The following is a 115,343-nucleotide window of genomic DNA, read 5'->3' as shown; positions in this document are numbered from 1 at the left end:
CCCGCGACTGGAGAAGTCGTCGGGTCCACGACGTTTGAGTTTTCTCTTCGACTCGCTGCGCGACCTCGACGAGCAGTTGTCCGGGCGGCTCCTGGTGGTCCGCGGTCGGCCCGACGAGGAGATCCCCCGATTGGCCCGCGCCGTCGATGCGATGTCGGTCCATGTGAGCGAGGACTATTCGCCGTTCGGTCGTCGGCGTGACGGGGCAGTGGCCGAAGCGTTGGGCGACACCCCATTCGAGGCGGTGGGCTCGCCGTACCTGGTGTCGCCGGGACGGGTCACCAAATCCGATGGCGAGCCCTACAAAGTGTTCACGCCGTACTTCAAGCAGTGGCGCAGCCACGGGTGGCGCGCTCCGGCGTCGTCGTCGGTTTCCGCTACCGACCTCGTGGATCCCAGCACCATCAAGCGTTCCGGCCGCATCAAGATTCCCGCTGCCCCCACCGAATTGTCGCTGCCTGCCGGGGAGCGGGCCGCGTTGCAGCGGTGGCGGACCTTCGTCGACGACGATCTCCCCGGCTACGACGAGGACCGTGACCGACCCGATCTCGACGTCACCAGCCGGATGTCGGCTTACCTGAAGTTCGGCAACATCCACCCGCGCACGCTGGCCGCCGATCTTGGCAGATCGAAAGGCGCGCAAGCGTATCTGCGGGAGCTGGCGTTTCGCGATTTCTACGCCGACGTGCTCTACCACTGGCCGAAGAGCGCCTGGCACAACTGGAACAGCCAATTCGACGACATCGCCCTGGACACCGACAAGTCGGCCTATGAACGCTTCGACACCTGGAAGGCGGGGCGTACCGGCTTCCCGCTGGTCGACGCCGGTATGCGCCAGCTGGCCGAGTCGGGATTCATGCACAACCGGGTACGCATGCTCACCGCATCGTTTCTGGTGAAGGACCTGCACTTGCCGTGGTGGTGGGGTGCCCAGTGGTTTCTCGACCAGCTGATCGACGGGGACATGGCCTCCAATCAGCATGGGTGGCAATGGGCTGCCGGTACGGGAACCGATGCGGCGCCGTACTTCCGGGTGTTCAATCCCGATACTCAGGCCGGGCGGTTCGACCCGGACGGCGAGTATGTGAAGCGCTGGGTGCCGGAGTACGGGTCGGACGACTATCCCGACCCCATGGTCGACCACAAGGCGGAGCGAGAAGAAGCACTCCGGCGTTTCGGCGAGATCTGACCCTGATCAGCGAGCCAGCGACAGTGCCTCACTCCACTTGATGCGGGTGCCGGTACGCAAGATCGACCGCTGATAGATCCGCGAGGCAAACCAGGTTGCTGCGGCGCAGGCCAGGATCATCAGCACGAAGGTGACGATGACCTGCATGGTTGAGGTGTCGCCGGTCGCGATCCGAATCGGCATGAGCGCGGCGCTGAACGGCGGAATCCACGTGAGTACCTGAATCAACGTGGAATCCAGTGCCTGGATGCCGAAGATCCCCGAGTACATCACCGCCATCGCGAGGATGGTCAACGGCGCGGAGCTGGCGTTGAGTTCCTCCTGCCGGGAGACGAGTGCGCCTGTCGCGGCGTAGAGCGTTGCAAAGAACAGGAATCCGAGCACGAACCACGCGATGACGGCGGCGAACATGCCGATAGCCGTGCCCTGGATGGTCAGCAACCCGGTGGCCATGCCGGCGATCAACGCGGTCGCTCCCAGCAACAGAACCTGCGCCATCGCGATCGCGCCGATCCCGATGATCTTTCCCCACAACAGGTGCAGCGGTTTGATGGTGGCCAACAACAGTTCGACGACGCGTGAGGTCTTCTCCTCGACCACGCCCACGGCCACCATGGAACCCCCCATCATGATCGCCGTGATGAGCAGGATCGTCCCGACCAGCGCGATGACGATACGTTGTCCCTCATCCGGTCGGTCGGGGGTCGTCTGCTCCACGGTGAGCGATGCCCGGGGCAGCATGGCCGCGTCGACACCACGATCGGAGAGGGCTTGATTCAATGACGCCTGGTCAACCGAGGACCGGAGGATGCCATCGAGCGTCGGACTGAGACCGCTGTCGGAGATCGCAACGAACTGTGCGTTCGGCCCGACGACCAGCGCGGCGTCGAGTCCTCCGTCGGCCACTTGATTGCGCGCGTCCTCGGCCGTCGCCACCGGTTGCACGTCGACCGGGCTGCCGGTCGCGTTCCCGAATTCCTCGATCGTGCTCGACAATGCGGGGCCACCCCCGACGACGCCGACCTTGTCGGGTTCGGAATCGCCTGCCAATGCCGACCACACGACTGCGCCGACGATGATCACGACCATCAGTAGCCCGGTACTGATGAGGAATGATCGGGTTTTGGCGCGTGTGACGATTTCTCGTTGGGCGACCAGCCAGATCGATTGGGCGGCTGAGGATTGCGGGACAGAGGAGTTCATGCGGAAACGGCCTCTCGGAACAGTTCGGTCAGATCGGGAGTCGAGGGCGCGAACCGGTGTACCGGTCCGGTGCGCAGGGCTGCGGCGAGGATGGACTGGTCGTCGGCGATCGTCGGGTCCACGCGCAGCGACGTGATGTTGTCTGTGCGCCGATAATCGGCGCCCAGAACGCCGGGCAGATCGTCGGCCCATCGGGTCGTGGTCGTCGGCCCGGTGATCTCCAGGGTGACGCCGTCGCGGGCCCGCAGTTCGTCGACGCGTCCGAGCGCACGCATCTGGCCGCGCGCCACGATGCCGACGCGATCGCACAACCGTTGGACCAGGTCGAGCTGATGCGACGAGAAGATCACCGGGATACCCTCGGCAGCTTTCTCTTTGAGGACATCACTCATCACATCGACGGCCACTGGGTCGAGACCGGAGAAAGGCTCGTCGAGGACCAGTACGCGAGGATCGTGGACGAGTGCGGCAGCGAGTTGCACGCGTTGCTGGTTGCCCAGGCTCAGATCGCCCACATCGTCATTGACACGCTGGTCGACCCCGAGTCGGGTGGTCCAACGGTCCACACTTTCCTGCGCGGCTCTGATGGACATACCGTGCAGGCGAGCGAGAAATACGAGTTGTTCACCCACTTTCATCTTCGGATACAGGCCGCGCTCCTCGGGCATGTACCCGATCTGACGGCGGGTGTGCAGATCGATGGGATTCGCACCGAGCGTGACGCGGCCTGCGTCGGCTGCGAGAACACCCAGGATGATGCGCATGGTGGTGGATTTGCCGGCGCCGTTGCTGCCCACGAATCCGAACAACTCCCCGGGTGACACCTGGAAAGTCATGTCCTGCAGGGCGACCAGATCGCCATATCGTTTGTGTAGGCCGTCGATGATCAACGGTTCGTTCATCGCGTGCTCCGTTCGGGGTCGGCGGTGTCCGGGTTGTCCGGGTCGGGGAGGGGCGCGGAGCCGGGGTGGTGCGCGGAGTCCTCGGGGTAGGCGGGGGCGACTTCGAGATCTTCGGGATCGGGGTCGGACATCCACCATGTGGTCAGCAGTGTCGGCAGCATCACCGCGCACAACACGAGCGTGATCAGCACGATCGCGGTGCCGTACACCGCGTCGCCGCTGACCTGGTCTTGGGTACTGAGGGCGACCAAGATGAAGTAGGGCACGAACATCAGCGAGTACAGCACGATGAATGCCATCGATCGTGCCGAGTTACGTTGTGCCGCTTGAATCTCGTCGAGGGCCGAGACGGGCGTGTCGGCGATCGACCCGGTGACGATACGGAGCAGGTACTGGCATACGAGCGAGCCGACCACGGCCACCCCGAACGGCACGATGAACCACTCGGTGAAGTAGGAGAGGACGGCGGCGATGCCGGCGACGGCGAGAATCACCAATTGGCACACCACCAATGTGCGATAGCCACGACGGTTGCGCCACCGTCGGAGTGAGCCGGCATGCCTGGTGTTGAAACGCAGATGCCGCTGGGCTCGCCAGAGATCGTAGCGACGCCAGAATTCCGGAGTCGCCTCCTCGGGAACGGCGGAGTTGGGGTCCCTCATCGTGCACCTCCAAGGTCTGAAGTCGGTGAATCGTGGCTGTCCGGACGCCGATACAGTTCCGCTGACATCGCACCGAATTCAGTGCGACTGAACACGGCTTCGACGGGTAGATCGAATACGGCGCAGATGCGGAAGGCCAGATCCAGGCTGGGATAGTTGTCCCCCCGTTCGAGTGCGCCCACCGACTGCACATTCACCCCGACCATCTCGGCGAGTTGGGCGCGGGTGAGCTTGCGCTCGGCGCGTAACACGCCGATCCGGTTGTAAATGGGGAGCTTGTCACCCCGCCGCACTGGACTCACCTGATCAAGTGTTGTGAAAACACAACAACATGTCAAGGGGATACATCGAAATGCTGTTAATCGAGGAATTCTGCGACATTGCGTGCAGCTTCGCGGCCGGCTCTGTTCGCCCCGATGGTCGACGCGGACGGCCCGTACCCCAGTAACTGCACCCGCGGATCATCGGCGACGGTGGTCGCGAGCCGACCCGTCATGGTGATTCCACCGCCGGACGAGCGCAGGCGCAGTGGTGCCAGATGATCCAGTGAGCTGCGAAAACCGGTGTTCCAGAAGATGACGTCGACGTCGAGATGATCACTCCCGGCCGGGCCGGTACCGCAGTCCCAGCACACGCCGGTCTCGGTGATCCGGGTGAACATCCGGTGCCACGTCAGGATGCCGTCATCGCGGGCGGCGGCGATCGACGGGGTCAGTGCCAACCCGGTGACCGACACCACCGACGTGGGCGGCAGGCCGGCGCGTACTCGCTCCTCGACCCGGGCCACCGCCTGTCTGCCCTTGTCGGGGTCGAACGGTGTGGCGTCGAAGACGGGCTCGGTGCGCGAACACCAGTACGTCTCGACGCCGACAGCATGCCGTGCGATCTCGATCAGCAACTGCACCGCAGAGATTCCGGCGCCCACCACCAGGACCCGTTGGCCGGCGAACTCGTCGGGGCCCACATAGTCATGGGTGTGCAGTTGTCGGCCGCGGAAGTCTGCGATACCGGGGACATACGGGACGAAAGGCCGCTCCCAGGTGCCGGTGGCGTTGATGATGGCGCGTGCGCCGATGACGGCTCCGTCGCCGAGTGTGACGGCGAATTCGCCGTCGGTGTAGTTGTCGTCAGCGTGGTCGACCATCTCGACGCTGACCGGACGCCGAATGGCGAGTCCGAACTTCTCTTCGTACCTGCCGAAGTATTCGGGCACGGCGGTGGCGGCGGGGAAGGCCTCGCAGTCTCGGCCCAGGGCCTCGACCAACCCGAGTCCGGGGAGATCGTGCACGCCGTTGGCGGTCGCGAGGGTCAGGGTGGGCCAACGGAACTGCCAGGCGCCACCGGGGCCGGGCGCGTGGTCTAGCAACAGGTAGCGGTTGCCGAGACCGAATCGCTGCAGGAAGTAGGCCGCCGACAACCCCGCCTGTCCGCCGCCGATCACCACCACATCGGTTCGGTCAGCCATGTCCACGGTTCTCAGTCTGGCATCGTGCTCGGGTGTGGTGCCCGCCGCCGTGGGCACAGACGCCGAACCCGGGGGATGGGTAGGCTTCGGCTCATGATCCACTCGTCTGCCACTGGGACCGTTGTGACCATCGAGCTGGACCGGGTCGACAAGCGCAACGCTCTCGACGAGCAGATGCTTGCCGGATTGTCGGACGCCTTCACCTCCGCGGTCGATGCGGGCGCGCGGGCCATCGTGGTGACCGGGCGCGGATCGGTGTTCTGCGCGGGCGCTGATCTGTCCGGGCCCGTCTACGACCCGGGGTTTCTGGACCGACTGGTGGGCACGCTGCAGCAGATCGAGGCCACCCCGATTCCCGTGATCGCCGCGTTGAACGGTTCGGCGCTGGGGGCGGGTCTGCAGCTGGCCATGGCGGCCGATCTGCGCGTGATGGCGCCCGATGCGATAGCGGGTATCCCGGCCGCGAAGATCGGAGTCGCAGTAGACGAGTGGACCATCCGGCGCCTGGTGTCGCTGGTCGGCGCCGGTCAGGCGCGTGGCATGCTCATCGGGTGTGATCCCTTGTCGGCCGATCGGGCGCATGCGCTGGGGTTTGCGAATCGCATCGGGGATCTGACCGACGCGCAGCATTGGGCGTCCATGATCGCCGATCTCGCGCCGCTGACCCTGCGGCACTACAAGATGGTCCTCAATGAGGACGGTGCGCGCACCGAGCCCGCCGCCGATCGGCTCGCGGCGATGATGCAGGCTTGGGAGAGCGATGATCTCGCGGAGGGGCGGGCGGCACGCGCCGAGAAGCGCGCGCCGAGATTCTCCGGACGCTAGTGTCCGACTAGTCCTGATCACGGTCGTCGGCGGCTTCGGCTTCCTCTCGTCGTTGTCGGTTGCGTTTGCGTTCTTGCTGTCGGCGGGTGTGTTTGGCTGCCACCCGAGGTGTGGAGCGGGTGGGTGGTGTCGGCGGCGGTGGCGGTGTGTCGGTGCTTTTGTCGGCCGCCGGTGGTGGCGGTTTGAATCGGATACGTCCTAGTCCGGGGAACAGTTTCTCCATGCTTTCGGTATCGCCGGCGATGACGAGGCCTTCGGGGGTGATGAACTCGGTGCGTAACCGGCCGTGGCGGTCGCGGTACTGGTCGTCGAGCCACGACCCGAACGTCTTACGGATGTGGGAGAAGCGGTCTTTGACGTTCAGGTTGTCCGGTTCGGTCTGACCACCCCTGGCCGGATCGGCATGGTTGTATTCGGCGACGTGATCGATATCGGAGCGCCACGCGGGGGTGTCGTTGCCGGGGATAACGCTGTAGGCATCCCGAATCCGGATGAACGTCTCCAACGCCGAGGACAGCCGATACGGATCCGACGGCAGGTGCGCATCCAGCGTGAACCCGCCATCCGGGTCGGGTTCGGTGCCCTCGGGCACCAATGGCTTGATGACCGCGTCCTTACGCGCCGCCAACTCACGCACATGTGCGTCATCGATGACGCCGTAGCCGTCGATGAACCCGGCATGCTCAGCACCATCCAGGGTGGCCTCGTCACACACCACGTGGATGACGATCTTCGCATCCGCCGGTGGCACCGTGGTCGCCTCCGGGATCACGGCGGTGCAGGTGTCGACACCACATAGGCATTCGAACGGTGTGCCCGACAATAGGGCGAACATCGCATCTGAGGCCCGTTGCTGGCGGGTTCGTTCGTCGTTGTCGCACACCGCGTCGGCCAGCTTACGGACCGCCTCGGCGGCGATGCGTACGTTTTCGGCGGCCATCGTCGCCGAGATCTCGGCCATCCCGTCACCGGTGTTCGTGGAGTGCACACCACGCTTGTCGAGGGCCTGGCGGCGGCGTTCACGTACCGCATCGGGGTGATGCCGGAAGATGATCCGATCAATCATGTCGCGCAGCCGATGCGCCGACCAGGCGGTGGTGTGGGCGTCGATGTCGGCGGCGATCTCGGCATCGACCGCCGCGGCATAGGGTTGCCCATCGATCAGTTCGGTGCGGGAGATGATCTTGACGATCAACTCGGCAGTGATCCGCCCCTCGCGCAACCGCTGCGCCACTTGTGGCAGACGGTCGCGTAACGCGACCGCTTGATGCAGGAACTTTTCGGCCGCACCCTGACTGATGGCTTGGCTCACCGCGATCCGGGCGGCGCAGTCGGCGAACCCGTCATGCAGCAACAGGGCGTGCTCTTCGGATTCTGATCCGACCAGGCGGGTGTGGAGTTCGGCGGCGATCTGATAGCGATGCCACGCCAGGAATGCCTCACCGTGTGCATCGGAGATCAAGGCGCCGAGCAGATCATTCGTCTCCCGCGACCCGACCTGCTCGGCCGGTAACCCGCTGGTGAACAGCGACGGTAGGTCCGGCCACGGCGACGGGTCACTCCACCACGACACGATCGACCAACCCGGACCCGACACGAGATACGCACCTTTCAGAGACAGCAACAGGGGCAGCACGAGACCACAACCCACATATCTCTGGAAGGAACAGACCGCTCAATCACCGGCCCGACCTGGCTCACATCACTTCGTCGATCTCGCTGAAACCAACCTACGACACGGCACCGACAAGAACGTTCGCACAGGTCAGCGGTAGATCTCGTCGGTTCGACATGCGCGCGACTGGACACGTGCGCATCGCCACGAATGCGTGTCCCATGAATCCCAAAATACGCCCAAATCGGACATTAAGAGCCTCGAACTCCATGCCGCGCCGCAGTTTTCACAGACGAAACATATCGATCAAGTGACCGAAACCCTTGGTCCCTACTTTCAGCCAAGGCGTTGACCACCCCTGGTTGATGCCGGGTCCGGTGAGGGAGAGGTATGTCGAGAGAATCGGAATTCACCGAGGACATCGGTGAGATCGAGAGCGCTGAACACAGTATCGTCGCGACCGGTGCGCAGGCCGCCGCCGCACGCGAGACGCTCGAGGACTACACACTGCGATTCGCTCCACGGAGCTATCGCAAGTGGGGCCCGGGTGTTGTCGCCATCTCTGCCCTGGGTGGCATCGCCTATCTGGCCGACTTCGCGATCGGTGCCAACGTCGGCATCGCCAACGGTACCGGCAATGCACTGCTCGGGATCGCGTTCTTCGCGATCGTCATTGTGCTGACCGGCTATCCGCTGGCCTACTACGCGGCGCGCTACAACATCGATCTCGACCTCATCACGCGCGGAAGCGGTTTCGGCTATTACGGATCGGTCCTGACCAACGTCATCTTCGCGTCCTTCACGTTCATCTTCTTCGCGCTCGAGGGCTCGATCATGGCTCAAGGTCTCAAACTGGGTCTCAATATCCCACTGTGGCTTGGCTATCTGCTGTCGTCGGTGTTGATCATCCCGCTGGTGATCTACGGGATGAACACCCTCGCCAAGCTGCAGGTCTGGACGACTCCGCTGTGGCTGATCATGATGGTCTTCCCGTTCCTCTATCTGGTGATCAAGCATCCCGACGCGATCGGTGACTTCTTCGCGTTCAGCGGCGGAACCGATGGCCAAGCAGGCCATGGCGTGTCGTTTGCCGGAACGATGCTCGCCGCCGGTGTCTGTCTCTCATTGATCGCCCAGATCGCCGAGCAGATCGACTACCTGCGCTTCATGCCGCCCAAGACGCCGGAGAACAATCGCAAATGGTGGACCGCTGTGCTGACGGCCGGCCCCGGATGGGTCATCTTCGGCGCCATCAAGCAGATCGTCGGGTTGTTCCTGGCCGTTTATCTGATCATGAACTTCGCCGAACAGGCGGGTGTGGCCAATGAGCCCGTCCAGCAGTTCCTCGCCGTCTACGAAGAGTTCATGCCGCACTGGCTGGCAATGACCCTCGCGGTGATCCTGGTGGTGATCAGCCAGGTCAAGATCAATGTCACGAACGCTTACTCGGGCTCGCTGGCGTGGACCAACAGCTTCACCCGGGTCACCAAGACCTACCCGGGCCGGCTCGTCTTCCTGGTGTTCAACGTCGCCATCGCAATCGCGCTGATGGAAGCCAACATGTTCAGCTTCCTGAACGAACTGTTGAACTTCTACGCCAACTGCGCGATCGCGTGGATCGTGACGGTCGCCTCCGACATCGCGATCAACAAGTATCTGCTGAAGATCTCGCCCAAGGAGCCAGAGTTCCGGCGCGGCATGCTCTACAACGTGAACCCGGTCGGCTTCGTGTCGGTGATCGTGGCCGGGGGCGTGTCGATCATGGTGTACTTCCACGTGTTCGGCGATGCCATCCAGCCGTACTCACCGTTGGTCGCGTTGATCCTCGCGCTGGTGCTGCCGCCTATCATCGCCACGGCGACACAGGGCAAGTACTACCTGCGCCGCACCGACGACGGGATCAACATCCCGATGTACGACGAGCACGGTAACCCCACCGACGTTCGCCTCACATGCTGCGTGACCGGGATCGACTTCGAGCGTCCGGACATGATCGCCTCCAACGTGCCAGGGCCCAACGGCGAGAAGCAGTACATCAGTTCGCTGGCTCTGTCCTGCGACAAGACCGGCGAACATGTGCTGCCCGCTCAACCGCCGGCCTGATGACATCGCACTGAGCGTCATCACACGTTGATTGTGGTCGCTGCCGGATCGTTCACCGAACGATCCGGCAGCGCCTCGACATCTCCGTTCGGGCAGTCCTCGATGAGGTAAGCGCTGAGTGCGGTCACCATCAATTCGATGATCTTCGCGATGGCCACGTCGTCAGACGTGCTCAGATAGGTCAAGGTGATCGTGTTTGTGGTCGCGATGATCACCGGACTGAGGTTCGCTGTCGGCTCGATCCAGCGCACTCCGGACCGCTCGGCAGCAACCTCGAGGCCGATCGTGGCGACCTCGTAGAGCCGCTGGTACATCTGCTTGCCGACAGCCTGCAGCTCGGCGTGATTGTGGGCGTAGATGCCGAGTGAGATCGTCGCCTGCATGCGCCCGGGGTCGGCCTTGAGCAGCCGGTAGAAGGCCTCGAGGTGAGCCTGCATGTTCTTGCGCATCGCCTCGACGCCGCGCGCCTCGGAGTCGGCCGTCATCGGGAGGATCGCCTCGAGCATCCGGCCGATGTCCGAGGGGACCGCGGTTTCCATGACCGCGCTCAACAACGATGTGCGGCTGTCGAACGCATAATGAAAGCTCGCCAGCGGCATATTGGCGTGCGAACAGATGCGGCGGGTCGTCGCCCCCTCCACACCGTGGTCGGCGATGACCCGGTAGGCGGCTTCGATCAACGCCGTCCGTCGTTGCTCGACTGACATCCGTGCCAAACCGCATTACCCCCCTGAGCGCCTGCGACCTGCGCATGCGCGGTGAACATATCCGAAGCAGACTATCAGTGCAGATCGGACCGGATGTGCTGGATGGCCCCATGAATGGGGACAGTTTCGCCTGGCGCGGCGCCATGAACGCCGTGGCGGGCGATCCATCCGCGGCATCGGGCGCGACGGCATTACCCTGGGTCCGTGACCTCGACGATCGGCTCAGTGTCCCCGGGCCTGGCACGACGCGCCGCAACGACCCTGGCGGCGGCCGGACGGACTGCGCTGGAGTCGGCGACCGGTTCCCTGGCCCGCGGGGGCGTGCCGGCGGCACGCGCCCTTGGTGCAAGTGCCACTGAGATCGGCGCTTTCACGCATGGCTCACCGAATCTGCGCGACGGGTTCTTCCGCAACCTCGACCATTCGCCGTCGCAGGTGGACGCCGATCTGCGCGTGGTGCTCGACATGGCCCGTCGCCCGGGCAAGCCGCGTCGGCCCGTTCCGGTGTTGGCGCCCGCCTTCTCCGACGACGTCGAAGACCTACAGATCACCTGGCTCGGGCACGCGTCGGTGCTCGTCGAGATCGACGGGGTGCGGGTGCTCACCGACCCGGTCCTGAGTCGTCGCTGCTCGCCGTCGCAGACCGTTGGACCGGCCCGGATGCATGCGGCGCCGGTCACCGTCGCCGACCTGCCCTCCATAGATGTGGTGCTGATCAGCCACGACCACTACGACCACCTCGACATGGCGACCGTTGTCGACCTGGCGCTGCTGCATCCGCAGGCACGGTTCGTCGCACCGATTGGGGTAGGCGCACATCTCATCGCCTGGGGCGTGGCCGCCGACCGGATCGATCAGGCCGACTGGTGGGGCGAGGTCACGGTGTCGGCCGGTGGACGCGACATCACCTTCATCTGCTGCCCGGCGCGGCACTTCTCCGGACGTTCGCTGTCCCGCAATCTGGCGCTCTGGGGGAGCTGGGTGATGGCCGGCCCGGTACACCGTGTCTTCTTCTCGGGCGACACAGGGTTCTCGGAACACTTCGAGGATGTCGCTGCCCGGCTCGGCCCGGTCGATGCGTCGCTGACGGCAGTGGGTGCCTACGACCCGGTGTGGCCCGATGTGCACGTCACGCCGGAAGAGGCCGTCGTGGTGCACCGGATGCTTGCACGTGATGGCGAATCGGTGATGATCCCCATCCACTGGGGCACCTTCAACCTGGCCCGACATTCCTGGGGCGATCCGATCGCACGGCTGCTGCCGGCGGCAGTGGCCAATCCCACCGACGTACTGATTCCGCCGCCGGGCGGCACCGTGCATCTGCTCCACCGGACCGGGACGGGGCTCGAGATGCCGCGCTGGTGGGAGAAGAGCGCGTGACACAGGTTACGACCGAGACTGCCGACAACCCCGGGTTGACCGCTGCCGAGGTCGCGCGCCGGGTAGCCGACGGCCAGGTCAACGACCGGCCGGACCGCTCCGGGCGGACGGTCTTCGACATTGTCCGCGCCAATGTGCTGACCCGCATCAACGCCATCCTCGGCGTGCTGTTCGTCATCGTCGCGTCCACCGGTTCGCTCATCAACGGCCTGTTCGGGTTGTTGATCGTGGCCAACAGCAGTGTGGGAATCATCCAGGAGGTCCGGGCCAAACGGACGCTGGACAAACTGGCGATCGTCGGTCAGGCCCGGCCTGTCGTTCGCCGCGACGGTGAGTCGACCGACGTCGCTCCCGACGAGGTGGTGCTCGACGACATCATCGAGATCGGCCCCGGCGATCAGATCGTGGTCGACGGTGAGATGGTCGAGGCGCTCGCCGTCGACGTCGACGAGTCGCTGCTGACCGGTGAAGCCGATGCCGTGGACAAAACGCCCGGCGACCCGATCCTGTCCGGCAGCTTCGTGGTCGCGGGGGCGGGCGCCTACCGCGCCACCAGGGTCGGTGCGGACGCTTATGCCGCGCAGTTGGCCGCCGAGGCGTCGAAGTTCACCTTGGTCTCCTCGGAACTGCGATCGGGTATCGATCAGATCCTCAAGGTGATCACCTGGCTGTTGATCCCGGCCGGCATCCTCACGATCATCAATCAGTTGTTCATCAGTGATAACGGCATTCGCGCGGCGCTGCTCGGCATGGTTGCCGCACTCGTGCCGATGGTGCCCGAGGGGCTGGTGCTGATGACCTCGATCGCGTTCGCGGTGGGCGTGGTCCGGCTCGGTCAGCGGCAGTGTCTCGTCAACGAGCTGCCCGCCATCGAGGGCCTGGCGCGTGTCAACGTGGTCTGCGCCGACAAGACGGGGACGCTCACCGAGAACGGGATGCGCCTCGCCGAGGTTCGGTTGACCCGGGGAGTCGACGCCGTCGACGCGACCGAAGTCGGCGAGGTCGACCGTGTCCTGGCAGCGATCGCGGCGCATGACCCGCGCCCCAACGCGAGCATCCAAGCACTTGCCGAGGCCTATCCCGATCCGCCTCGCTGGACGATGAGCGCGCTCGAGCCATTCACCTCGGCAAAGAAGTGGAGCGGGATGTCGTTCCGCGACGACACCACCGACGCCGACATGGGTAACTGGCTGATCGGTGCTCCCGACGTGCTGCTCGATGCGGACAGCGACGTCGCCGCCGACGCCGCCGAGCTCGGTGTGCAAGGCCTGCGCGTGCTGCTGTTGGCGCGCACCGACGTCGCCGTGGACACACCTCCATCGGATGACCAGGTGGCGCCGGGAACCGTGACACCGATCGCGCTGGTGGTGCTCGAACAGCGGGTCCGACCCGACGCACGCGACACACTCGACTATTTCGCCGGACAACGGGTACAGGTGAAGGTCATCTCCGGGGACAACGCTGCGTCGGTCGGAGCCGTCGCGGCCTCGCTCGGGCTCGGTAGCCCGGCGACTTCGGTGGACGCACGGTCGTTGCCAACCGACACCGACGAACTCGCCGACGTCGTCGGCCGCGGCGTCACCTTCGGCCGTGTGCGGCCCGATCAGAAACGGGCCATGGTTGCCGCGTTGCAGTCCCGCGGGGACACGGTGGCGATGACCGGTGACGGCGTGAACGACGTGCTGGCACTCAAGGACGCCGACATCGGGGTGGCGATGGGCTCCGGGAGTTCCGCGGCGCGGTCGGTGGCCCAGATCGTGTTGCTCGACAACAAGTTCGCGACCCTTCCATACGTGGTGGCCGAGGGGCGTCGGGTCATCGGCAACATCGAGCGCGTCTCGAACCTGTTTCTCACCAAGACGGTGTACGCCGTCCTGCTTGCCCTGTTGGTGGGGTTGGCCGGCGTGTGCGGTGAGGTGTTCGGATTCGGGTCGATCAGCTATCCGTTCCAGCCGATCCACGTCACCATCTCGGCATGGTTCACCATCGGGATACCGGCGTTCGTCCTCTCCCTGGCGCCCAACTCCGAGCGCGCACGAACCGGATTCGTCCGCCGGGTCCTGGCGCAGGCGGTACCCAACGGGATCATCGTCGGGCTCGCCACCTTCGCGACTTACATCATCGTCAACCCGGGCGGCAACGAGATGGCTGTCGGGGCCAAGGACTCGATCGACTTCACCCCGGAACAGACGCAGGCCGCCACTGCCGCGCTGATCACCCTGCTGATGGTTGCGCTCTATGTGCTCGCGGTGGTGGCCCGCCCGTACACCTGGTGGAAAGTCGTGTTGCTGGCGCTGTCGGTGGGGGCCTACGTGCTCATCTTCACCTGGTCGTGGACTCAGGAACTCTTCCGACTCGACTCGTCGAACGTACAGATGGTCTCGGTGGCGGTCATGGTGGGCGCCGTCGGTGTGGCCGCCGTCGAAGCGGTGTCACGAGTGGTACCCGGATTGATCGCGGTTCGGGATGCGCGGGCGTCGCATTCGCCGAGAAATAACTAGGGTGGTCCGTATGGATCTCAAGGGACTCGTGGACAAGGCCAAGAACACGCTCCGGGGCAACCCGCACCTGATCGAAAAGGGTGGCTCCTACATCGACAAAGCGACCGGCGGCAAGTATGCCGGTCACGTCGACAAGGCGCAGGACGCGGTCAAGAAGGCCGTCGGCGCCGAGTCGTCGAATGATCCGAATTCGCAACCGCCCCAGCGGAACCCGCAGAACCCGACCCAGCAGAACCCAACCCAGCAGAACCCGAATCCGCCTCAGCAGTGAGGCCTGCCTCGGGATCGCCGGCGGCAGCAGCGCGCGGGTGGCGTCGGTAGGCCGACACCGAGGGGTCGCCGACGATCCAGTAGCGCCATGCGACGTCGGCGGCCAACCGCACCCCGACCCGCGGGCCGACCGCGATGTGCACACCTGCCGGTCGCCCCGTCGCGTCGAGGCGAACCGGGTGGGGTTCGCCGAGGTCGGTGCCGAGGTCGGCCATCGTGATCCCGAGGGCGCGGGTCAGGTTGCCGGGGCCGCGCGCCAGCGCAGCGTCGTTGCCGGCGGTGGGCCGTCGGTCGCGCGCGGTCGCCAGGCCGTCGACGATCTCCCCGGCGCGGATCAGGACCGCCGCCCCCTGCTCGGTGGGGCCGGTCACCACGTTCGCGCAGTGGTGGCCATGGATGCGGTAGACGTACAGGCGTCCGGGCGGCCCGTACATGATCTCCGAGCGGGGGGTACGCCGGTACGCGTGTGACGCCGGGTCGTCGCGGCCGCCGTAGGCCTCGACCTCGGTGATGCGGGCGGCGACTCCGTGACCGACGAGAACGGCGCCCAGTAGGGCTCGGGCCTCGAGGCTGACGCTAGGCTCACTGACCATGGCCAAGACGAGTGACTCCATCGACGTGGACTTGTCCGTCGAGGATACCTGGGCGGCAGCGTCGGATCTGTCGAGGTTCTCCGAGTGGCTGCTGCTGCACGACGGGTGGCGTTCGCCAGTGCCCAGTGCTGATGAACTCGCGGCCGGCGTGACGCTGGCGTCGGTGGTGAAGGTCAAGGGCACCAGGGTCCGGTTCGACTGGCTGATCGAGACGTACCAACCGTTCGAGCAGGTGCGCCTCAAAGGCAATGGCAAAGGTGGAGTGAAGGCCAAGCTCGATCTCGGCATCCTTCCCACCGATGCCGGTTCGACAGTAACGTTCACTGTCGATCTGGGTGGTCTGCCGCTCATCGGCCCCGCAGGCAAGGCGGCGGCGATGGCGGTGTCCGGGGATCTGCGCAAGTCGTTGACGACATTCCGCACGGTTTTCGGCTGATCCACCGCGTATTGTTTGCGTGACAAGGGGGAGACGGCGTGGGGCGTCATAGTTCGGACGGGGATCAACCGCGCTCGCCGCGATCGGGCGGGCCGAATGAACCGTCGGCATCACGCAGCGGTCCGATCGACATGTCGGCCAGTGGACCGTTTGCCGCGCCTGCGCGCCGCGCATCTGGCGATGACGGATTCGGTTTCGAACATCGCCGGTCATCGTCGGGTCGCCGCGGGGGCCTGATCTGGGGCATCGCGGCGCTGATCCTGGTGGTCGCGCTGGTCACCGGGTTCGTCCTGTGGCGAACCGGCGCGGTCGGCTGCGGCGACCGGACAACGGTGGCGGTCGCCTCCGATCCGGCGATGACCAGCGCACTGCAGTCGGTCGCGCAGCAGGCGTCCGCGGATTCATGTTTCGACTATCAGGTCAGCGGGGTTGCCGGCGCGGAGGTTCCCGGGCAGCTCACCAGTGGCGAGCAGGCGCCGGACCTGTGGGTGGCCGATTCGCAGATCCAGGCTCGCCGGGTCCTGACCCAGGTGCGTCGGGACCTGAATCTGGTCTCCCCGTCGATCGCCACCTCGCCGACAGTCGTCGTCGGCAAGGACGTTCCAGAACTCAACAGCTGGGTCGACGTGATGAAGCTGCCAGATCTGCGTACCGGCAGCCCAATCGACACGAGCACCGGGGATGCCCCCATCGTCGGTGCACTCACCGAGGTCAACGGGGGCGCACTGACCGAGGACGAGTTGACGTCGGCGATGACGGTGCTCGCGGTCCAGCAGAACAACGCACGTCTGGAGAACGACAGCGACGGCGCCCGGCTGAACCTCGCGAACGCCACGGGTGTTCCGGTGGTCACCACCGAGCAGCAGTATCTGCTGTACATGCGGACACACAGTGATGCCGGCCTGACCGCGTCTGTGCCGGCAGACGGAACCGTGATGCTGGACTATCCGATGGTCAACACGGCGAGCACGTCCCGTCAGGACACGGCTGCCGAGGCCGGACAGGCGCTGATGGACCGACTCGCCTCCGACGACGGACTCGCGGCGCTCAACGAATCCGGCTACCGGAATCCGGACGGTGACCCGCTGCCCGACAACGCCGGCGTGGGGCAGGTGCAGCGACTGCAGCTCGACGATCCCTCCCAGGTCGACAAGGCCATTCGGCAATGGCAGGTGCTCGGCGTGCCGATCCGCACGTTGGTGGTGCAGGACACCTCCGGTTCGATGGCCGCGCCTGCCGGGGATACCACCCGCGCCGAGTTGCTCATCGACGCGTCGATGACCGGGCTGAATCTGTTCCCCAACAACGCCTCGATCGGGGGGTGGGCGTTCGGTATCGACAAGGGTGGTCCCGGTCAGGACTGGAAGTGGATGTCGCCCATCAAGCGTCTCGACGCGAACTCGGCCGGCGGCGGAACGCATCGTGACCAGCTCGGCCGCGCGGTGCAGCGTGGTCTGGCGCCATCGCAGCTCGGCGGTGGTACGGGCCTGTACGACACAACCCTCGCGGCCTTCAAAGAGGTTCAGAACAGCTACGACCCGAACTACTCGAACTCGGTGATCATCATGACCGATGGTCAGAACGAGGATCCGGACAGCATCAGCCTCGACGAGTTGTTGTCGGAGCTGAAGTCGCTGGAGGATCCCGCCCGCCCGGTGTTGATCTTGACCATCGGTATCTCCGATGACGCCGATACCGACGCGCTCGAGCAGATCGCCGAGGCCACGCCCGGCGGGTCGACCTACGTCGCGGAGACCCCCGAGGACATCCAGAACGTGTTCGTCGACGCCATCCAGGCGCGCGTTGCCGCAGCCGGCCGCTGAAGTCAGGAGCCAACCGCGACACGGCGTAGGACGGTGAGCGCGTGCTCGATCGCCGGCGACGGCTCACCGGCGAGTCGGGCCACCGCGAGCTCGACGGTCGGGGCGCCCGGCCGAAGGGGGAGATAGCGCACACCGGCGATCCCCAGCGCGGCGGTGGGTTCGGGAACCAGGGCGACACCGAGCCCGGCAGCCACCAGCGTGACCAGCGTCGAGGTCTCGGCCACCTCGTGGCGGATACGCGGCACGAATCCGGCTCCGGCGCAGATCGTCGCCAGCACCCCGTTCATCACCGATCGGCCATGACCGACGTGGGCGATGAACTCGGCATCACGCAGGTCCTCGGCGTGCACGCCATCGGCGGCGCCGATGGGCAGGTCCTCGGGGACCGCGACGAACAGTTTGTCGTGGCGAATGATGTCCACCACCAGATCGGAGCTACCCACCGGTGGACGCAGTAGCGCGATGTCGATTTCCCCGGTCTCCAGCGCCGACAGCTGAGCCGGGGCCAGCATCTCGCCGTGCACGCTGACCTCGAGGTCGGGTAGCTCCTCGCGTAGCGCCCGCACCAGCCGCGGCAGCAGTGAGTACGTCGCCGAGCCCACACAGCCGACCGCGAGCGTGCCCGCCCGACCTTCGGCGACTCGCTGTGCCTGGATTCCCGCGACGTCGACCGCGTCCAGAATCGACTCCACGCGCTCGAGGTAGGCGTGCCCAGCCGGCGTGAGTTCCACCCGGCGGGTCGATCGAACCAGCAGGGTCACCCCGAGTTCGGCCTCGAGCTGTCGGATCTGTTGCGACAACGGCGGCTGTGCGATGTGCAGGCGCTCTGCGGCTCGGCCGAAGTGGAGTTCCTCGGCGACCGCGCGGAAATATCGGAGATGGCGCAATTCCATCATTAAGACTTTACGCATATCACTGTGCTCGAAATAGATACTTCTCAATATCGAAGCCGGTTCTTATCGTAGTTGTATGACCTCCGGAACCGACATCGTCATCTGCTCGCCACTGCGCACACCCGTCGGGCGCATGGGGGGTGCGCTCGCTCGCTTGACGGTCACTGACCTGGCCACCGGATTGCTGCGTGAGCTCGCGACGCGGACCGGCCTGGGCGATGGCGACATCGATGACGTGGTGCTGGGGCAGGGATATGCAAACGGTGAATCCCCCGCGATCGGCCGGATCGCGGCGCTCGACGCGGGCCTCGGCACCGGAGTGCCCGGAATGCAAGTGGACAGGCGTTGCGGGTCCGGACTGCAGGCAGTGCTCAACGGCGCAGCTCAGGTTGCCACCGGGGGTGCCCGCCTGGTGATCGCCGGTGGCGCCGAGTCGATGTCCAATGTCGAGCACTACGCACTCGGGCTGCGGACCGGCGTGCGTCAAGGCGGCGTCGAGCTGATGGACCGGCTCGACCGAGGGCGGCTCACCGCCGGCGGTGAGCGCCATCCGGTGCCCGGTGGCATGATCGAGACCGCCGAAAATCTCCGTGCGCGATACGGCATCGGGCGTGCCGAACAAGACCACCTGGCGGTGCGATCACATGAGCGTGCGATCGCCGCGCACAAGGCAGGCCGCTTCGCCGAGGAGCTCGTACCCGTGACCGTACCCGGGCGACGAGGTAAACCGGACGTGGTGGTCGATCGCGACGAGCATCCCCGCCCCGATGCCACCGTGGAATCCATGGCCGAGCTGCGGGCGATCCGGGGCAAGATCGATCCGGAGTCGACCGTCACCGCCGGAAACGCGTCCGGCCAGAACGACGGCGCAGCCATGTGCGTGGTGACGACTCGCGACGAGGCGCAGCGGCGTGGTCTCGACCCCGTTCTCGCGCTGCGGTCGTGGGCGGTCACCGGCTGTGCGCCAGAGACGATGGGTATCGGGCCGGTGAGCGCCACCGCGTCAGCGCTCGAGCGGGCCGGCCTCACCCTCGACGAGATCGACCTGATCGAGCTCAACGAAGCGTTCGCCGCGCAAGTGCTCGCCGTGCTGGCCGAGTGGAAGGTCGACCCCGAGGACGATCGGCTGAACCCCAACGGTTCTGGGATCTCACTGGGACATCCGATCGGCGCCACCGGGGCACGCATTCTGGCCACCGCCGCGCACGAGGCCCGCCGCCGCGATGCCCGCCACGTGCTGGAGACGATGTGTATCGGTGGCGGACAGGGACTCGCTGCCATCTTCGAGGTGGTCGAGTGAGCGCCGTCGAGGTCGACCACGTCGTCACCGGGCGTCCGGACGGACCCGTTGTGGTGCTGTCCAATTCGCTTGGATCCACCTACCACATGTGGGACGCCCAATTGTCGGCGCTCGAACAACGGTTCCGGGTCGTGCGCTACAACACCCGCGGTCACGGTGAAACGCCGGTACCGGCAGGGCCGTACACCATCGACGATCTCGCCGACGACGTTGTGGCGCTGCTGGATCGGCTCGGGGTTACGCACGCACACATCGTGGGACTCTCGCTCGGCGGGATGACCGCGATGCGGCTCGCCGCCCGCAATCCGGAGCGGGTCGACCGGCTCGTGCTGTTGTGCACCGGAGCTCAGCTCACGCCGTCATCGGCGTGGTCCGACCGGGCGGCCACCGTGCGCGAGCACGGGACCGGTGCTGTCGCCGAGGCTGTGGTGCAGCGGTGGTTCACTCCGGCATATCTCGCTGCCAACCCGGCTTCGGCCGGCTATTACGAGGACATGGTCGCTGCCACGCCCGCCGAAGGCTACGCCGGCTGCTGCGAGGCCATCGCGATGATGGACCAACGCGGTGGTCTGGCCACGATCAGCGCGCCAACCCTGGCCATCGCGGGCGCCGACGACCCGGCCACTCCGCCGCCGAAACTGGCCGAGATCGCCGACAGTGTGAAGGACGGCCGGTTGCTGGTCGTCGAGCAGTCGGCACACCTGGCCAATGCAGAACAACCCGAGATCATCACTCCCGCACTCATCGAACACCTGGAGCAGGCATGAGCATCGACAAACTGGCCGCATCGGCGGCGGAATCCGTCGCCGACATCCCCGACGGAGCAAGTCTGGCGGTGGGAGGCTTCGGACTCGCCGGCATCCCCTGGTTCTTGATCGAGGCACTCCTCGAGCAGGGCGCCGGCAACCTCACCATCGTGTCGAACAATTGCGGAGTGGACGGGGCCGGTCTCGGACTTCTGTTGGAAGCCCGCAAGATCGACAAGGTCATCGCCTCCTACATCGGTGAGAACAAGGAGTTCGGGCGGCAGTTCCTGGCCGGCGAGGTGACTGTGGAACTCACCCCGCAGGGCACTCTGGCCGAGCGCATGCGTGCCGGCGGCAGTGGCATCGGCGCCTTCTACACCCCGACGGGTGTGGGCACCCTGGTCGCCGAGGGTGGGTTGCCGTGGCGCTACCACCCCGACGGAAGCGTCGCGTTGGCGTCGCCGTCGAAGGAGGTGCGGACCTTCAACGGTCAGGACATGGTGCTCGAGGAAGCCATCGTCACCGACTATGCGTTGATCCGGGCCGCGGTGGTGGACAAGGCAGGAAACTGCAAATTCCATGCGGCCGCACGAAACTTCAACCCTCCCGCCGCCATGTCGGGACGCACCACCATAGTCGAGGCCGAGAAGGTCGTCGAGGTGGGCGAACTCGCACCCGAAGACATCCATCTGCCAGGCATCTTCGTCAAGCGGGTCGTCGAACTGACCCCGGAACAGGCCGCCCGCAAAGAGATCGAGCAGCGCACCACTCGTGTACGGCCGAGCGCCGCAGACGCCGAGCCGGCACTCACCTAGGAGACAACCATGACCTGGACACGCAACGACATGGCCGCGCGGGCCGCCCGAGAGCTGCGCCGCGGGGACTATGTGAACCTCGGAATCGGGCTTCCCACGATGATTCCCGATCATCTGCCGGATGACTCCGGCATCACCTTGCACGCGGAGAACGGCATCCTCGGCGTCGGACCGTACCCTTACGAGGACCAGGTCGATCCGGATCTCATCAACGCCGGGAAGCAGACCGTGACCGTCCTACCGGGCGCCTCCTTCTTCGACTCCGCAACGAGTTTCGCGATGATCCGCGGTGGACACGTTGACGTCGCGGTACTCGGCGGGATGCAGGTGGCCGCCAACGGCGACCTCGCGAACTGGATGGTGCCCGGCGCCATGGTCAAGGGCATCGGCGGCGCCATGGACCTGGTCAACGGGGCCGGTCAGGTCATCGTCCTGATGGAACACACCACCAAGAAGGGCGACCCCAAACTGGTGGCCGAATGCTCGCTGCCCCTCACCGGACGGTCGGTCGTCAGCCGGGTGATCACCGATCTCGGCGTATTCGACGTGACCGGTTCGGGTTTCGATGTCACCGAGCTGGCGCCGGACGTGACGCTCGCCGATGCGCAGGCCAAAACCGGTGCCCCACTCACTGATCGGACCTCTGCTCTGGTCAACTGAGCCGTGCGGCCCATTGGTCGAGTGGTTCTGTCGCTCGTCGATCTCGATACGTCGACCATCGGTTGGGCGGATGGTGGACTAATCGTCCATTGGTTGGGCGGATCTCGAGCCGACCTGTCGCAGGCTCAGTGCCGACTCGATCCAAGGATAGCTACTGAGCGGTTTCGTCGCTGGTCGAGTAGCTACCGAGCCGCTAGGCGAGGCAGCGTATCGAGGCCAGGTGGGGTGACTCGGTCTCGATACATCGACTCGCCTAGCGGCTCGTCGACTACTCGACCAGCGATTGTGTGGGTCGTGGACTACTCGACCACCGGCTCGGGCTCTCGAGCCGCTGGCTCACTCTGCGGTCGACTGCCGGCGCAACGCGGCGAGCTCGGATCGGGAGCGTACGCCGAGCTTCGCATAGATCCGGGTCAGGTGGTATTGCACGGTCTTTGGTGAGATGAACAGTTCCGCGGCCACCTCCCGGTTGGACAGTCCGCGCGCAACGAGTGCGGTGACCGCCTCCTCCTGTGGCGTCAGTTCCACATCACCGCGTTCGCCGCGGCTGACATTCAGCCCGCCCGCCTTGAGTTCTCGCTCGCAACGCTCGACGTAGGTGGTCGCGCCAAGCGAGACGAACAGTTCCCGGGCGGTACCGATCACAGCGTCGGCCGCGCGTCGCTTCCCGGCTCGGCGCAAGGTCTGGCCGTACGCGAAGTTGACCCGGGCGCGGTCGTATCGCAACGGCAGGCCGTCGAGCAGTTCGAGTGCTTCGGAGAAGGCGCGTTTGGCCTGGTGGATGTCGCCGATGGCGCCGAGATACCGTCCGCGCGCGTACTTCAGTCGCGCACTCGCCGACCGATGCCCGCGCTGCTCGGCGAGCGTCTCGTAGGGCGTCAGCAGAGCATCGGCGGATTCGAGTTCGCCGCCGATGACCAGGGCGTTGGCCAGCACGTCGACCCACGGCCACCAGCCGGGCTCAGCCAGGCCGGGCACGTCGGCGGCCATCGTCACCAACGGTTCCAGGATGCGTCGCACCTTCTCGTAGTCGGCAGCGGCTTCGGCGATCTGTGCCCGGGCCAACAGCTCTGGAATACGCATGATCTCGTAGTCGCCGACGCTGGTGGCGGCGTCGGCAACGCTGAGCTCGGCGTTGGGCCAATCGCCGCGCAGCGAATGGATGGCGGTTGCGGTCCAGTTCAACAGCGGACTCGCGAGCTCGATACCGCTGCTGCGGGCCAGTGCTCGACCCTGCTCGACGTTGTGCAGGGCGCTTTCCCAGTCGCCGGTGAGGAATTGTGTGCGCGCCAGCCACGCCAGTGCCCACAACGAGATGCGGGTGGAACCACCGAGTGTTGCCATCGAGACCGCAGTCTCCAGATTGCTACGCGCGGCCCCGACATCGTCGAGACCCAACTGAAGCCAGCCGCGACCCATGGTGGCCCGCTGCGCTTGCGCCCCGAACCGGATCCGATCGGTGAGATCGGCGTACTCGGCCGTCGCCTCGGCCGGTCGCCCCGACCGTGCCAGGCCCAGACCGCGAATCACCGCAGCCTCGACCCCGGCCGGGGATTGGCTGCCCGCCATGGTGATTGCCCGGTCGGCCCATTCGACGAGTTCGTCGCCCTGACAGCGGACCAGGTTGTGAAGAACGTAACGCTGGGCGATCAGGGCGGCGATGTCTGGTTCACGGTCGAAGTTGACGATGTCCCATGCGCGATCCAGACGAACCCGGGCTTCTGCGGCTCGACCGCGGAGGATTGCCAGATAGGCGAGAGTCGCGTTGCGCAAGGGGGTTTCACGCAGGCTCTCCACCAGGGGTACCAATGCTGCCGCGCCAACACAGTCGCCTGCGGCGAGCAGGGCGTCAACCGCGAGGGTGACGCGGGTGTCACGCGGGACCGGGTCGGACGTGAGTCGGGCCGCTTGGCGGAACAATCCGGCCGCTTCGGCCCAGGCGCCGTCGGCAGAGCGACGACGCGCAAGGTCATCGAGGTCATTCGCCAGTTCGGGATCGGTTGTCGGGGTGGCGGACACCTGATGATGCATCCGACGTGCCGGGTCGCTCACCAACTCGGCTGCGCGTCGGTGTGCGGCACCGACGGCCTCCATCCCCATGATCTCGAGCACTGCCGCACGGATGAGCGGATCGGTTGGTCGCGGTTGTGCGTCGGCGGGTGTCAGCGCCGCCCCGAGGGTGATGAGCCCACTGTCGCCGGCTTCGTCGAGCGCCGCCAGCGGGGCGTCGAGTCCGGCGAGCGTGACCGCCGTCGAGAGCGGTTCGCCTTCATCGACGATCATCAGCGACTCCACCAGCGCACGTGCGGGCGCCGAGCATTTGTGCAGCCGCGTTCGGACGTCGTCGACCAAATAACTCGGTGCCGGCAGCGCGATCCCGGTGCGTGACCACGTCCCGGCAGGCAGCTCATCGAGCAGGGACACGATGTGCCGAGGATTCCCGCCGGTGTGGCGGGTGAGGCTCTCGAGCATCGCCGGGTGCAGCACGATTCCTCGCTGCGCTGCGAGTTCGGCCACTGCGGAAGCAGCGATACCACCAAGTCGCAGCTCGTCGGCGAGGAGACCGGGCGGTCGGCCGATAGTGGACGGCGTCATCGACATCACCACCAGCGTCGGATGATCACGCTGTTCGCGGATGACCGCGAGCAACGTCTGCATCGACTCCTCGTCTACGAACTCGGCGTCGTCGATCGTGATGAGGGTGGGCGCGTCGAGGTCACCGAGCACGTCGGCCAGTGCCGCCCTGCTGGCGTCGGACGACTGGGTGAGCTGACGCAGCACACCACCCGCGGACTGGTGATCGGAAGCCGACGCCTGCGCGTACAGCGTGCGTGCGGTGTCCGCAGACTCGTTGTGCCGGTTCGCAAGATGGGTGAGCAAGGTCGACTTGCCGATGCCCCGCTCGCCGATGATCGTCATGAACTCGGTCCGGCGGGCGGCGTGGCTGCGGGCGAGGATGGTCGCGATCTCCTGCTCCCGCCCGACGCAGGCGGCGACGACCATCATCGCCCCATCGTATGTCCGAACCGGGGTCCCGCGGTGCCGAACACCGTCAGCCCAGATCTCCACCCGCGACCGGCAGCACCGTGCCGGTGATGTAGGAGGCCTCGTCGGAGGCCAGGAAGCAGATCGCCGCAGCCTGCTCATCGAGTGTGCCATAGCGGTTGAGCAACGACGACGACAACGTCTGGTCGATGTGCGCTTGGAACCAGTCCTGTTCGGTCGCATTGGCCGGCGTCGGAGTGCCGCGCGATACCCGGCGCGGTGGTGCCTCGGTGCCACCCGGCGCGCTGGCGACCACCCGGATGCCCGACTCCGCATACTCCATCGCCAGCGAGGCGGTGATCGCGTTGATGCCGCCCTTTGCCGCGGAGTATGGAATGCGGTTGATACCGCGGGTGGCCGCCGACGACACGTTCACGATGACGCCGCCGCCGTGGGCCACCATCGACGGCAATACCGCCCGGCACGCGAACAGCGTCGTCATCAGTGAACGGTCGATCTCTGCGCGGATCTCGCCGTCGGTGAACTCGGTGAACGGCTTGAAATTGATGGCGCCCCCGACGTTGTTGATCAGCACGTCGACCCGGTCGAAGGCCGTGAGCGCCGAGGACATCACCGCTTCCGCGCCACCGAAATCCTCGAGGTCGGCGATCGCGGGTACGGCGGCGGCGCCGGACGCGGTCAGTTCGTCGGCCAACTCGGCCACCAGGTCCGACCGGTCTGCCAGCACCAGTTTGCCGCCCTCGGCGCTGATGCGGCGCGCGGTGGCCGCGCCGATGCCCTGCGCGGCGCCGGTCACCACGACGACCTTGCCGGCGAAACGACCGGGGGTGACGAAACGCGGCCGACGAGCGGCCATCTCGTCGGCCATCGCACGCCGCATGGTCTGCTTGGAGCGGTCGGCGTGCGCGGCGATCAGAGCCCGCGCGGCGTCGCGGTCGCCCGACTCGAAGGCGGCGACGATGTCGACGTGGTCGCGGGCACACAGCGGATGACACCAGGTGGCGTTGCGCAGCACCTCACTCATACGTCCTTTCACGCCCAGAGCCTGATATGCGTCGAGGAGATGAGTGTTGCCGGTCAGGCTGAACAGGTAGTCGTGGAAGTTGGCATTGGTCTCGGTGTACTCGGCGGCATCGACGAATCGATCGCCGTCTACGAACGGCAACGTGGTCTCTGCCAGAAGTCGGTACCCGGCGAGCTGTTGACTGGTCAGTCGTCCGAAAGTCAGTTCCAAAGCGCCGAGTTCGAGTGCGGCCCTAGCCTCGAAGAGCGCGTCGGACTCGTGGATCTCCGGATGCTCCTCGCCGATCTGGTAGCCCTCGGGCGTGATCGTCGTGGTGCCGGGAGTGCCGACCGCCGGCGTGTCGTCGGCCACCGCTGACGCCGAACTCGTTTCGGGTACCGAGAGCGGCTCGATGACGCTGGGGACGAACACCTCGTGGCCCGCGATGCCCCGCGCGTCGACGAAGATGAGTCGACCATCGTCGGGGTCGATATCCGCGTTGTTCCCGGTGGAACGCCACACCTGCTGGCCCGCGATGCGGAATCGGCTGTCGTCGTCGGTGGATTCGGCAACCGGCCCCCACCACGGCGAGAGCTCGACCGCCGGCAAGGTGATCTGTCCGGCGATCGCGCGTGCATCGCCCGTGGGGATCACGCTGTCCTCGACGGTGATCGCAGTCTGTGCCACGTCGGTTGCCGGAGTTTGGGCGACCGAAGTGGTGGATGCCGACGGAACCGCGAGCGCGAACTTTTCGTAATAGAAACCGGTCGGATCGATGCCGGCGTCGGCCACGTGGGTGCGGACCGACTCGACCATCGGTGGGGGTCCGCACAGGTAGATCGCAACGTCACCGTCGTAGAGGTGGTCCGGAGAGATAAGACTCATCACATAGCCCTTGTTGGGAGCGGTGCTGTCCGGGTCGGAAACGCAGTGGTCCCAGGTGAATCCGGGCAATTCGCGGGCGAAGTACTCGATCTCGTCGAATGCCACCAGATCGGTGTCGGTGGACACACCGTAGATGAGGTGTACCTTGCGACGACTGTCGTCGTCCTGCAACTTGCGCAACATCGACAGAATGGGTGCCAACCCGGTACCGCCGGCCAACAGCAGCACCGGTCGGGCGGCCTCGCGCAGAAAGAAGGAACCATGCGGTCCGGTGAAGGTGATCGACTCCCCGCGGGTGGCGCGTTCGGTCAGGTACGTCGACATTGCTCCGCCCGGCGTCAGCTTCACCAGGAAGACCAGGCGTTCTTCATGGGGTCCGTTGGCGAACGAGTAGGAGCGCGTGAGCAGTTCGCCCTGGCCGTCGTCGGTGCCGGGTACGGCGATGTTCACGTATTGGCCCGGGAGGAAGGCCAGATCGCCGCGGTTGGCGATTTCGATTACCAGCCGCACCGTCGACTCGGACAGGCGTTCGATCTCGACGACCGTACCGGTGAACGTCGAGGCCTGGGTCTTGGCGATGTCGGAGGTCGCCGGGATCTGCAGCACCAGATCGGATGTGGGCTTCATGCAGCAGGGGAGTGCATAGCCCTCGGCGGACTCCTCGGCTGACAATGCGTCCTCGATGTAGGTGCCGCCATCGTAATCGCCGGATTCGCAGAACGACTTGCACGTTCCGCAGGCGCCGTCCCGGCAGTCGAGTGGAATGTTGATGCGCTGACGATAGGAGGCGTCGGCGACGGTCTGGTCCTCACGACAGGTGATGAACCGGGTGACACCGTCCTCGAAGGCCAGCGCGACCTGGTGGGTGCGGTCGTCGGCGCCGGTGGGCGCGGACAGGTCTCGGTCGGTGGTGACAGTCATCTGCTCGAATTCCTAGAAGTGATAGACGTCCACCACATGGTGGATGTAGTCGTTCTTCAGCACGATCGTCTTGCGACGGATGAGTGGCTGCTCACCGGAGAAGTCGATGGTATAGAACGAGGTCCCGTAGTACGGGTCGACGGTGTTGTACCGGAAATACATGGTGTGCCAGTTGAACCGAACGTCGACAAGGTCGCCACGCCGTTCGATCACCTCGACATTGGTGATGTTGTGACTCGTCCGCGGCTCCGGCAGTGAGGTGGCCGACGACCGTTCGGTGCGAATGCGGAACACCCGGTCCTCGAGGCCGCCCTTGTTGCCGTAGTAGATCAGCGAGATCTCGCGCTGTGGATTCTCGGTCAGACGGTCGGCGTCGTCCCACGACGGCATCCAGTAGACGACGTCGTCGGCGTAGCAGTCGAGCCATTTCTCGAACTCGCGGTCGTCGAGGTACCGGGCCTCGCGGTAGAGGAACTGCTCGATCATGTTCTGGGTGATGAGCTTTTCTCCAGTGGTGGTGGAGGTTTCGGGCTGGGTGGACGTCATGGGGTGGGTCCTGTTCGGAGTTTGGCGGGTCAGGTCGCCGGGGTCTCGATACGCCCTCGGCTAGCGCCTCGGGCTACTCGACCGGCGGGATGGGGCGGGGTCTCGATACGCCCTCGGCTAGCGCCTCGGGCTACTCGACCGCCGAAGGACTGTTCTCTTCCTGGGCGGCCGCCTTGCGCATTGTCTCCAGCCAGTAGCCGTGCTGGACGGGATACAGGCCTTCGTCCTCGTTCCTGACTCCTGCGGAGATGACACCGGTCATGCCGAGGGTTTCCGCGACGGGATCGGGGCCACTGAGCCAGTGCTCGGCACCGCGGCTCATGTCGTTCCACGGCGCGGCCTGCGCGCGGAAGGTGAGCTGGCAGGAACGGAACTCCTCGAGATCGTCGGGCGTCGCCATACCCGAGGCGTTGAAGAAGTCCTCGTACTGCCGAATCCGGTGGGAGCGGGCGGCATCGCTCTCTCCCTTCGGGGCGATGCAGTAGATGGTGACCTCGGTCTTGTCCGGCGCAATCGGCCGGAAGTGACGGATCTGAGTGGAGAACTGATCCATCAGATATACGTTCGGGTACAGGCAGAGGTTGCGTGAGCCCTTCACCATGAATTCGCCCTTGGCGTCTCCGAACTCCTTCTTGAGCTCATCCATCTTGTCCCAGAGAGGCCGGTCTTGGGGTTGGCCGCCCACGTCCACAGGCACAGATGCCCGTTCGGGTACGACCAGTACCCGCCACCGGATTTGCCCCAGCCACCCGCGTCGAGTGCCTTGGTGTCGTTCTTCGACTCGCCGGTGGAGCGTCGCGAGGTGGTAGCCGCGTAGTTCCAGTGTGTCGCGGTGACGTGGTAGCCGTCGGCGCCGTTCTCCGCCTGCACCTTCCAGTTGCCGTCGTAGGTATAGGTGGAGGCACCGCGCAGCACCTCGAGGCCCTCGGGAGACTGGTCGACCAGCATGTCGATGATCAGCCGGGTGTCGCCGAGGTGATCGTCGAGCGACTGCACATCGTCGTTGAGGCTGCCGAACAGGAACCCGCGATAGTTGTCGAAGCGTGCGACCTTGGTGAGGTTGTGCGAGCCGTTGACATTGAACGTGTCCGGGTAGCCCGCATCGTCGGGGTCCTTCACCTTGAGCAACGTGCCGTCGTTGCGGAAGGTCCAGCCGTGGAAGGGGCAGGTGAGAGTCATCCGATTGTCTGTCTTGCGCCGACAGATCATCGCGCCCCGGTGCGCGCACGCATTGATCAGGCAGTGCAGCTCGCCGTTCTTGTCGCGCGTGATCATCACCGGTTGCCGGCCGATGTAGGTGGTGAAGTAGTCGCCCGGGTTGGGCACCTGACTCTCGTGCGCCAGGTAGATCCAGTTGCCTTCGAAGATGTGTTTCATCTCCAGTTCGAAGATGTCCTCGTCGGTGAAGATACGGCGGTTGGCCCGGTAGATGCCGGCTTCGCGGTCGTCGATGACGGCATCGGTGAGAACCGAGTGCACATGCTGCAGGTTGTCGGTGATCGACGCGGTCATGTCCTACCTCCAAGAGTGTGGGCTGTCCTCTGCACTCTCGCATCGCGTGGCCTCTGTCACACCGGGAACATTGCCAGTCCTGACCCAGCATCCTATTGATCGATGCCATTCATGAATAACGGGAAATCATGTTCTTGTCTGGTATGGATCGACGGCCTACCGTTGGGATCAGACGTGGTGCCGATCACAGCGGACCACTTTCAATGGTGAGAGAGACAGAGAGTCGCACGACATGGAGCTACGGCATCTTCGCTACTTTGCAGCGGTCGCCGACACCTGCCACTTCGGGCAGGCGGCAACCCAGCTGCACGTGGCTCAGCCGGCTCTGTCGTATGCCATTCGCCAACTCGAGTCCGAACTCGACGTCACCCTGTTCACACGCACCACCCGGCAGGTGTCGCTGACACCCGCTGGCGAGTATCTGCAGGGGGAGGCGGCACGAATCCTCGCGGGTGTCGACGATGCCGTCGAAGGTGTCCGGCGCATCGCCGCGGGACGCAGTGGCGTCATCCGGTTGGGTCTGACGGGCATCGCCGCGTTCTCCCACCTTCCTCGCATCGCGCGGGTGGTCAAGCGGGAGTTGCCGGATGTCGACCTGCACATCCAATCCGACATGCTGACGCCGGTGCAGTGCGACAGCCTGCGTGCTCTGTCCATCGACCTCGGCGTGCTACGGCCGCCGGTGGTGGGCGACGGTATCGCCATGCGTTTGATCGACGTGGAACCGATGGTGCTCGCGGTGTCGGTGGACCATCGCCTCGCGGTGGAACCGGTGGTCGCCGTGGAGGATCTGCGCAACGAGATGTTCGTGATGTACGACAGCCAGGACTCCGCGGTCAACGATGCGGCGGTCCGCACTTGCCACCGCGCGGGTTTCGTGCCACACCGCGCGCACCGGGCGCCGGGCACGGCGGTGCTGCTCGCGCTGGTGGCCGCCGGGATGGGCGTCGCGGTGGTGCCGGCGTCGGTGCGATCACTTCCGCTGGAAGGGTTGGTCATTCGCGACCTGGTGGACGCCGGCAGCGTCGAACTCGCCCTCGCCTGGCGTGGCGACCAGGACAACCCGGTGGTGCACAGCGTAGCCGAGGTCATCGCGGCGGCATTCGCCGCGGACTCGGTCGTGCCCCGTCGCTCCCCGAACGACACCTACGTTGGAGAACAGCTATGAAGATCACTGCAGTGGAGGCGATACCATTCGCCATCCCGTATTCGAAACCATTGCGGTTCGCTTCCGGCGAAGTGCATATCGCCGAACATGTGCTGGTGCGGGTGCACACCGACGACGGCATCGTGGGGGTCGCCGAAGCTCCACCGCGCCCATTCACCTACGGCGAGACTCAGGACGGGATCGTCGCGGTGATCGACAAGGTGTTCGCACCGCAGGTGATCGGTCTGACCCTGCTCGAGCGTGAGGTGGTGACCGGCCGGCTCGCCCGAACCGTGGGTAACCCCACAGCGAAATCTGCAGTGGACATGGCGATCTGGGATGCACTGGGAAAGTCGCTGGGACTACCGGTGGCCGAGTTGCTCGGCGGCTACACCGACCGCATGCGCGTCAGTCACATGCTGGGTTTCGACGACCCGGCCACCATGGTCGCCGAGGCCGAGAAGATGCGCGATACCTACGGCATCACCACCTTCAAAGTGAAGGTGGGGCGTCGGCCGGTACACCTCGACACCGCGGTGGTGCGCGCTCTACGCGACCGATTTGGTGCCGATGTCGATCTCTACGTGGATGGCAATCGCGGCTGGACGGCGTCGGAGTCGGCGCGGGCGATGAAGGAGATGGCCGACCTCGGTTTGCTGTTCGCCGAGGAACTGTGTCCGGCCGACGACGTGATCGGCCGGCGATGGCTGGTCGGGCAGCTCGATGTGCCGTTCATCGCCGACGAGTCGGTGCCGACTGCCGCCGATGTCACGCGGGAAATCCTCGCGGGAGCCGCCACCGCCATCAGCATCAAGACCGCTCGCACCGGCTTCACCGCGTCTCGCCGCGTCCATCATCTCGCTGAAGGACTCGGACTCGAGGTCGTGATCGGCAATCAGATCGACGGTCAGGTCGGCACGGCCTGCGCGCTGGCATTCGGGACGGCGTTCGAATCGACCTCGCGCAATGCCGGTGAGCTGTCGAACTTTCTGGACATGACCGATGACCTGCTGGCGCATCCGCTGCAGATCAGTGACGGCCACCTGCACCGGTGCGCCTCCGCCGGAATCGGGATCGAGATCGATCCGGACAAACTCGCCCACTATCGAACCGATCGGAGTTGACGATGTTGTTCCACGTACGGATGGATGTCCACATCCCCGGGAACCTCGATCCCGACGTGCGCGCAGAGATCGTGGCACGCGAGAAGAGGTACTCGCAGGATCTACAGCGCAGCGGTAAATGGCCGCACATCTGGCGGATCGTCGGCGAGTACTCCAATTACTCGATCTTCGACGTGACCGACAACGACGAACTGCACGAGATCCTCTCCGGGCTCCCGCTGTTCGCCTACATGGACATCGCGGTGACCCCGCTGGCCACCCACCCCTCGGATATCGCAGCGGGCTGAGACGGCCCTCATTCCGCATGCGTCAGCCCACCGGCCGATCAAGAAGGAGCACGACCCATGACCGACATCAGCTTTGACGCCGAGGTCACCGCCAAGGCCGCCGAATCCGGCGCCAACGCTTCGGCGCGATTCCGCGAACGGATGGCATCGGCGGGTACCCGCGAGGGTGTCGTCGACACCGCCCGCGTCGACTACCTGGCCTCCAAGGTCATCAAGGGCCTCAACGACATCATCCTCGAGGACAAGGTCAGCTACGCCGAGTACAACGCACTCAAGGCGTGGCTGATCAAGGTCGGCGAGGACGGCGAATGGCCGCTGTTCCTCGACGTCTGGCTCGAGCACTCCGTCGAGGAGGTCGCCAGCGAGCACCGAGAGGGCAGCAAGGGCACCATCGAGGGGCCCTACTATCTGGACGGCTCACCGGAATTGGAGTGGAACGGCACCATCCCGATGCGCGACGACGAACCGGGCACGCCACTCGTGTTCGCGGGCCAGGTGCGGGCCGTCGACGGCACTCCGCTCACCGGCGCCAAAGTCGAACTGTGGCATGCCGACGACCTCGGCTTCTACTCCCAGTTCGCCCCGGGCTTGCCGGAGTGGAATCTGCGCGGTACCTGGACTGTCAACGAGGACGGCCGATTCGAGATCCACTCGCTGCGTCCGGCGCCCTACCAGATCCCGACCGATGGTGCGTGCGGCCAGCTCATCGCGGCCGCCGGGTGGCACGCCTGGCGCCCGGCCCACCTACACTTCAAGGTGAGCGCACCCGGCCATGAGCTGATCACCACCCAGCTGTACTTCCCCGGTGATCCGCACAATGACGACGACATCGCGTCGGCGGTCAAGCCCGAACTCATGCTGGATCCGAGGGAGAACCCCAACGGCGAAGGCGTCGTGGTGGACTACGACTTCGTCCTCGACCCCGAGCGCTGAACGGATGCTCGTCGCACCCACCGCGGTGGTCGGTGCCACGTCCTGCGCTGACCTCGCCGGCGTGCGACACCAGGCTCAGTCGTGGCGGTCCGCGGAATTGGCGATCGCCGATCGGGATCTGACCGACGCGGCGCTGGCCGACCTGGCCGAGACCGCGCAGGCACACGGGGCGGAGTCCTTCGCCCGCGCGGTCAATGCGATCCAGTCGGCCCGCGCCGGTAGGTTCCCGGTGATCCCGCACATCGACGCCGCCACCGAGATCTTCCGCAGTTTCCTGCGTGCGGACATGATCGACGGCTGGCTTTATGTGCGGGAATCCGACGGACATCTGCATCCGTATCTGGTCACCGACATCACCCTGGAGCACGCCGACCGCACCCACGGGCCGCGCATCAAGGTGACGATGGAGGCCGACAACGCGACGGTCAAGCGCCCGTCGCGTGCACCCCGGCTGCTGGTGTTCGAGGAGACCGAGGTGGTCGGCAAGGTACCTGCCGATGTCCTGGCCGCCGGCGGGGCCTACAAGGAGACGCCGGAGCTCAAGGCGGCGTATGAGATTCGGCGCGACCGATACCACGAGGTGATCGACACCGGGTTCGGCACCCAGTTCCGGTTCACCGGCCGGGTGATCCGCACCGACGACTACCGTGCACCGAACAAACGCGACAACCGCAAGGTGATCCAGGACGTCGCGCCGGGCGAGATCGCCGCCCTGCGGATGGTCGCGCCGTCGATCCTGTTCGGTGACGACGAGTCCGGCACCGACTACGGTCCGGTACCGGTCATCACAGCAGTGCGCGTCTTCGATCTCGGGGCGCAGGATTTCCTGGACGTCAACACCGCCGACCTGGATACCTATGTCTACGATGTGCATCTGCAGGACAAGCTGGTGTTGCCCGACGAGCAGCGGGAACTGTTGAACATCTTGACCACAGACATCTCGGTGTTCACCGGAGACATCATCGATGGCAAGTCGGCCGGTAACGTGATCCTGGCCAAGGGGCGACCGGGCGTGGGGAAGACGCTCACCGCCGAGGTGTACGCAGAGGTGACGGAGCGCCCGCTGTACTCGATCCATTCCGGCTCACTCGGCACCACCGCCGAACTCGTGCGCAAGAATCTCGAGGTGATCTTCGACCGGACCAAGCGCTGGGATGCGGTGCTGCTGCTCGACGAGGCGGACGTGTTCGTGATGGAGCGCGGCCTGGATCTGGCGCAGAACGCCATAGTCGCCGAATTCCTGCGCACTCTGGAGTATTTCGACGGTTTGCTGTTCCTGACGACCAATCGCGTCGACGGTGTCGACGAGGCGATCCTGGCGCGCTGTGCCGCTGTCATCGAGTATCAGCCGCCGGGGCCCAAACACGCCCGGGAGATCTGGCAGATCCTCGCGGCCGGCAACGATGTGGTGCTCGGCGAGGATCTACTCGACGACCTCGTCGGCGGCTTCCCCGACATCACGCCGCGCGACATCAAGATGCTGTTGCGGCTGGCACTGCGGATGGCGCGGCACCGCGAGGTCGAACTCGATGCGTCGGTGTTCGCGAGCAGTGCGGTGTTCCGCGGGCTGCACTACGTCTCGGCGCGCGAGCGCGGTTGACTCTACTCTCGAGGGCGTGGAGTACTCTTTCGAGATCGTCTCGCTGTTGGTCTCACCGGCCCACGCGTACTTCGGCAGACCGAAGGACGGTCCGGCCGTGCTGGTGCAGACGTCAACGCCAGAACAAGTGGAGATCGTCGCAGACAAGGGAATTCGCGGCGATCGCTTCTTCGGCGTCCGTGCGCACACCGAGGCCGCGGTCACCTTTCTCGCACTCGAGGCGTGGCAGGCCGCCGCCGGAGACGTCGACCCCTCAGTGGCGCGACGCAATGTGGTGGTACGCGGCCTCGAACTCGACCCGTTGCGAGCACACGAGTTCACCATCAACTCCGGGAGCGGCCCGATTCGCTTCCGTGGCGGCCGCCCGGCACACCCGTGTTCCTGGATGGACACCGTTGCCGGAGAAGGGGTGCGCAAGGCGCTGATCGGTCGCGGCGGCCTGCGGACGCAACCGCTGACCTCAGGTGTTCTGCACGTGGGTCCGGCCGTCCTCACCGCCGATGTCGATCTCGACGCTGCTCGGGCCGCCGATCAGGTGAAACGGGCTCAGCCGCTGCGGTGATGGCCGTGGTTCTCTGTGTGCAATCAGCCGGCCAGCGCGCGTAAGAAGAATCCGAGATTGGCCGGCTTCTCGGCGAGTCGGCGAACGAAGTATCCGTACCACTCGCTGCCGTACGGGATGTAGACGCGTATACGACGACCCGTGGCCGCCAGCCGCTTCTGTTCATCGGAGCGAATTCCGTAGAGCATCTGGTGTTCCCACGAGTCCGGGGTACGTTCGAGTTCATCGGCCATCGTCTGCGCCGCGTCGATGATGACCGGATCATGGCTGGCGACCATCGGATACCCGTCGCCCTTCATGAGGATTCGCAGGCAGCGTAGGTAGGACTCGTCGGTGAGTTCGCGAGTCGGATAGGCGACCGACGCAGGTTCGGCGTAGGCGCCCTTGCACAGCCGGATCCGCGCACCCGATCTGGCGAACTCGACACAGTCGTCCTCGGTGCGGCGCAGGTATGCCTGTAGGACGGTGCCGACTTCTGGGAAATCACTGCGCAGGCTGCGGACGATGCCGAGACGTGTCTCCACGCCCGTGTGATCCTCGGCGTCGATGGTGACCAGCACACCCGCGTCGTGTGCCGCGGCGGCGATCCTACGGGCGTTCTCCTCGGCGATCTTGGCGCCGTGGTCGGACAGGGATTGGCCCAGCGCGGTGAGTTTCACCGACACCTCCAGGGCAGTGGTTGCGGTCCCGGCCAGGGAAAGCCGCCCCATCGCTGTGATGAGGTCGAGGTAGGCCTCGACAGTGGCCGTGGCCTGCGCGTCGTCGGTGGTGTCCTCACCCAGGAAGTCGACGCTGACCGCGAGTCCCGCATCGAGCGACCCGTGAATTGCGGCGAGGACGTCGGCCTGCGTCTCCCCGGGAACAAACCGCTCGACCACCTGCCGGGTCATCGCCGTCCGCTGTGCGGTCTCCCGGATCCGGTTGCTGCCGGCGGCCGCGAGGATCATCGGTCGCAGGGTGGCGTCGAACAGACTCATGACAGATCGCTGCGCATGTGCGGATACGACGATGCGGTCGGTGGCACGAAGGTCTCCTTGATGGTGCGGGTGGAGGTCCACCGCATCAGGTTCGCCTTGGAGCCGGCCTTGTCGTTGGTTCCCGATCCGCGGGCGCCTCCAAAGGGTTGCTGGCCGACGACGGCCCCGGTCGGTTTGTCATTGATGTAGAAATTGCCCGCCGCCTGCCGCAAGACGCCGGACGCGTTCGCGATGGCGTCGAGGTCGGTGGCGATCACTGCGCCGGTCAGCGCATACTTGGCGGTCGTATCCACCAGGCGCAAGGTGTCGTCGAACGTGTCGTCGTCGAAGACATGGACCGCCAGGATGGGACCGAAGTATTCCGTGGCGAATGCGTCATCGGTCGGATCATCTGCCAGCAGAACGGTGGGTCGGACGAAATAGCCTTCGCTGTCGTCGCATTCGCCACCGGTGGCCACGGTGAGATGGGGTACCGTCTTGGCGCGATCTATGGCGGCAACGCTCTTGGCGAACGCACGACGGTCGATGACCGCGCCACCGAAGTTCGACAGGTCACGCACATCTCCATAGGTCAGTTCTGTTGCTTCGGTGAGGAAGTCATCACCCATGCGGTCCCACACCGAGCGGGCCACGTAGGCGCGTGAGGCGGCCGAACACTTCTGCCCCTGATATTCGAAGGCGCCACGGATCAGGGCGGTGCGTGCGACGTCCGGGTCGGCCGAGCTGTGGGCGACGATGAAGTCCTTGCCGCCGGTTTCCCCGACGATGCGAGGATAGTTGCGGTAGCGGTCGATGTGGCCGCCCACCTCGCGCCACAGGTGCTGGAATGTCGCCGTGGAACCGGTGAAGTGGATGCCCGCCAGATTCTGGTTGGGTAGAACCACCTCGGAGAGTTCCTTCCCGTCGCCGTGCACGAGGTTGATGACCCCGTCGGGCAGTCCGGCGGCACGTAACAGTGCCATCGTCTCGGCAGCGGCATATGCCTGGGTGGGTGAGGGTTTCCAGATCACGGTGTTGCCCATCAACATCGGAGCCGTCGGCAGGTTGCCGGCGATGGCGGTGAAGTTGAACGGGGTGATGGCATACACGAAACCGTCGAGCGGCCGGTGGTCGAGGCGGTTCCACACCCCCGGTGATGAGATCGGTTGCTCGGCAAGGATCTCACGGGCAAAGGCGACGTTGAATCGCCAGAAGTCGATCAGCTCACAGGGTGCGTCGATCTCGGCCTGCTGCACCGATTTCGACTGTCCGAGCATCGTTGCCGCGGCGATGCGCTCACGCCACGGACCGCTCAACAGATCGGCCGCGCGCAGCAGTACGGTGGCGCGCTCGTCGAATGTGGTGGACGCCCACTGCGGCGCCGCCACGAGCGCGGCATCGACCGCCGCGCGGGCGTCGTCGTGGGTCGCGTTGGTGATGGTGCCGAGGACCTCGTGGTGGGCATGCGGCTGGACTACATCGACGAGTGGGCCGGTGCCGGAGCACTCACGCCCGCCGATGATGTGCGGCAGGTGCTGCGGGTCGGCGGCGGAGCAGCGGTCGAGTTCGGCGACGATCAGGCTGCGTTCGGCGCTACCCGGCGCATAGGTGTGTACCGGTTCGTTGGTCGGTCGAGGGGGACTGGTGACGGCATCCATGTGCTTACTTCACCGCGTGTGCGGCGACGAGGACATGGCTCATCGGCCAACGCGATATCGGACTCTTTGTCGGATCGAACAACGAACCGCAGGCATACTGGAATCATGTCCGTGTCCGCAGGTGTATCCATCGGACGGCTGCTACTGGCCTTGGACCGTACGGTCGCGCAGTTGATCACCGCACCCGCGGGTCTCGACGCGATCGTCTCCTCCGCAGCGCTGCTGGATGTCGACGACGTCCGTCTCGGTCTGGGACGCGCGGCGCGTGGAGCGGACATGTTCCTGTTCGTCGGGGTCCCCGACGACACGCTGCACAGTTGGCTGTGCGGCCTCGACTCCCGCGCGCCGGTCGCGGTGTTCTGTAAATCGCCATCGGCGCAGGTCGTGGTACGTGCAGAGGCCACCGGAACCGCGGTAGTCGCCGTCGACCCGCATGCCCGATGGGAGCGGATCTATCACCTCATCATGCGCGTGCTGGAGGCCGAGGCGGGCGGTGAGTCGCAGGGCGAATCGATGCGGACGGGCGCCACCGGCGACCTCTTCGACCTTGCGGCCGAACTAGCTCGACGCACCCGTGCTCTGGTGAGTATCGAGGACGAACGGTCGCATGTACTGGCCTACAGCCGCGCCGGCGACGAAGCGGACGAATTGCGCAGGCTTTCGATCCTGGGCCGCGAGGGTCCGCCGGAGATGATGGCCTGGCTGCGGACCTGGGGGGTGATGGACACGCTGCGCACGTCGTCGGAGGTGATTCGGGTGGACGAACACGCCGACCTCGGCATCCGCGCGCGGCGTGCGGTGGCGATCCGGGCGGCGGGCTCGGCGGTGGGGGAGTTCCTCGGGGCCATCTGGCTGCAACGAGGCGCCGTCGACTTCGCCGAGGATACCGACGACGTGTTGACCGGCGCGGCCGCCGTCGCGGCGCGGGTGATCTCGCGTGGCCGGGCCCGCGGGAACGACCACGCCGTGACCGTCCGCCGGCTACTCGGGGTACGCGGTGAGATCGTGGACCCCGAGTACCTTGCGGCGCAACTCGGAATGGTGCCTGACGCGACCGTAGTGGTGGCCGGTCTCGCGTCGTCGCCGGCCGGATCGATCGGCCCAGGCGAGCTTTCGGCGGTCACCCTGCACGCCAGCGCATTCAGCCCGTTGTCGGTGACCGGGACGCTGGGCTCCCGGATATATGTGGTCGCGCCCCGGGTGGCCGCCCAGGCGACGGTGGCGTGGGCGCGAGCGGCGATCGACGCAGCCGAGCGACAGTTCGGCGCCCGCCTGCGGGTGGTCGTCGCCGGCCCGGACGTCGGACTCGAATCGGTGCCGAGGCTGCGCGGCCAGGTCGATCGGGTCCTCGATGCGGCCGAACGTGAGGGCGAATTGATCGGCGACGTCGCCACCGTCGAGGAATCGCAGACGGGTGTGTTGCTCGGTGAGATCGTGGCGCATCTGGCAGCCAACCCCGAACTCGTGGACAGTCGGGTTGTCGAGCTGGCCGACACCGACGAACGCACGCGAAGCCAGTTCACCATCACTCTGCGCACCTACCTCGACCACTTCGGCGACGTCCGTACGGCGGCTGCGGCGCTTCATGTACACCCGAACACGTTGCGTTACCGCATTCGTCGGTTACAGGCGCTCACCGGAATGGATCTGGACGATCCCGCGACGCGGCTCGTGGTGGCGCTGTCGTTGAGGGCTATACGTGGATGAGGGGATCGAGATGACCGGCGACGCCCGCGACGCCATCAGGCGCGTGCTGGACAGTGAACGAACCGAGACGACGCGACTCATCGAACAGCTCTCGGCGCGTCTGGCGGCGGTGATCGAGGCGACCGCGGACTCCAGCTCCGACGACGAGCACGACCCGGAGGGGTCGACACTCGCGGTGGAGCGTGGCCAACTGGTCGCGCAGCTGGAGCGGTCGCGGGTGCGACTCGACGAACTCGACGCCGCGCTGAGCCGCGCGGACGCTGGTACCTATGGGCGGTGCGAGCGCTGCGGTGAGCCGATCTCCGATGCCCGGCTCGAGGCCCTTCCGGCCGCGCGGTTGTGCATCGGTTGCGCGTCGCGAGGTTCGACGCGTCGGTGGTGATCTGCCGCTCCGGCAACGCAGAACCACGCTGCGCTCATCGAAGCGCACCCCACTCGGATACGAACCCCGTACGGAAAGCGAAGTGCCCCAGAGAACACCCGCTGTTCGGGTTGTTCTCTGAGGCACTTGTCGCCGAAGCGTGGCCGGGCGGCCGAGCGCCGCCCGGCGCTGATCAGCGGGCGGTGATCAGAGGATGGTGAGCATCTCGTGATAGGTCGGCAACGGCCACAGGTCGTCGGCCACCATGGTCTCGAGCTTGTCGGCGACCTCTCGGACCTCGGTCATCGCCGGGATCAACGACTTCAGCGCGTACTCCGCTTCGGCCTCGACCGAGTCGCCGTGGAACTGGTCGATGGCCTCCTCGAGCGTGACCATCGCGGTGTAGAGATCCTTGAGGTTCTTGGTCACCGTCAGCATCACCGGATGGTCGGTCTCCACGCCCGCGGCCTTCAGGCTCGCCGCGGTTGCGGCCAGTTCTCCCTGGTAGCGGTTGGTGGCGGGCAGGATCATCGTCTTCGCGATCTCGAGGGACTCCTTCGCCTCGACGAGCAGCGCGAGCGCGTACTGCTCGAGGACGACCTCCTTGCGCGCCTCGAGCTCACGGTTGCTCAGGATGCCGTAATCGCTCATCACCGACTTGATGGCCGGCTCGTCGAGCTGCGCCATCGCGTCGACGGTGGTGCGCAGGTTGAGTAGGCCGCGTGAGGCCGCTTCCTCCTGCCACTCGTCGGAGTAACCGTTGCCGTTGAACACCACTTTGCCGTGTTCGACGATGATGTCGGAGAGCAGCTTCTGCACAGCAGAGTTGAACTCGGTGCCGTCGGAGAGTTCCTTCTCCAGGAAGGTGGCGACGTAATCGAGGGAGTCGGCGAGCATCGCGTTGATCGCGATCATCGGGTCGGCGATCGACTGGTTGGAGCCGGGGGCACGGAACTCGAAGCGGTTGCCGGTGAAGGCGAACGGGCTGGTGCGGTTGCGGTCGCCGGCATCGGCCTTCAGCGGCGGCAGGGTGTCGACGCCGAGTTCGAGCACACCGGTCTGCTTGGATTCCTTGGCGCCGCCCTTGGCGATCTGGTCGAAGACGTCGGCGAGCTGGTCGCCGAGGAAGATCGAGATGATGGCCGGCGGCGCCTCGTTGGCGCCGAGGCGATGGTCGTTGGACGCCGAGGCGATCGAGGAGCGCAGGAGCCCGCCGAACTTGTGCACGCCGCGGATGATGGCGGCGCAGAAGACCAGGAACTGCTCGTTCTCGTGCGGGGTGTCGCCCGGGTTGAGCAGGTTGCCCTGGTTGCTGTTGCCCAGCGAGAAGTTCACGTGCTTGCCTGACCCGTTGACACCGGCGAACGGCTTCTCGTGCAGCAGGCACACCATGCCGTAACGCTCGGCGACCTTCTTCATGGTGGTCATCATGAGCTGCTGGTGATCGTGGGCGAGGTTGGACTTCTCGAACACCGGCGCGATCTCGAACTGGCCTGGCGCGACCTCGTTGTGCCGGGTCTTGGCCGGGATGCCCTGCTTGAAGAGCTCACGGTCGAGTTCGATCATGAACGCCAGCACCCGGTCGGGGATGGCGCCGAAGTAGTGGTCGTCGAACTCCTGACCCTTCGACGGCTTGGCGCCGAACAGGGTGCGGTTGGTCGACATCAGGTCGGGACGCGAGAAGTAGAAGTGGCGGTCGATCAGGAAGTACTCCTGCTCGGCGCCGGCGTAGGAGACGACGGTGTCGATGTCGGTGTGACCGAACAGCTCCAGCACCCGCATGGCCTGCTTGCTCATCGCCTGCTGGCTGCGCAGCAGCGGAGTCTTCTTGTCGAGCGCCTCACCGGTCCACGAGATGAAGATCGTGGGGATGCACAGGGTGTTGCCGTTGGGGTTCTCCAGAATGTAGGCCGGGCTGGTCACATCCCAACCGGTGTAGCCGCGCGCCTCGAACGTGCCGCGCAGTCCACCGTTGGGGAAGCTCGACGCATCCGGTTCGCCCTGCAGCAGGGTCTTGCCCTGGAACTCCGCCAGCGACGCGCCGCTGGAGTCGGGCTCGAGGAAGGAGTCATGCTTCTCGGCGGTGAAACCGGTCAGCGGGTAGAAGACGTGCGCGTAGTGGGTGGCGCCCTTCTCGATGGCCCAGTCCTTCATCGCCACCGCGACGTAATCGGCCAATGCCGGGTCGAGCGGCGCGCCCTTGTCGATGGTCGCCGACACCGCCTTGAAGACATGTTTGGGAAGCCGATTCTTCATCACCCCGAGCGTGAAGACGTTGCGTCCGAAGGTATCTGCCAAGGGTTCGGGGAAGCCGTCGGTTTCCACCTCGTAGGTGGTCACTGCTTCGATGGCTTGACGGCGAGACATGCTGCCACTCATGGTCACTCCTGGGTTCGTCGCCTGCCGGACCACGGACACCCGACAAGCTCGTTGTGCAAGCGATACGACGCTATGAGCAGGAGGTACCTGAGCTATTTCGCAGATGTGACGACCAGGAAAACTGGCGTCACTTGTGTGAATTCTGAACGATCGTTGAAGATCGCTCGGCGCGGCGGAGTGGAATGCGGGGCCGGGCCACCAGCCAGCGGCTCAGCGGCGTCCGCAAGAGCAGGTCGACGACGACCAATGACAATGCCAACGTGACCACCACCAACGCGATGGACCGCAGCGCGGCCGAGTTGGGAAACCAGTCGAACAGTGCGGACATGAACCCGATCCGTGCCAGCACGTCCAGGATCAGTGGGTGGACGGCGAACACACCGAATGCGCGAATCGTCGCGATGCTGACCGCCCGCGCGCCCACCGAGCGGCCGGCGGCTCGCAGGTCGTCCCAGCCCATCGCCGCCAGCCACAACAGTGCGAGCCCGCCGATCAGCCACGGCAGGGTGGCGGGATTCCACGGTGTGTTGGCCTGCAGCGGGACGTCGCCCGGGGCGGTGGCCAGCAGATAGGCGGAGACGCTGAACGCGGTGCCGATCAATCCCGCTGCGATCACCCACACGACATGGTCGCGCAGCCACCGCTCGACGGCCTCATGGTGGTAAGCCGCGAGCGCGCCGATCGCGACGAACAAGGCGTACATCGGCAGCGTCTTCCACAGGTTCTCGTAGACGACCGTCCACGCGTCGCCGCTGGGCCGGGGGAGATACTGATACACCACGAACATCGACATCTGGATGGCCCCGGCCGCCCCGAGCACTGCCCAGTGGCGGTTCTCGGTGCGACGCAACAGCCACGCGATGGCCGGGAAGGCCAGATAGATCTGCATCGAGATCAGCAGGAAGTAAAGCTGATATTTGCCCTGCCCGTCGACCATGTTCACGGCGAGGTCGCCGAAGAACTGACCGGGTGAACCGAACGGGTTGCCGGCGATCACCAGGTGATCGGTGATCGCGTAGATGATCGTCCACAGCAGATAGGGCCAGACGACGAGCCCGAAGCGGCGACGCCAGAAGGTGCGCGGCGCCATCGGCCGGTCGCGAGTGCTGAGCACCAGCACGAACAGGGTCACCGCGACGAAGCCGTAGCGCGTCAGGTGCAGCAGGGTGCCGACGAGGTTGCTGGACCGGATGACGTCCGGGGTGGTGTTGATCCCGTTGATGCTGTGCGCGATCACGACGCCGGTGAACAGCAGGACACGGACCAGGTCGGCGGTGTGGGCGCGCGCAGCCTTCGCCGACGGCGGCGCAGTGGCGGCTGTGGCTGGGCTGGGTGCCATCGTGGTGGTGCCGGGAGCGGAGACGCTGCCACGTGTCTCCGTCGGCGTCGTATCGGCGCCGTTGTGCAACTCCACCCCTCCTGGTCTTTCGACGGTCATGCGTCGCGCAGTTTACGGGCATTTCCTGGCAGGAGAATCAACAGATCTCACAGCCTGGCAGATTTTCGCTGGTCACAGCGGTGAACCGCACCGTAGTTGTGGTCTGGGACACAGGCGAGGTGGCGGTGACAGCCGCGCCTCGAGGTGCGGCCGGGGACTGGCGATCGACGCGCTCCCCGGGTGTCCGCAGCCCACGGACGCGTCCATCAGGGTCGGGTGTGGGGTGCCGTACACTCCACTGTGTTCGATCGGTCCGGTCGATCCGCTCTCGTAGCTCAGGGGATAGAGCACGGCTCTCCTAAAGCCGGTGTCGCAGGTTCGAATCCTGCCGGGAGCACTGTGACATTCTTGCCGACCTCCGGTCGGTGTGCGCCCACTGTGTAGTTTGACAGAGATTCACGCGGGCGCACTATGACATCCCTGCCGACCTCCGGCCCGGGTGGTCGCCGACCGAGATCGTCATCGCAGCCACCACGATCCCCAACACCACCCCGATGAGAGTGTCGGCGACCCGGTCGATCGCTGCTTGCGGGCTGAGGCCGGCACTCATGGCGATGAGCAGCAGCGCCATCGGAGTCACCGCCAGCGAGGTGACCGCGTAGTTCACCGGCGCCCAGATCTCCGCGATGACCTGACACGCCACGATCGCGATCACCGCACCCCAGTAGCCGAGACCCATACCCAGCAATGCCGCGGCGACGACGGCGCCGACGATGTTGCCGAGGAGGCGTTGTACGCCGCGCTGGACGGTCAGGTGATAGGAGACACCCTGCATCGCGGCGAGGGCGCCCATCGCGGCCCACATCGGATGTGAGAAACCGATACCGACGGCGATGGCGGCACTCGCCGCAGTGGCAACCACGATTCGACCGCTGTTGATCAGCAAGTCGGGCTGCGGCCGACGGCGCAACGTGCGCCAGAGGGAGTGGTAGTGCACCGGTGTCGAGTCGATGGCCGTCGCGCGGTACCGGCGCCAGATCCACGGTGCCAGCGATGCCCCCGCGCCGACAACGGTGCCCAGTGCTGTCGCGGAAAGTGCGCGCGTGAGATCCGTTGCGTCGTCAGTGAATCCCGTGGCGGCATTGGCCGCGAACACGAAGACGATCGCGCCAGGGCCGGTGATGTGCAGGGCGGCGACCCCGAGCGCGGCCGCGCCTGCCAGTACCGAGATGGCGGCGATCTCGGCTGCCATCGGTGCGTCGGTGAGGCCCAGGACTGCGCCGACGCCCACCGACGTGACGATCCCGATCGCGAGCACTGCGAGACGACCGGCGCGGACCCGAAATGGATCCGCGCGGCAGAATGCGGCGATCAGAGCGCCCAACGCAGCGAGGCCGGCGACGTCGCGGTGCCCGGTCATCCCGCCGATGACGAGTGTGCAGGCCACCGCGAATCCCACCCGTAGCGGCGCGGCGACGCTCAGACGTGCGAGGTCTGCCGACAGCGTGGCCCGCCACACCGACGGCCGGAGCGCATGCGTCAGCGCGTCGTGACGGGCGCGCGCGTGCTCGACGAGGGATGTGGTCATGTCGTTACTTTATCACTATTTTAGTAGTGAAATAAATCGACGCGAGCTGGCAGGGCCTACGATGACGGCTGTGACCGGCCCAGAAGTGCCCGACCTCGTCGATCGAATTCAAGCCGAGTGGGCGAAGGCATACCCCGAGTTCGATATGCGCCCGATCGGCATCCTGGGCCGCATCCAGCATATTGCCACCGCGAGCAGCCACCACCTCGACCGCCAGCTCGAGCCGCATGGGGTGTCGAGATCGGAGTACGACGTGCTTGGAGCGTTGACTCGCTCTCCGCGGCCGCTCCGGGCCAGCGAGGTGGTCTCCACGACGATGCTCAGCGGCGCCTCGATCACCAAGATCACCGAAAATCTCGCCCGCCGCGGGTTGCTGGTGCGCCGGAAGTCCGAGCGCGACGGGCGGGTGGTGCTGCTCGAACCCACCGACGCCGGGCGGGCACTGGTCGACGCCGAACTACCGCGTCGTCTCGCCGACGACGAGGTCGCGTTGTCGGGGTTGACTGCGCACGAGCGGGAGTCACTGGCCGCGCTGTTGCGAAAAGTGTCGGCGGCGGTGCACGGCTGATCGGGTCGCTGACGGCGCCTGGCCTGCGGGGCATAGTGGACGCATGGAGCTCTACGACATCATGCGGACCACCTTCGCAGCGCGACAGTTCACCGACGACCCGCTACCCGATGACATACTGTGGCGCATCCTCGACAACGCGCGGTTCGCCCCCAGCGGCGGCAACCGTCAGGGAGCCCACATCATCGTCATCCGTGATGCCGAGATCAAGCAGCGTCTCAGCGAACTGGGTGAGCCGACGGTCCGACGCTATGTGGCGCAACGCAACGCGGGCGAGAACCCGTGGAATCCCGTTGTACCGACCGCAGTTGCGCCTGACATCATCGATGAAACCGCTGTCCCAGCGAGTTTCGTCGAGCCGATTCGCCGAGCTCCGGTGGTACTGGTTGTGTCGGTGGATCTGGGACGCGTTGCCGCGGTGGATCAGTTCCTCGACCGGGTGGGTGTGGTCAGTGGGGCGAGCGTCTACCCACTGGTCTGGAACATCCTGCTGGGTGCCAGAGCGGAGGGGTACGGCGGCAATCTCACGTCCATGGCGATCGCCCAGGAGCCGGCCGTCCGGGACCTGCTCGGATTACCGGCCGACCACGCGGTGGCAGCCGTCGTTCCGATCGGAAAACCGGTGAAACAGTTGACGAAACTGCGTCGACAGGCGGTCGACGAGTTCGTCACGATCGATCAGTACGACGGACCTGCTTTCCGGGGCTGACCGTGGCAGGCCGCACCGATGCGATCGCAGCGACAACGCCTGCGGCAGCAATCGCGGCAAACCCGAATCCGAGAAATCGTGCCGACGTGACCGCCGGGTTCGCGCCTGTGGAGACCGTCGCACCGACGCTCACGAGCAGTCCGGCCATCGCGGATCCGAAGGTGTTGGCGACCATCTGCACCGTGTTGACTCCGGCCGACGCCCGAGCCGCCTCGGTGTCGTCGCGGGTGATGGTCATGGCGGCGGTCGCGATGTGCGGGAACGCCATGCCGATGCCTGCTCCGGCGACGAACAGCGCGAGGAACCAGGCGGCGATGACCCCAGGGGTCGAAGCGAATTGGAGCGCTCCGTACCCCGCGAGACCGGCGCCGAGAACGCCCGGGCCCAGAATCCGCACCGCGGTGGCCCGCTCGCCGTTGACCCACGTGGTGCTGGTCAGTTGCGCACTCGACCATCCCCAGGACAGGGCCGCCCCGAGCATGCCGGCGACCAGCGGTGGCATCCCGGCGATCTGCTGGCCGAACAGCGGAACAAAACCCTCGGCGGTCGAGCCGATGGCCAGCACCGCGATCGAGACGTATATCCACTTGAGGGGGTTGCCGATACGGTAGGTCAACCGCGGCAGTAATCCGGCGTCACCGCGACGGTCGACCACGATGAAGCCGATCGACAGCGCGGCCGCCACACCCAGGAGGATCAGTGGCACCCGTAACCCGTCTACGATGCCGGCCACCGACACGCAGACGGTGGCGGCTACGAGCCAGCCCAGCGAGGCCACCGGCAGTGATGCGGCGTCGGACTCAGCGCGCCGCCCCGCCGGCAACGCCCGCACCAGTCCGCCCATCGCGGCAGACGCGATCACCAGCAGCCAAAAGGAACCCCGCCAAAACCCGACCTGGGCGAACAGGCCGCCCAGCAGCGGCCCGATGAGGTTGCCGACACCCCACATCGCTGATGCGAAACCCACGGCTCGCACCCAGAGGCGTTCGGGCAGTGCCAGCCGGATGACAGCGAAGGACAGGCCCGTCAGCAGTCCGCCGCCCAGTCCCTGCAATCCGCGGCCAAGCAGCATGACCGGCATCACCGGACTCAGGGCACACACCGGCGAGCCGACACCGAACAGTCCGAAGGCCACGCGATATGCACCCCGCGCGCCCCAATGGGACAGCGTTCGCGTCACCAACATCGACGAGAACACCGAGGTGATCAGGAAGACCGTCATCACCCAGGCGTAGAGGAGCTGGCCGCCGATCTCGGCAACGGCGGTCGGCAATGATGCCGCAGTCAGGTAGGTGTTGATGGCGAACACGGCGATGCCGCCTGCGAACACCGTGACCGCAGCGCGGTGACCACGGTCAAACAGTTCCCGCCAGGTTCCGGGTGTGGCAGAGTCGGGTGCGCCGGAACCGGGGGGCGTCGAGCGATCCTGATCCGGCATGTTCCGACGGATATCGGACCGTCGGGGTGTGGTCAAGAAGCAACCGGGAGGAAACAATGGGGACGATCCGCCACAGGTCGTCGGTGGAGGTGCCACGTGATCGGGTGTTCGCTTACATCAACGATCATCAGAATGTGCCGAATTTCTTCTTCGGGGTCACCAGATTCGTCCCGGTGACCGAGGCCACCGACGGCGTCGGATCGCAGTTCGCGGTAACCATGAAAGTGGGTCCCAAGACTCTGACCTCGACTGTGGAAACCGTGGAATGGGTCGAGAACGAACTCATTCGGCTTGAATCGGTCGAGGGATTCTCGGCCAACACCACCTGGAACTTTGTCGACGCCGGGGCCGGGACTCAGGTCGATGTCGAGTTCGTCTACACATTGCCGGGTGGCCTGGCCGGACGTGCCCTCGGCAGCCTGGTGGAACCGTTCGCCGGCCAAGCTGTCCGGCAGACCGACAAGAATCTCGTCGAGCAGGTTTCCCGGCTCGCCTGACGCAGGTGCTGCGGTCCGGAAATGGCGTCGCAGAATGTATTTCCGTCACAGATCGGCCAAAAATCCGCCTACGCGCAGCAGTGCAATGACAAGTCCTTACGTCTTGGTGCGAATTTGCCTGCGCGCGTTTACCGGTTGTCGGAGTGATATCGGTGTATGTTCGACTGGCAAATGAAACAGATTGGTATCTTGGGCGGTTCGTGCCGCCGTGGATGACAGGACCGATAGAACTTCGATGATGACGGAGTCGGGGTGCCATGATGACGAGAACGCGCAGACGAACACAGCGGACGGCCGGAATCGTGCTCGGCGCGACGATCGTGGCGAGTCACGTGCTCTTCGTGGCGTCGCAGGCCGGCGCGAATCCCATCGGTGTTGGTGCCTCCGGCGCTGACACGAATGCCGCCGACGAGACCGAGGGCAGCGACTGGTGGTGGCTGCTGGTCCCGTTCCTGCTCATTCTCGTGGGTCTGCTCCTGATCTGGTTGTTCACCACGTTCCGGCAGTCTGCAGCGCCACGGGCGGCCGCCACCGCGGAGCAGCCCGACGGTGAACCGGTCGCGGCCGCCGCCCAACGTCTCGACGAGATCGGTCCGGAGGCCGCCGCGCCAGTCGAGAGCTTCCGGACGAAGCCGGCTGAGCAGGCAGAATCCGCGGCCGATGATGAGGTGACGATGGGCGAACCGCCCGCAGGGCTGCCATCGGAGGTGGAGTCGTCCGCGGCAGACAGCGGGACGGCGGACACGGTGGCAGCGGCCACCGGACCGGCGCCCGCGCAATCAGCCTCCGGTGCGGTAGCGGCGTCGGGCTCGGGTGACGGACCCGCCACGGAGGTCAGCGATCTGACGATGCCGCTGTCCCTGGAAGAGCTCATGGCCGAGGACCTCAGCGAGGTCATGGCCCCGCCCGACGACGCGGAGTTGGGATTCGGTTCGGCACAGTCGGCCTCCGGAGACGGTGTCGGGTCGTATTACCGCGACGGTGAGAAGACCCCGGTGCCGCTCGGTGCGCACCTGCCCCTCGTCGACTCCGACCGCGCACCCGACGGCTACCCGGTGAAGGCATCGGCGTCCTCGGGCACGTATCACTTACCGGGGTCGTCGACCTACGATGCGGTGGCGCCCGACATCTGGTTCGCCAGCGAGTCGGCGGCGGCCGCGGCGCGCTTTCGTAGGTCCGACGCCGACTGACCGGCGTCGGCGACCGACGCGCTACGGTGTTCGTCGTGGGTGCATCACATTCCAAGGTCGTGCTGGTCACCGGGGCATCGAGCGGCATCGGGGCCGAAGTCGCGCGAGCGTTCGTCGAACGGGGTCACACCGTCTACGGCACCAGTCGACATCCCGAGACCGTGGCCGACCCGATCCGCGGTGTCAACTATGTCGCACTCGACAACGCCGACTACGACAGTGCCGAGGCATGTGTGGCGAAGGTCGGGGTGATCGACATCCTGGTCAACAACGCCGGCGAGAGCCAAGCCGGTGCACTGGAAGACACCTCGATGGAGTCGATCGAGAAACTGTTCGCGGTCAACGTCTTCGGGCCGATCGCATTGACGAAAGCGGTGCTGCCCGGTATGCGGGAGCGTGGCGCCGGCACCGTGGTGATGGTCGGATCGATGCTGTCCAGCTTCCCGGTGGCCTTCCGGTCCAATTACGCCGCAACGAAATCCGCGTTGAAAGCGTTTGCCTTCGCGACTCGTCGCGAGGTCGCCCCATATGGCATCCGAATGATCTCAGTGGAGCCCGGCACGATCGCCACCGGTATCGGCGACCGGCGCAGCATCCACATCGGCGAGCACTCGCCGTATGCCGCCGAATACCAGACGTTGGCTGCCGCCACCCGCAAGAACGAAGACGCGGGGATAGATGCGGCCACGATGGCCCGGGTCATTGTCGACGCAGCTCTGGCCGAACACCCGAAACCGTTCTACGCCAAAGGCAATCAAGCCGGCTTGGTCTTCGCCCTGCGTCGTTTGCTGCCGCGCCAGTTCATCCTGGACATGACCGCACGCAAACACGGTCTTCCCAGGGTGCGGAGCTGAGCAATGATGCGGATCACGCTGCGGGTCATCGGCATCGGGCCCGGCAACCCGCGCCAACTCACGCTCGAGGCCGTCGACGCCCTGGCCGACGTCGATGTGTTCCTGCTTCTCGACAAGGGACAGACGAAGCAGTCGCTGGCCGATGCGCGACGGGAGATCCTGGCCCGGCACGCCGCGCCGACCCACCGCGTCGTCGAGGTCGTCGACCCGCCTCGTGATCGCAGCCCTGACGACTACGACGCCGAGGTCAGGCGCTGGCATCGGGCTCGCGCTGCCGTCCTCTCCGACGTGCTGACCGACGAACTCGTCGACGGTGGGGTCGCCGCCTTCCTGGTCTGGGGTGACCCAGCCCTCTATGACAGCACATTGCGGATCGTCGACGATCTGTGCGAACACTCCGAACTCGACATCGATGTCCGGGTGGTGCCCGGTGTGACCAGCGCCAGTGCGCTCACCGCCGCACATCGCATCACGGCCAACCGCATCGGGGAACCCATCCACATCACCACCGGGCGACGGCTGGCCGATACTCCGGTGGGCGCGGACGCCAACCAGATCGTCATGCTCGACGGCGATCTGACCTTCCGGCACACGGCAGACCCCGACGACCACATCTGGTGGGGAGCCTACGTGGGCACCGACGACGAGATCTTGATCTCCGGTCGCGTCGCCGACGTCGCCGAGCGGATCGTCACCGCCCGTGCGCAGGCCCGCGAGCGGATCGGATGGATCATGGACATCTATCTGCTGCGTAAGTCGTGACTTCCGCGGCCGCCGCCCTCACCAGATCTCGTCGATCACACCGAGAAGGTCATCGCGGATCTCCTTGCGGCAGATGACAAAATCCGGCATGTAAGGCTGGGGTCGGTTGTAGACGATGGGCGTCCCGTCGAGACGGCTGCAATGCAGACCCGCAGCCTGGGCGACACCCACCGGCGCGCAGTTGTCCCACTCGTACTGTCCGCCGGCGTGCACATACGCGTCGACGTCACCGCGCACCACCGCCATCGCCTTGGCACCGGCCGAACCGATGCCGATCATGCTCAGCGACAGTCGCCGCGACACCCATGCGCTCTCGTACGAGCCACCGTACCGAGACGCCGCCATGCGTCCGGTGAGCGGACCATCGGGCGCTGTGACGGTGTCGGATCGAAAAACCTCGCCCACCGCCGGCAGTGCGACGGCGGCATCGGTCACCCGTCCGTCGTGGGTCAACGCGACGTGGACAGCCCAGTCAGCGGAGCCGGCGGCGAACTCGCGCGTGCCGTCGAGCGGATCGATGATCCACACCCGCTCGGTGGTGGCTCGGTCACCGATGTCGGCGCCTTCCTCCGACAGCACCGCATCATGCGGACGATGGCGCACGACGACATTGGCGATCCACGCCTGGGCCATCGCGTCGCCGACGTCCCCGAGATGGCGTCCGGTCAGTAGGTCACCATGTCGGACGCCGAGAAGGATCTGACCCGCGCCCTCGGCGATGTGAGCCGCCAGGTCGGCGTCGGAAAGGCGCGAGATCATCCGTCTACTAGAGCACACTGGAGACATGCCTGAGCTTCCTGAGGTGGCGGCGATCGCCGACTACGTCGACGGACGAGCCGCCGGACTCCCGATCCGACGGGTCGACGTGGCCTCGCTGGCCGTGCTGAAAACCGCAGACCCGCCGTACAGCGCACTGGCCGGACGCATTGTCGAATCGGTCAGCCGGATCGGTAAGTACCTGATCATCCGGACCATGCCGGGACCCGACACCGCGAACTCTCCCGACCCGGTGATCGTGATGGTGATCCACCTGTCGCGGGCCGGTTGGCTGCGCTGGAGTGATGGCCTCTCGCAGACGCCACCGCGACCCGGGGGCAAGGGGCCGATCGCGTTGCGCGTGCATTGCGGGCTGCCCGGGGAGGGTTTCGACGTCACCGAGGCCGGCACGCAGAAACGTCTGGCCGTCTGGATCGTGCGTGACGTCGGCGAGGTGGATCGCATCGCCACACTGGGACCGGACGTGCTCGCTGTCGGTCGCGACGAATTCGGCGCCATTCTGTCCGGCACGACCGGACGGATCAAGAACGTGCTGACCGATCAGCGTGTGTTGGCCGGCGTCGGCAACGCCTACTCCGACGAGATCCTGCACACGGCCAAGCTGTCACCGTTCGCGTCGGCCAAGTCGCTGAGCCCCGAGCAGATCGATGCCCTGTACAACGGGGTGCACTCAGTGCTGACCGACGCCATCGGGCGTCTGGAAGGTCAGACGGTGGCGAGGCTGAAGTCGGAGAAACGCACCGGCTTACGGGTGCACGCCCGTACCGGACTGCCGTGTCCGGTGTGCGGTGAGACGATTCGAGAAGTCGCCTTCGCCGACCGGTCGTTCCAGTACTGCCCGACGTGTCAGACCGGCGGAAAGGTATTGGCCGACCGTCGAATGTCGCGGTTGCTGAAATGAGGCACCGTGCACGCACTCGTCGTTGACGACGACACCGGGGCCGCCGAGACCGTCCGGCGGATGCTCGTCAGCGACGGCTGGGCGGTGACCATCGCGCACGACGGCATCGACGGTCTCTGGCGTGCGTCCGAAGGGCATTTCGATGTGATCGTGCTCGACATCCTGATGCCGGGCATGAATGGGTTCACCGTTCTGCGGGAGTTGCGGAGCCGCGACGTGTGGACACCGGTACTGGTGTTAAGCGCCAAAGACGGTGAGTACGATCAGGCCGAGGCGCTCGATTTCGGTGCCGACGACTACCTGGTCAAGCCATTTTCGGTGGTGGTCCTCAAGGCGCGGCTGCGCGCGCTGTTGCGACGAGGCGCGCCCGAACGTCCCGCCCAACTCGTCGTCGACGACCTGGTTCTGGACCCCGCCGACCACACGGTGCGGCGCGGGGACAGTCCGATCGCGCTCACGCCACGCGAATTCGCCGTCCTGGAGTACCTCATCCGCAACACCGGCACGGTGGTCTCCAAGGTCGACATCCTGCATTCGGTGTGGGATCAGTACTTCGAGGGTGACCCGAACATCGTCGAGGTGTACATCGGCTATCTCCGCAAGCGTGTGGACGCCCCGTTCGGCGTGCACAGCATCATGACGGTGCGTGGCGCGGGATACCGGATCGGGTGAGACGTCAGCCTGGCGGGGGCGCGAATTCGGTACCCGGCGGCATCACGCTCACCGCCGATGTCATATCGGCGGCGGGCAGGATGATCTCCACCGACGTCCCGTGTCCCGCGGGTGGGTCGACAATCCGGACGGTGCCGCCGTGCGCCCGCACGATCTCGGCGACGATCGACAACCCGAGGCCCGAGCCGGCGCGGTTGCGCCGATCGATGTCGAGTCGGGTGAAACGCTCGAAAACGTCTGCCCGCTGCGCCCGGGGGATGCCAGGCCCGTCGTCGATCACCCGGATGGTTGCCGTGCCGGATTCGATGTCGGAGTGCATGTCGAACGTCACCAGCGACTCCGCGTAGCGCGCCGCGTTGTCGGCGACGTTGCGCAAGGCTCGGGTGAGTTTGTCCCGGTCGCCGGTCACCCGGATGGGGACGATGGTGGTCGCCACCCGCGCCAGACCGAGTAAGCGCAGGCGCCGTGCCTCCTCGACGACCACATCGTCGAGGTCGACGTCGTCGCTGCGTACCGCGAGCCCGCGTTCGTCGGCGCGTGCGAGCAACAACAGGTCATCGACCATGTTCTGCATCCGGCGGGCCTCGGGCAGCAGGATGGTGCGCACGGTTGCCAGGTCGACGTCGGAGTCGGTGTCGTCGGCCAGGTCCAGGATGCCGACGACGGTGGTCAGCGGGCTGCGCATCTCATGGGAGGCGTCGCCGATGAAGCGCAACTGGGTCTGGCGGCCTTGTTCGAGGCGATCGAGCATGGAATTCACCGTGGTGGCCAGTCCGGTGATTTCATCGTCGGTGCCCGGAACCGGAACCCGCAGCGACAGATCGGAGCTCGTGATCATGGTGGCTTGCCGGGTGATCTCACCTACCGGAAGCAGAGCGCGGCCGACGAAAAAGTAGATCACCACACCCGCGAGTGCGACCAGGATCGGCAGTCCCACCGCCAGCATCACCGCGGTGTTGAGCAGTCCGTCCCGATAGGGGCCGCTGGATACCGCGGTCACCACGGTGTACCGCTCATTCCCGTGTGCCGTGCCGACGATGGTCGCGCAGTACTGCGCGTCGTCACCCGGAACCATGCGCTGCTCGGTGGTCTCCGCGGTCCACGGGGCCGGTTGCCGATCGGTGATCGGCAGCGCCAGGGCGCCGGGCGAAGCGGTCACGACCCGTCCGGAGGTGTCGATGACCTGGATGATGTCGATCCCGGTGCCGGTGGTCAACTCCTCGTCGGGGATCGCGGTGACCCCGGCATCCCGAATGCGATCGGAGATCTCGTAGGCGCGGTAGCTCGTCGAGTCGTACATCGCTCGGCTGTCGGCGCGGTGCAACATCAGCAACATCGCGAATGCGCCGATCAGGAGTGCGAGTGCCACCAGGAGGCACGCGACCACGGTCGAGCGCACCCGCACACCTTGATGGCGCCGCAGAAACGCCGGCCGGCGCTGCTGCGGTTCGGACATACGCATCATCGACGCTCCTCGCGGCGTCGACGATGACCGGTGCCGTCGACGATCACCGCACGTGTGAGCACATCGTAGGAGCTCTGGTGTGCTCACGACAGGGTCCCGCCTGGCGTCGTCTTCAGCGGTTCTTCAGGTACTCCGACGCACAGTGTGCTCATGACCGCCACCGTTCGTGAGAACCCGGCGGCCGATCGGTCGGGGACCGGACTCCAGAGTACGGTGTCGGTCGCGGATTACATTGTGCAACAGCTGTTGTCAATTTCGGTATCGGTGCTCTACGGAGTACACGGCGCCAACATCGAGGATCTCTACGACGCCGCGATCCGCCAACCCGGTATGACACCGGTCGTGGCCAAACACGAGTTCGCCGCCGGAGTCATGGCCGACGGGACCGCGAGGGTCACCGGCCGGCCGGCCGCGGTGATGACGACCTCGGGTGGAGGTGCACTCAATGTTGTTGCGGCGCTAGCCGAATCCTACGACAGCCGGGTACCGGTGCTCGCCTTGGTCGGTACCGCTCCATCAGCTCTGGTCGGACGCGGTGCCTTTCAGGACATGTTGTCGCCGCCCGACACCATCGACATCGCGGGTGTGATGTCCGCGGTGACCGGTTCGTGTTGTGTGGTCGCCTCCGCCGATGAGGTCCCGGCGGCGCTGGGGACCGCGCTGGCAACGCTCGATCGTGGTCTGCCGGCCGCGATCCTGTTGCCGAAGGACGTACAGGCGGCGTCGATGTCCGGTCCTGGCAGCCGCGTGCATCGTGCGCCAGGTTCGGACGTGCCGGGATTCGATGTTGCCCAGCTGGACCGGCTCGCCGCCGAATTGGTCGCTCAGGTCGCCGCCACGCCCGGTCGGGTGGTGATCTGGGCTGGTGAGCAGGCATCGGTCGCGGGACTCGGCGGCCCGATCGACGAACTCGCGAACGCGCTGGCGGCCACGGTCGTGGCCTCGCCGGGCGGCCGCGACATCCTGCGTGGCGGCGATGGATGCGCGGGGGTGACCGGGGTGATGGGCCACCCGTCGGCCCACCGGGCACTCGAACGGTCCTCGGTGTGTCTCGCGGTGGGGTGCCGGATGTCGATGACCGATCGTGCAGGTCTCGACGAGGTGCTCGCGAGGCAGCGAACGATTCACCTCGGGGCACACGCACCGCGGCTGCCCGGCGTCGACCACCACGCGTGTGATGATCTCACCGGTGCGCTCGAACACCTCACCCGCCGAGTACGCGAGATGCTCGCCGCACGGCCGGCGCGTGTGCCGTGCGAGATCACCCGGCTGCCCGTACCGCCGAGCACGACCCGCGTCCTGGACATGCGAACCGTCGTCGAGACCGTGGGTGCGGAGCTGCCCTCGCGCGTCACGGTGTTCGCCGATGCCGGTAACGCGGGAGCCGCTGCTATCCATCATCTGCCTTTTGGGCGCGGCAGATTCGTGGTGGCTCTCGGGATGGGTGGGATGGGGTACGCGCTGGCCGCAGGCGTCGGACACGCGATCCGGACCACGATCGCCGGAGGCGGTGCTCGCTCGGTCGTCATCGCCGGTGACGGAGCATTCTTCATGCACGGCACGGAGATGCACACCGCGATCGAGTTCGACGCACCGGTCACGTTCGTCATCCTCAACAACAATGCACACGGGATGTGCATCACGCGCGAGCAGCGGTTCTTCCCGAACACCCCCAGCGTCAACAGATTCCGACCCACCGACATCGCGGCAGGTCTCACCGCGATGTTCCCCGCTCTGGCGGTGTCGCACCCCTCGGGCCGCCGCGAGCTCCGTGACGCCGCGGCTGCCCACTTCTCGGCCCGCGGGCCGAATTGCCTCGTGGTCGACGTGGATCCCGACGAGATCCCGCCGTTCGCACCGCTCCTGCCGAAAGGACCCTCATGACCACCGCGCTACCGGCACTACGCGACCTCGGCGATGCCGCCGCCACATTGGACGGACTGACCCGCATCGAGTCACATCCGCGGCAGGTCGCCACCCCGATCCTGCTCGACCGGCTGCGGTCGGTCTATCCGCACCATCAGATCTACGGCGACTTCTGTCCGGTGCAGGGATTTGTCGACGCGCCGCCACGGGAACTCTATGACTGGCTCGCCGACACCCGATCGCTGGAGGAATGGACCTACAGCTTGCGTGGCTTCACACCCACCGACGAGGACGGGCTGTGGGTCGCAGACGACCGGCTGGGGTCGGAAACGCACATCTACGTGCGCACCGTCGCCAACCCCGAAGCAATGACGGTCGACTATCACTGCGCGTGGGATCAGGGTCGGCACCTGTGGATGATCTACCTGATGCGTGTAGTCGACGCCCAGGTGGTCCTCGACAAACCCGGTTCGGTGGTGCTGTGGTGCAACTGCCGGCATCCGTTCTACGACGAGAATCCCTACCCGGACACTGCGCCGCCGGAACGTCCGGTGTGGGTGGGCGACTTCTGGGAGACCTTCTCTGCCGGCCACCAACTCGAACTGGAGAACCTCACCGCGATCGCGGAGTACCGCCACCATCACGACCTGCCCATCACCCCGGATTGGATGCGGTCATGACCTGTGCCGACAACGATCTCACGTTGGTCGATCTCGCCGGCTACCTACCGGAGAAGCGGGTCCCGGCCGAGTACTTCGCCCAGTATGCCGAGGACGACGACCTGACCGGGAACGCGATGTTCCGCGCGCCGTCGTTCCGGCATCACGCGGCAGACGGAGAATCGTCTGCGGACATGATGATCGCCGCAGCGAAGGTCCTCACCGAACGCAATGGGACCGACTTCCTCGACGACATCGACATCGTCCTCACGCACAGTCAGTTGCCCGAGGTCCCGGTGCGCGGATGCGGTGGTGAGGTGGCACATCGGCTCGGGCTGCGGCCGTCGACCGTGCTCGACGTCCACAACGGGGGATGTGCGGCTTTCGTCCACATGATCGATCTCGCCGGAGCCTTGTTGCGCGCCAACGGTGGTCGTCGCGCTCTGCTCGGTCTGGCCCAGAACAGCGCAGCACAGGTCTTCACCCAAGCGCAGGTGCGTGGCAAGCCACAGGCCGCGATTCCCGGCGACGGTGCGGCGGCGGCGGTCATCGGACTCGATGTGGCCGGTGGCAGTCGGATTCTGGGCGTGACATGCCACTCCTTCGGCCAGTACTCGGGCGACATGACCGGGGTCGCCGACCCGCCACGCAAGTACTGGGAGGCTGGACCCGGACAGATTCACATCGGATTCACTGAGGCCAAGATCGCCAAGGTTCTCGCGCGCGGCAACCGGATGGTGCCCGAGGTGGCGATCGAGGTCGCCGATGCCATCGGCGTCGCCCCGGCAGACCTCGACTGGTTCATCACCAATCAGCCCAATCGAATCTTCCTGCGCAACTGGCGAGAAGCGATGGAGCTACCCGAAGAGCGACACCCGGACACCTTCGACGAGTGCGGCAATCTCTTTGCGGTCGCCATTCCGGTGACCCTCGACGCCGCAGTCGCCGACGGACGGGTCCGGTTAGGCGATGTCGTGATGACGGCGGCGTTCGCGCACGCCGGCGATTTCTCCGGTGCCGCAGCGTTGGTGTGGGGTGGCCGTCCGTGACAGCGCGGCCACGTCCGGCAGGCACACCACGCCCAGTGCTTCGACTCGACCTCAACGAATCCGCCTACGGTCCGCTGCCCTCGGTGACCGCGGCGCTGCGGCGCAGTCTCGACGATGTCCACCACTATCCCGACTTCCGTCCCGACCACACGCGCGTTCAGATCGCCGATCAGCTCGGACTCCCGCCGGATCGGGTCACCGTAGGCGCCGGAGCCACCGGTGTCGCATTGGTCGCCTTCGGCGAATGTCGGCGCCGTGCTGTGCAATCGGGTGTCATGGCCCCGTCGATCGTCACCCCGGTGCCCACCTTCGACGGATATCCGATTCTCGCGCGCGCGGCCGGTCTGCGGATCGACGGTGTACCGCTCTCGGATGCCGGTTCTGTCGATCTGGATGCGGTGAGTGCGGCGATCAGTGCCGATACGGTGGCAGTGGTCATCTGCACGCCACACAATCCGACGGGTGCGCAACTGGCCACCGAGCAGCTCCGCGCATTCGCCGAGTCGATTCCGCCTGGTGTGCTGATCGTCATCGACGAGGCCTACGTCGAGTTCTCCACGGACCCACCGGATGTATTCGCCCTTGCGGCCGACCACGATGACATCCTGGTGGTCCGTACCTTTTCCAAGGCGTACGGCCTGGCCGCCCTACGAGTCGGATATGCGTTCGGCTCGCCGCAGCTCATCGCGACGCTGCGCTGCGACGAGATCCCGTTCGCGGTCGGGACGGCTGCCATCGCGGCCGTTCCGGCGGCACTGAACGCGCACACCGAACTGGCACAACGTGTCCGAGCGATGCGTCACGAACGGGCCCGACTGCGGGATTCCCTGGCCGCGATCGGCTGTCCGACGCTGCCCAGTCAGGCCAACTTCGTGTTCGTGCCCGGCGACGAAGGTGTGGAGATCGGCCGGCTGCTGCGCAGTTGCGGTGTGATGACCAAGCAGTGCGGCTCCGACGGCATCCGTATCACCGTCGGTGACGCGGCGGGCACCGATCGGCTGATGCAGGTGCTGCGCCTGACCGCCATGACCGCCTGATCGGTCTTGGATGCGTCGCGCCGGCGTCGCCGGGTCGCGCGGGTAGGTTGGGGAACCGTGACCGCAACGACACGGCAGAGGATCCTGATCACCGGCGCGAGTTCCGGACTCGGCGAGGGAATGGCCCGCCGGTTCGCCGCAGAGGGCCGCGCGCTGGCATTGTGTGCCCGGCGGCTCGATCGTCTCGACGAGCTGGCCTCCGAGCTGCAACCCGCCGCTGCCCAGGTGGTCACCGCGCAGCTCGACGTGACCGATACCGAATCGGTTGCACCGGTTTTCGCGCGGCTCGCCGACGAACTCGGTGGTCTGGACCGGGTCGTCGTCAATGCCGGGTTGGGCAAGGGAGCGCCCATCGGTACGGGCAATGCGGCCGCGAACATCGAGACCGTGCAGACGAACCTGGTGGGTGCGCTGGCACAGGTCGAGGCCGCTCTCGAGATCTTTCGGGCACAGGGCCGCGGGCATCTGGTGCTGGTCAGTTCGATGAGCGCGATCCGCGGTCTGCCGAAAGCCCAAGCCGCCTATTCGGCATCAAAGGCGGGACTCTCCGCTCTGGGGCAGGGCCTCCAAGCCGAATTCGCCGATTCGCCCATCAGCGTCTCCGTGCTGCTGCCCGGCTACATCGAGACCGACATCAACCGCGGTGTGCGGACCGCGCTGATGACCGACACCGACACCGGCGTCGCCGCGATGGTCGCGGCCATCGAGAAGGAATCGGCATGGGCTCCGGTTCCGGCGTGGCCATGGCGACCGATTGCGCTGGCATTGCGCCATCTCCCGTCAGCCATCACTCGCCGAATGGTGTGACAAGGCAGATCAACCCGCGCCCGACGTCGACGGTGCCGCGGACGCCCCGGGCAGTGCCCATGACACCGGCGCCCGCTGGTAGTCCAGCGACACGTCCGATGTCGTGTCGGCCCAATAGATCACCTGCTCGACTCGCTCGCCGGCGTCGGCCACCGAGATCAGGCAGGTGCTGTACGACTCGCCGCGGCGCATCCGTTCGGGCGGTGCGGTGTCGGGACAGTCGGTGAGCCCCGGGACCGGCGCGCGGGTCAGGGTGGGCGCCCGACCGTCGGGACTGCCGCTGAGTCCGATGACCGACGGGGCCGCCGTCGGCCGCCGGGTCAGCGACGTCACCGTCACGTAGAGGAAGTACGGCGTGCCCCCGTCGCTGATGTCGTCTGGGACGCCTTCGGCCGGGGTGATTCCGGTAACGGTGAACATCGCACGCGGCCCGGTTGCGTCGAACGCATCCGCGGGTAGTACGGCGGTGTCCCCGAAGTCCAGGGCAGTGCCGGGGGCGGTGCCCTCGACCGGACCGGCCGGAACGGTCACCGCTGCGGTGGTGGGCACCGACGTCGGTGTGGGTGTTTCGGTCGATGTGGAGGTGGCGCAGCCGGGGACGACCAGCGTGCCGGCTGCGATCATGGCGACGACCACACGCCGCGTCGGCGACAGGGTCCTCGTAAGTGGCCTCACGATGCGTAAGGTAGCCGATGTGTCGGCCAAGCAGGGACAGGTTGTGGCTCATGGCGCGTTCCAGGTGTTCGGGGAGCGGCGCCAGGGTGAGGTCAGCGAGGTGTTGACGGACGTCTTCGGGCGCGATGACGTCTCGGCGTTGGGTGCGGACTGGCGGGGCATCGTCTATTTCACCCTCGACGAGGATGACGAGATCCCGGCGGACACGGTGGTCGGCTTCGATCCGTCCAGTGGCAGCAGTGGCCCGCTCGCGTCGGTGGGCGAGGTCCTCGCTGCGGTCCGCAACGGTGACATCGCGGATGCGGTGGATGCGGCGAGTTTCGACGCGTGGCGCACCGCCACCGGTCAACGCTCGATCGACATGGGCGACTGTGTGCCGCCGTCGGTGCACGAATTCATGGGTGGAGACCCCGCCGAGCGATCAACCGAACCCCAGGATCTGGTCACGTTCATCGCGGTGGCCGCCGCACTGATGGGGCGCCTCGAACAGCTCGGGGTACAGCCGGGCGACGAGATACCCGACGAAGTCTTCGACGAATCCCGTTGGCAGTAGCGTCCCCTGACTCCTGACGAGCCATGCGCTGGCCGACCCTTGCCCTGATCGCTGAGGAACGAGGCGCAAGCCGAGTGTCACGAAGGGCACTCAGGCCGAGCGGCCGCGGTGGGTGCGGTACCACCGCACCAGCTCGTCGGTCGACGAATCGCCTTGTGCCGCCGGAGATGCCTCATCGACGATGACGCCAAGCAGTTCCTTTGCCTGGGTCTTTCCGAGTTCGACACCCCATTGATCGAACGGGTTGATGCCCCAGATCGCTCCTTCGACGAACACCTGATGCTCATAGAGAGCCACCAGCTGCCCGATCACCGACGGCGTCAGCTTCGGGGCGAGGATCGAGGTGGACGGCCGATTGCCGGGCATCACCTTGTGGGCCACCACATTCGGAGCTACACCTTCGGCGGCGATCTCGTCTGCGGTCTTGCCGAAGGCGAGCACCTTGGTCTGCGCGAAGTAGTTGCTCATCAGTAGGTCGTGCATGGAGCCGGTGCCGTCGGCGGTGGGTAGGTCGTCGGTGGGTTCGGCGAAGCCGATGAAGTCTGCCGGCACCATCCGGGTGCCCTGATGGAGTAGTTGGTAGAACGCGTGCTGTCCGTTGGTTCCGGGCTCGCCCCAGAAGATCTCACCGGTCTCGGTGGTCACATGATGCCCGTGGGCGGTGACCGACTTGCCGTTGGACTCCATGGTCAGCTGCTGCAGGTATGCCGCGAAGCGCGCCATGTCGTTGGAGTAGGGGAGTACCGCCCGAGTCTGCGCATCCCAGAAGTTGTTGTACCAGAGTCCGATCAGACCGAGCAGGACTGGCGCGTTGCGTTCCAGCGGGGCAGTCCGGAAGTGTTCGTCGACGATGTGGAAGCCGTCGAGGAACTCGGCGAACCGCTCCTTGCCGATCGCCGCCATCACCGACAACCCGATCGCGGAGTCCACCGAATAGCGCCCGCCCACCCAGTCCCAGAAGCCGAACATGTTTGCCGTGTCGATGCCGAACTTCGCGACCTCGTCGGCGTTGGTGCTGACCGCGACGAAATGTCTGGCCACCGCATCGGGGCCGGCGCCCAGGGCGTCGAGCAGCCAGGTACGTGCGGCGGCGGCATTGGTCAACGTCTCCAGGGTCGTGAACGTCTTGGAGGCGATGATGAACAGCGTTGTCTCCGCATCGAGGTCGGCGAGGGTCCCGACCATGTCCGCGGGATCGACATTGGAGACGAAGTGACACCGGATGTCGGTGTCGACGTAGTGCCGTAGTGACTGATACACCATCACTGGTCCGAGGTCCGAGCCGCCGATACCGATGTTCACGACGTCGGTGATCTTCTTGCCGGTGTGGCCCCGCCACTCGCCACTGCGGAGGCGGTCGGTGAATTCGCCCATCGCGGTGAGGACTTCATGTACGTCGGCGACCACATCCTGACCGTCCACGGTGAGGGTGGCGTTGGCGGGCAGTCGAAGTGCGGTGTGCAGGACCGCACGGTCCTCGGAGGTGTTGATGTGTGCGCCCGCGAACATCTCGTCGCGGCGCTCCTCGAGACCGGCTTCGCGCCCCAGACTGCACAGCAGCTCGATGGTCTCCCGAAGCACCCGATGCTTGGAGTAGTCGATGTGCAGGTCGCCCACGTCGAGGGTCAATTCGCGTCCGCGGTCCGGGTCGACCGCGAAGACCTCACGCAGGTGCATGGCGAACACGTGGGGCTGATGTGCGGCGAGAGCCTGCCAGGATGCGGTGGCGGTGATGTCGTCGTGGTCACTGATCTCGAGGTCGCTGCCGGAGACGTCGCTCATGGTTTCACCCTATGCTGTCGGGACCCGCCTCGCGACGTGCCGGCCACGCCACCCGGTGGGGCGATGCGGCGTTCGGTCAGCGTCCGAGCGGTCCGCGTCCCAGGCGCAACAACAGCATTGCCAACGTGTGGCCCTCTTGCCCGAGCTCGGCGAAGCGGTCGAGAACCTTCACCTCACGACTGTGCACCAACCGTGGGCCGCCGGAGGCCATCCGCGCTGCGCCGATCTTCTTCGACACCGCTGACCGTCGCTTGATGGCGGCGAGGATCATCGCATCGAGTCGGTCGATCTCCAGGCGCAGTTCTTCGATGTCATCGGCCAACGTCGACACGTCGTCGGAGAGGTCATAGGCGTCCACATCGAACGGGGTGGCTGCGGTGGCTCGCTCGTCGGGGGTGTTGGCGTCGGTCACCCGGTCGATTTTGCCACGTGCCCGCCGCGACGTGAGACTGGACCGCATGCTGAGCAGGCGGACGATCTCGTCGGTGGCGATCGCGCTGATCGTGGCACAACTGGTGGTTCGTGGCTGGCTCGCCGCGACGGGCAACTTCTACTGGGACGACCTCGTGCTGATCGGCCGTGCGTCGTCGAATCCGATCCTGAGTTGGGACTACCTCGGGCACAGTCATGACGGGCATTTCATGCCGGCCGCCTTTCTGGTGGCCGGGGTGTCCACGGTGGTCGCGCCGGTCGATTGGCTGATACCGGCGGTGACCCTTGTGGCGTTGCAGGCGCTCGCCTCGCTGGCTGTGTGGCGGATGATCCGGGTGTTGGCGCCGCGGGCCGGGATCGGTGCGCTGGCGGCCTTGGCGTTCTACTTGTTCACGCCCATGACGGTGCCGGCCTTCGCGTGGTGGGCGGCAGCACTGAACTCGTTGCCGCTGCAGGCCGCGATGGCGTGGATCGTCGCCGACGCGGTGCTGCTGGTGCGGTCGCGTGGTCGCCGGCCCGATGCCCGATTGATCGTGATCCGGTCCGCGGTGGTTTTCGTCGTGGCACTGGCGTTCTTCGAGAAATCGCTGTTCATCCTGCCGGTCGCGTTCGCGGCCGCCACATTGAGCGCCCGGACCGCCGTCCGAACACCCCCGACCGGCACCGCGCCGGGTGCCGAATCGGACCGCCGGGACGTCCCGGCAGCGGATTCGGCATTGATCCGTGCCTTCACCGGGGCCCGCACACTGTGGGTGGTGCTCAGTGGGGTGTTCGTGGTCTGGCTGATCGTCTTCTTCTCGGTGTCCGACGCCACCGCCGGTGAGCACTCGATCAGTCAGACCCTGCGCCTGGTGTGGCGATCGATCAACAATGCCGTGGTCCCGTCGTTCGCGGGCGGACCGTGGGAGTGGGAGCGGTGGGTGCCGAGCCCGCCGATGGGTTTCGCGCCCGTGTGGATGATCGTGCTCGGGTGGCTGGTGATCGCGGCGCTGGTCGTGTGGGCGGTCAGGACCCGGCACGGTGCGGCAGCGGTGGTGGCTTGCGCAGCCGGTTATGTCGTGGTGGCGCAGCTCCCGGTTATGTGGAACCGTTCGAGCGCGAACACGGCGTTGGAACTGGCCCAGACGATGCGCTACCTACCCGACACCGCAGTGGTGATCACCATCGCGATCGCGCTGATCGTCGGGTCGGGCGCACGGCAGCATCCGGCGGGGCGACATGTCGGTGAACGATCCGAGCGTGGGCAGACCGGTGTCGCAGTCGTCGCGCTCGTCGGTGCGTTTGCAGTGGCCTCGGCGATGGTTTCGCTGGCGTCCTTCTCGTCGTCGTGGCGCGACGACCCCACCGGCGACTACCTGGCCAACGCCAAACAGGCTCTGGCACGCAACCAGGACCACACCATGTTCGATCAGGCCCTGCCGTTGGAGGTACTGCTGCCGGTGGCCTACCCGAACAACCAGATCAGCCACACGTTCGGACGTCTGCGCGAGCGTCCGGACTTCGGCGTGACCACCGACCGGCTCATGGTGCTCGACAACAGTGGCCACATGGTCGAGGGAGCGGTGACGCCGGCCCGCACGATCGAGCCCGGCAGCGGCGCTTGTGACCGACCGGAGATCGACGGTCCCACGGAGCTGTCCCTGTCCGGGCCGCTGCTGCAGTGGCGGTGGACGATCGCGGTCGGCTACTGCGCGAACATGCCGGGGCAGATCGAGATGGCCCTCGACGACGGACCTGCTCAGCGGGTGGATGTGCAAGCGGGTCTGCACGTCGTCTACGTCCAGCTCGAAGGCCGTGGGCGCGGAATCTCCGTGCGGCCGCTGACCCCCGACTTGGCATTGCACACCGGGGAGGGGCGGGTCGGCGAGGTGGCCGACGCCCGTCTCGTCGGCTGAGGCGACGCAGCGCGCAGGGACGGGTACGGTCCAACGGTCCTGGTCAGGGCGCGCCGGCGACGTCGTTCGACAGGCTCAGCGGGTCTGTCGGCAGTCGGGGGTAGCCTTGTTTCCTGATGACAAGCTCTATCCGCGAGACGGCCGGGGGCTCCGCAGGAGCCCGTGACGAGGCCGCGCCCGATGACCCCACCGCCCGCCTGCTCGACGGTCTCAACCCGCCACAGCGCGCGGCGGTGCTGCACGCCGGATCGCCCCTGCTCATCGTGGCCGGCGCGGGATCGGGCAAGACCGCGGTGCTCACCCGGCGGATCGCCTACCTGCTCGCCGAGCGAGACACCACTCCCGGGCAGATCCTCGCGATCACGTTCACCAACAAGGCGGCTGCCGAGATGCGTGAGCGGGTCATCGACCTGGTGGGTCCGCGTGCGGCCTACATGTGGGTCTCGACCTTCCACTCCACCTGCGTGCGGATACTGCGGGCGCAGTCGGCGCTGTTGGGCAAGCGGAACTCTAATTTCTCGATCTACGACTCGGATGACTCGAAACGCTTGCTGGGCATGATCATCCGCGACATGGATCTCGACCCGAAGAAGTTCAGTGCACGCGGCGTGGCGGTCAGCATCTCCAACCTCAAGAACGAGTTGATCGCCCCGGATGAGGCCCTGGCGGCGGCGACCGACGACGAGCCGGCGGCCCTGGTGATCGCCCAGATTTATGCGGAGTACCAGCGGCGGCTGCTGTCGGCGAATGCGTTCGACTTCGACGACCTCATCGGCGAGACGGTGTCGTTGCTGCAGCGTCACCCGGAGGTGGCCGAATACTATCGCCGGCGCTTCCGGCACGTGATGGTCGACGAGTACCAGGACACCAACCACGCCCAGTACGTGTTCGTCCGGGAGCTCGTGGGGGACGAGAACACGGACTCGACGGTGTCCCCGTCGGAGCTGTGCGTCGTCGGTGACGCGGATCAGTCGATCTATGCCTTCCGCGGCGCCACCATCCGCAACATCGAGGAATTCGAGCGGGACTTCCCGAATGCCGAGACGATCCTGCTGGAGCAGAACTATCGCTCCACACAGACGATTCTGTCCGCGGCCAATGCAGTGATCGCCCGCAACCAGAATCGGCGCGACAAGAGACTCTGGACCGATTCCGGTGACGGCGAGCTGATCGTCGGGTATGTGGCCGACTCCGACCGCGACGAGTCGCTGTTCATCGCCAAGGAGATCGAGGATCTCACCGACTACTCGATCGGCGGCTCGTCGAGCCATTCGTACTCCGACATCGCCGTGTTCTATCGCACCAACACCGGATCCCGGCCACTGGAGGAGGTGTTCGTCCGGCACGGAATCCCGTACAAGGTGGTGGGTGGCACCAAGTTCTATGAGCGCAAGGAAGTACGTGACGTCGTCGCCTACCTTCGTGTGGTGGCCAATCCCGACGACTCGGTGAGTCTGCGGCGCATCCTGAACACTCCGCGCCGCGGCATCGGCGATCGTGCCGAAGCATGTGTGGCCGTGCATTCGGAGAACATGGGGATCAGCTTCTATGAAGCGCTGCTGGAGGGGGCCGAGGGCAAGGTTCCGCTGCTGAACACGCGTGCGGTGAAACAGATCGGCGGATTCGTCGATCTCATCGAGGGGCTCCGCAACGATTTCGTGGCGAGGTTCGGTGGAGCGGGCGAGGCCGGTGAGGATGTTGCCGTCGTGGACGCCACGGAGGAGGGTGCCGACATCGGTGAGTTGGTCGACGCCATCGTCGAGCGCACCGGGTATCGCGCCGAACTCGAGGCATCCCGGGACCCGCAGGATGGTGCCCGCCTCGACAACATCAACGAACTCGTTGCCGTCGCAAGGGAATTCAGTGCAGATGCGGCAGGGCTGGCCGCAGCCGACGGCATCGACCTCGATGGCCTCGACGCGGACGCCGCCGAGGCCGCCGAAGGGCAGCCGGAACCCGGATCGCTGGCCGCCTTCCTGGAGAAGGTGTCACTCGTCGCCGACGCCGATCAGGTGCCTGACGAGGGTGATGGCGTGGTGACGTTGATGACGCTGCACACCGCCAAAGGTCTCGAGTTCCCGGTCGTCTTCGTGACCGGTTGGGAGGATGGACATTTCCCGCACATGCGCGCCCTTGGCGATCCGGCCGAACTCAGCGAGGAGCGCCGTCTCGCCTATGTGGGTATCACGCGTGCAAAGGAACGTCTGTATCTCACCCGGTCGATGACCCGGGCGTCTTGGGGGCAGCCGGTGTCCAACCCGGAATCTCGTTTCCTGCAAGAGATACCGCAGCATCTGCTCGATTGGCGACGCACCGAGCCACGCCGATCGACAAGCCGCCATCTCGGTTCTTCTGGTGGGGTCTTCGGGCGCGGGGACTCGGGTTTCGGCAGCGATCGACTCGGCCGGTCCTCGTACTCCTCGGATCCCACCCGCGGTCGCAACAAACAGGTGCACTATGACGTCGGCGACCGCATCAATCATCCCAAGTACGGGATGGGCAGAGCAGTGGAGAAGCAGGGCAATGGTGCGACCGAGCGAATCACCTTCGACTTCGGTGGCAACGTCGGGCGGGTCACGCTACTGACCGCTGGTGGTCTCCCCGGCGACAAACTTTAGCCCGGCCTCCCGCAAACGCACCACAGGCTCCCAACGCGCTCAGCACGGAGGCCGACAGAACCAACCCGGTTTCGCGCCGACAGAACCCAAGAATTCGCCGACAGAACCCTCAGGTTCTGGCGAAACTTTCGCTGGAAACTCGGGGAGGGTTCTGTCGGCGAATTCTTGGGTTCTGTCGGCTGCCGTGCTGGGCGCGTTGGGGAGCCGGGGGAGGGCGGCGACTATCCGCCGGTGTAGCCGGACAGCGTGACGCCGTGCTGGGCGAGCCAGGGGGCGGGGTCGATCTTGGTGGTGCCGTTCTTCCACACCTCGAAGTGAACGTGCGGGCCCGTGGAGAAGCCTTCGTTGCCGACCAGCGCGATGACGTCGCCTGCGGTGACGTGCTGGCCCGGCTGGACCAGAACCCCGGACGAGGACATGTGGCCGTACATGGTGATGGTGCCGTCGTCGGCGCGGATCTGGACCCAGTTGCCGTAACCGGAGGCCGGCCCGGCCTCGACGACGACGCCGTCGGTAACGGCATGGATCGGAGTACCCAGCGGGGCGGCCAGGTCGATGCCGCCGTGGAAGGTTCCCCAGCGCATCGCGAAGGTGGACGTGAAGTCGTAGGCACCGAGCGGGATGGGTGATTCGAACATCGGCCGACGAGCGAGCGCCTCCGCTTTCGCCTCGGCGGCGGCGCGGGCCTCGCCGACAGCCAGCTGGTCGGTGAAGGTGCTCAGGTCCTTGGTCGGCGTCGTGGCGGCCAGGCCCGGCCCGAGGTCGGGTGTCTGGCCGGTGGTGCCGACGTTGGCCGTGTTGGAGGGTGCGGGAGCCGAGGCGTTGTCGGCGGAGCCCACCTGCGCCACGGCGGCGACCGCAGCGCCTGCCGCCATCGCGATGAGTGCGGCCCGCCCACCCTTGAGGGCCGTCGGCGGGGCGCTGATGCGGTGTTTGCCGCCCTTACGCGTCGCGCCGGAGGACGGGCGGGTACGGAACGGCTTCTCACCGTCGGAAAGCGGTAGCGGCAGCTCGCCGCTCTCGGTGCTGGTGAGGGAGAAGGTGTCGGGGCGAGCGCCCTCCATGTCGAACGGCTCGTCGTACTCGTAGCCGTCGAACTCGCTCTCCGGGATCAGGATGTCCTGGGTGATCTCGGAGCGAGTGGGGCGGTAGTAGCGGTCCCAGGTGCTCGAATCCCAGGTCTCGTCGGTGGACTCCCACGCAGGTGCGGCGTCGGCGAACTCATCGATCGGGATGATCGTGGTGACCTCGGTGCCGTTGTCCTCGTCGCGGGCGGTTGGGTGCCCGGTGGTCGCGACCGGCCGGCTGGAGTAGCCACGTCCCGTCAAATCGTCCACCTCATCTCTCTGTTAGCGAGGACTACCCGTTACCGCCTGTAATCCTTTTGTGATCTGCCAGCCGACGGTAACGAAATGATTGCGGCAAGTCCAACGGTGTGGGCCCAAAACCCCGTGTTCTGTGAGGCGGGTCACAACAAAACCCTGCGCGCTCAGGTGTCGCGAAGGCAGACTTCGCCATCGTGTACCCACTGTCGGTCCATCGGCGGACGACCTATCAGAGCACAGGCCTCGCGGCGAGGTCGGTGCAGGGGTCATGAGGGTGCCGGATCGCCGACCGACCGAGTGATCTGTCGCACAAGCGGTGGGTGCGCCGACAAAGCCCATACGCGGCAGGTTTAGAGTCCGATATGGCCCGCACAACACCCCTGCGGTGTTACATCCTTCTGCGGACAAATCTACGAGATGGTGAGCTGAATGGATCTCTTCGAATACCAGGCGAAGGAACTTTTCGCCAAGCACGAGGTGCCCACCTCGGCCGGCCGCGTTACCGACACGGTCGCCGGGGCACGTGAGATTGCCGAGGAAATCGGCAAGCCGGTGATGGTCAAGGCCCAGGTCAAGGTCGGTGGCCGTGGCAAGGCCGGCGGCGTGAAGTACTCCAAGGACGTCGACGAAGCCGTCGCGAACGCCGAGTCGATCCTCGGCCTCGACATCAAGGGCCACGTCGTCAAGAAGCTGCTGGTCGCAGAGGCGAGTGACATCGCCGAGGAGTACTACATCTCCTTCCTGCTCGACCGCACCAACCGCACCTACCTGGCCATGTGCTCGGTGGAGGGTGGCGTCGAGATCGAGGTCACCGCCGAGGAGAACCCCGACGCCCTCGCCCGCATCCCCGTCGACGCCGTCAAGGGCGTCGACCTCGCGTTCGCGCGCAGCATCGCCGAGGCCGGCAAACTGCCCGCCGAGGTGCTAGACGCCGCAGCGGTCACCATCCAGAAGCTGTGGGAGGTCTTCATCAACGAGGACGCTCTCCTGGTCGAGGTCAACCCACTGGTCCGCACCCCCGACGACCAGATCCTCGCTCTGGACGGCAAGGTCACCCTCGACGCCAACGCCGACTTCCGTCAGCCCGGCCACGAGGCGTTCGAGGACAAAGAGGCCACCGACCCGCTCGAGCTCAAGGCCAAGGAGAACGATCTCAACTACGTCAAGCTCGACGGCCAGGTCGGCATCATCGGCAACGGCGCGGGTCTGGTCATGTCGACCCTCGACGTCGTCGCCTATGCCGGTGAGGCTCACCAGGGTGTCAAGCCCGCCAACTTCCTCGACATCGGCGGCGGCGCCTCGGCCGAGGTGATGGCTGCGGGCCTCGACGTCATCCTGGGAGACGAGCAGGTCAAGAGCGTCTTCGTGAACGTCTTCGGCGGCATCACCGCGTGCGACGCGGTCGCCAACGGCATCGTCGGCGCACTGAACAAGCTCGGCGACGAGGCGAACAAGCCTCTGGTCGTCCGCCTGGACGGCAACAAGGTCGAAGAGGGCCGCAAGATCCTGGCCGACGCGAACCACCCGCTGGTGACGCTGGCCGAGACCATGGACTCCGGCGCCGACAAGGCCGCCGAACTGGCGAGCAAGTAGGAGCAGCAGAATGTCCATCTTTCTGAACAAAGACAACAAGGTCATCGTCCAGGGCATCACCGGCGGTGAGGGCACCAAACACACCGCGCTGATGCTCAAGGCCGGCACCAACATTGTCGGCGGCGTCAACGCCCGCAAGGCCGGCACCACCGTCAGCCACGACGGCGGCGTGGAGCTGCCGGTGTTCGGTTCGGTGTCGGAGGCCATGAAGGAGACCGGCGCCGACACGTCGATCGCCTTCGTGCCGCCGAAGTTCGCCAAGGACGCCATCATCGAGGCCATCGACGCCGAGATCCCGCTGCTCGTGGTCATCACCGAGGGAATCCCGGTGCAGGACAGCGCCTACGCCTGGGCCTACAACCAGTCCAAGGGCAACAAGACCCGCATCATCGGACCCAACTGTCCGGGCATCATCACGCCGGGTGAATCGCTGGTCGGCATCACGCCGAACAACATCACCGGCACCGGCCCGATCGGTCTGGTGTCCAAGTCGGGCACGTTGACCTACCAGATGATGTACGAACTGCGTGACATCGGCTTCTCCACCGCCATCGGCATCGGCGGCGACCCGGTCATCGGCACCACCCACATCGACGCCATCGAGGCGTTCGAGAAGGACCCCGACACCAAAGTGATCGTCATGATCGGCGAGATCGGTGGCGATGCCGAAGAACGCGCCGCCGACTACATCAAGGCCAACGTCTCCAAGCCGGTCGTCGGCTACGTTGCCGGTTTCACCGCGCCCGAGGGCAAGACCATGGGTCACGCCGGCGCCATCGTATCGGGCAGTTCGGGCACCGCGCAGGCCAAGAAGGAGGCCCTCGAGGCCGCCGGCGTCAAGGTCGGCAAGACGCCGAGCGAGACCGCCAAGCTGGCTCGGGAGCTCTACCAGGGCCTGTGACGTAACGCTTTCGACAACGAGGTGGCCGTTGTCCCCGTCCGGGGGATGACGGCCACCTCGTTTTGTGCAGTGCACTGTCCCTGCGGGCGACTACGATTCATCCGTGGGTGAAGACAACGAGGTGCCGCGGGAGGTCGTGCTCGCCCTCGGCGCGGCGGCAGTCGGTGCTCGCGCGGTCGCGATGTCCGCCCGGCTGTCGAGGTCTGCGGTGCGTACGGCGCTTCGTCTTCCGGTCATCGGGCCTGCCGGCCGCCGCGGCCTCGATCGCCTCGAGGCCGAAGGCGAGCGCGTCGCGGAGCTGATGCCGACGGTGGTCGACCTCGGCAAGAAGCTGGTGGTCGCCGTGGTGTCCGCGATCATCGCCGAGATGGATCTGACCGGGTTGGTTCGGGACAACGTCGACCTGAACGAGGTCGCCGCAGCCCTCGATATCGAGGCGATCCTGGATCGAGTCGACCTGGATGCCGTGATCCGTGACCGCGTTGATCTGAACGGCGCCGTCGCCCTGGTGGACCTTGACGCCATCGCGGCCACGCTCGACATCGACGCCATTGCAGCGCGGATCGACATCGAAGCCATCCTCGGTCGGGTGGACATGATCGGGCTGGCCGACGAGATCATCGACGGTGTCGATCTGCCCGACATCATCCGTGAGGCGTCCACGTCGGTGACCGCGGATGTGATGACCGACGTGCGCAGCACCAGCGAGCGCGCCGACGACGCGGTCGCCAACGTGGTGGGCCGCATCCTGCGGCGGCGCGTCGTCGACGCAGCTCAGAGCAGTCACGCCGATGAGTGACACCGATCGGGTCGGACCGCTTCGGCACACGCACATGCCTGCGATCCACGACACCACCAAGAGCGCCGGCATCGTCAGTCGAGGTGTCGCTGCGACGTTGGATCTGCTGGTGGTGCTGGCGATTCTGAGTAGCGCCTATCTCGGGTACGCCATGGTGCGGTTGCTGTTCAGCATCCGCGATTTCGCGTTCCCGCAACCGAATGCGGTCTTCACCGCAACCGGCTTCATCGTCGTGTCGGTCGGCTATCTGGCGCTGTGTTGGGCGGTGTCGGGACGCACTCTCGGGTGTGTGGCGATGGGTCTGCGTGTGGTCGGGCGTAAGGGGGGACGCATGCGCCCGGTCACCGCGCTGCTGCGGGCCTTTCTATGCGTGTTCTTCGCCGTCGGATTGGCCTGGGTGGCAGTGCATCCGGAGCGGCGATCGGTGGCCGACATGGTTCTGCGCACCCGCGTGGTCTATTCGCGCTGACCGCCCGACACCTCGGCCACGGACTTCAAGGCGGCCAGCCCCTTCTCGAAATCCTTGCCGATCATCCGGTCGAACAGTCCCAGCGGTGCGGCGATGCGCGAGAACATCGAGTGCGGGCCGGTCATTGTCCACGTCACCTCGGTTTGGGCGCCCCGGGGTGCCATGGTGAACACGCTGGTGCTGGTCGATGACATGGGCTTCTCGAACGCCACCGCCACGGCCACTCGCGTGGGTTCGGTGACCTCGATGACCTCCATGGTGCCTTTGCCCGCCTTGCGGTTTCCCGACCATGCATACTTCGCACCGACTCCGCTGTCGGCGCCTGAATAGTCGCGGTGCAAATCGGGATCGAGGTCCTCCCACGGTGACCACCGTTGCCACTCATGCAGATCGACGAGAAGCGGGTAGATCCGATCTGGCAGCGCCGCGATCGTCGTGTTCCGGGTCACGGTGTACTCGCCCATGGTGTTTCTCCTGCTCGGGGGTAGGTGCATGCAGTATGACCGAGGGGGATGCGGGAGTTCATCGGTCGACGCGCCCGTAGGGTGGAATCGTGACCGACCAACGCCGCGTCGATACCCGCACAGTGGTCGACCTCGTTGTCGACCGGGGCACCTGGCAGTCCTGGGACGGACCAGCCGATCCGGGGTCGGACGAATCCGACTACGGAGCCGCACGTGACCGCGCCCGGGACCGAACCGGTGTCGACGAATCGGTTGTCACCGGCTGCGGTCTGATCGGTGGACATCGCGTGGCGATGGTGATCAGCGAGTTCGGATTCCTCGGCGGGTCGATCGGGCGGGCCGCGGGACAGCGCGTGGTGGCTGCCGTCGAACGGGCGACCCGGGAACGGATTGCGGTGCTCGCGCTGCCGTCGTCGGGCGGCACCCGGATGCAGGAGGGTACCCCGGCTTTTCTGCAGATGGTGGCGATCACCGGTGCGGTCAACGCGCACAGGGCCGCCGGGCTCGCCTATCTGGTGTATCTACGTCATCCGACGACCGGAGGTGTGTTCGCCTCCTGGGGTTCGCTCGGCCACATCACGTGGGCCCAGCCGTCGGCGCTGGTGGGCTTTCTGGGCCCGCGCGTGTACGAGGGGCTCTACGGTGAGCCGTTTCCGGCCGAGGTGCAAACGTCGGAGAATCTTCTCGCACACGGACTCGTGGACGCCGTGTTCGGATTGGGCAGGCTCGGCAGCCAGGTGGGACGGCTACTGGCGCTGCTCGCACCCGTCGCCGTCGAGCCCGTGTCCGCGCTGCCCGACGACCCGCCGATGTCCGACGCCTGGTCTGCGGTGGTAGCCACCCGGTCGCCGGGACGGCCCGGGCTCGCCGAGGTCCTCGATCCCGACCATTCGGTGGTGCTCCGCGGTGATGCTCCGATCTGGCTGGCGCTGAGTCGATTCGGCGGTCGGACAGCGGTTGTCGTCGGGCAGGATCGGGTGCGTCAGGCGGCCGGGCAACTCATCGGGCCGGCCGATCTGCGCGTCGCTCGCCGCGGCATGGCGATGGCCGCTGATCTGCGGTTGCCGGTGGTGACGATCATCGACACCCCGGGCGCAGAGTTGTCGGTTGACGCGGAACAAGGCGGACTGTCCGGTGAGATCGCCCGTTGCACATCTGAATTGGTGCAGATCACGGTGCCGACCGTGTCGGTGCTGCTCGGGCAGGGAGCGGGTGGGGCCGCCCTCGCGTTGTTCCCCGCGGATACGCGGATAGCCGCCGCGGACGCGTGGCTGTCGCCACTTCCGCCCGAGGGTGCGAGCGTCATCGTCCACCACGACACCGTGCACGCCGCCGAGCTCGCGGATCGCCAAGGCATCGCCGCTGCCGCATTGTCTGCGAACGGCACCGTCGATCGGATCGTCGACGTCACTGCCGACGGCGGTGTCCGAGCACTACGAAGCGTCGTCGCCGAAGCACTGGCCACCCGCACGCGTCCGTCGATGCGACGGCGCACCCGCACACCCGGAGCAGACCGGTGACCCGCCGGATCGTCGGTGTCGGCGCCATCGTCTGGGACGCCGACGATCGGTTGCTGCTGGTGCAACGGCGACACCCGCCGCAGGCTGGGCGGTGGACAGTTCCGGGCGGCAAGCTGGAACCCGGAGAGACCCTATCCGCGGCCGTCACCCGCGAGGTGGCCGAGGAGACCGGCCTGCGCGTCGACGTCGGCGAGAAGGCCTGGGTGGTCGACATTCCCGCCGACGACGATGTGGTGTTCGAGGTGCACGACTTCGTCGCCGAGGTGCGTGCGGGCACGTTGCGGGCCGGCGACGACGCGGCCGATGCACGATGGGTGTCGGTGGCCGAACTCGGCGAGCTACCGCTGACCGCCGGACTGATCGAGCACCTCGAACGACATGGTTTGATGCGCACAGCCGCAACGGAGAGGACGACATGACCGACCTGCTACCCCTGAATCCCGACGAGCTGCTCACCACCACCCGGTCGGTGCGCAAACGTCTCGACCTTGCGCGGCCGGTACCGTTGGAGGTCGTCAAGGAAGCACTCGAGGTGGCGCTGCAGGCGCCGACCGGTAGCAACAGTCAGACGTGGCACTGGATCGTGCTCACCGATCCCGAGATCAAGCAGAAGGTCGCCGATCTGTACGCGAAGTCGTTCGCCGCGTACTCGGCCAATCAGCCGCGCCGTGACGACACCGCCCGTCGGGTGGCGTCGAGCGCCCAGTATCTCGCCGACACCATGGCGCAGGTGCCGGTGCTGGTGATCGGCGCCATCTACAGCGGGGGAGAGCTGCCCGAAGGGAACCAGGCCGGTCTGTGGGGTTCGCTCCTCCCGGGTGCCTGGAGCCTGCAGTTGGCGCTGCGGGCGCGCGGATTGGGTTCGGCATGGACCACGCTGCACCTCGTGTACGAGAAGGAGGTGGCCGAGATCCTGGGCATCCCGGACAACGTGCATCAGGGGGTGCTGCTCCCGGTGGCCTACTACACCGGCACCGACTTCAAACCGGCCGGCCGCAAGCCCCTCGAGGACATCCTGCACGTCAACGGGTGGTGATGGGAGCCGTCATGATGGTTGCGGCCCGGTAGAGTCCGAATTCACCATGACCACGTCACCGTCGCCCGAGCAGCCTCCGCGCACGCGCCGAGGCCAGGCGAAGGCGGCGCGCCGCGCCGAGCTCCTCGAGGCCGCGGCCCGCCTGATGGCCGAGCGGGGTTTCGCGGGCGTCACGCTGGAGGACATCGGCCGTGCCGTCGGGGTGAGTGGTCCCGCCATGTACCGGCACTTCTCGTCCAAGACCGATCTGCTCGATCAGATGCTGGTGGACATCAGCCAGCGGCTGCACGAGGGTGGTGCCGAGGTGGTTGCCGGCGACGCCGAACCCGGCGAGACGTTGCGTGACCTGATCGGGTTCCACATCGATGTGCTGGTCACCAAACCGGATCTGATCACCGTGCAGGACCGAGATCTCACATCGATGACCGACTCCGCGAACCACCAGGTGCGGTCACTGCAACGTCGCTACGTCGAACAGTGGGTGGACGTGCTGCTCGCGCTCGCCGGCGAACGTGGCGTGGATCTGACCCGGGCGGAGGCGCGGGTACGAGTCCACGCGACGTTCGGGCTGCTGAACTCATCGCCGCGGTTGCCGGCATTCGGGGCCGACGATCTGCGATCGGTGCTGACGACGATGGCATGGTCGGCGTTGTTGGCGTAGCGGTCGTCTCGTGGTGTGCGTGGGCCAGGTCGGGCTTACTGTTCGGCGAACGGCCGGGACCCTGCAACCGTCGCAATATGAGACGACAGCGCGAATCCCGCGCGGCTTCCGGATCCGAGCGCAATCGTGGGACTGCGTGCACTATTGCGCGCCTCGACCACGACGGAGGACCCCGACATGAAGGCGCTCGTGTATCACGGCCCTGGGCAGAAAGCCTGGGAAGACGTTCCGGACCCGACGGTGATCGACCCGACCGACGCCGTTGTACGCATGGAGACCACCACGATCTGTGGTACCGATCTGCACATTCTCAAAGGCGATGTCCCCGCGGTCACCGCTGGACGTGTCCTGGGCCATGAGGGCGTCGGCGTGGTCACCGAGGTCGGTCCTGACTGCAGCAAGGTCAAGGTCGGAGATCGGGTGATCATCTCGTGCGTCACCAAATGTGGGACCTGTGAGTACTGCCGTTCCGGGATGACCTCGCACTGTCAGACGGTCGGCGGGATCGGCTGGATCTTCGGCCATCTGATCGACGGAACGCAAGCCGAGTACGTCCGAGTCCCCTTTGCCGACAACGGACTCATCCCGCTTCCGGATGGCGTCTCCGCAGAACAGGGGACGATGCTCAGCGACATCCTGCCGACCGGATTCGAGATCGGTGTTCTCTACGGCGCGGTCAAGAAGGGTGATGTGGTCGCCGTGGTCGGTGTCGGACCGGTGGGTCTGGCTGCGGTAATGACGGCATCGGCCCAAGGTGCGGCCAAAGTCATCGCGGTGGACGGCAACAAGTTTCGGCTGGAACAGTCCAGGGACTTCGGAGCCACCGACACCATCGACGTCAATGCGGGAGACGACGTCGTCGCCAAGCTCAAGGAACTCAGTCGCGATGGACTCGGCGTCGACGTGTCGATCGAGGCTGTCGGGATACCGGCCACCTTCACTCTGGCGCTCGACAGCGTCCGGCCGGGCGGTCACGTGGCCAACGTCGGCGTGCACGGTGAGAGCGTCGAGTTCCCCATCGAACGTGATTGGATCAACAACCTCACCATCACTACAGGTCTGGTGAACGCCACCACCGCCCCCGAATTGCTCGAGCGGATCCAACAGGGCGAGATCCAACCAGAGAAGTTCATCACCCATCGATTCACATTCGATGAGATAGATGCTGCCTACGAGACCTTTTCGAACGCGGCCGACGAACACGCGTTGAAGGTGATCATCTCGCGGGCGTGAATCGCAATCTCGATGCGCCAATTCGCCCGAGTGGTTGCGCGATCCTTCGACAAGGGTTACTCTCGAACATACGTTCGGAGCGGTCAGTTTGGGGGGTGAGTATGGCCGAGCCTCGTGCGTCTGATGGGGTCGATGCTGCGCGCCCTGATGCTGCGCCGGCTGGTTCGGGGTCGGCTGATTCGGCTGTGTCGTTGTCGGAGGTGCCGGGTCTGCTGGCCGAGCTGGATGCGGTGGTGGATCGGTTGGCTGCTGCTGATCTGTCGAAGTGCACCGATGCCGAGTTGGTGGCGGTGGCCACCGCGCAGGAACGCACGATCAATCAGATGGTGTTCCAAGGCAATCGGCAGATCGTGGAGATCTCGGATCGGGATGTGCCCCGGTCGATGGGGTATCGCAGTCTGCCCAACTTCATGAACGCGGTGTTGCGGGTGTCGCACCCTGCTCGTCGCCGAGGACAGATGACCGCGACCGGCCAGTTCCGTCACCTCGACGGGCAGCCGGCCGAGCCGAAGTATCCCACCCTGGCCCAGGCATTCGCCGACGGCCGGGTCGGGCCGGCCCACCTCGAGACGACCGTGGAGTTCCTCGACGCGCTGCCCCACCAGGTGCCCCACGACAAGAAGGTGGCTGCCGAGGCCACCCTGGCCGGGTTGGCGTGTGAGCACACGCCCGCCGAGATCGGTGAACTCGGGCAGCGGCTACTCGACAACCTCGACCCCGACGGCGAGTTGTCCGACGGCAGTGACCGTAAACGACGTCGTAACGTGTGGGTCAACCGGCAAGACGCCCAGCAGATGTCGAAACTAACCGGTCACCTCGACCCGGAAACCCGCGCCCTGATCGAAACGCTGTGGGCGGTATGGGCCACACCCGGCCTCAACAATCCCGACGACCCCGACTCGCCGACCGGCGGGGTCGACGATGCCGACCCCAAAGCGTTGGAAGCTGCGGCCGGGCGTGATTTGCGGTCCCCGGCGCAACGCAAACACGATGCGTTGGCGGCCCTGTTGCGGGCGGTGTTCGACGACGGACTGCTCGGAAAATCGCATCGTGGTCTGCCGGTGCAGTTGATCATCAAAGCCGACCTCAACGACCTGATCCGTGAATCCGGAGTCGGGATCACCGCCACCGGGTCGAGTCTGCCGATGGCCGATGTCATCCGGCTAGCCGCCGACGCGCAACAGTATTTGGCGGTGTTCGCCGACAACAGTGCGATACCGCTGTATTTCGGGCAGGCCAAACGACTCGCCACCCGCGCGCAACGGTTGGTGTCTTTCGCCCGCCCCGACGGGCACGTGTGCTCAGCACCCGACTGTGATCAGCCCGCCGCCCACGTGGAGATGCATCACGCCGTGCGTGACTTCGCCGACGGCGGCAACACCGACATCGTCGACCTCGCCCCCGCCTGTGGCCCGCACAACCGGATGGTCGGCAAAAACCCGGGCCAGTTCACCACCGGGGTCTACACCGACGGCCCCGACGCCGGCCGCGTGTGGTGGCGCCGTAACAGCGAACCCGACGCACCACCCAACCCGCAACAACACAACCGACGCCCCGACATCGCCGCCCTCTTCTTACGCAACCTCGAACAAGCCCGCGCCCGCATCCACCCACCACCAGCACAGGCGCCGCCACCACAACGCAAGCACTACACCCTCACCGAGATGATCCCCCAACCCACCTCGGCAGTCGAAGCACGCCTGGCACTGCTGGTATTCGACAACAAACGCTGACCGCGCGGACCTGAACGAGCGACTTGATTGTCAGCGGCAGGGGGAGTGCGCCGGTTGCGCAGGCCTGCCCGCGTACGCCCGCGCCGACTCTGTCGCACACCCGTTGATCGCAGGCGTCTCGCGCACCAACGTGTCGTTGGTCAATGCCGCGACCATGAACAGTGCGAAGTCGATGCGCCGGGTGAGGTTGCCGGCGAGTATCGGATCGCCGACGTGGCGGCTCCACACCGGCAGGCCCTGGCTCTCTCCTTCCTCGAGATCGCTGCCGCGCACCACGGTCCAGCGGGTGTCGGAGTCGAAGATCAGTCGCGCCGCCCGTACCTGATCGTCAACGTCGACCACGCGCGCCCACCTCGCCAGCGTGCTCACGATCGGCACAATGTAGCGAAGCTGCCACGAGTATCGGTCGAGGCCATCACGAGTGATGTGCCACCCGCACGAAAAGATCAGTCGCGCATCGGGTTCTGCGTACTCGAGAACCGCTCGGGCGGTGCCCGAGGAGTAGTCGTGCACACCCCACGGGGCCAGCACGGTCAAAACGCCATCGCAACCGGCGACAGCGCGGGCGATCACCGCACGATCGTCGGTGCGGCCGGGAATGATCTCGATGCGGTCAGCGACGTCGTCGAGTTTCGGCACGCTCTGCGGCCGGCAGACGCCGACCACCTGGTAGCCACGATCCAGGCAGTGCTGGATCATGTAGCGCCCCAGCTTCCCGGATGCGCCGACAATGCATACCCGCAGCGGGCGAGTGTCGGGGGTGTCGTCGATGGTCATTGGGCGGTCCTCTCGATAACGATCATCCTTACGATGTAAGGTACCTTACGCGGTAAGGTGGACCGATGTCCAGAGGAGGAGGAAAGTTGGTGACCACACGAAAGCCGGTGACCCGTGAAGCGGTTGTTTCTACCGCGGTGCAGATGGCCGACGAGGGGGGTATCGGCGCGGTGACGATGCGCAAGATCGCCCAACAACTCGGAGTCGAGGCGATGTCGCTCTACCACCACGTCCGCAACAAGGACGGCATTCTTGACGTGATGGTCGATCACGTGTTCGCGGAGATCGAGATCCCGACCCAGGCCGACTGGCGCGAGGCATTGCGGGTGCGAACCGCTTCTGCGCGAGACGCATTGGTGCGCCACCCGTGGGCGTTGGGGTTGATGGACTCTCGGCGCAGTCCCGGGCAGCAAACACTGCGGCATCACGACGCCGTGATCGGGGTGTTGCGTCGAGCCGGCTTCACGATCGGCGGCGCGGCACACGCGTTCTCCCTGCTGGACAGCTACCTCTACGGCTTTGTCTTGCAGGAGACAACCATGCCGTTCGACTCCACTGATGCGGCCGACACGCGGGAGGTCGCCGAATCGATCCAATCCGGAATCGACCCGGCCGACCTCCCGCATCTCACCGAGATGACCACCGCGCATGTCATGGCGCCGGGGTATTCCTACGCCGACGAGTTCGACCTCGGCCTCGAGGTGGTGCTCGATGGCCTGGAACGCAACCGCACCCGCTGGGAGTGAGGGCCGCCGCGACGATCCGCCTGCGCGCGCCCGATCGGCTCGCGCGCATGTCTCGACATGCGCGCGAGCGGGACCGGTGCGCGCTCGCGCAAACAGATCGCCGGGGTGACGCCTCAGATGCCGAGGGTCTGTCGGCGGGCCGTGACCTCCGCGCGGTAGCGCGCGACGTTGGCCATCTTGATGCCCTCGTAGCCACGGATCATGTCGGGCAGCTCAGCCAGCTCCACGGCTGAACCCACCCGATCCGCGCCGACGCGGCCATCGGCCAAGCCGGCCAGCAGATCCTCGACGGTCTCGCGGTACTCGCCGATCAGAGCACGTTCGGTCCGCCGGACCTCATTGTGGCCGAACGGATCGAGCTTGGTGCCCCGCAAACGCTTCATCTTTGCCAGCGCCGAGAGCGGCCGGTCTGCCCAGCCGCCGAGCGACAACTTCTCCCTCATCCCCATGCTGCGCAGCGTCGGCGGATGCAGGCGGACGGCCACCTGCGCGTCGTCGCCGAACTGCTCCGCGATCTGCGCCGCGAACGTCGGGTCCTGGGTCAGCCGCGCGACCTCGTACTCATCCTTGTAGGCCATCAACTTGTACAGGTTCCGAGCAACCGCGCCGGTGAACGCGGGACCGTGACCGGCGCGCTGGACCCGGGAGACGAACTTGAAATACTCACGTGCATAACGCTCGTCGGCATAAGCGATTAGCTCGTCGTAGCGGATGGCGATAGTGCGTGCCAGGTCGTCCTCGAGCGAGCCCAACTCACCGACGACGGACATCGCATACTCACTCGGCTCGATCTCGGCAGAGGTGGCACCGTGCAGCCCGGTGAGTGTGTGCGCCACCGCATCCGGGTTGTCCACCACCTGACGTCCGCGGCGGAATGCCTGGATGTTGGCGTCTACGGCCACGCCGTTGAGTTCGATGGCGTGCTCGATCGACTCGGCCGAGATCGACAGCGCACCTGCCTGATATGCCGCACCCACCATCAGCATGTTCGCGTACTGTTCGTCGCCGAACAGGTCCGTCGACAGTTCCCCGGGATCGAGGTACACCGCGCGACGCACCTTGTCGTCGATGGCCGAATGGACCTGGGCGTCGGCGGGGAAACCGACTGTGGTGTCGATGACCATCGCACCAGTCGGGATCTTGGTGGTCGACACCACGGCGACCGTCTTGTCGACATCGGCGACCTTGAGGTTGACCGGATCGGTGCCCACCAAGGGGTCGCACGCCAGGTACAGGTTGCAGTCGTCGGAAGCCACCTTGCCTGCCTGCTCCACGATCTGCGGGGTGATCTTGACATCACTGACCACCGCACCGCCCTTCTGCGCCAGGCCGGTCATGTCCACGGTGCGCGCAGCATTGCCGTCGAGCACCGCGGCCGTGGCCAGCACCTGGGACACGGTCACCACACCTGTCCCGCCTATCCCGGTCACGCGGATCGCGAACGACTCGCGCACCGCGGGCACCCGCGGCGTGGGCATCAGTGAAGCGGCGATGTTGTCGGCACGGCGACGTTCCCGCTCGGTTCCCGGCGTCACCGTCACGAACGACGGGCAATCGCCCTTCAGGCAAGAGAAGTCGAGATTGCATGAGCTCTGGTCGATGTGCGTCTTGCGGCCGAATTCGGTGTCCACCGGATGGACCGACAGGCAGTTGGATTTCTCGCCGCAGTCACCGCATCCCTCGCAGATGCGCTCATTGATCATCACCCGCTGGTTCGGTGTGCTCATGGTGCCGCGCTTGCGCTTGCGACGCTTCTCTGCCGCACAGTGCTGATCGTGGACCAGAACCGTCACGCCGGGAACGGATGCCAGCTCGGTCTGCACATCGAGCATGTCCTCGCGATGCCGGATGGTGACGTCCTTCGGCAGGCCGAGCGCTTTCGTGCGTGCCACGTCGTCGGAGGTGACCACGATGCGGTTAACGCCTTCGTCGAGAAGTAGCGAGGTCAGCCGCGGCAGACTCATCGCGCCCACTGGGTCTTGACCGCCGGTCATGGCGACGGTGCCGTTGTAGAGCAGCTTGTAGGTGATGTTCTCGCCGGAGGCGACCGCGGCGCGTAGGGCCAGCGAGCCGGAGTGCATGAACGTGCCGTCACCGACGTTCTGCACGAAATGATCCGCGGTCACGAACGGCGCCATCCCGATCCACTGTGCGCCCTCGCCGCCCATCTGGGTGACGCCGGCGATGTCGCCGACTTGACGCTCGTCCATCAACAGCACCATGGCGTGGCAGCCGATCCCGGCGCCCACCAGCGTGTCGTCGGAGACCTTGGTGGAGCTGTTGTGGGGGCAGCCGGAGCAGAAGTAAGGCGTGCGGACGGCCAGCGGCAGTTCGATCCGGCCGCGCCGCTTGGATTTCCGTTCCAACCAGTCCTGCGCGGCATCGACATGGTGGTGACGCGCCAGCCGGGTGGCCAGACCGCGTGACACCGCGTCCACATCGAGTTCGCCGAACCTCGAGAACAAGGTCGAACCGTCCTCATTGGTCTTGCCGACGACGCGGGGAGCGCGGGGATGACGGAACAAGATGTCGCGCATCATCGTCTCGATGAAGTCGCGTTTCTCCTCCACCACGATGACCTCGTCGAGGTCGCCGGTGGCAGTGTCGAACATGAACCGGTCGAGAATGTCGCGGTCGAGCGGATAGACCATGCCCAGTTTGAGGATGCGGATGCCCAGTCGATTGAGCTGATCATCGTCGATGCCGATGAGCCGCAACGACTCCCGAAGGTCCAGATAGGTCTTGCCGGCCGCGACGATGCCGATCCGGTCGTCCGGGCTGGAGGTGACGATGCGGTTGAGGCCATTGAGCCGAGCGTATTCCAGCGCTCGCGGAATGCGGGTGGTGAGCTGATTCTGCTCGAGCTCCATCAGGCTGGCGCCCAGCAATCGTCCGCTCGGGACGTGCGGGCTGCGACCGAGGTCGCCGTACACGGGCATGATCCGGTTGGTGTCGACCAGTGCTGTCGACGCTCCGTCGGCGACATGCGCGGAGATCTTCATCGACGTCCACAGTCCGCTGACCCGGCTCATCACCGCGGCGTGCACGCCGAAATCGAGGATGTCCTGCGAGTCGGCGGGATAGAGGATCGGCATGTACAGATCGGCCAGCGCCATCTCCGACGCGCACGGAATGGTGGAGCTCTTGGCGCCGGGGTCGTCGCCGACGAGTGCCACCGCTCCACCGGACGGGTGGGTGCCGATCATGTTGGCGTGCCGCAGCGCGTCGGTAGCGCGGTCGAGGCCGGGCGCTTTGCCGTACCAGTAGCCCACGACGCCGTCGCGTGCCGTCCCGTCGGCGTCGGGCGAGAGGTCTGCCACCTGGCCGGCCACCTGCGATCCCATCACCGACGTCGCGGCGATCTCCTCGTTGAGCCCGGGCCGGTGGACGATGTCGAACGGTTCGAGGTACGCAGCTCGGCGGGCGATCTCGAGGTCGTAGCCGGCCAGTGGGGAGCCCTCGTAGCCGGAGATGAAGGAGGCCGTGCGCAGATTCTGGCGGCGGTCGATGCGGGCGCGGTCACGGACCATACGGACCAGGGCCTGGATGCCGGTCAGATAGATGGTCCCGGTTTCGCGCGTGTAGCGGTCGTCGAGGGAGAACGAGGCAGCCGAGGACGAGGTCCGGGAGTACGTCGCGGTCTCGTCGGTGGGCGCACCGAGGCGGTGCGCGCGATCATCTGCGAGGGTCATGGGATTACCTGGCCTTCTCTTCATATATCGGTCCGCAGACGCCGTGGGTGTGGGCGCTGCGGGCATCGGTTGTCGCGGCCCGAGGGGTGGTGGGCCTGCCTTCACAGTACGCAATAGTCGTGAGCCACGTCACGTTGGCTGCGACAATGTGATGGCGGCTCGATCAGTGCGTGACAAGGCGACTTGTTGTGTCGTACGATGCATTCAGTTAATGACGGCTAACTGAAAGGTCGATGGTGACCAGCACGTTCAACGCCGAGGCTCCCGGAGTCGAGGGCAACGCGCCCGGCCCACGGGCTGCGCACCTGGCGAATGTCGAGACGCTGCGCGACCACCTCGCGATGGCGCGCCGCGGCGGCGGCGACAAGGCCCGGGAGCGTCACATCTCCCGCGGAAAACTGCTACCCCGCGACCGTGTGGATCGACTCCTCGACGTCGGTTCTCCCTTCCTCGAGGTGGCGCCGCTGGCCGCCCACGACATGTATGACGGCCGGGTGCCGTCGGCCGGTGTCGTTGCGGGTGTCGGGCGGGTGGCCGGCCGCGAATGCATGATCGTGGCCAACGACGCGACCGTCTCCGGCGGCACCTACTACCCGATGACGGTCAAGAAGCATCTGCGCGCCCAGGAGATCGCGGCCGCGAACCGGCTGCCCTGCATCTACCTCGTCGACTCCGGCGGAGCAATGTTGCTACAGCAGGACGAGGTGTTCCCCGACCGCGAACACTTCGGCCGCATCTTCTACAACCAGGCCACGATGAGTGCCGCGGGCATCCCGCAGATCGCCGCCGTGCTTGGCTCGTCGACCGCCGGTGGCGCCTACGTGCCCGCGATGAGCGACGAGACCGTGATCGTGCGGAATCAGGGCACCATCTTCCTGGCCGGTCCGCCGCTGGTGAAGGCCGCGACCGGTGAGGACGTCACCGCCGAGGAGCTCGGCGGCGGTGCCATGCACTCGTCGGTCTCCGGCGTCACCGACCACCTCGTCGACAACGACGAACAGGCACTGGCCAAGGTGCGTGAGATCGTCGCCACGCTGGGGCCGCGCGAGCAACATCAGTGGGAGACGGTTCCCGTCCGGGAACCGTTGCGGCCGCAGACTGACCTATACGACGTGGTACCCACCGATTCGCGCACCCCGTACGATGTCCGCGAGGTCATCGAGATCATCAGCGACGGTGGAGAATACACCGAGTTCAAGGCCAACTACGGCACCACGTTGGTCACCGCCTTCGCACACGTACACGGCCATCCGGTGGGCTTCATCGGCAACAACGGCGTGTTGTTCAGCGAATCCGCGCTCAAGGGTGCGCATTTCATCGAACTGTGCGACCAGCGACGCATCCCGCTGATATTCCTGCAGAACATCACCGGCTTCATGGTCGGCCGCGCCTACGAAGAAGGCGGCATCGCCAAGAACGGCGCCAAGATGGTCAACGCCGTTGCATGCGCACGCGTACCCAAACTGACGGTCATGGTGGGTGGATCGTTCGGCGCCGGCAACTACTCGATGTGTGGGCGCGCCTATTCGCCGCGCTACCTCTGGATGTGGCCCAACGCCCGGATCTCGGTGATGGGCGGACCGCAGGCCGCCGAGACCCTGGCCACGGTGCGTCGCAACCAGATCGAACGTTCCGGTGACGACTGGCCGGCCGACGACGAGGAAGCCTTCAAGGCGCCGATCCGAGAGCAGTTCGAGCACCAGTCCGATGCCTACTACTCCACCGCGCGGCTGTGGGATGACGGCATCATCGATCCCGCGCAGACCCGCACACTCCTCGGACTCGCCTTGGAGACATGCAGATACGCACCGCTGACCGAACCCCGCTACGGCGTCTTCCGGATGTGATGACCATGCACCAGACCAGCCCCACCATCGCCCGCCCCATCCGCAGTGTGCTGATCGCCAACCGTGGCGAGATCGCCTGCCGTGTCATCGACACCCTGCGGCGCATGGGTATCCGCAGCATCGCCATCTACTCCGACGCCGATGCCGACGCCCGCCATGTCCGAGAGGCCGACGTCGCCGTGCGGGTGGGCCCCGCCGCCGCCACACAGAGCTACCTCGACATCGACGCGGTGGTGCGTGCCGCGCTCGACACCGGTGCCGACGCGGTGCATCCCGGGTACGGATTCCTTTCGGAGAACCAGAAATTCGCGGCCGTCCTCGACGATGCCGGGATCATTTTCATCGGACCTCCGGCCGAGGCGATCGCGACGATGGGCGACAAGATCACCGCGCGCGCCGCGGTCACCGAGCGCGATGTCCCGGTGGTGCCGGGACTGTCGCGACCCGGCCTGTCCGATGACGACCTGATCGCCGCCGCACCCGACATCGGATTCCCGGTGCTGATCAAGCCGAGTGCCGGCGGCGGCGGTAAAGGCATGCATCGGGTCGAGAACGCCGCAGACCTGCCCGCGGCGCTGCAACGCGCGCGTCGCGAAGCGGGCTCCGCGTTCGGCGACGACAGCCTGTTCCTCGAACACTTCGTGGATACGCCCCGTCACATCGAGGTACAGATCCTTGCCGACGACCACGGCAACGTCATCCACCTCGGCGAACGCGAATGCTCTTTGCAGCGCCGCCATCAGAAGGTGATCGAGGAGGCGCCCTCGGCGCTGCTCGATGCGCAGACCCGCGCGCGGATCGGTGAGGCGGCCTGCGACGCCGCCCGCAGCGTCGGCTACTCCGGTGCCGGCACCGTCGAGTTCATCGTCTCCGCCCACCACCCCGACCAGTTCTTCTTCATGGAGATGAACACCCGCCTGCAGGTCGAGCACCCCGTCACCGAACTCGTCACCGGCGTCGACCTCGTCGAACAGCAGATTCGCGTCGCGCGCGGTGAGGTGCTGGGCCTGGCCCAGGACGACATCACCCTGACCGGTCACGCAGTCGAGGCACGCGTGTACGCCGAGGACGCTGCCAACGGCTTCCTACCCACCGGCGGCACGATCGCCCGCCTGGTCCAGCCCGATACCGCACCCGGCAGCGGTATCCGCGTCGATTCGGCGATGGCTGAAGGGCTGATTGTCGGCAGTGATTATGACCCGATGTTGGCCAAGGTCATCGCCCATGGCGGCGACCGGGAAGAGGCCCTGGAAAGGCTGGATCAGGCGCTTGCACACACCCGGGTGCTGGGTGTGGTGACCAATGTCGACTTCTGTCGGTTCGTCCTCGCCCGACCCGAGGTCCGCAACGCCGACCTCGACACCGAACTGCTCGATCGGCTCGTCGTCGACTACGCGGTGGCCGAGCCCGAACCAGAGGCGCTCGTGCTGGCGGCCGTCGCCCGCATCGGACCCCGCGACCGCGCAGACGTATGGCAGTCGGCGGTGGGCTGGCGACTCGGCGACGTGGCACCGGTGACCACCCGACTGACCTGGGGTGCGCAGCATTTCACCGTTGCCATCGCGGTGAGCACGGCGACCGAGGACGGTGTGTCCGGTCGGGCCGAGGTCACCTACGAGGATGCCGACCGCGGCCCGTGGCGCGCCGATATCGAGTACCGCCGCATTCGCCGCGGCGGCACCGACGGTGATGGCACTCGGCGGCTCATCGTCGACGGGGTCAGCCAGTCCTGGTCGAAGGTGCAGATCGCCGGCACGTGGTGGGTGTCGGGCCCGCACGGCACCTGGCAGCTCGAACCCGCACGTGCGTTGCTCGACGAGGCGGCCGACGACAATGCCGGGGAGATCCTGAGTCCGATGCCCGGCACCGTGGTCGCGGTACCGGCGACGGCGGGCGACGTCGTCGCAACCGGAAATCCGGTCGTCGTCGTGGAGGCGATGAAGATGGAACACACCTTGACCGCCCCGATCGACGGTGTGGTGGCCGTCTCGGTCCGCGTCGGCGACAAGGTCGCTGCCGGCCAGACGCTCGCAGACGTGCAGAAGGAGAACTGATGGAACTCAACCAGGACCACATCGACCTGATCCACACGGTGCGCGACTTCGCGCAGTCGGTGGTGGCGCCGGTGGCGGCGAAACACGATGAAGAACACAGCTTCCCGTATGAGGTCGTGTCCCAGATGGGCAAGATGGGACTGTTCGGTCTGCCGTTTCCCGAGGAGTATGGCGGCATGGGCGGCGATTACTTCGCGCTTGCGCTTGCGCTCGAGGAGCTCGGCAAGGTCGACCAGTCGGTGGCGATCACCCTCGAAGCCGGGGTCGGCCTCGGCGCCATGCCGATCTACAAGTTCGGCACCGAAGAGCAGAAGCAGAAGTGGCTGCCGGACCTGACCTCCGGCGCCGCGCTGGCCGGGTTCGGCCTCACCGAACCCGGTGCCGGGTCAGATGCCGGTGCCACCGCGACCACCGCACGGCGCGACGGGGACAGCTGGATCATCAACGGTGCCAAACAGTTCATCACCAACTCCGGTACCGACATCACCTCTCTGGTGACCGTCACCGCGGTGACCGGGACAAGAGACAACGGGCACAAGGAGATCTCGACGATCGTCGTGCCGTCGGACACCCCGGGCTTCACCGCCGAACCCGCTTACAACAAAGTGGGGTGGAATGCCTCCGACACCCATCCGCTGACCTTCGCCGATGCGCGGGTTCCGGCCGAGAACCTGCTCGGCGAACGTGGCCGTGGATACGCCAACTTCTTGTCCATCCTCGACGAGGGGCGAATCGCGATCGCCGCGCTGGCCACCGGTGCAGCGCAGGGCTGCGTCGACGAAAGCGTCAAGTACGCCAAGGAAAGACAGTCCTTCGGTAAACCGATCGGCAACTACCAGTCGGTGTCGTTCGCCATCGCCCGGATGGAGGCGCGCGCCCACGTGGCCCGCACCGCCTACTACGATGCCGCCGCGAAGATGCTGGCGGGCAAGCCGTTCAAGAAGGAGGCGGCCATCGCCAAGATGATCTCCAGTGAGGCCGCGATGGACAACGCTCGGATGGCGACGCAGATCCACGGCGGCTACGGCTTCATGAACGAGTACCCCGTCGCCCGGCACTACCGCGACTCCAAGATACTCGAGATCGGGGAGGGCACCACCGAGGTGCAGCTCATGCTCATCGCGCGGCAGTTGGGATTCGCATGACCGAGCAGGATGCGGCCGAACGCGTCCGCGTGATCCAGCGCGGCCTGTGGTTCGAGGAGTTCGCTGAGGGTACCGTCTACGAACACCGTCCCGGACGCACGGTGACCGAAGCCGACAACGTGCTGTTCACCACGCTGACGATGAACACCCAGGCCCTGCATCTCGATGCTGCATGGTCGGCGGAGCAACCGGGCTTCGGTGGGCAGCGGTTGATCAACTCGATGTTCACGCTCTCGACCATCGTCGGGCTGTCGGTGTCGCAACTGACGCAGGGGACCCTGGTGGCCAATCTCGGGTTCAGTGAGGTCGCCTTCCCGGCCCCGTTGTTCGCCGGCGACACACTGTACGCCGAGACCGAATGCACCGGTAAACGGGAATCCAGGTCAAGGCCGGGTGAGGGCGTGGTGAACTTGACCCACATCGGACGCAATCAGCACGGCGAGGTCGTTGCGCGCGCCGCAAGGGCCACGCTGGTGCGACGACAGCCAACGGAGTGATGATGCAATTCGCGAACGCCTGGACACCACCCGGACCGGCAATGCTCTTCTGCCCGGCCGACCGTCCGGAGCGATATCAGAAAGCCCTCGACCGCGCTGACGTGGTGATCCTCGACCTGGAGGACGCGGTCGCGCCGGAACGTCGTGTCGCCGCCCGCGAAGCCCTGGTGGCCAACCCGATCGACCCCGACCGCACGATCGTTCGGATCAACCCGGCCGGGACCGGCGACTATCGCCGCGATCTGACTGCGGTGTTGGACACCAACTACCGCGTGGTGATGCAGGCAAAAGCCGAGGACGTCGACTCCATCATCGACACCGCCCTGCAGACGGTGGCGCTCATCGAGACGCCGCTGGGCGCGACAAGGGTCAATGAGATCGCTGCGGCGGTCAATTGCATCGGACTGATGTGGGGTGCCGAGGATCTGGTGGCCGGGCTCGGTGGCAAATCGAGTCGGTTCGGGCCGGGGGAGGAGCGAGCCGGCCAGTACCGCGACGTCGCGCGCTGGGTCCGGTCCACCGTGCGCATCGCGGCGGCTGCGCACCAGAAGTTCGCGGTCGACTCCGTCCACCTCGACATCGACGACGTGTCCGGTCTCGTCGCGGAGGTCCGCGATGCCGTCGCCCTCGGCTACACGGCAACGGCATGCATACATCCGTCGCAGGTCGAGCACATCCGCGCGGGCTACCGGCCCTCCGACGACGAGGTCCTCTGGGCACGACGTGTGGTGGACGGCTCGACCGAGCACGCCGGTGGCGTGTTCACCCTCGACGGTCAGATGATCGACGGCCCGGTGCTGCGCCAGGCCGAGGCCGTGCTGACCCGGGCCGGAGCTTCTGGCGACCTCCCGGAACATTCCGCCTGACGGGCGGCGACAACCCTGAATCGGAGCACATCATGGCGCAACCGGCCTACTCTCACGGGGAGAGCGTCCCCGACCTGCTCACGGAGACAATCGGCGCAACCCTGGCCCGCACGGTCGAGTCGTACGGCGACAACCTGGCACTCGTCGACGCCGCGACGTCACGGCAGTGGACATACACGCAGTTCCACCGCGATGTGCATGCCCTCGCCGCAGGGATGCTGCGGCTCGGGGTGAATCCCGGCGACCGGGTGGGACTGTGGTCACCCAATCGGGCCGAATGGGTGCTGACCCAGTACGCGGCGGCAGAGATCGGCGCCGTCCTGGTCAACCTGAACCCGGCCTATCGGCAGAACGAAATCGAGTACGCGTTGACCCAATCGGGTACCTCAGTGGTCTTCGCCGCAGAGCGGTTCAAGGATTCCGCGTACGCGTCGATGCTCGCCGAGGCCCGCCCCCGGTGTCCGGACGTGCGCGAGGTGGTGCTCTTCGAGTCGCCCCAGTGGGCCGAACTCCTCGCCGAACCCACTGCCGCCGAGATGGGTCGGCTCTCCGAGATCGCCGGGTCTCTCGGCCCCGACGATCCCATCAACATTCAATACACCTCGGGTACAACGGGTTTCCCCAAAGGGGCGACGCTCACGCACCGCAACATCGGCAACAACGGCTATCTGGTCGGTGAACTGCTCGACTACACCGACGCCGACCGCATCTGCCTGCCGGTGCCCTTCTACCACTGCTTCGGCATGGTGATGGGCAACCTGGCGGCCACCAGTCATGGTGCGGCCATGGTGATCCCGGCGCCTGCCTTCGACCCGCAGGCCACCCTGGCGGCGGTGTCGCAGTATCGGTGCACCAGTCTGTACGGGGTGCCCACGATGTTCATCGCCGAGCTCGCGCTGCTCGACGAACTCGGCGATGACCACCGATTCGATCTGTCCAGCCTGCGGACGGGCATCATGGCCGGATCGCCGTGTCCCGAGCACACGATGCGTCAGGTCGTCGAGCGGATGCACATGCGTGAGGTGTCGATCTGCTACGGCATGACCGAGACGTCGCCGGTATCCACCCAGACCCGTGTGGACGACCCGCTGGAACTGCGGGTCGGTACCGTCGGTCGGGTGGGACCGCACCTGGAGATCAAGGTGATCGACCCGGTGACCGGCGACACGGTGGAGCGGGGTGAGACCGGCGAGTTCTGCACCAAAGGTTACTCGGTGATGACGGGATACTGGAACGAGCCCGAGAAGACAGCAGAAGCCCTCGATGAGGAGGGATGGATGCACACCGGCGACCTGGCGGTGATGGACGACAACGGCTACGTGCGCATCACCGGACGGATCAAGGACATGGTGATCCGCGGCGGCGAGAACATCTACCCGCGCGAGATCGAGGAATTCCTCTACACCCACCCGGACATCCTCGATGCCCAGGTGATCGGTGTGCCCGACGACAAGTACGGCGAAGAACTGATGGCGTGGGTGCGGCTCCGTGACGAGGCAACAGATTTCACCGCCGACGATCTGCGTGCGTTCGCCGACGGCAAGATCGCGCGGCACAAGATCCCGCGCTATGTCCATGTGGTCAAGGAGTTCCCGATGACGGTCACGGGCAAGGTGCGCAAGGTCGAGATGCGTGCGGAAGCCGTCGAGATCTTGGGCATCGGATCGGTAGCGGAGCGACGTCGGTGACCGCGGTGGACTCGCGGCCCGGCCAGACCCAGATCGACGCATTCACCCGATTCATCACTTCACGTACCGATCGGGCGATCGAAGGCTATGCATCGTTGTGGCAGTGGTCGGTCGACGAACCGGCCGCGTTCTGGCGGGCGGTGTGGGACTTCTACGATCTCGGGGCCATCGCCGGCGATTCGCCGTCGGTGGCAACCGACGACGACGTCCTCGCGGACGCAGCAATGCCTGGTTCGCAATGGTTTCCGCATGTGAAGCTGAACTATGTATCAGCTGTGCTGCGGCATCGCGGACTGCCCGGTGCGGCAGTCGTCGGACTGGATGAGGATGGGCGACGCAGCGAACTCACCTGGTCCGAATTGGCAGATGCCACCGCCGGGTTCGCGCGGACTCTGACCGATCTCGGTGTGGGACGCGGTGACGTGGTCGCGGCATACCTGCCGGATATCCCGGAGGCGGTCGTCGCCTTCCTCGGTGCGGCATACGTGGGTGCCATCTGGTCGGGATGTGGCCAGGACTACGCGCCGGAGGGGGCGGCCGGACGGCTGGCCCAATTGCGACCCAAGGTGCTGGTCAGTGCGACCGGCTACCGCTACAACGGCAAGGACGTGGACAAGGTCGCCGACAGCGACGCCTTGGCGCGGCTGCTGCCGGACCTGGTGGCGCACATCGTGGTCGGTGACTCGACGAGTGCATCGCGAGGCGGCGTCGAACAGATCCCTTTCGACGCGGCGCGCGCCGCCGACGGCTCCGGACTCCAGCCGGAACCCGTGGCGTTCGACCACCCGTTGTGGGTGCTGTTCAGTTCCGGTACCACCGGCAAGCCCAAGGGGATCGTGCACGGGCACGGCGGGGTCGTCGTCGAGCATCTCAAAGCGGCCGGACTGCACGGTGATCTGGGCGAACACGATGTCTTCTTCTGGCAGACCGCGCTGAGCTGGATGATGTGGAACTTCCAGGTCGCCGGACTGCTGTGCGGATCGCGCATCGTCTGTTACTCCGGCTCGGCGCTGTATCCCGATGCCGACCGGCTGTGGCAGCTCGTCGAATCCGAAGGCGTCACCTACTTCGGCACCAGCCCGGGGCAGCTGCAGGCCTCCCGCAAGGCGGGTTTGGTTCCTGGCAAAGAGCACGATCTCGCGCCGTTGCGCATCTTGGGGAGCACCGGATCGACCTTGGCCGCCGACCTGTTCACCTGGGTGGAGGAGAACGTCAAGGCAGGCATGCCAATCTCCTCGATCAGCGGCGGCACCGATGTCGTCAGTGCTTTCGCCGGCGGCTCCACCGGGGTTCCGGTGGTCGCGGGTGAACTGTCGGTCCGCTACCTCGGCGTGGCACTGCAGAGTTGGGCTCCCGACCGCACGCCGTTGGTCGGGGAGGTGGGGGAGATGGTGGTCACCGCACCGATGCCGTCCATGCCGGTCCGGTTCTGGGACGATCCGGACGGGGCGCGGTATCGCCGCGCGTATTTCGAGCACGAGTGGGACTCTCCCGCCGACCGTCCGGTGTGGCGTCACGGCGATTGGGTCACCGTCACCGACCGCGGCTCGCTGGTCATCCACGGTCGCAGCGACGCCACCCTGAACCGCCACGGCATCCGGATGGGGTCGGCCGACATCTACGAGGTGGTCGAGGGCATCGAGGAGATCGCGGAGGCGTTCGTACTCGGGGTCGACGGGCCGGACGGGAAGTACTGGATGCCGTTGTTCGTCACCCTGGTGCCGGGCGCGACCCTCGACGACCCGCTGCGCGGGCGCATCGCATCCGAGGTGCGGTCGCGGCTGTCGCCCCGGCACGTCCCCGACGAGGTGATCGAGGCGCCGGGTATCCCACACACGCGCACCGGCAAGAAGCTCGAGGTTCCGGTCACCGGCATCCTCGCCGGCCGCGCCGAGGTCGCCATCGATCCGAAGTCGGTGGACGACTACGGCCTCATCGACTGGTATGCCGAACAGGGTCGAACTCATCGGTGGTGAGCGGGTGCGCACGCCACCAGGCCGCGACCCGGGCATGTACTACCGTGGGGCGCGACACGCGCTCACCGCGGGGGCGAAGACGACCGAGCAGGAGATGCGATGACCTACCAGCAAGGCGGCGGGTACGGCCAGCACGGCCAGCAGCCGGGATACGGGCAGCAGGGATATCCGGGGTACTACGGCCAGGGAGCGGCCGAAGGTCAGCCGAGCGGCGCTCCCGGATATGGTCAGCAAGCTGGTCAGTCGCAGCCGGGCTCCGTTCAGCAGGGGTACGGCCAGCAGGGGTACGGCCAGCCCGGGACGGGCCGGCAGAGCTACGGGCAGGGATATGGCCAGCCCGGCTACGGTCAAGGACAAGCCGGATACGGCCAGCAGTACGCGGGCCAGACCCAGCAGTATCCCCAGCAGGGCTACGGCCAGCACTATCCCCAGGGTTACGGCCAGCACGGATACACCGCGCCGAAGCCGGCCGGACAGGGCCTGCCGGGCAACATCGGCCAGCTGCTGGCCATCGCCATCGGTGCGGTCGCCGCCGTCGACGCGTTGGTCAGTTTCTGGAACCGCGGTTCCTACCTGCCTTACCTGGTGTTCATCGCGATGCTGGCGCTGCTGACACTGCTGCCGAAGATCCAGGCCAAGGTCGTGGCCCCAGTGGTGGCCGCCGCGGCCGTGGCGACGGCAATCACGCAGATCTACGACGTCATCTACACGTCCTCTCAGGGCGCCGGCATCATCACCAACTCGGGTGTCGACTACGCCCAGCTGACACTGAGCATCATCACCGCGGGACTCGCGTTGTTCTGGCTGCTCGTCGTCGTCGGGACCCTGAAGGTGGCGTCGGACGACGTCACCGCGGACGCCGCCGGGGTGGCGGCGCAGCCCACGGGCGCCACGCCGACGCCGGCGCCGCAGACGACAGCCTTCGGTGATGCCCAGGCCACCGCGTATGGCACGTCGGCCACCGCGAGCTCAGTGGCCCAGCCGACCTACGATCCGTCGGCCTACACGCAGAGCCCGTCGACGCCCACCCCCGGGTCCGGGACCTCGTCGGAGACCAACCCTTACCAACCCACCGCAGGAGCCGCCGATGCTGGTGGATCGTCGGCCGGCTACCCGCAGGCCGCCGAGGGGTCGGACGCGACGACCAAGATCAGCCGCCCCGAACAGCACGGCGGCCGCTGACAGACAGCGTCAGCTCGTATATGACCCGATGCCCCGGCCTCACCGGTGGGGCATCGGGTCGTTTCGATAGCCCGAACAGGGTCGGCGAGACCTGCGACGGCTGAGGCGTCTGTCGCTTTCTGAGGTCCTTGCGGCGCGTCAGCTCGGCGCACGGCCGGTGCCGTGTCACGCTCGTAGCCGATGCCCTCACCGACTGCCGACAGCCTTGCGTCGCGTCTTCGACAGATGCGACAACACAACCGTGCGCAGCGTGCGGTGAGCGAAGGCTCCGCACGTCAGCTCGTCGTGGTGGCGTTCGCGGTACCGGTGGTCACCATGCTGACCATCGCGGTGGTCACCCTCACCGTGCTGCTCTTCGCAGGTAGCGGACTGGAAGGTCTGGGTCCCGCCGTCGGCAGCATGTGGCTGGCGATTCACCAGGTGCCGGTGACCATCAGCGGGGTCACGATCGGCGTACTGCCCTTGTTGCCGACGCTCCTGGTCGCCGCGGGCACCGTGCGGATGGCCGGTTCGGCCTCCGGTCCACATCGTCCACCGAGCGAACTGATCGCCATCGTGTTCTCGGCCATCGGTGGACCGCTGCTCGTGACCGCGTTGTCGTTGGCGGTGGTCATGGACGGGACGTCGGTGCTGCCGGTACAGAGTCCACCGGCGCTCGTCGCCTTCGGCGCCACCCTCGGCATCCATGGGGGTGCTGCGCTGGCCGGCATCGGCTGGCGATATCGCACCGACATCTACGAACGCCTCGCCGTTCCGCCCTCGGTGCGGCGGGGGATACGGTACGGCGCGGCCGGGGTGTGCGCGCTGCTCACCGCGGCAGCAGCGGTGGTGGTGGTCCGACTCGTGATGCGGTGGCAGACCGTGGGCGACCTCATCGCCGGCGGCAACGATTTCGACGGATACCTTGGACTGGCCGTGTTGTCGCTGCTGTATCTGCCCAACGTGATCGTCGGCGCCGCGGCAGTGTTGGTCGGCGCCGATGTGCACTTGGGTACGGCATCCATCGACCTCGTCGATGTGCAGGGCGGTCCCGTCCCACCACTGCCACTGCTCGGGGCATTGCCCGAGGCAGGTGTCGGCACCCTGGGTGTCCTCGGATTCGTGGTCCCGGCATCGATCGCCGTGGTGGTGGGGTTGCGCTGTCGCGACCTCGATCCGATGGCCAATCTGCGTTCGGTGGCGCTGGCCGGAGCGGTGGCGGCAACCGCGATGGTCGTCATGTGCACTCTCGCCGGCGGTGAACTCGGTGAGTTCGGCATGGCCGGGGTCACGGTGCCGACCGCCGGCGTGTTCACTCTGGGCTGGTTCGTGGTGGTCGGACTCGTGGTCGGCGTGATCCATGCGGCGTTGCCGGCGACGCGGCAGGCCCGCCGATCGGCCGCGTTGGGCGGGATGGACGAGTTCGACGTCGACCCGGACGGCGGCTACGACGACGAATACCTGACGGATGATGAGTACCTCACCGACGAGTACCTCACCGACGGGTACTTTTCCGATGACTTCGGGTTCGATGATCTCGAGGTCGCCGATGTCGGAACCGATGAGATCTCCGGCGCCGACGATGATGAGTACTTCGACGATGACCACGCCGCTGATGACATGGTCGGCGGCGATCGGGTTGCCGACTCCGAGTCCGACGCCCACTTCGCCGACGAGTACTCGGCCGACTCTCGCTGAGTTCGTTCGCGCGGCGAACCCCGGCGACCAGCGGATCGGCGTCGACCACTAGGCTCCCTTGTGTGAACGCAGCTGCAGGGCCATCGGAGTCCGCAGTTCGCGTACCCTCTGAGGCTCGTGTGCCGATCGTCGTGATGGCTTCGGGCACCGGATCGTTGCTCGCCGCGTTGATCGCCCGCGCCGACGAGCCGGCACCCTTCCGGATCGTGGCCGTCGTGGTGGACCGACAGTGTCCCGCCGCTGACATCGCGCGCCGGCACGGCATCCCGGTGATCGACTGCCGGGTCGGCGATCATCCCGATCGTGGCGCCTGGGACTCGGCGCTGACCGATCAGGTGGCCGACCACGCGCCGGCTTGGGTGGTCACCGCGGGCTTCATGAAGATCCTCGGGAGCACCTTCCTGTCCCGCTTCGGCGGACGGATCGTGAATTCGCATCCCGCACTGCTGCCCTCGTTTCCCGGCGCCCACGGTGTGGCCGACGCATTGGCGCACGGCGTGAAGGTCACCGGTACCACGGTGCATTTGGTGGATGCAGGTGTCGATACCGGCCCCATCCTGGCGCAGCAGCCGGTCGCCGTCCGTTCCGACGACACCGAGGCCACCCTGCATGAACGGATCAAATCGGTAGAGCGTGAGTTGCTCGCCGACGTGGTGACGAAGCTCGTCACCAAAGGTGTAGTGATCGACGGACGAAAGGCCGACATCCCGTGAACACACAGAGCCCCGCCGACGACACCCGCCGGCCTATCCGTCGCGCGCTGGTCAGCGTTTACGACAAGAGTGGCCTCGACGAACTCGCCACCGTCCTGCATGCGGCCGACGTCGAAATCGTGTCCACCGGTTCGACGGCCAAGAAGATCGCCGACGCGGGTGTGCCGGTGACCGAGGTGTCGGCGCTGACCGGTTTTCCGGAGTGTCTCGACGGACGCGTGAAGACGCTGCACCCCAAGGTGCACGCGGGAATCCTGGCCGACACCCGCAAGAACACCCACGTCGAGCAGCTGGCCGAACTCGGTGTCGCGGCATTCGATCTCGTCGTCGTCAATCTCTATCCGTTTACCGAGACGGTCGCCTCGGGTGCCACGCCGGACGAGTGCGTCGAGCAGATCGACATCGGCGGCCCGTCGATGGTGCGCGGGGCCGCGAAGAATCACCCGTCGGTGGCCGTTGTCGTCGACCCCGCGGATTACGGCCGGGTCCGCGACGCCGTCAGTGCCGGCGGGTTCGATCTCGCCCAGCGTCGTCAGTTGGCGGCACAGGCATTTCGCCACACTGCGGACTACGATGTCGCGGTCGCGTCCTGGATGTCGAGTGTGGTGGCACCGCCCGCCGATTCGTCGACCTTCCCCGACTGGGTCGGCGCGACCTGGAATCGGTCGGCCGTGTTGCGCTACGGCGAGAACCCGCATCAGGCTGCGGCGCTCTACGTCGCCGGAGCCGGTGGCGGCCTGGCGTCTGCGGAGCAGTTGCACGGCAAGGAGATGAGTTACAACAACTACACCGACGCCGACGCCGCATGGCGTAGCGCGCACGACTTCGATGCTCCAGCCGTGGCGATCATCAAGCACGCCAACCCCTGTGGCATCGCCGTGGGCGCCGACATCGCGCAAGCGCATCGCAAGGCCCACGCATGCGACCCGGTAAGCGCCTACGGCGGGGTGATCGCCGCCAACCGCGAGATCACGGTGGAGATGGCCGAGCAGGTTGCCGAGATCTTCACCGAGGTCATCATCGCCCCCGGGTTCGCCGACGGTGCCCTCTCGGTGCTGACGCGCAAGAAAAACATTCGCGTGCTCACCGCCGCGGCGCCGGATCGCGCCGGCGTCGAGACCCGACCCATCTCCGGTGGACTGCTGATGCAGCAGCGCGATGTGCTCGACGCCGAGGGCGACGATCCGGCGAACTGGACCCTCGCGGCCGGCGCACCCGCCGACCCGGACACGCTCGCCGACCTGCTGTTCGCTTGGCGTGCATGCCGTTCGGTCAAATCGAACGCGATCTTGCTTGCGCACGACGGCGCGTCGGTGGGCGTGGGTATGGGCCAGGTGAACCGGGTCGACTCCGCACATCTCGCCGTCAACCGCGCCGGCGAGCGCGCATCCGGCAGTGTCGCGGCCTCCGACGCGTTCTTCCCGTTCCCGGACGGTTTGCAGGTCCTGCTCAACGGCGGGGTGCGGGCCGTGGTCCAGCCCGGTGGCTCGATCCGCGACAACGAGGTGATCGAGGCGGCATCGGAGGCCGGTGTCACCCTGTATCTCACGGGTGCACGCCATTTCGCGCACTGAGTTCGCCGACCGGTGAGTCCGGTCGACGTCGTCTTCCTGATCGCCGCTGGATTCGGGGCGGGTCTGATCGGTTACATCACCGGTCTCGCGTCGGTGGTGAGTTACCCTGCGCTGCTTGCTGTCGGGCTCAGCCCGATCTCGGCCAACGTCACCAACACGGTGTCGCTCGTCGCCGTCGGGATCGGCAGTACTGCGCAGTCCGGGCGGGTGCTGCTCGACGGTGACCGCCGTCGCCTGATCGGTGGTGCCGTGGCGTCTCTGGTCGGCGGCGCGATCGGCGCGGTGACCTTGCTGCTCACCCCGGCCGACGCCTTCGAGGCGATCGTGCCGTTCCTGGTGGCGCTGGCCGCGGTGGCGTTGCTGACGCAGCCGATGCTGCGTCGCTGGGCCACTCGTCACCAGGACCGGCCGGGCGTGTGGATGTTCGGGTTGGTGGTGATCTCGGTGTATGGCGGGTATTTCGGTGCGGGCGCCGGCATCATGGTGCTCGCTCTGATGCTGGTCCTGACCAGCGAACCGTTGTGGCGTGCGACGCTGTCGAAGTCGCTGTTCCTGGGTATCGCGAACACCGTGGCGGCGGTGGGCTTCATGCTCTTCGGACCGGTGCATTGGACTGCGGCCCTGGCGATGGCGATCGGCTGCCTGGCCGGTGGCTGGTGCGGGCCGCCGGTGGTCAAACGTCTTCCGGCCGAGCCGCTGCGCATCGTCGTCGGACTCGGTGGATTGGGACTCGCGGTCTGGTTGGCGCTCGGCTGATCACCAAGTGATTGCGCGGGCCGACTCGGTGCGCGCGGGTCGGCTCGGTTTACGCGGACCGCGACCACATGCGCGACCCACAACAACCCGCGCGCAGAAAACGGACCTGCCCGCCCACAGACACTGCCCTCGTATTCAACCAAGAGGTTGACAAAACCCTCGATTCGGCGCACAGTCTTATTCAACCGGATGGTTGAGGAGGGCGCGTGGCAGACGAGTTGTCCAAGGTGTTCGCCGCGCTCGCGGACCCGACACGACGCGACATGGTCGCGCGGCTGGCGGTCTCCGATGCGACGGTCAGTCAGCTCGCCGAACCCTACGACGTCAGCATCCAGGCGGTGTCCAAGCACCTCAAGGTGCTGGCGGACGCCGGGCTGGTGAGCCGTGGCCGGGAGGCGCAAACCCGTCCGGTCCACCTGGAAGCGGAGGTGTTCGACCTCATGACCAAGTGGATCGAGCGATACCGCAGGCAGGCCGAAGAGCGCTATCAGCGTCTCGATGACCTGCTCGTGGAGATGAACGACGGACCCGCGGCGCACCGTCGCGAGGACGAGAAACCCCGAAAGAGAGGAAAGGCGTCATGAGTGCAGTGCAGAGCCGGTACAGCGAGGCGGCCATCGAAGCCGACCCGAAGGTCCCGATCATCCGGATCACCCGCGACTTCCGCGGCACGCCCGCCCAGTTGATGAAAGCGCACACCGATCCGGCGTTGTTCGTCCGGTGGGTGGGCCCGGACTCCATCGGGAGCCGCATCATCGACTGGGACGTCCGCGACGGTGGTAGCTGGCGGTACGTATCCTCCAGGGACGGTGAAGAATTCGGTTTCCGCGGATGCTTCCACACCGTCTCCGACGACAAAATCGTGCAGACCTTTACCTTCGAGGGCATGCCCGACCAGGTGGCACTGGAGACGTTGTGGTTCGAGGACCTCGGCGATGGAAGCACCCGGCTGCACGCACAGTCGTTGTGCGACAGCTTCGAGGCGCGCGACGGCTGGCTGGCCTCCGGCATGGAGGTCGGAGTCAACGAGGGTTATGCCGCACTCGACAAGCTCCTCGGCGCGGGCGAGATCTGAGCTGATGGCCGAGTCGATCGTCGCGCTGGCGCCGGCGGACCGTCATCGCGTCGTCGCTGAAGGGTTTGCCGAACAGGTTGCTGCCGTGTCGGATTGGGACTCCCCAGCGCCGGTGGAGGGGTGGGTGGCGCGTGACGTCGTCACCCACCTTGTCGAGTGGTTGCCCGGCTTCCTCGCCGGCGGTGGAGTGACGCTGCCGACGGGGCCGGCCGTCGCCGATGATCCGGTCTCCGCATGGCGGGCACACGCCGCCGTGGTACAGGCCTTGCTCGGCGGCCCGTCGGCCGAGGACACGTTCACCCACCCGATGGCAGGCGAGCACCGTCTGGCCGATGCCGTGGACCGGTTCTACACCGCCGACGTGTACATGCACACCTGGGATCTGGCGGCCGCAGCCGGCCGCGGCGCAGGTCTCGATCCCGACTTTGCCCAGAGTCTGCTCGACGGCATGTCGGGTATTGAGGACCTGCTGCGCTCGTCCGGGCAGTACGGACCGGCCGTGCCCGTGGCCGCCGATGCCGATGCGGTCACCCGGCTGATCGGTTTCATCGGTCGCGATCCCGCCTGGCAGCCCGTTTGCTGAGTCCTCGCCCGGTCGGGGCCTCCGACAACCGCCCGTGCACTTCGCGGTCACCGGAGTACCGTGGACAAGGTGCCAGAGGAGAACTTCACCACCCACGCCTCCCAGACCACCGAGACCCGCCACCCGTCGCCCCGCACCGTCGGTGAACTGCGCGCCAGCGGCCACGTTGAGCGTGATGTGCGCGACGAGATCCGCAACAACCTGCTGACCGCGCTGCGCGAGGGCCGCGATCCGTGGCCCGGCATCGTCGGATTCGAGGCGACGGTCATCCCGCAACTCGAGCGCGCGCTGATCGCCGGCCACGATGTCGTGATGCTCGGCGAACGCGGGCAGGGCAAGACGCGCATCCTACGTACCCTGGTCGGCCTGCTCGACGAATGGACCCCGGTGATCGCCGGTTCCGATCTGGGTGAACATCCCTACGAGCCGATCACCCCGGCGTCGATCCGCAAAGCGGCCAACCTGCTCGACGACCTGCCGATCGAGTGGCGTCACCGCAGCCAGCGCTACAGCGAGAAGCTGGCAACACCGGATACCTCGGTGGCCGACCTCGTCGGTGACATCGATCCGATGAAGGTCGCCGAGGGCCGCAGTCTCGGGGACCCGGAGACCATCCACTTCGGGCTCATCCCGCGTGCGCACCGCGGAATCGTCGCCATCAACGAGCTGCCCGACCTCGCCGAACGCATCCAGGTGTCGATGCTGAACGTGATGGAGGAGCGCGACATCCAGGTGCGCGGCTACACGCTGCGCCTGCCCCTCGACGTCATGGTGATGGCCAGCGCCAACCCCGAGGACTACACCAACCGCGGTCGCATCATCACCCCACTCAAGGACCGGTTCGGGGCGGAGATCCGTACGCACTACCCGTTGGAGCTCGACGACGAGATCGCGGTCATCGAGCAGGAGGCCGATCTGACCGCGACGGTGCCGACCTTCATCACCGAGATCCTGGCGCGATTCACCCGGTATGCGCGCGATCACCCCTCGATCGATCAGCGGTCCGGGGTGTCGGCCCGATTCTCCATCGCGGGCGCCGAGACGGTGGCCGCCGCCGCCCTGCATCGCGCGACGGTCACCGGTGAAGACGTCGCGGTGGCGCGTGTGGTGGACCTCGAGTCGGTGGTCGAGGTGCTTCGCGGCAAGATCGAGTTCGAGTCGGGCGAGGAAGGTCGCGAACTCGAGATCCTCGAGCATCTGATGCGCAAGTCGGTGGCCGACACCGTTCGCGCCCACCTCGGCGGGATCGACATGGCGTCGCTGGTGACTGCCCTGGAGGACGGTGAGCCCGTGGTCACCGGAGACCGGGTGACCGCGCATGATCTCCTCGACTCCATCCCGGATCCCGATAGCACCGCCGATGTCCTCGACCAGATCGCGCAACGCCTCGATGCCGAGGCCGAGGGAGAACGCGCCAGTGCCGTCGAGCTCGCCCTCGAAGGTCTCTACCTGGCCCGACGCATCGGCAAGGAAGCCGACGAGAGCGGCCAGACGATCTACGGCTGAACGGGTGTGCGAACCCGTCCATACCCTCGCTGCAACAGAAATAAGTCGCTGCAACAGAAGTAAGGGGCACCGCATGGCCCGGAGAACCTCGCACCGATCCCGATATCAGCGCTTTACAGGTGGTCCGGACCCACTCGCACCGCCGGTCGACCTGCGCGAAGCGCTGCGCGACATCGGTGACGACGTGATGGCCGGCGCCTCCCCGCAACGTGCCCTGCGCGAGTTTCTGCGACGCGGGACCCAGGACATGCGTGGACTGGACCGGCTGCGTGAGCAGGTCAACCGTCGTCGTCAGGAGATGCTCAAGAATCGCAATCTCGACGGCACATTCGCCGAGATCCGCGAATTGCTCGACCGGGCGGTTCTGGAGGAGCGCAAGCAACTCGCGCGTGATCTCGACGACGACGCGCGTTTCGCCGAGATGCAGATCGGCAGCCTGCCGCCGTCGACCGCGCAAGCCGTCGAGGAACTCTCGGAGTACAACTGGCGTAGCCCGCAGGCGCGCGAGGACTACGACAAGATCAAGGATCTGCTGGGCCGCGAACTTCTCGATCAGCGGTTCGCCGGCATGAAAGAAGCGCTCGAGGGTGCCGGCGAACAAGACCGCCAACGTATCTCGGAGATGCTCACCGACCTCAACGAGCTCCTCGACGCGCACAACCGCGGTGACGACACCACCGAGAAGTTCGACGACTTCATGCGCAAGCACGGCGAGTATTTTCCGGAGAACCCGCGCAACACCGAGGAACTCATCGACTCGCTGGCGCAGCGAGCGGCGGCAGCGCAACAGTTCTACAACTCGCTGAGTCCGGAGCAACGTGCCGAACTCGACCAGCTGGCTCAGCAGGCATTCGGTTCACCGGACCTGATGAGCCAACTGGCCCAGATGGATTCGGCGCTGCGCCAGGCGCGGCCGGGTCTGGACTGGGACAACGCCCAATCGTTCTCCGGTGATCGTCCGATTGGCCTCGGTGAGGGCGCGGCCGCGTTGCGCGACATCTCCGAACTGGAAGCCCTGAGTGAACAGCTGTCTCAGCAGTATGCCGGCGCGCAGATGGACGACATCGACATCGATGCGCTGGAACGTCAGCTCGGCGAGCAGGCCGGTGTCGACGTCCGTACGCTGCAAGAGCTCGAGAAGGCGTTGTCGGAGCAGGGGTTCTTCGATCGGACCTCCGATGGGCAGCTGCGGCTGAGCCCGAAGGCCATGCGGCAACTGGGCCAGTCGATCTTCCGCGACATCGCCGAGCAACTGTCGGGTCGGGGTGACCGTCAGACGCGGCGCAGCGGCGCGCTCGGCGAGCCCACCGGGGCGTCGCGCGAGTGGGAGTTCGGCGACACAGACCCCTGGGATGTGACCCGCACGGTCTCCAACGCGGTGCTTCGCACTATCTCCGAGAGCGCGGAGCCGACGCTGGCCGCCGGCGAGATGGCGCGCGGCGGAGTCCGAATCGACGTGCGCGACGTGGAGACCGCCGAGACCGAGGCCCGCACCCAGGCCGCGGTGGTGCTGCTCGTGGACACCTCGTTCTCGATGGAGATGGAGGGTCGATGGACGCCGATGAAGCGTACCGCTATCGCGCTGAACCACCTGGTATCCACCAGGTTCCGCAGCGATGAGCTGCATCTGATCGCCTTCGGCCGCTACGCACGTTCGATCGACATCGCCGAGTTGACCGGCCTGCAACCGCGGATGGAACAGGGCACCAACCTGCATCACGCGCTGCTGCTGGCCCAGCGGCATCTGCGTCGGTTCCCGAACGCCCAGCCGGTGGTGCTGGTGGTCACCGACGGCGAGCCCACCGCGCATCTCGATCCCAGCGGTGAACCGTTCTTTTTCTACCCGCCGCACCCGCAGACCATCGCGCTCACGGTTCGCGAGCTCGATCACGTCTCCCGGCTCGGTGCGCAGGTCACCTTCTTCCGGCTGGGCGACGACCCCGGCCTCGCGCACTTCATGGATCAGATCGCCCGCCGGATCGGCGGTCGTGTGGTGGCCCCCGACATCGACGGGCTCGGCGCGGCCGTCGTCGGCGACTACCTGCGTGCCCGGCGGGGTCGGCGCGGCTGAGTCAGGGTGGGGTCTCAGGGTTTTCCCTGCCTCGGAAGCGTTGACGCACAGCGAAGATCAGGGTGGTTGCCGGAGGCGATCGTCGGTAGGCTCACCGGTGTGAACGCTCCTGATGATCCTCCGACGCCAGATGATGCTCGGGCTCGGCTGCGTGCGGCGGATGCCGATCGTGAATTGGTGCATCGGATTCTGTCCGCGGCGATGGAGCGGGGCAGTCTGACTCTGGGCGAGTACGAGGAACGTGCCGGAAAAGCCGTGGCGGCCAAGACATTCGGGGACCTCGACGCGCTCACCGATGATCTGCCGGTGGGGCAACTCGGCGTACCGATGCCCTTCGTCGGGGCGACGACCGTCACCCACATCCACTCGTCTGCCGACCGTAGACCGGTACAACACAAATTCGCGCTGATGTCGGGCACCGAATTACGCGGCCATGCCACCGTCGGCGACGGCCTCACGGCGACCGCGGTGATGGGTGGCATCGACATCGACCTGCGCGAGGTCGAGTTCACCGCGCCAATGTTGACGATTCGCTGCACTGCGTTGATGGGTGGCATCGACATCACAGTGCCCCCTGATGTGGGGGTCGACGTCGACGGTTGGGCGGTCATGGGAGGCTTTGGCGGACGGGCGGCCGGCCCCGGTACGCCCGGTGCGCCGACCGTTCGCGTCGTCGGCCTGGCGTTGATGGGAGCGGTCGAGGTCAAGCGCAAGGACCGCGAGCCGCGGCGATGACAGTCAGGCCAGTAGCGCTGCGATCACGGCGATCGCCGGGATCGACCCCAGCGTGGTGATCAACGCGGTGTCGCGAGCCAAGATCTGCGCCCGTCGATATCGGGTCGCGTACACCAGCACGTTCTGAGCGGTGGGCAATGCTGCGATCACCACTTGCGCGAAGAGCTCATGTCCCGTCTCACCGTAACCCCAGCGCGCGATGGCGTAGACCACCACCGGCATCGCCACGATCTTCAACACGCTGGCCAGCGCGATGTCACGGCGGGGGCTCTCGCCCTTCTTGAACACCGCCACACCGGTGAGCGACAGGCCGAAGGCCAGCAGGGCACATGGCACGGAGGCATTTCCCAACATCTTCATCGGTTCCAGTACCGCAGCAGGTGGTTGCGCACCCCATGCCGACACGACGAGCCCAGCGACGCCACCGAGCACGATCGGATTGGTGAGCGGGGCGACGACGGCGTCACGCATCGTGGTCGACCGGGACGCATGGCCGAGCGCGGGGTCGGTGACCGTCAGGTCGAGAGTGATCAACGCGATCGGTGAGTAGATCAAGATCTGGAACAGCAGGAGAGGGGCGATGAACGACGCGTCGTCGAGCACGAAGATGGCGATGGGAAGGCCCAGGTTGACGCTGTTGACGTAGGACGCCGCGAGCCCTCCGATCGCCAGTTCGGGTATGTCGCGGTGGAACCACAGACGAGCGATGAGTACGTAGATCACGCCGATCGCGGCCGCGCTGCCGCCGGCGATGACCAGCGTCGTGGAGAAGATCGCCGACAGGTCGGAGGTGACCAGCGAATGAAACAGCAGCGCCGGTGTGCAGACGAAGAACACCAGTCGTGACAGGACCTCGTGGGCGCCGTCGCCGAGCACCCTGGTGCGGCCGAGCAGGTAACCGACACCCACCACGATGAAGATGACGGTGAAACCCGAGACCACGCCAGACACCGGTCGAGTGTATTGGGCACCATGTCGCCGACGTGGGCGGCCGCGGATTGACCCGGGCCTGCCCTACATTGGAACGACCACCTCGGCCCGTATGCGTGGGCCGAGACCGCCGACGATCCCCGACGCCGGGCGAAACCCGGGGAAGGACAGCCGATGAGCAACCCGACTGACGGAATACCCGATCGCGAGGGTGAAACCGACGCTGCCGAACACGACTGGCGACCGCACCCGGAAGACACCCGGAGCCAGCCGTCCGGTTCCCAGCAGTTCGGCGGTCAACAGGACGCGGCCCAACAGGACGCGGGCCAGCAGTACGGAACGCCCCAATACGGAACGCCCCAGTACGGGGGTCAGCAGTACGGGGGTCAGCAGTACGAGGGTCAGGCGTACGGGACGCCGCAGTCAGGGGCTCACCAGTACGGCGGCCAGCAGTATGGGGCTCAGCAGTACGGCGCTCCCCAATCCGGCGGCACCTCGTACCCAGACCAGCCGTACGGGTCACCGGGGTACGGGGGCCAGTACGGGGCCCAGAACTACGGGGCTGCGCCATACGGTGCGGCGCCTTACGGGTCAGCGCCGTACGGGGCGCCGTATGCACCGGGCGGTTTCGCACCGGTCCGGCAGACCAACGCCAAGGCGATCGCGGCGCTGATCTGTGGGATCGGTTCGTTCCTGGCATGTCCGGGGGTACTCGGTGTGGTCGCGGTGATCCTCGGCAATTCGGCCCGCGACGAAATCGCCGGTTCGGCGGGGACCCAGGAAGGCGAGGGCATGGCGAAGGCCGGTGTCATCCTGGGGTGGATCTCGATCGCGCTGGTCGTGGCGGCCCTGCTCGTGGTGCTGATGGCACTGATCATCGGCGCGGTCGCCTCGGTGTGAGATCACACTGATGAGGAGGCGTTTTGGAGGATACGGTGTGCGACCGGTAGTCTGATCGGGTTGTGTTCCGCGTCTGACCGGCCAAGGCTGTGACAGACCGGGTACACCGATCGGCGGGTCCGACCGATGTCGGCGGACCCCAGCGGACTCATACGTAGGAGAAGGGCTCAACAATGGCTGTACCCAAGCGCCGGATGTCGCGGGCGAACACCCGCAGCCGTCGTTCGCAGTGGAAGGCGGACAACCCCGCTTTGCAAGAGGTGAAGGTGAACGGCGTTGCGCAGCGCATTCCCCGTCGGCTGGTGAAGGCTGCCAAGGCCGGCGTCATCGACCTGGATCGTCGCTGAGCATTGTCTGCTGACTCCCGGTGGGAGTCGCGGCACGTTATAGACCTGCATCGACGACCGCCTCGGAATTCCGAGGCGGTCGTCGTCGTGCCCGGGTAACCCACCGAGCCGACAACGATCATCACGGTGAGCCGATGCTGCAAGAGATTCTGAACGACGTCGGCATCGCGGTGTTCGCCGCATCCGGGGCGCTTTTGGGGGTTCGCAAGGACTTCGACCTCTGGGGGATCGTCACCGTCGGCGCCCTCACCGGCGTAGGCGGCGGGATCCTGCGCGACGTCGTATTGGGGATCACCCCACCGTCGTCCCTGCAGAACTGGCCGCCGATCGTGATCGCTGCGGCCACCAGCGTCCTCGTCTTCTTCTTTCATCCGGCGTTCGCGCAGCTGCGCAGAAGCGTCCTGCTCTTCGATGCCGTCGGCATGGGCGTCTTCGCGACCAGCGGCGCGGCGATCGCAGTCGATCAACAGGTCAGTGCCTTCGCCGCCACGCTGGTCGGCCTGCTGACCGCTGTCGGGGGTGGAATCCTGCGCGACGTGCTCGCCAACGAGATCCCATTGCTGCTGCAACCCGCCGACCTCTATGCAGTCCCCGCCCTACTGGGTGCGGCGGTCGTCGCTGTCGGTGGTGGGTACACATCGGTGCCGATGTGGATCTGGCTTGTCGCCGGCACGATCGTGGCGACCGGCTTGCGCATTGCGGGCCTCATCTTCGGGTGGCGCCTTCCGACGGCGCCGGCCGGGCGGCGCCGCCGCCGTTGAGGGGCGTGACCAACGCGACCTGCCCAGCGGCGCGCGTCGCGGACGACAGGATGCTGTCCACCTGGTCGAGGAACCCGCCCACCGAGGCGCGGCCCGCCGCGGTGTCGGGGAACCGGCTCCGGATGGCCAGCCCGTGGTTGGTCCGGGATATCCAGAACTGTGCATCGTCGGCGGTGGTGACATTGGAGATGTGGTGCGCGTCGATCTCGTCGTGTAGGTCGGCTCCCGGCAGACCGCGGTAATCGACGTAGGAGACCATGAAGATGTCGTTGCGGACCGGTGTGAACCCGCCGAGTGCCGCGATCACCTGCGCAATGGGGACGCCGCCGAGTCGTACCGCGCGACGCAACTCGGGACCGGTGCGCTGGGCGCCCGTACCGAGATCTCCGGTGCCGACCACGCGGATCGGTGCGTTGGTGGTGAACCAGCCGACGGCATTGCGCCAGGGCTCACCGCGGCGCGTGTGCATCGGGAACAACAGCGCCAACTGCGGGCCCCCGCCGAGACGATGGACAGCCTGCGCCATCGCAGACAGCACGCCCCCGTAGAGACTCGAGCCGTTGCGGCGGCAGAAGTCCGTCAACTCCTCGGTCTGCGTCGGGTCGAGCAACCGGCGCACATCCACCCCCTGGGGCGCGGTCTCACCTTCACCGACACCGAGGTCGAGCGGGAACGTCGGGGGATGACCGTCGTGCTCGTCAAAGAATCGCAGCCACGCCAGTAGTCTCGGATCCGAGGCACTGATCTCGGTCATCTCGGCCTCGGCGGCACAGTAGTCGACGTAGCTCCCGATCATCGGGAGATCTTCGGCAGCAACGTGGTTGCGAGTGTGTCGAAATCGGTGATAGAGGTGGTGCAGGTCGTTGACGATGATCGACATCGAGTAGGCGTCCACGTGTGAGTGGTCGAACCCGCAGAGAATCGTCGAACTCTCGGGCCGGTCGATGGCGCCCAGCAGGTAGGCGGGAAAGCCAAACGGGTGGCAGGCGGCGTCCAGTGCTGCCCAGAGGATCTGCTGCATCGCGGTGTCGGAGGCGGCCCGGACGCCCGGGGCGACCTCGAGTCTGAGCGCATGCGGATCGAACTCCTCGCGCACGATGCCGTCGCCGCACTTCGTGAACGCGCTGTGCAGTGTCCCGTGACGGGCGATCAGTGCGTGGTAGGCGAGGCCGAGGGCGCGTCGATCGATTGCGCCGTCGACCCGGAAGGAGGCGGCCAGCCACGTGCTGTGGTCCTCGGCCCCGGCGAGGTGGACGCTCTGGTTGAAAGACGGGGGTATCCGGGAACGTTCGGGCTTCGCCTCGGACGAGTCCACCGACCAGATCAGCAGCTCGCCCGGGTCCGGCTGGAAGCGGTCAATGGTGGTGACGTGCAAGTGCGCGCTCCTGGGATACTGCTGTCGGGAGATCATGGTCGTGGATGGGGATGCGGGCAGGGGCCGGCGGCGAGGTGATGACATGGTCTCCGTCTGCGGCCACGGCCGCGACGACGGCGCACAGGTGCGCGTAGTAGCGATTGACCTGTGCTTGGGCAAACCGGGTGTCCGGGGTCTGGCTGCCCAGGTACAGCCGATCGTGATCCCGGTTGATCCACGTCGAGGCGTTCGCGGTCCGCCCCTCACCGGTGAAGATGACGCCCCGATCGTAGGCGGGCGTGCCGTCCGCCGGGAACTTCCGGAAATCTATGTAGGACAGCAGGTTCGGCGCCGAAACCACCGCATCCATGGATGCTCCGGCCGATATCATCTCCGCGAGCACGGATTGGACCGGCACCATCGCAAGGCGTTTGGCCCGCTGCTGTGCGGCGCGCGAGGCAGCCATGAGGTCGGAGAACCGGGTCGCGCCGGTGGTGTCGATCTCGACCGGTGCGAAGGAACAGAACCATCCCTGTGATGTCGCGAAGCGCGGCAGCATCGCCCGGGTGTTGAGCACGGTCATCCCGTAGTAGGTGGTGAGGCCGGCCAACTCGCGGCCGGTGATCGCCAGCGCGGCGTAGATGCCGGACACCACGCTGCCGCCGGCCGACCTGCACGCCGAGTCGAAAGCGGCGATCCCGTCGCGGTCGAGCATGGTCATCTCCAACGGCCGGACCGGCGCGGTCTCACCCGGGGCCAGGCCGAGGTCCAGCGGGAAACCCGGCATGCGCAAACCGTTGCGGATGAACGTCTCCCTCCACTCGGTGGTCTCGTCGGTACCTGCCGCGCACTGAGCAGCGAGCTCATGCTCGATCACAGCGTAATCGCCGTGTCCGTCGACCGCCGGGGCGGCCGGGCAGGGCTCGGCATCGACTCCCACAGATGCCGCGTACAGTTCGATGATCTCGGAGAGTGCCAGTGCCTGCGAGGCGCCGTCGCTCAATGCGTGGTCGCACCCCAGGAAGATCGCGAATCCGCCCGGCCGGCTGATCACCCCGAATGCGAAACCGGGAAAGCTGTCGCTGACGGCCTCGGATTCGAAACGTTGGCGGAGGTGATCGGAGAACTGCTCGCCGGACTCGATGTGGCCCAGGTCTTCGACGACGAACGCGATGTCCTCGGGAGCCACCACATGGGTGCGCACAGTGCTGCCGTCGGTGTCGAACCAGGTACGCAGTATCGGGTGGCGGGAAACGAAGGTGTGCAGCGCGCGGGTCATCGCGGCCGCATCGAGCTCCCCGTCCACCTCGGTTCCCGAACCGAGGTACGCACGATGGGCGTCGCCGCGAGAGCGCGCGAGATGAGCGCTCCGCACGTGGTTTTCGGCCAAAAACGTGGTCGCACCGGGTCCCGCGGGTGTGGCCGCGGCCGCCTGCGCACAGTGCCGCGTCGGTCGCCAGCGCAGAGCGGTACCGGATGGCGGATGCCACCAACCCATCGCCGTGATCTCCATGTGTACCCTTCGTGTTCAGGCCGGTCGGCGCTCGTCGCGACCGGGTAGGGGGTCGGGGGCCAAACCGCGACCGGCATCGCCGTCCACCACCGAGGCGATGATGGTGAACGTCGTGTCGATCAGCCGCCGGATGCTGGCCGCAGCCGCATCGGAGTCGGGATGGCGGGTGGAGACGGTGATACCGGTGGGAGTGCGTGCGATCCACACGTAGACCTCGGAATCGGAGTGAGTGGCACTGCGTATGGTCTGCGCGCGCCAATCGGGCCAGTGGGCGGCCCCGGGAACCATGCGGAGATCGAGATAAGACACCACGAACTGTGGCTCCTGCGTGATGTCCAACAGCTGCGCGAACCGGGGAAACGGTAGCCGCGCCAATGTCTTGGCCGAACGGGTGGCGGCAGCCGCAACCGAGAGTGCGTCACTGAGCGTCTCGGCCGAGGACAGATCCACATCCAGCGGTCCGAGGCCGACATACCAGCCCACCGACTCCACGAACTGAGGTTCGTGCCGGGTGTGCATCGGCATCACGGCCCGGAGGCGCCGATCGCCGGTGAGTTCCTGATGTGCCAGCGCGAGCCCGGCCACGATGCCGGTCTGGATGCTGTGACCGGCAGCCCGGCAGGCGGCCTCGACGGCAGCCGCCTCGTCGGCGGTCGCGACGACTTCCGCGGAGCCGCGCTGTCGACGACCGATCGGTCGGGCGGAGTCGGCCACTGCGGACAGGGTCTCGGTGAGGGGCATACCCAAGCGTGGGAAGCGTCCGTCCGACTCGGCGAAGAACCCGTGCCACTGGGCCAGCGCGGGGTGGGCGGTGTCGATCTGCTCTCCCACGCAGCGATTGGCCGAACTGTAGTCGACATGGCTGCCGACCGCAGGCGCCTCGACTCGGTGGTTCGCCGCCTCCGATTCGTAGATCCGCTGCAGCTCGTTGATGGACAGGAGCATCGAATAGGCATCCATCACACTGTGATCGGCGGCGAACACCACACGAAAGCAAGTGGGTCGGCCGGTTCCGGTACTCGCGTCGGTGACGGTCATCACCGTGCAGTGTGGCCACACCAGCGAGGTGACCCGGGAGTCGAAGACGTCGCCGACGTGCGCGTCGATGTCGTGGTCGGCGACACGACCGTGGAAGCGGCGCTGCACCGATACCATCTCGGGCGTGGCGGTGCGCCGTGTCGGGCGTGGGTCACCATGGATGTCGATGTCCATCGTCACCGTCGTCCGAAAGGCTTCGTGGCGCACGGTCCAGATGAGCAGTGTGCGCTCCATCGCGTTCTGGTCCAGTTCGCCCTCGACTTCGAAAGCGGCACCGAGCCAATCCGTCTGGCGCCGGCCGTGGGTCTCGGCGTCGGCCGCGCGAGTCACGAGCGCTTCGTGCTCATACGTCAGAGGTCGGTGGTCGACGGCCCAGTGGTCGGGAGTGAGTTCGGTGTGCGCCGACCATTCGGTGACTGTTCCCCCGGCCAGTTCACAGGCGGACAGCTCAGTGAATTTCATTGGTGTATATCCATATTCCCACAACGCCGTTTCATGTTTCGGCGGTTCGCCCGTCCGTTGGAGCCTGGTCGGCAGCATCCGGATGGAACGTAACGCCTGGTTCGTGCAGATCTTTCAGCGATGCCTCTGTTTGGGGCACGCCGGTGGTATGCGCCCGCTGCGCGACGACGCGCAGAGAGGTGGTTGGGAGTCTGAGGCGTAAACGGTCCCGCCTCGGGTCTGACTCGATAGTAGGCACGTCGGAGGAGTGGGCACACTGGCCGGGCACGGTGTCGTTCGTCACACTAACAATCGGAT

At 66.2% G+C, this 115,343-nt stretch carries 99 protein-coding genes, 1 tRNA gene and 2 pseudogenes (1 of these 102 only partly in view); 69 read left to right on the top strand and 33 right to left on the bottom strand.

Features of this window, described 5'->3' with window-relative positions; all coding sequences use genetic code 11:
• On the top strand, positions 1-1,189 hold the 3' portion of the coding sequence (locus VX037_RS03010) for a cryptochrome/photolyase family protein (RefSeq protein WP_328713245.1). 95 nt of this gene lie to the left of the window's left edge; 1,189 of the gene's 1,284 nt are visible here — the last part of the coding sequence; its start codon lies off the left edge, out of view; it ends in the stop codon at positions 1,187-1,189.
• A gap of 6 nt (positions 1,190-1,195) precedes the next feature.
• On the opposite strand, the gene VX037_RS03005 is transcribed toward VX037_RS03010, so the two are convergent.
• Genes VX037_RS03005 through VX037_RS02985 form a run of 5 tightly spaced genes read right to left on the bottom strand, consistent with a single transcriptional unit; the run spans position 1,196 to position 5,421 of the window.
• Entirely contained in the window at positions 1,196-2,392 is a 1,197-nt protein-coding gene (locus VX037_RS03005) for an ABC transporter permease (protein WP_328713150.1), read from the bottom strand.
• Positions 2,389-3,294, bottom strand: coding sequence for an ABC transporter ATP-binding protein (locus VX037_RS03000; protein ID WP_328713149.1), 906 nt, complete (start codon positions 3,292-3,294; stop codon positions 2,389-2,391). Before VX037_RS03000 ends, VX037_RS03005 begins: the two co-directional genes overlap by 4 nt.
• Positions 3,291-3,956, bottom strand: coding sequence for a hypothetical protein (locus tag VX037_RS02995; protein WP_266063767.1), 666 nt, complete (start codon positions 3,954-3,956; stop codon positions 3,291-3,293). Before VX037_RS02995 ends, VX037_RS03000 begins: the two co-directional genes overlap by 4 nt.
• Positions 3,953-4,258, bottom strand: a complete 306-nt coding sequence (locus VX037_RS02990) for a helix-turn-helix transcriptional regulator (RefSeq protein ID WP_235725466.1) — start codon at positions 4,256-4,258, stop codon at positions 3,953-3,955. The genes VX037_RS02995 and VX037_RS02990 overlap by 4 nt, the downstream gene beginning before the upstream one ends.
• A 56-nt stretch (positions 4,259-4,314) precedes the next feature.
• Complete coding sequence (locus VX037_RS02985; protein WP_235725467.1) at positions 4,315-5,421, bottom strand: NAD(P)-binding domain-containing protein; 1,107 nt, start codon at positions 5,419-5,421, stop codon at positions 4,315-4,317.
• Between the two features lie 93 nt (positions 5,422-5,514).
• Between VX037_RS02985 and VX037_RS02980 the strand changes: the two genes are divergently transcribed.
• Positions 5,515-6,246, top strand: coding sequence for an enoyl-CoA hydratase (locus VX037_RS02980; protein WP_235725468.1), 732 nt, complete (start codon positions 5,515-5,517; stop codon positions 6,244-6,246).
• A 7-nt stretch (positions 6,247-6,253) separates the two neighbouring features.
• On the opposite strand, the gene VX037_RS02975 is transcribed toward VX037_RS02980, so the two are convergent.
• On the bottom strand, positions 6,254-7,843 hold the full coding sequence (locus VX037_RS02975; protein ID WP_328713147.1) for a DUF222 domain-containing protein: 1,590 nt from the start codon (positions 7,841-7,843) through the stop codon (positions 6,254-6,256).
• 408 nt (positions 7,844-8,251) lie between these two features.
• Between VX037_RS02975 and VX037_RS02970 the strand changes: the two genes are divergently transcribed.
• Positions 8,252-9,964 carry a purine-cytosine permease family protein gene (locus tag VX037_RS02970; RefSeq protein WP_328713146.1) on the top strand — a complete coding sequence of 571 codons (1,713 nt, stop codon included), beginning with the start codon at positions 8,252-8,254 and terminating at the stop codon, positions 9,962-9,964.
• Between the two features lie 20 nt (positions 9,965-9,984).
• Here VX037_RS02970 and VX037_RS02965 read toward each other — a convergent pair whose 3' ends face one another.
• The gene (locus VX037_RS02965; protein WP_328713144.1) at positions 9,985-10,680 is read right to left on the bottom strand and encodes a TetR/AcrR family transcriptional regulator; all 696 of its coding nucleotides are present in this window, start codon (positions 10,678-10,680) and stop codon (positions 9,985-9,987) included.
• A gap of 195 nt (positions 10,681-10,875) precedes the next feature.
• On the opposite strand from VX037_RS02965, the gene VX037_RS02960 reads away from it, so the two are divergent.
• From VX037_RS02960 to VX037_RS02950, 3 genes are read left to right on the top strand one after another with little or no spacing between them, the layout of a single operon-like run.
• Positions 10,876-12,051: an MBL fold metallo-hydrolase gene (locus tag VX037_RS02960; RefSeq protein WP_442903630.1), complete on the top strand. Its 1,176-nt coding sequence runs from the start codon at positions 10,876-10,878 to the stop codon at positions 12,049-12,051.
• Positions 12,048-14,552 carry an HAD-IC family P-type ATPase gene (locus tag VX037_RS02955; protein ID WP_328713142.1) on the top strand — a complete coding sequence of 835 codons (2,505 nt, stop codon included), beginning with the start codon at positions 12,048-12,050 and terminating at the stop codon, positions 14,550-14,552. The genes VX037_RS02960 and VX037_RS02955 overlap by 4 nt, the downstream gene beginning before the upstream one ends.
• A 10-nt stretch (positions 14,553-14,562) precedes the next feature.
• Positions 14,563-14,823 carry an antitoxin gene (locus tag VX037_RS02950; RefSeq protein WP_266059878.1) on the top strand — a complete coding sequence of 87 codons (261 nt, stop codon included), beginning with the start codon at positions 14,563-14,565 and terminating at the stop codon, positions 14,821-14,823.
• Positions 14,824-14,848: 25 nt separating this feature from the next.
• Here VX037_RS02950 and VX037_RS02945 read toward each other — a convergent pair.
• Positions 14,849-15,436, bottom strand: a pseudogene (locus VX037_RS02945) (DNA-3-methyladenine glycosylase); the annotation flags it as partial.
• On the opposite strand from VX037_RS02945, the gene VX037_RS02940 reads away from it, so the two are divergent.
• Together VX037_RS02940 and VX037_RS02935 are read left to right on the top strand one after the other, a co-directional pair.
• The gene (locus VX037_RS02940; protein ID WP_328713140.1) at positions 15,414-15,851 is read left to right on the top strand and encodes a type II toxin-antitoxin system Rv0910 family toxin; all 438 of its coding nucleotides are present in this window, start codon (positions 15,414-15,416) and stop codon (positions 15,849-15,851) included. The pseudogene VX037_RS02945 and the gene VX037_RS02940 sit on opposite strands and share 23 nt — an antisense overlap.
• Before the next feature lie 38 nt (positions 15,852-15,889).
• Positions 15,890-17,674, top strand: a complete 1,785-nt coding sequence (locus VX037_RS02935) for a substrate-binding domain-containing protein (RefSeq protein WP_442903629.1) — start codon at positions 15,890-15,892, stop codon at positions 17,672-17,674.
• A 2-nt stretch (positions 17,675-17,676) separates the two neighbouring features.
• Here the strand turns inward: VX037_RS02935 and VX037_RS02930 are convergent, their stop codons facing one another.
• Entirely contained in the window at positions 17,677-18,567 is an 891-nt protein-coding gene (locus VX037_RS02930) for a LysR substrate-binding domain-containing protein (RefSeq protein ID WP_266059875.1), read from the bottom strand.
• Positions 18,568-18,643: 76 nt separating this feature from the next.
• Here VX037_RS02930 and VX037_RS02925 point away from each other — a divergent pair, with 76 nt between their 5' ends.
• Genes VX037_RS02925 through VX037_RS02910 form a run of 4 tightly spaced genes read left to right on the top strand, consistent with a single transcriptional unit; the run spans position 18,644 to position 22,088 of the window.
• Complete coding sequence (locus VX037_RS02925; protein ID WP_328713136.1) at positions 18,644-19,867, top strand: acetyl-CoA C-acetyltransferase; 1,224 nt, start codon at positions 18,644-18,646, stop codon at positions 19,865-19,867.
• On the top strand, positions 19,864-20,634 hold the full coding sequence (pcaD, locus tag VX037_RS02920; protein ID WP_328713134.1) for a 3-oxoadipate enol-lactonase: 771 nt from the start codon (positions 19,864-19,866) through the stop codon (positions 20,632-20,634). The genes VX037_RS02925 and pcaD overlap by 4 nt, the downstream gene beginning before the upstream one ends.
• Positions 20,631-21,428, top strand: coding sequence for a CoA transferase subunit A (locus tag VX037_RS02915; protein ID WP_235725479.1), 798 nt, complete (start codon positions 20,631-20,633; stop codon positions 21,426-21,428). Before pcaD ends, VX037_RS02915 begins: the two co-directional genes overlap by 4 nt.
• A gap of 9 nt (positions 21,429-21,437) precedes the next feature.
• Positions 21,438-22,088: a 3-oxoacid CoA-transferase subunit B gene (locus tag VX037_RS02910; RefSeq protein WP_235725480.1), complete on the top strand. Its 651-nt coding sequence runs from the start codon at positions 21,438-21,440 to the stop codon at positions 22,086-22,088.
• A 336-nt stretch (positions 22,089-22,424) separates the two neighbouring features.
• Here the strand turns inward: VX037_RS02910 and VX037_RS02905 are convergent, their stop codons facing one another.
• The 5 genes and pseudogenes from VX037_RS02905 to VX037_RS02885 form a co-directional block, all read right to left on the bottom strand.
• The gene (locus tag VX037_RS02905) at positions 22,425-25,094 is read right to left on the bottom strand and encodes a helix-turn-helix transcriptional regulator (protein WP_328713132.1); all 2,670 of its coding nucleotides are present in this window, start codon (positions 25,092-25,094) and stop codon (positions 22,425-22,427) included.
• A gap of 46 nt (positions 25,095-25,140) precedes the next feature.
• Positions 25,141-27,903: a benzoate 1,2-dioxygenase electron transfer component BenC gene (gene benC, locus VX037_RS02900; RefSeq protein ID WP_328713130.1), complete on the bottom strand. Its 2,763-nt coding sequence runs from the start codon at positions 27,901-27,903 to the stop codon at positions 25,141-25,143.
• 12 nt (positions 27,904-27,915) lie between these two features.
• On the bottom strand, positions 27,916-28,449 hold the full coding sequence (gene benB / locus VX037_RS02895; RefSeq protein WP_272492746.1) for a benzoate 1,2-dioxygenase small subunit: 534 nt from the start codon (positions 28,447-28,449) through the stop codon (positions 27,916-27,918).
• 130 nt (positions 28,450-28,579) lie between these two features.
• On the bottom strand, positions 28,580-29,272 hold the full coding sequence (locus VX037_RS02890) for an SRPBCC family protein (RefSeq protein ID WP_328713242.1): 693 nt from the start codon (positions 29,270-29,272) through the stop codon (positions 28,580-28,582).
• 47 nt (positions 29,273-29,319) lie between these two features.
• Positions 29,320-29,826 (bottom strand): annotated as a pseudogene (locus VX037_RS02885) (Rieske 2Fe-2S domain-containing protein); the annotation flags it as partial.
• A gap of 367 nt (positions 29,827-30,193) precedes the next feature.
• Here VX037_RS02885 and VX037_RS02880 point away from each other — a divergent pair.
• From VX037_RS02880 to VX037_RS02855, 6 genes are read left to right on the top strand one after another with little or no spacing between them, the layout of a single operon-like run.
• Entirely contained in the window at positions 30,194-31,129 is a 936-nt protein-coding gene (locus VX037_RS02880; RefSeq protein WP_328713128.1) for a LysR family transcriptional regulator, read from the top strand.
• Positions 31,126-32,232 carry a mandelate racemase/muconate lactonizing enzyme family protein gene (locus VX037_RS02875; RefSeq protein WP_235725485.1) on the top strand — a complete coding sequence of 369 codons (1,107 nt, stop codon included), beginning with the start codon at positions 31,126-31,128 and terminating at the stop codon, positions 32,230-32,232. Before VX037_RS02880 ends, VX037_RS02875 begins: the two co-directional genes overlap by 4 nt.
• Positions 32,233-32,234: 2 nt before the next feature.
• Complete coding sequence (catC, locus tag VX037_RS02870; RefSeq protein ID WP_328713126.1) at positions 32,235-32,519, top strand: muconolactone Delta-isomerase; 285 nt, start codon at positions 32,235-32,237, stop codon at positions 32,517-32,519.
• A 57-nt stretch (positions 32,520-32,576) separates the two neighbouring features.
• The gene (gene catA, locus VX037_RS02865) at positions 32,577-33,452 is read left to right on the top strand and encodes a catechol 1,2-dioxygenase (RefSeq protein WP_328713125.1); all 876 of its coding nucleotides are present in this window, start codon (positions 32,577-32,579) and stop codon (positions 33,450-33,452) included.
• A gap of 4 nt (positions 33,453-33,456) precedes the next feature.
• Positions 33,457-35,052, top strand: a complete 1,596-nt coding sequence (locus tag VX037_RS02860) for an ATP-binding protein (protein ID WP_328713123.1) — start codon at positions 33,457-33,459, stop codon at positions 35,050-35,052.
• A 16-nt stretch (positions 35,053-35,068) separates the two neighbouring features.
• Positions 35,069-35,614, top strand: a complete 546-nt coding sequence (locus VX037_RS02855) for a molybdenum cofactor biosysynthesis protein (protein WP_235725490.1) — start codon at positions 35,069-35,071, stop codon at positions 35,612-35,614.
• 23 nt (positions 35,615-35,637) lie between these two features.
• Here VX037_RS02855 and VX037_RS02850 read toward each other — a convergent pair whose 3' ends face one another.
• Both VX037_RS02850 and pruA read right to left on the bottom strand, forming a co-directional pair.
• Positions 35,638-36,591 (bottom strand): proline dehydrogenase family protein, encoded by a 954-nt coding sequence (locus VX037_RS02850; protein ID WP_266059864.1) that lies wholly within the window; start codon positions 36,589-36,591, stop codon positions 35,638-35,640.
• On the bottom strand, positions 36,588-38,228 hold the full coding sequence (pruA, locus tag VX037_RS02845) for an L-glutamate gamma-semialdehyde dehydrogenase (RefSeq protein WP_235725493.1): 1,641 nt from the start codon (positions 38,226-38,228) through the stop codon (positions 36,588-36,590). Before pruA ends, VX037_RS02850 begins: the two co-directional genes overlap by 4 nt.
• A 105-nt stretch (positions 38,229-38,333) precedes the next feature.
• Here pruA and VX037_RS02840 point away from each other — a divergent pair, with 105 nt between their 5' ends.
• Together VX037_RS02840 and VX037_RS02835 are read left to right on the top strand one after the other, a co-directional pair.
• Positions 38,334-39,935: a PucR family transcriptional regulator gene (locus VX037_RS02840; protein ID WP_235725495.1), complete on the top strand. Its 1,602-nt coding sequence runs from the start codon at positions 38,334-38,336 to the stop codon at positions 39,933-39,935.
• 10 nt (positions 39,936-39,945) lie between these two features.
• Positions 39,946-40,317: a TraR/DksA family transcriptional regulator gene (locus VX037_RS02835; RefSeq protein ID WP_268900523.1), complete on the top strand. Its 372-nt coding sequence runs from the start codon at positions 39,946-39,948 to the stop codon at positions 40,315-40,317.
• Between the two features lie 186 nt (positions 40,318-40,503).
• Here the strand turns inward: VX037_RS02835 and VX037_RS02830 are convergent, their stop codons facing one another.
• Together VX037_RS02830 and VX037_RS02825 are read right to left on the bottom strand one after the other, a co-directional pair.
• On the bottom strand, positions 40,504-42,675 hold the full coding sequence (locus VX037_RS02830) for a glutamine synthetase III family protein (RefSeq protein ID WP_235725498.1): 2,172 nt from the start codon (positions 42,673-42,675) through the stop codon (positions 40,504-40,506).
• 127 nt (positions 42,676-42,802) lie between these two features.
• Positions 42,803-44,113 carry an acyltransferase gene (locus VX037_RS02825; protein ID WP_372512284.1) on the bottom strand — a complete coding sequence of 437 codons (1,311 nt, stop codon included), beginning with the start codon at positions 44,111-44,113 and terminating at the stop codon, positions 42,803-42,805.
• A gap of 264 nt (positions 44,114-44,377) precedes the next feature.
• Between VX037_RS02825 and VX037_RS02820 the strand changes: the two genes are divergently transcribed.
• Positions 44,378-44,450 (top strand) — tRNA-Arg (locus VX037_RS02820).
• A 72-nt stretch (positions 44,451-44,522) separates the two neighbouring features.
• Here the strand turns inward: VX037_RS02820 and VX037_RS02815 are convergent.
• The gene (locus VX037_RS02815; RefSeq protein ID WP_328713122.1) at positions 44,523-45,641 is read right to left on the bottom strand and encodes an FUSC family protein; all 1,119 of its coding nucleotides are present in this window, start codon (positions 45,639-45,641) and stop codon (positions 44,523-44,525) included.
• Positions 45,642-45,711: 70 nt separating this feature from the next.
• Between VX037_RS02815 and VX037_RS02810 the strand changes: the two genes are divergently transcribed.
• Both VX037_RS02810 and VX037_RS02805 read left to right on the top strand, forming a co-directional pair.
• A complete protein-coding gene (locus tag VX037_RS02810) occupies positions 45,712-46,209 on the top strand; it encodes a MarR family winged helix-turn-helix transcriptional regulator (RefSeq protein ID WP_372475334.1) in 498 nt (165 codons plus the stop codon).
• 43 nt (positions 46,210-46,252) lie between these two features.
• Complete coding sequence (locus VX037_RS02805; protein ID WP_328713120.1) at positions 46,253-46,918, top strand: nitroreductase family protein; 666 nt, start codon at positions 46,253-46,255, stop codon at positions 46,916-46,918.
• On the opposite strand, the gene VX037_RS02800 is transcribed toward VX037_RS02805, so the two are convergent.
• Positions 46,878-48,356 carry an MFS transporter gene (locus VX037_RS02800; protein WP_328713118.1) on the bottom strand — a complete coding sequence of 493 codons (1,479 nt, stop codon included), beginning with the start codon at positions 48,354-48,356 and terminating at the stop codon, positions 46,878-46,880. The two genes, VX037_RS02805 and VX037_RS02800, sit on opposite strands and share 41 nt — an antisense overlap.
• A 56-nt stretch (positions 48,357-48,412) precedes the next feature.
• On the opposite strand from VX037_RS02800, the gene VX037_RS02795 reads away from it, so the two are divergent.
• The 4 genes from VX037_RS02795 to cobF all read left to right on the top strand — a co-directional run bounded on the left by VX037_RS02795 (position 48,413) and on the right by cobF (position 51,659).
• Entirely contained in the window at positions 48,413-48,853 is a 441-nt protein-coding gene (locus VX037_RS02795; protein WP_328713116.1) for an SRPBCC family protein, read from the top strand.
• 257 nt (positions 48,854-49,110) lie between these two features.
• Entirely contained in the window at positions 49,111-50,043 is a 933-nt protein-coding gene (locus tag VX037_RS02790; RefSeq protein WP_328713115.1) for a sunset domain-containing protein, read from the top strand.
• A 35-nt stretch (positions 50,044-50,078) separates the two neighbouring features.
• Positions 50,079-50,897: an SDR family oxidoreductase gene (locus tag VX037_RS02785; RefSeq protein ID WP_372475337.1), complete on the top strand. Its 819-nt coding sequence runs from the start codon at positions 50,079-50,081 to the stop codon at positions 50,895-50,897.
• 6 nt (positions 50,898-50,903) lie between these two features.
• Complete coding sequence (gene cobF, locus VX037_RS02780) at positions 50,904-51,659, top strand: precorrin-6A synthase (deacetylating) (RefSeq protein WP_235725537.1); 756 nt, start codon at positions 50,904-50,906, stop codon at positions 51,657-51,659.
• Positions 51,660-51,677: 18 nt separating this feature from the next.
• Here cobF and VX037_RS02775 read toward each other — a convergent pair whose 3' ends face one another.
• Positions 51,678-52,418: a 3'(2'),5'-bisphosphate nucleotidase CysQ gene (locus VX037_RS02775; RefSeq protein ID WP_235725511.1), complete on the bottom strand. Its 741-nt coding sequence runs from the start codon at positions 52,416-52,418 to the stop codon at positions 51,678-51,680.
• Positions 52,419-52,443: 25 nt separating this feature from the next.
• Here VX037_RS02775 and VX037_RS02770 point away from each other — a divergent pair, with 25 nt between their 5' ends.
• Positions 52,444-53,337 (top strand): Fpg/Nei family DNA glycosylase, encoded by an 894-nt coding sequence (locus VX037_RS02770; protein WP_266059851.1) that lies wholly within the window; start codon positions 52,444-52,446, stop codon positions 53,335-53,337.
• A 6-nt stretch (positions 53,338-53,343) separates the two neighbouring features.
• Positions 53,344-54,009 carry a response regulator transcription factor gene (locus tag VX037_RS02765; protein ID WP_328713114.1) on the top strand — a complete coding sequence of 222 codons (666 nt, stop codon included), beginning with the start codon at positions 53,344-53,346 and terminating at the stop codon, positions 54,007-54,009.
• 4 nt (positions 54,010-54,013) lie between these two features.
• On the opposite strand, the gene VX037_RS02760 is transcribed toward VX037_RS02765, so the two are convergent.
• The gene (locus VX037_RS02760; RefSeq protein WP_328713113.1) at positions 54,014-55,474 is read right to left on the bottom strand and encodes a HAMP domain-containing sensor histidine kinase; all 1,461 of its coding nucleotides are present in this window, start codon (positions 55,472-55,474) and stop codon (positions 54,014-54,016) included.
• 150 nt (positions 55,475-55,624) lie between these two features.
• Here VX037_RS02760 and VX037_RS02755 point away from each other — a divergent pair, with 150 nt between their 5' ends.
• Genes VX037_RS02755 through VX037_RS02735 form a run of 5 tightly spaced genes read left to right on the top strand, consistent with a single transcriptional unit; the run spans position 55,625 to position 60,892 of the window.
• Positions 55,625-57,358: a thiamine pyrophosphate-binding protein gene (locus VX037_RS02755; protein ID WP_328713111.1), complete on the top strand. Its 1,734-nt coding sequence runs from the start codon at positions 55,625-55,627 to the stop codon at positions 57,356-57,358.
• Positions 57,355-58,020: an SRPBCC family protein gene (locus VX037_RS02750; RefSeq protein WP_328713109.1), complete on the top strand. Its 666-nt coding sequence runs from the start codon at positions 57,355-57,357 to the stop codon at positions 58,018-58,020. Before VX037_RS02755 ends, VX037_RS02750 begins: the two co-directional genes overlap by 4 nt.
• A complete protein-coding gene (locus VX037_RS02745) occupies positions 58,017-59,048 on the top strand; it encodes a 3-oxoacyl-ACP synthase III family protein (RefSeq protein WP_328713107.1) in 1,032 nt (343 codons plus the stop codon). The genes VX037_RS02750 and VX037_RS02745 overlap by 4 nt, the downstream gene beginning before the upstream one ends.
• Before the next feature lie 35 nt (positions 59,049-59,083).
• Positions 59,084-60,085 carry a pyridoxal phosphate-dependent aminotransferase gene (locus VX037_RS02740; protein WP_328713105.1) on the top strand — a complete coding sequence of 334 codons (1,002 nt, stop codon included), beginning with the start codon at positions 59,084-59,086 and terminating at the stop codon, positions 60,083-60,085.
• A 57-nt stretch (positions 60,086-60,142) separates the two neighbouring features.
• Entirely contained in the window at positions 60,143-60,892 is a 750-nt protein-coding gene (locus VX037_RS02735) for an SDR family oxidoreductase (protein ID WP_328713103.1), read from the top strand.
• A gap of 9 nt (positions 60,893-60,901) precedes the next feature.
• On the opposite strand, the gene VX037_RS02730 is transcribed toward VX037_RS02735, so the two are convergent.
• Entirely contained in the window at positions 60,902-61,516 is a 615-nt protein-coding gene (locus VX037_RS02730) for a hypothetical protein (RefSeq protein WP_277614831.1), read from the bottom strand.
• Between the two features lie 52 nt (positions 61,517-61,568).
• Between VX037_RS02730 and VX037_RS02725 the strand changes: the two genes are divergently transcribed.
• A complete protein-coding gene (locus tag VX037_RS02725) occupies positions 61,569-62,120 on the top strand; it encodes a hypothetical protein (RefSeq protein ID WP_235725518.1) in 552 nt (183 codons plus the stop codon).
• Positions 62,121-62,210: 90 nt separating this feature from the next.
• Here the strand turns inward: VX037_RS02725 and pgi are convergent, their stop codons facing one another.
• On the bottom strand, positions 62,211-63,902 hold the full coding sequence (gene pgi, locus VX037_RS02720) for a glucose-6-phosphate isomerase (protein WP_235725520.1): 1,692 nt from the start codon (positions 63,900-63,902) through the stop codon (positions 62,211-62,213).
• A gap of 76 nt (positions 63,903-63,978) precedes the next feature.
• Positions 63,979-64,362 (bottom strand): chorismate mutase, encoded by a 384-nt coding sequence (locus VX037_RS02715; RefSeq protein WP_277614782.1) that lies wholly within the window; start codon positions 64,360-64,362, stop codon positions 63,979-63,981.
• Here VX037_RS02715 and VX037_RS02710 point away from each other — a divergent pair.
• Together VX037_RS02710 and VX037_RS02705 are read left to right on the top strand one after the other, a co-directional pair.
• A complete protein-coding gene (locus VX037_RS02710; RefSeq protein ID WP_235725524.1) occupies positions 64,361-66,229 on the top strand; it encodes a hypothetical protein in 1,869 nt (622 codons plus the stop codon). The genes VX037_RS02715 and VX037_RS02710 overlap by 2 nt on opposite strands.
• Positions 66,230-66,345: 116 nt before the next feature.
• Positions 66,346-68,847: a UvrD-helicase domain-containing protein gene (locus VX037_RS02705; RefSeq protein WP_287015060.1), complete on the top strand. Its 2,502-nt coding sequence runs from the start codon at positions 66,346-66,348 to the stop codon at positions 68,845-68,847.
• 221 nt (positions 68,848-69,068) lie between these two features.
• On the opposite strand, the gene VX037_RS02700 is transcribed toward VX037_RS02705, so the two are convergent.
• Positions 69,069-70,184 (bottom strand): M23 family metallopeptidase, encoded by a 1,116-nt coding sequence (locus tag VX037_RS02700; RefSeq protein WP_372475147.1) that lies wholly within the window; start codon positions 70,182-70,184, stop codon positions 69,069-69,071.
• Positions 70,185-70,601: 417 nt separating this feature from the next.
• Between VX037_RS02700 and sucC the strand changes: the two genes are divergently transcribed.
• The 4 genes from sucC (at position 70,602) to VX037_RS02680 (ending at position 73,934) form a co-directional block, all read left to right on the top strand.
• Complete coding sequence (sucC, locus tag VX037_RS02695) at positions 70,602-71,765, top strand: ADP-forming succinate--CoA ligase subunit beta (protein WP_266059843.1); 1,164 nt, start codon at positions 70,602-70,604, stop codon at positions 71,763-71,765.
• 10 nt (positions 71,766-71,775) lie between these two features.
• Positions 71,776-72,666, top strand: a complete 891-nt coding sequence (gene sucD / locus VX037_RS02690) for a succinate--CoA ligase subunit alpha (RefSeq protein ID WP_235724758.1) — start codon at positions 71,776-71,778, stop codon at positions 72,664-72,666.
• Positions 72,667-72,769: 103 nt separating this feature from the next.
• Positions 72,770-73,465, top strand: a complete 696-nt coding sequence (locus tag VX037_RS02685) for a hypothetical protein (RefSeq protein WP_287015807.1) — start codon at positions 72,770-72,772, stop codon at positions 73,463-73,465.
• A complete protein-coding gene (locus VX037_RS02680; RefSeq protein WP_235724755.1) occupies positions 73,458-73,934 on the top strand; it encodes an RDD family protein in 477 nt (158 codons plus the stop codon). Before VX037_RS02685 ends, VX037_RS02680 begins: the two co-directional genes overlap by 8 nt.
• Here the strand turns inward: VX037_RS02680 and VX037_RS02675 are convergent.
• Complete coding sequence (locus VX037_RS02675) at positions 73,922-74,398, bottom strand: SRPBCC family protein (RefSeq protein WP_235724754.1); 477 nt, start codon at positions 74,396-74,398, stop codon at positions 73,922-73,924. The genes VX037_RS02680 and VX037_RS02675 overlap by 13 nt on opposite strands.
• Positions 74,399-74,487: 89 nt before the next feature.
• Here VX037_RS02675 and VX037_RS02670 point away from each other — a divergent pair, with 89 nt between their 5' ends.
• The 6 genes from VX037_RS02670 to VX037_RS02645 all read left to right on the top strand — a co-directional run bounded on the left by VX037_RS02670 (position 74,488) and on the right by VX037_RS02645 (position 80,581).
• The gene (locus VX037_RS02670; protein ID WP_328713102.1) at positions 74,488-75,918 is read left to right on the top strand and encodes a carboxyl transferase domain-containing protein; all 1,431 of its coding nucleotides are present in this window, start codon (positions 74,488-74,490) and stop codon (positions 75,916-75,918) included.
• Positions 75,915-76,337: an NUDIX hydrolase gene (locus VX037_RS02665; protein ID WP_266059836.1), complete on the top strand. Its 423-nt coding sequence runs from the start codon at positions 75,915-75,917 to the stop codon at positions 76,335-76,337. Before VX037_RS02670 ends, VX037_RS02665 begins: the two co-directional genes overlap by 4 nt.
• The gene (locus VX037_RS02660; protein WP_287015804.1) at positions 76,334-76,954 is read left to right on the top strand and encodes a nitroreductase family protein; all 621 of its coding nucleotides are present in this window, start codon (positions 76,334-76,336) and stop codon (positions 76,952-76,954) included. The genes VX037_RS02665 and VX037_RS02660 overlap by 4 nt, the downstream gene beginning before the upstream one ends.
• 46 nt (positions 76,955-77,000) lie before the next feature.
• The gene (locus VX037_RS02655; protein ID WP_287015803.1) at positions 77,001-77,615 is read left to right on the top strand and encodes a TetR/AcrR family transcriptional regulator; all 615 of its coding nucleotides are present in this window, start codon (positions 77,001-77,003) and stop codon (positions 77,613-77,615) included.
• Between the two features lie 177 nt (positions 77,616-77,792).
• Positions 77,793-78,848: an alcohol dehydrogenase catalytic domain-containing protein gene (locus VX037_RS02650; RefSeq protein WP_328713100.1), complete on the top strand. Its 1,056-nt coding sequence runs from the start codon at positions 77,793-77,795 to the stop codon at positions 78,846-78,848.
• A 101-nt stretch (positions 78,849-78,949) separates the two neighbouring features.
• A complete protein-coding gene (locus tag VX037_RS02645) occupies positions 78,950-80,581 on the top strand; it encodes a DUF222 domain-containing protein (RefSeq protein WP_442903628.1) in 1,632 nt (543 codons plus the stop codon).
• A gap of 30 nt (positions 80,582-80,611) precedes the next feature.
• Here VX037_RS02645 and VX037_RS02640 read toward each other — a convergent pair whose 3' ends face one another.
• Positions 80,612-81,358: an NAD(P)-dependent oxidoreductase gene (locus VX037_RS02640; protein ID WP_328713096.1), complete on the bottom strand. Its 747-nt coding sequence runs from the start codon at positions 81,356-81,358 to the stop codon at positions 80,612-80,614.
• A 65-nt stretch (positions 81,359-81,423) separates the two neighbouring features.
• Here VX037_RS02640 and VX037_RS02635 point away from each other — a divergent pair, with 65 nt between their 5' ends.
• Positions 81,424-82,104, top strand: coding sequence for a TetR/AcrR family transcriptional regulator (locus tag VX037_RS02635; protein WP_372475144.1), 681 nt, complete (start codon positions 81,424-81,426; stop codon positions 82,102-82,104).
• Between the two features lie 113 nt (positions 82,105-82,217).
• On the opposite strand, the gene VX037_RS02630 is transcribed toward VX037_RS02635, so the two are convergent.
• Entirely contained in the window at positions 82,218-85,796 is a 3,579-nt protein-coding gene (locus VX037_RS02630) for an indolepyruvate ferredoxin oxidoreductase family protein (protein ID WP_328713094.1), read from the bottom strand.
• 233 nt (positions 85,797-86,029) lie between these two features.
• Here VX037_RS02630 and VX037_RS02625 point away from each other — a divergent pair, with 233 nt between their 5' ends.
• From VX037_RS02625 to VX037_RS02540, 18 genes are all read left to right on the top strand, one after another.
• The gene (locus VX037_RS02625) at positions 86,030-87,643 is read left to right on the top strand and encodes a carboxyl transferase domain-containing protein (RefSeq protein ID WP_328713091.1); all 1,614 of its coding nucleotides are present in this window, start codon (positions 86,030-86,032) and stop codon (positions 87,641-87,643) included.
• A gap of 5 nt (positions 87,644-87,648) precedes the next feature.
• On the top strand, positions 87,649-89,697 hold the full coding sequence (locus tag VX037_RS02620; RefSeq protein ID WP_235724742.1) for an acetyl/propionyl/methylcrotonyl-CoA carboxylase subunit alpha: 2,049 nt from the start codon (positions 87,649-87,651) through the stop codon (positions 89,695-89,697).
• On the top strand, positions 89,697-90,842 hold the full coding sequence (locus tag VX037_RS02615) for an acyl-CoA dehydrogenase family protein (protein ID WP_266059809.1): 1,146 nt from the start codon (positions 89,697-89,699) through the stop codon (positions 90,840-90,842). The genes VX037_RS02620 and VX037_RS02615 overlap by 1 nt, the downstream gene beginning before the upstream one ends.
• Positions 90,839-91,339: a MaoC family dehydratase gene (locus VX037_RS02610; protein WP_235724740.1), complete on the top strand. Its 501-nt coding sequence runs from the start codon at positions 90,839-90,841 to the stop codon at positions 91,337-91,339. Before VX037_RS02615 ends, VX037_RS02610 begins: the two co-directional genes overlap by 4 nt.
• The gene (locus VX037_RS02605) at positions 91,339-92,205 is read left to right on the top strand and encodes an HpcH/HpaI aldolase/citrate lyase family protein (protein ID WP_235724739.1); all 867 of its coding nucleotides are present in this window, start codon (positions 91,339-91,341) and stop codon (positions 92,203-92,205) included. The genes VX037_RS02610 and VX037_RS02605 overlap by 1 nt, the downstream gene beginning before the upstream one ends.
• Positions 92,206-92,237: 32 nt before the next feature.
• Positions 92,238-93,893 carry an AMP-binding protein gene (locus tag VX037_RS02600; protein ID WP_235724738.1) on the top strand — a complete coding sequence of 552 codons (1,656 nt, stop codon included), beginning with the start codon at positions 92,238-92,240 and terminating at the stop codon, positions 93,891-93,893.
• A gap of 32 nt (positions 93,894-93,925) precedes the next feature.
• Positions 93,926-95,869 (top strand): acetoacetate--CoA ligase, encoded by a 1,944-nt coding sequence (locus VX037_RS02595; RefSeq protein ID WP_372475149.1) that lies wholly within the window; start codon positions 93,926-93,928, stop codon positions 95,867-95,869.
• Between the two features lie 99 nt (positions 95,870-95,968).
• The gene (locus VX037_RS02590; protein WP_235724737.1) at positions 95,969-97,051 is read left to right on the top strand and encodes a hypothetical protein; all 1,083 of its coding nucleotides are present in this window, start codon (positions 95,969-95,971) and stop codon (positions 97,049-97,051) included.
• A gap of 180 nt (positions 97,052-97,231) precedes the next feature.
• Positions 97,232-98,728: a cell division protein PerM gene (locus tag VX037_RS02585; RefSeq protein WP_235724736.1), complete on the top strand. Its 1,497-nt coding sequence runs from the start codon at positions 97,232-97,234 to the stop codon at positions 98,726-98,728.
• A 134-nt stretch (positions 98,729-98,862) separates the two neighbouring features.
• Positions 98,863-99,441 (top strand): phosphoribosylglycinamide formyltransferase, encoded by a 579-nt coding sequence (gene purN / locus VX037_RS02580; protein WP_235724735.1) that lies wholly within the window; start codon positions 98,863-98,865, stop codon positions 99,439-99,441.
• Positions 99,438-101,015, top strand: coding sequence for a bifunctional phosphoribosylaminoimidazolecarboxamide formyltransferase/IMP cyclohydrolase (gene purH / locus VX037_RS02575; protein ID WP_235724734.1), 1,578 nt, complete (start codon positions 99,438-99,440; stop codon positions 101,013-101,015). Before purN ends, purH begins: the two co-directional genes overlap by 4 nt.
• 12 nt (positions 101,016-101,027) lie before the next feature.
• Complete coding sequence (locus VX037_RS02570) at positions 101,028-101,771, top strand: sulfite exporter TauE/SafE family protein (protein WP_235724733.1); 744 nt, start codon at positions 101,028-101,030, stop codon at positions 101,769-101,771.
• Positions 101,772-101,977: 206 nt separating this feature from the next.
• Positions 101,978-102,355 (top strand): ArsR/SmtB family transcription factor, encoded by a 378-nt coding sequence (locus VX037_RS02565; protein WP_235724732.1) that lies wholly within the window; start codon positions 101,978-101,980, stop codon positions 102,353-102,355.
• Entirely contained in the window at positions 102,352-102,846 is a 495-nt protein-coding gene (locus tag VX037_RS02560) for an SRPBCC family protein (RefSeq protein ID WP_235724731.1), read from the top strand. Before VX037_RS02565 ends, VX037_RS02560 begins: the two co-directional genes overlap by 4 nt.
• 4 nt (positions 102,847-102,850) lie before the next feature.
• A complete protein-coding gene (locus tag VX037_RS02555) occupies positions 102,851-103,429 on the top strand; it encodes a TIGR03086 family protein (RefSeq protein ID WP_235724730.1) in 579 nt (192 codons plus the stop codon).
• A 60-nt stretch (positions 103,430-103,489) separates the two neighbouring features.
• A complete protein-coding gene (locus tag VX037_RS02550) occupies positions 103,490-104,935 on the top strand; it encodes a sigma 54-interacting transcriptional regulator (RefSeq protein ID WP_235724729.1) in 1,446 nt (481 codons plus the stop codon).
• A gap of 73 nt (positions 104,936-105,008) precedes the next feature.
• Positions 105,009-107,006 (top strand): vWA domain-containing protein, encoded by a 1,998-nt coding sequence (locus VX037_RS02545; RefSeq protein WP_235724728.1) that lies wholly within the window; start codon positions 105,009-105,011, stop codon positions 107,004-107,006.
• A 99-nt stretch (positions 107,007-107,105) separates the two neighbouring features.
• Complete coding sequence (locus VX037_RS02540) at positions 107,106-107,741, top strand: DUF1707 SHOCT-like domain-containing protein (RefSeq protein WP_266059799.1); 636 nt, start codon at positions 107,106-107,108, stop codon at positions 107,739-107,741.
• Between the two features lie 3 nt (positions 107,742-107,744).
• Here VX037_RS02540 and VX037_RS02535 read toward each other — a convergent pair whose 3' ends face one another.
• Positions 107,745-108,692, bottom strand: coding sequence for an AEC family transporter (locus VX037_RS02535; protein ID WP_266059798.1), 948 nt, complete (start codon positions 108,690-108,692; stop codon positions 107,745-107,747).
• Positions 108,693-108,845: 153 nt separating this feature from the next.
• Between VX037_RS02535 and VX037_RS02530 the strand changes: the two genes are divergently transcribed.
• From VX037_RS02530 to VX037_RS02520, 3 genes are all read left to right on the top strand, one after another.
• Positions 108,846-109,571, top strand: coding sequence for a DUF4190 domain-containing protein (locus VX037_RS02530; RefSeq protein WP_277614781.1), 726 nt, complete (start codon positions 108,846-108,848; stop codon positions 109,569-109,571).
• Between the two features lie 173 nt (positions 109,572-109,744).
• Positions 109,745-109,918, top strand: coding sequence for a 50S ribosomal protein L32 (rpmF, locus tag VX037_RS02525; RefSeq protein WP_160903017.1), 174 nt, complete (start codon positions 109,745-109,747; stop codon positions 109,916-109,918).
• A 134-nt stretch (positions 109,919-110,052) separates the two neighbouring features.
• On the top strand, positions 110,053-110,679 hold the full coding sequence (locus VX037_RS02520; RefSeq protein WP_235724725.1) for a trimeric intracellular cation channel family protein: 627 nt from the start codon (positions 110,053-110,055) through the stop codon (positions 110,677-110,679).
• Here VX037_RS02520 and VX037_RS02515 read toward each other — a convergent pair.
• The 3 genes from VX037_RS02515 to VX037_RS02505 are packed head-to-tail and all read right to left on the bottom strand — an operon-like array spanning position 110,624 to position 115,046.
• On the bottom strand, positions 110,624-112,054 hold the full coding sequence (locus VX037_RS02515; protein WP_266059797.1) for a condensation domain-containing protein: 1,431 nt from the start codon (positions 112,052-112,054) through the stop codon (positions 110,624-110,626). The two genes, VX037_RS02520 and VX037_RS02515, sit on opposite strands and share 56 nt — an antisense overlap.
• Positions 112,035-113,546 carry a condensation domain-containing protein gene (locus VX037_RS02510; RefSeq protein WP_266059796.1) on the bottom strand — a complete coding sequence of 504 codons (1,512 nt, stop codon included), beginning with the start codon at positions 113,544-113,546 and terminating at the stop codon, positions 112,035-112,037. The genes VX037_RS02515 and VX037_RS02510 overlap by 20 nt, the downstream gene beginning before the upstream one ends.
• A 15-nt stretch (positions 113,547-113,561) precedes the next feature.
• Positions 113,562-115,046 (bottom strand): condensation domain-containing protein, encoded by a 1,485-nt coding sequence (locus VX037_RS02505; RefSeq protein ID WP_328713089.1) that lies wholly within the window; start codon positions 115,044-115,046, stop codon positions 113,562-113,564.
• Positions 115,047-115,343 lie beyond the last annotated feature (297 nt).

This window comes from Gordonia sp. Z-3, from assembly GCF_036233855.1.
GTDB lineage: Bacteria > Actinomycetota > Actinomycetes > Mycobacteriales > Mycobacteriaceae > Gordonia > Gordonia tangerina.
Note: the sequence above shows the minus strand (reverse complement) of the source record. Positions and strands in the feature narration are given on the sequence as shown.

What these genes read in the sequence shown, in the direction of transcription:
- VX037_RS03005 (WP_328713150.1), bottom strand. Translation starts at nt 2,392, where the DNA reads ATGAACTCCTCTGTCCCGCAATCCTCAGCCGCCCAATCGATCTGGCTG.
- VX037_RS03000 (WP_328713149.1), bottom strand. Translation starts at nt 3,294, where the DNA reads ATGAACGAACCGTTGATCATCGACGGCCTACACAAACGATATGGCGAT.
- VX037_RS02995 (WP_266063767.1), bottom strand. Translation starts at nt 3,956, where the DNA reads ATGAGGGACCCCAACTCCGCCGTTCCCGAGGAGGCGACTCCGGAATTC.
- VX037_RS02985 (WP_235725467.1), bottom strand. Translation starts at nt 5,421, where the DNA reads ATGGCTGACCGAACCGATGTGGTGGTGATCGGCGGCGGACAGGCGGGG.
- VX037_RS02980 (WP_235725468.1), top strand. Translation starts at nt 5,515, where the DNA reads ATGATCCACTCGTCTGCCACTGGGACCGTTGTGACCATCGAGCTGGAC.
- VX037_RS02970 (WP_328713146.1), top strand. Translation starts at nt 8,252, where the DNA reads ATGTCGAGAGAATCGGAATTCACCGAGGACATCGGTGAGATCGAGAGC.
- VX037_RS02950 (WP_266059878.1), top strand. Translation starts at nt 14,563, where the DNA reads ATGGATCTCAAGGGACTCGTGGACAAGGCCAAGAACACGCTCCGGGGC.
- VX037_RS02940 (WP_328713140.1), top strand. Translation starts at nt 15,414, where the DNA reads ATGGCCAAGACGAGTGACTCCATCGACGTGGACTTGTCCGTCGAGGAT.
- VX037_RS02930 (WP_266059875.1), bottom strand. Translation starts at nt 18,567, where the DNA reads ATGGAATTGCGCCATCTCCGATATTTCCGCGCGGTCGCCGAGGAACTC.
- VX037_RS02925 (WP_328713136.1), top strand. Translation starts at nt 18,644, where the DNA reads ATGACCTCCGGAACCGACATCGTCATCTGCTCGCCACTGCGCACACCC.
- VX037_RS02915 (WP_235725479.1), top strand. Translation starts at nt 20,631, where the DNA reads ATGAGCATCGACAAACTGGCCGCATCGGCGGCGGAATCCGTCGCCGAC.
- VX037_RS02910 (WP_235725480.1), top strand. Translation starts at nt 21,438, where the DNA reads ATGACCTGGACACGCAACGACATGGCCGCGCGGGCCGCCCGAGAGCTG.
- VX037_RS02905 (WP_328713132.1), bottom strand. Translation starts at nt 25,094, where the DNA reads ATGATGGTCGTCGCCGCCTGCGTCGGGCGGGAGCAGGAGATCGCGACC.
- benC (WP_328713130.1), bottom strand. Translation starts at nt 27,903, where the DNA reads ATGACTGTCACCACCGACCGAGACCTGTCCGCGCCCACCGGCGCCGAC.
- benB (WP_272492746.1), bottom strand. Translation starts at nt 28,449, where the DNA reads ATGACGTCCACCCAGCCCGAAACCTCCACCACCACTGGAGAAAAGCTC.
- VX037_RS02880 (WP_328713128.1), top strand. Translation starts at nt 30,194, where the DNA reads ATGGAGCTACGGCATCTTCGCTACTTTGCAGCGGTCGCCGACACCTGC.
- VX037_RS02875 (WP_235725485.1), top strand. Translation starts at nt 31,126, where the DNA reads ATGAAGATCACTGCAGTGGAGGCGATACCATTCGCCATCCCGTATTCG.
- catC (WP_328713126.1), top strand. Translation starts at nt 32,235, where the DNA reads ATGTTGTTCCACGTACGGATGGATGTCCACATCCCCGGGAACCTCGAT.
- catA (WP_328713125.1), top strand. Translation starts at nt 32,577, where the DNA reads ATGACCGACATCAGCTTTGACGCCGAGGTCACCGCCAAGGCCGCCGAA.
- VX037_RS02860 (WP_328713123.1), top strand. Translation starts at nt 33,457, where the DNA reads ATGCTCGTCGCACCCACCGCGGTGGTCGGTGCCACGTCCTGCGCTGAC.
- VX037_RS02850 (WP_266059864.1), bottom strand. Translation starts at nt 36,591, where the DNA reads ATGAGTCTGTTCGACGCCACCCTGCGACCGATGATCCTCGCGGCCGCC.
- pruA (WP_235725493.1), bottom strand. Translation starts at nt 38,228, where the DNA reads ATGGATGCCGTCACCAGTCCCCCTCGACCGACCAACGAACCGGTACAC.
- VX037_RS02840 (WP_235725495.1), top strand. Translation starts at nt 38,334, where the DNA reads ATGTCCGTGTCCGCAGGTGTATCCATCGGACGGCTGCTACTGGCCTTG.
- VX037_RS02835 (WP_268900523.1), top strand. Translation starts at nt 39,946, where the DNA reads ATGACCGGCGACGCCCGCGACGCCATCAGGCGCGTGCTGGACAGTGAA.
- VX037_RS02830 (WP_235725498.1), bottom strand. Translation starts at nt 42,675, where the DNA reads ATGAGTGGCAGCATGTCTCGCCGTCAAGCCATCGAAGCAGTGACCACC.
- VX037_RS02825 (WP_372512284.1), bottom strand. Translation starts at nt 44,113, where the DNA reads ATGACCGTCGAAAGACCAGGAGGGGTGGAGTTGCACAACGGCGCCGAT.
- VX037_RS02815 (WP_328713122.1), bottom strand. Translation starts at nt 45,641, where the DNA reads ATGACCACATCCCTCGTCGAGCACGCGCGCGCCCGTCACGACGCGCTG.
- VX037_RS02805 (WP_328713120.1), top strand. Translation starts at nt 46,253, where the DNA reads ATGGAGCTCTACGACATCATGCGGACCACCTTCGCAGCGCGACAGTTC.
- VX037_RS02800 (WP_328713118.1), bottom strand. Translation starts at nt 48,356, where the DNA reads ATGCCGGATCAGGATCGCTCGACGCCCCCCGGTTCCGGCGCACCCGAC.
- VX037_RS02795 (WP_328713116.1), top strand. Translation starts at nt 48,413, where the DNA reads ATGGGGACGATCCGCCACAGGTCGTCGGTGGAGGTGCCACGTGATCGG.
- VX037_RS02790 (WP_328713115.1), top strand. Translation starts at nt 49,111, where the DNA reads ATGATGACGAGAACGCGCAGACGAACACAGCGGACGGCCGGAATCGTG.
- cobF (WP_235725537.1), top strand. Translation starts at nt 50,904, where the DNA reads ATGCGGATCACGCTGCGGGTCATCGGCATCGGGCCCGGCAACCCGCGC.
- VX037_RS02775 (WP_235725511.1), bottom strand. Translation starts at nt 52,418, where the DNA reads ATGATCTCGCGCCTTTCCGACGCCGACCTGGCGGCTCACATCGCCGAG.
- VX037_RS02770 (WP_266059851.1), top strand. Translation starts at nt 52,444, where the DNA reads ATGCCTGAGCTTCCTGAGGTGGCGGCGATCGCCGACTACGTCGACGGA.
- VX037_RS02760 (WP_328713113.1), bottom strand. Translation starts at nt 55,474, where the DNA reads ATGATGCGTATGTCCGAACCGCAGCAGCGCCGGCCGGCGTTTCTGCGG.
- VX037_RS02755 (WP_328713111.1), top strand. Translation starts at nt 55,625, where the DNA reads ATGACCGCCACCGTTCGTGAGAACCCGGCGGCCGATCGGTCGGGGACC.
- VX037_RS02750 (WP_328713109.1), top strand. Translation starts at nt 57,355, where the DNA reads ATGACCACCGCGCTACCGGCACTACGCGACCTCGGCGATGCCGCCGCC.
- VX037_RS02745 (WP_328713107.1), top strand. Translation starts at nt 58,017, where the DNA reads ATGACCTGTGCCGACAACGATCTCACGTTGGTCGATCTCGCCGGCTAC.
- VX037_RS02730 (WP_277614831.1), bottom strand. Translation starts at nt 61,516, where the DNA reads ATGATCGCAGCCGGCACGCTGGTCGTCCCCGGCTGCGCCACCTCCACA.
- VX037_RS02725 (WP_235725518.1), top strand. Translation starts at nt 61,569, where the DNA reads ATGCGTAAGGTAGCCGATGTGTCGGCCAAGCAGGGACAGGTTGTGGCT.
- pgi (WP_235725520.1), bottom strand. Translation starts at nt 63,902, where the DNA reads ATGAGCGACGTCTCCGGCAGCGACCTCGAGATCAGTGACCACGACGAC.
- VX037_RS02710 (WP_235725524.1), top strand. Translation starts at nt 64,361, where the DNA reads ATGCTGAGCAGGCGGACGATCTCGTCGGTGGCGATCGCGCTGATCGTG.
- VX037_RS02715 (WP_277614782.1), bottom strand. Translation starts at nt 64,362, where the DNA reads ATGCGGTCCAGTCTCACGTCGCGGCGGGCACGTGGCAAAATCGACCGG.
- VX037_RS02705 (WP_287015060.1), top strand. Translation starts at nt 66,346, where the DNA reads ATGACAAGCTCTATCCGCGAGACGGCCGGGGGCTCCGCAGGAGCCCGT.
- sucC (WP_266059843.1), top strand. Translation starts at nt 70,602, where the DNA reads ATGGATCTCTTCGAATACCAGGCGAAGGAACTTTTCGCCAAGCACGAG.
- sucD (WP_235724758.1), top strand. Translation starts at nt 71,776, where the DNA reads ATGTCCATCTTTCTGAACAAAGACAACAAGGTCATCGTCCAGGGCATC.
- VX037_RS02680 (WP_235724755.1), top strand. Translation starts at nt 73,458, where the DNA reads ATGAGTGACACCGATCGGGTCGGACCGCTTCGGCACACGCACATGCCT.
- VX037_RS02675 (WP_235724754.1), bottom strand. Translation starts at nt 74,398, where the DNA reads ATGGGCGAGTACACCGTGACCCGGAACACGACGATCGCGGCGCTGCCA.
- VX037_RS02660 (WP_287015804.1), top strand. Translation starts at nt 76,334, where the DNA reads ATGACCGACCTGCTACCCCTGAATCCCGACGAGCTGCTCACCACCACC.
- VX037_RS02655 (WP_287015803.1), top strand. Translation starts at nt 77,001, where the DNA reads ATGACCACGTCACCGTCGCCCGAGCAGCCTCCGCGCACGCGCCGAGGC.
- VX037_RS02650 (WP_328713100.1), top strand. Translation starts at nt 77,793, where the DNA reads ATGAAGGCGCTCGTGTATCACGGCCCTGGGCAGAAAGCCTGGGAAGAC.
- VX037_RS02645 (WP_442903628.1), top strand. Translation starts at nt 78,950, where the DNA reads ATGGCCGAGCCTCGTGCGTCTGATGGGGTCGATGCTGCGCGCCCTGAT.
- VX037_RS02640 (WP_328713096.1), bottom strand. Translation starts at nt 81,358, where the DNA reads ATGACCATCGACGACACCCCCGACACTCGCCCGCTGCGGGTATGCATT.
- VX037_RS02635 (WP_372475144.1), top strand. Translation starts at nt 81,424, where the DNA reads ATGTCCAGAGGAGGAGGAAAGTTGGTGACCACACGAAAGCCGGTGACC.
- VX037_RS02630 (WP_328713094.1), bottom strand. Translation starts at nt 85,796, where the DNA reads ATGACCCTCGCAGATGATCGCGCGCACCGCCTCGGTGCGCCCACCGAC.
- VX037_RS02625 (WP_328713091.1), top strand. Translation starts at nt 86,030, where the DNA reads ATGGTGACCAGCACGTTCAACGCCGAGGCTCCCGGAGTCGAGGGCAAC.
- VX037_RS02620 (WP_235724742.1), top strand. Translation starts at nt 87,649, where the DNA reads ATGCACCAGACCAGCCCCACCATCGCCCGCCCCATCCGCAGTGTGCTG.
- VX037_RS02615 (WP_266059809.1), top strand. Translation starts at nt 89,697, where the DNA reads ATGGAACTCAACCAGGACCACATCGACCTGATCCACACGGTGCGCGAC.
- VX037_RS02610 (WP_235724740.1), top strand. Translation starts at nt 90,839, where the DNA reads ATGACCGAGCAGGATGCGGCCGAACGCGTCCGCGTGATCCAGCGCGGC.
- VX037_RS02605 (WP_235724739.1), top strand. Translation starts at nt 91,339, where the DNA reads ATGATGCAATTCGCGAACGCCTGGACACCACCCGGACCGGCAATGCTC.
- VX037_RS02600 (WP_235724738.1), top strand. Translation starts at nt 92,238, where the DNA reads ATGGCGCAACCGGCCTACTCTCACGGGGAGAGCGTCCCCGACCTGCTC.
- VX037_RS02590 (WP_235724737.1), top strand. Translation starts at nt 95,969, where the DNA reads ATGACCTACCAGCAAGGCGGCGGGTACGGCCAGCACGGCCAGCAGCCG.
- VX037_RS02585 (WP_235724736.1), top strand. Translation starts at nt 97,232, where the DNA reads ATGCCCTCACCGACTGCCGACAGCCTTGCGTCGCGTCTTCGACAGATG.
- purN (WP_235724735.1), top strand. Translation starts at nt 98,863, where the DNA reads ATGGCTTCGGGCACCGGATCGTTGCTCGCCGCGTTGATCGCCCGCGCC.
- VX037_RS02560 (WP_235724731.1), top strand. Translation starts at nt 102,352, where the DNA reads ATGAGTGCAGTGCAGAGCCGGTACAGCGAGGCGGCCATCGAAGCCGAC.
- VX037_RS02555 (WP_235724730.1), top strand. Translation starts at nt 102,851, where the DNA reads ATGGCCGAGTCGATCGTCGCGCTGGCGCCGGCGGACCGTCATCGCGTC.
- VX037_RS02545 (WP_235724728.1), top strand. Translation starts at nt 105,009, where the DNA reads ATGGCCCGGAGAACCTCGCACCGATCCCGATATCAGCGCTTTACAGGT.
- VX037_RS02530 (WP_277614781.1), top strand. Translation starts at nt 108,846, where the DNA reads ATGAGCAACCCGACTGACGGAATACCCGATCGCGAGGGTGAAACCGAC.
- rpmF (WP_160903017.1), top strand. Translation starts at nt 109,745, where the DNA reads ATGGCTGTACCCAAGCGCCGGATGTCGCGGGCGAACACCCGCAGCCGT.
- VX037_RS02520 (WP_235724725.1), top strand. Translation starts at nt 110,053, where the DNA reads ATGCTGCAAGAGATTCTGAACGACGTCGGCATCGCGGTGTTCGCCGCA.
- VX037_RS02510 (WP_266059796.1), bottom strand. Translation starts at nt 113,546, where the DNA reads ATGGAGATCACGGCGATGGGTTGGTGGCATCCGCCATCCGGTACCGCT.
- VX037_RS02505 (WP_328713089.1), bottom strand. Translation starts at nt 115,046, where the DNA reads ATGAAATTCACTGAGCTGTCCGCCTGTGAACTGGCCGGGGGAACAGTC.